Genomic DNA, 88757 nt, shown 5'->3' on the forward strand with positions numbered 1-88757 from the left:
AAAAAATGCTTGGCACTAAAAAAGCAAGCATGACACCGAACGAGTTAATCAAAGCCTCATTAATGATGGAATTTGATTTACTATGGAACGGTGGTATTGGTACTTATATTAAAAACAGCCACGAAACAGACGCTGATGTAGGGGATCGTGCAAACGATGCGCTGCGCATAAACGGTAAAGACCTTGGCGCTAAAATTTTAGGTGAGGGCGGTAACTTAGGTGCAACCCAATTAGGGCGTATCGAGTTTGCAGCCAAAGGCGGGCGTGTAAATACCGACTTTATTGATAACGTAGGCGGTGTTGCGTGTTCAGATAACGAAGTAAATATTAAAATTTTACTTAACGGCTTAGTTTCAGAAGGTGATTTAACACGTAAACAACGTGATGAGTTACTTTACTCTATGACCGACGAAGTGTCTGAGCTTGTACTTAAAGATTGTTACCGTCAAACACATACATTGTCGATTACACAGTCTAAAGGTGCATCAACACTTAAAGAGAAGATCCGCTTTATTCATGCCCTTGAAAAAGAAGGCAAGCTAAACCGTGCAATTGAGTTTTTACCAACGGATGAAGAGTTGGCAGAGCGCGCTGCAGCAGGTAAAGACCTAACACGTCCAGAGCTTTCCGTATTAGTTTCGTACGCTAAAATGGTGCTTAAAGAGTCTTTAGTAACAGATGAAATTACTGAAAACCCTTACTACCGTCAGCTACTAGTTAAGTCTTTCCCGCGTCCACTGCGTGAAAAATTTAACGACGCGATGGATAACCACCCACTGCGCAAAGAAATCATTGCAACAAAACTGGCGAACAATATCGTTAATGACATGGGCTTAAACTTCATGGTACGCATGAACGAAGAGACCGGTGCTAACGAAGCTGAAATCGCAATGTGCTACTCAATTGCGAGTGAGATTTTTGAAATGCGTGAAACCTGGTCATCAATCAGTGCGCTAGATAATAAAATCCCAGCAGCAGTTCAAACCGAAATGCTGTACCAATTACGTCGTACTGTTCGCCGTGCAACACGCTGGTTCTTACGTCATCGTAATAAAGCACAAACAATTGAACAAGCTATCGAGTTCTTTGCGCCAACGTTTAAAGATTTAAGCGAAAACTTAAATACGTACATGCAAGACAAAGAACACGAATGTTTGACTGGCAAAGCAAATGAGCTAGTTGAAAAAGGTGTACCTAAGCAAATTGCTAAGCGTATTATTGACCTTTCTAGCCTGTTCTCTGTAATGGATATTGCTGAAATAGCGCATAATTCAGGCCGCAGTGTGGCGATGGTATCTAATACCTACTTTAAACTTGGCTCGCGTATGGGCTTACACTGGTTCTTAGATCAAATTACTAACCAGCCTGTTTCTAACCATTGGCAAGCACTTGCCCGTGCGTCGTACCGTGAAGAGCTTGATTGGCAACAACGTACGCTTTCTCATGTTGTGCTAAACAGCTTTGAAGGTGACGAAAACGATGTTGATAATCAAATCGATCAGTGGATGGCCAGCCAAGATCTGCTGCTACAGCGTTGGAAGCAAATGTTAGCTGAATTTAAAACCTCGCAAAGTCACGACTTTGCTAAGTTCTCAGTTGCACTGCGCGAATTAATGTTGTTAAGCCATAACTGTGATACATCAGGAAAATAATTTAGCTTTAATTGGTTATTTATTCAGTAAATAATCAGTTAATTGTTAAAATTGTTATACAATACCTCAGCCTAGTCTGAGGTATTTTTTTGTCTGTAATTTAAAGAGGAACAATTCATGTTTTACGATTTAGCCCGCCGTTTTATGTTCACCCGAGATGCTGAATGGGCACATGAGTTTGCGCTTAATAATTTACGCCGTTTTGCACACACCCCTTTAAACGCAGCTTGGTCACAACAACTACAAAACAAACCAGTTAATTTTTTAGGCCTTGAGTTTAAAAACCCTGTGGGTTTGGCTGCAGGTTTAGATAAAAACGCAGAGTGTATTGATGCCTTTAGCCAAATGGGCTTTGGTTTTGTAGAAGTTGGCACAGTTACCCCGCGCCCGCAAGCAGGTAATGATAAGCCGCGCATTTTTAGATTACCGCAGTCAAATGCCATTATTAACCGAATGGGCTTTAATAATAAAGGGGTCGATAATTTAGTTAATAACGTAAAAAATGCCAAGTACACCGGTATTTTAGGTATTAATATTGGTAAAAATAAAGATACCCCAAATGAGCAAGGTAAAGACGACTACATTCATTGTATGCGTAAAGTGTTCGAGCATGCTTCGTATATTACGGTCAATATTTCATCTCCAAATACCCCAGGGCTGCGCGATTTACAATATGGCGCCGCGTTAGATGATTTACTGCAAAGTTTAAAGAATGAACAGCTCGATTTAATTGCCAAGCATAATAAGCAAGTACCTATGCTGGTTAAAATAGCGCCAGATCTTGATCAAATCCAAATTGAGCAGGTTAGCGAGTCACTATTAAATAATCAAATTGATGGCGTAATCGCAACAAATACTACGCTTGAACGTAGTGCAGTAATGGGTCAGCAATACGCCGATGAGGCGGGTGGTTTATCTGGCAGCCCAGTAAGAGAGCGTTCTACACACGTTGTTAGCGAACTTAAACGTTTAACACAAGGTAAATTACCAATTATTGGTGTAGGTGGTATTGATGATGCGCAATCAGCTCAAGAAAAGCTTAATGCAGGCGCAAATTTACTGCAGGTTTATACTGGGTTCATCTACAAAGGGCCACAATTGGTAAAATCGATCGTTGATTCCTTATAAGGATCAGTTATGTAAGCTTTTGATCGTTCAATAAATGTTCTAAACAAATGTTTTAAAAATGGTCAAAAGCCGTTATAATCTAATATTAATGTCTTAATTAAAAATAAATTTTTAAACAAGGAGGAGGCAAATGTTACAAGCAACAAAACAATGGCAGTGGATTGCATGTGCAAATAAAAACCGCTTACTACTTGATTTAAATGACGATATGCAACTATGCACACCGTATAAATTAAGACAACTCACCGACTGTGTATTTGAAAACCCGCGTTTTAGCTTAGAAGATGCTGCTTTTTATGAACAGGTATATAACTACTTAGATGGTTTTGAGCTGTATAAGCCTGCACAAATTTGCCAAATTGCGCTCAATGCCACCGCTGTAAAATTTCATTTAAAACCGGTACTGGCTAAAAGTTGGTTTTTTGAAGAGTACACTGGCACCCAGCCAAGTACAGAAGCCATCGTTAAACTTACCTCAAAAGCGCAAACCGGTGAGTTTTTAATTGTTGAACATTGCCCTGATGCTTCAATTTGCCTAAACCTTAACGAAACATTCAAACTTGATGATAATTTGTCCCTTGAACAGTTTGAAGTTATCCGCGTTTTAAACAATCGTGTTCACCCGCTATTACTTGAGCAATATCACACTAAATCAGCTTAGCAAATTTACAAATCGAGCTGCGTTTATCAAGTGTTTGTCAGCCAACCTATGTTATAATCCTGCGCAATTAGCTATTAAGGGTTATTACTTTGCAATTTATCGCACTTACTTCTATCGGAATCGAAAATTTACTTGTTGATGAACTAACAGAATTAGGCGCCGTCGTGTCTAAACAAACTGTGGGTTCTGTTCGCTTTGAGGCAGATTCAACATTGGCGCAAAAGGTTTGTCTATCAACTCGTTACGCAACACGTGTGCTGATGCTTATTGAAGAAAAAGAAGGCGTGAATGATAAAGATAGCCTGTATAAATTTGCTCGTTTTCAGCCATGGCAAGAATGGTTTGGCCCTACCCAAACATTTGCCGTTGATTTTAATGGTACCAACGACTCTTTAAAAAATACCCAGTTTTCAGGCTTGGTAATTAAAGATGCGATTGTTGACTACTTTAACGATTTATACGAACAGCGCCCAAATGTAGATAAGCAAGATGCCAATGTGCGTGTTGTGGCGCGTTTAAATCGCCATGGTGTGGCTTTGTATATTGATTACTCGGGTCCTCGTTTATCTGAGCGCGGTTATCGCCAAGGCCAAGGTAAAGCGCCTATTAAAGAGCACTTAGCGGCCGCGATTATTAAACGCAGTGGTTGGCTTGAAAATGTAAATCAACCTTTATTTGACCCATGTTGTGGTGCCGGCACTATTTTAATTGAAGCGGCGGGCATGGCGCGTAACGAAGCACCTGGTTTATTTAGAGAAGGGTTTGCTTTTGAGCGTTTACCTAGTTTTAGAGCGGCCAAATTTAAACAACTTCGTGAAGAATTAATTGAGCAAATTACCGATCCTAAATTGTGGTTAATTGGCCACGATTACGATGCGCAAGTTCTTGATAAAGCCATTGCCAATGCCGAGCGAGCAGAGCTGGGTAATGTTATTAAGTTTAAGCAAAGTGATGCAACTAAGCTTACCTCTGTTGCTAAATTACCCGGGGTGGTTATTTCTAACTTACCGTACGGCGAGCGTATTGGCTCTATGGCTGAGCTGGTAAACTTACACCGCAGCATGGGCGTGGGTTTTAAAAAGCACTTTAATCATTGGAAGCTTGCGTTACTAGGCATGGATGAAAGCCTATTTAAGCTGTTAAAACTGGTTAAACAAAAGCGTTATAAATTTAAAAACGGCCCATTAGATGTAGAGCTAAATTTATACCAGTTAGATGATAAACAGGTAAGCCTGACAAGCGATGACAAACCGGCTCTTAATTTTGAAGGCTCAATGTCGTTTGCTAATCGTTTGAAAAAGAACAAACAAGGCCTAAAAAATTGGCTTAAACAAAACGAAGTACAAGCTTATCGCGTATACGATGCTGATATTCCTGAGTACAACGTAGCGGTTGATATTTACGGCGATTCTGCTGTTATTTTTGAATACGCAGCACCTAAAGAAATTGACGAAAAAACATCAGAAAAGCGTCTTCAAGATGTGATTAGCTTAACTGCACAGCAGCTAAACATAGCACCTGAAAACATAGCCGTTAAAGTGCGTAAAAAACAAAAAGGGGAAGAGCAGTACACCCCAATGGCTAAACAAAACCGTACAATGGTGGTGGAAGAATTTGGCGCTAAGTTTAAAGTAAACTTGTTTGATTACCTCGATACTGGGCTGTTTTTAGATCATCGTTTAGCACGTCGTTATATTCAGCAAAATGCAAAAGACAAACGCTTTTTAAACTTATTTGCCTACACCGGTACAGCCTCTGTGCACGCGGCATTAGGTGGTGCAAAAGCAATTACCACCGTTGATTTATCAAAAACCTACCTTAAGTGGGGCCAAGATAACTTTGCGCTAAATGATATTAGCAATACTCGCTACCGTTTTGAGCAAGCTGATTGTTTAAAATGGCTAGAATACGCACAAGGCCAATACGATTTAATCTTTTTAGACCCGCCTACGTTTTCTAATTCTAAACGAATGAAAGACGCGTTTGATGTGCAAACCGATCATATAAAATTACTTACTTGGGTTAAAAAAATCTTGAGTCCGTCGGGTACATTAATTTTTTCTAATAACAAACGTGGTTTTGTAATGGATGAAGTAGGTTTGATGGGTTTAGGGTTAAAAGCTGAAAATATTTCAGAAAAAACGTTATCACCTGATTTCAAACGTAATAAAAAAATACACAACAGTTGGTTAATTACCCATGGCTAATTATGTTTTATACCACACCGATGGCTGTCATTTATGTGAGCAAGCCGAGCAGGTTTTATTATCGGTTTTGGATAAAAATAGTGAGCTTAAATTAATTGATATACTCACTGATGAGCAGCTAATAGCGCGTTTTCAGTTAAGTATTCCCGTATTTGAGAGCAAAAGCGGCCACCATTTGTACTGGCCGCTTGATGCACAAACAGTGCATGAATTTTTAGCGCAAGAATAAAAGAGCAGTATTTATGGATTTAATTAGAATACAAAAAGCGCAGTTAGCTTATGGTACGCACCCATTACTTGATGATGCTGATGCAGTGATAGAAAGCGGTGAGCGCGTCTGTATTGTAGGGCGAAATGGGGCGGGTAAATCTACACTTTTAAAAGTACTAGATGGGCAAGTTATTTTAGATGATGGTGAAATTAACCAGCTTGGCGGGATCAAAATATCTCGCTTAGAGCAAGATCCTCCTAAAGGAGCAAATGGCTCAGTATTCGATTATGTAGCACAGGGTATGCCTGATATTGCTAATTTGCTAATTGATTATCATCATGTAAGCACGCAGTTACAAACCGATTGTACCGACAAACTGCTAAATAAGCTTGAGCGTTTATCTAACGATTTAGAAGCGTGTGACGGTTGGCGTTTTGATTCGCGTATTCAATTAGTACTAACGCGTTTAGAGCTTAGCCCAGATGCTAAATTAGAGTCGCTCTCAGGTGGTTGGTTGCGTAAAGTTGCTTTAGCACGTGCTCTTGTGAGTGAGCCTGACTTATTGTTACTTGATGAGCCAACAAACCATTTAGACGTAGACAGTGTTAAATGGCTAGAGCAGTTTTTAAAAGAATTTAAAGGCGGTATTGTATTTATATCGCATGACCGTGCGTTTATCCGTGCTGTTGCAACGCGTATTTTAGATTTAGACCGCGGTAAACTTATCTCTTACCCTGGTGATTACGCAACCTACCTTGAACAAAAAGCGCATGACTTAAAAGTAGAAGAATCACAAAATGCACTTTTTGATAAGCGTTTAGCAGAGGAAGAAGCCTGGATACGCCAAGGTGTTAAAGCCCGTCGTACCCGCAACGAAGGCCGTGTACGTGAACTTAAACAGCTACGTGTTGAGCGCAAAGCCCGTGTAGAGCAAGTAGGTAAAACCGATTTTAATATTGAAACGGCAGATAGATCAGGCAAGCTAGTGTTTGAGGCAAAACACCTTAGTCATGCATTTAAAGATAAAGTGATTGCTAATGATTTTTCTACCCTTGTTATGCGCGGTGACCGAATTGGCTTAGTAGGCCCAAATGGTATTGGTAAAACTACCTTACTTAAATTGCTGTTTGGTGATTTAGAAGCCGATAGCGGCCATGTTAAACAAGGCGTTAATTTAGAATTTGCTTACTTTGACCAATATAGGCAAAAGCTTGATGAAGAGGCCACTGTTCAAGATAACGTTGCCGAGGGTAAACAAGAGGTAATGATGGGCGGGCGTTCTCGTCATGTACTTGGTTACCTGCAAGACTTTTTGTTTCCACCGGCACGTGCGCGTACACCTGTAAAAGCACTCTCTGGTGGTGAGAAAAACAGGCTTTTACTTGCAAAACTATTTTTGAAACCCTCAAATATTTTAGTACTCGATGAGCCAACCAATGACTTGGATATTGAAACATTAGAGTTACTCGAAGAAATTATTAATCAGTATCAGGGTACTGTGCTTATAGTAAGCCATGACCGTGAATTTATTGATAATACGTGTAGTAGTGTTTGGGCGTTTGAAGGTGATGGCAAAATAACCGATATGGTAGGGGGTTACACCGATTACCAAGCTTATTTAAGCTATTTAGCCGAGCAGGAAAAACAGCAACAAGCACCAAAAAAAGACGTTAAACCTGCGCCTGTAGCCGCGACAAAGCCTGAAAACAAAAGCACTAAGCTTTCTTACAAATTAAAACTTGAATTAGAGCAACTACCCAATAAAATGGAACAACTTGAAGCCGCTGTAGAAGCGCAGCAAGCTGTAGTGAGCGATCCTGACTTTTTCAAACAAGATAGCGACGTAACCACTAATGCATTGAACCATTTAGCAAAACTTGAGTCTGACCTTGAAGCCGCGTTTGAGCGCTGGGAAGAACTTGAAGAATTACAGAATCAGTAGTAAGGATTAAAATGAAATATAAATTACTCGCTGCCAGTATTTTAGCGACATTGAGTACATCTGCATTAAGTGCAACCTATGAATTAACAGAACTAGGTACTCTTGACGGCGCTAAACATTCTTACGTGACTGACGTAAGCGAAAGCGGGCACATTATTGGTACTGCCAACGGATTGTATAATTTACCAATCGATATTAGCTATATCGACTTTACCGAAAGCGTTATTGAAAATGCGTACGATAGTGAAGAGTACAACTTTGAGCTAAGTGATAAAGAAATTACTTTTACACTTGATGATATAGAAAATAACGATGCGGTTTTTAATAACGCCGATGCGCATTCATTTATGGTTAGCTTTTTAGCTGGCAGACCAACGGATTACGAGTACCAAAAGTTAAGCTCGGTAGTTGGTATTAAGTTTGACGATGGCATAGTGACTGAGCAAATACTGTTTGATGAAGAGTCGGTAGATTACGATGGTTTAACGCGATCGGTTAGTAACTTTTATAATGCGGTAAGCGAAGATGGCGTGAGCGTTGGTTGGAGTGCGGCTCCATATGATAAAGTTTTATTTACGCCAGATGATGAAGATGAAGAAGAAACATGGTTTACCCATGACTTTATTGAGCGTGGAATAGTTATTTCTGAAGATGGAACGCAAAAGGTTGAGTTAGTTCCAGACTTTGACGATTACGGCGGTACTAGCCGAGCTAACGATATTGTTAAAACAAATGACGGATACACTGTCGTTGGTTATGTTTCAACAGGTATTCCTGAAGACAGACTTGATAATATTGAAGATAACTGTGATAACGAAGATGAGCCAACCAATACCTGTGTGGAATTATTAAATTCAAGTGTAACCACCGGCGTATTTGATGAGCGCGCGGTAAAATGGGAGCTTGATGAAGCATTTAATATCACTTCTACTGAAATACTAGGCCTTGCCTTAACGCCAGAAGAAGATGATGACTTTGCTTTTACAAGTACCGCTCTTGCACTAAATAATAATGGCACAGTGGTGGGCTCTTCAAATGCTCGTTACTATAAAAATGACGACACTATTTTAACAATGCCTGTTTATTTTAAAAATGGTGACGTGTTTAATTTTATAGACCAAGAAGATGATTGGCTTTCTGGTAAAGCGCTTGCTGTCAATGACAACGATGTAATTGTTGGTTATGCATCAAAGCGTATTGAAACCACGATCCGTGATCAGTTTTTCTATCATGATATAAGTACTGGCAATACCGTTTTCCCTACCGGTTACTTTAATAGCTCAAGCGCTTATGGTAATGATATTAATAACCAAGGTTATGTTGTTGGTGAAGGCGAGGTAGGTACATCTGAAAACAGCCGTCGTAAAGAAGCGTTTATATATAAAATTGGTGACGATAAAATTACCAATTTAAACGATTTACTACCTTGTTATGAAACAGACGGTGAAACAGATTACGCCTACACAATGGCTGAAGCGAAAGTCATTAATGAAGACAATGAGATTTTTGGTGTAGCTACCAAAACCGTTGAAAAGCGCGATACCTTTGGTAATGTAGAAACCGATATTGAAGGTAATATTGAGTACGAAAGTGTTGCTGTTGCAGTAAAGCTAACACCTATTGATGGTGAAGTAGAAGACTGTACACCAATAGAAGAAGAGCTTTATGAAAGAAGCTCAGCAAGCTTCCCTTGGTACACACTGTTATTATTGCCGCTAGTGGGCTTACGCAGAGTATTTAGATTTTAAGCTTAACGCTTTTCATAAAAAAACCAACGTATAAAAGTTGGTTTTTTTTCGTCTATAATAAAGTGCTTGGCGTTAATTAGTTATCTCAATTTGCTTCATTAAGTCATTCTATTTGAGTACTTTAATAGTTGGCTTTATTACGTATTAGTATTTCGCGCTAACCAGGCTTTGCGCACAGAGCGTCGCCAAATAATATCAATACCTAAATAAGCAATAATAGCGGCAACAGAAGCGCACACCAGTGAGCCAATTAAAAATGCAGGACCGATGGTAGAAAGGCTTTCTAAGAACCATGCCCAACTGGCTTCAAATGCAAAATGCTGCTCTGGTTGATTTAAAACAAGCGTACCTACAAGGTATGAGCCGTAAAATATTGGCGGCATAGTCAGTGGGTTGGTAAGCCATACCAATGCAACAGAAATAGGTAAGTTAACTCTAAATACAATAGCTGCCGCAGCGGCTAAAACCATTTGAAAAGGAACAGGGATGAACGCAAAAAATAAACCAACTGCAAATGCGCCCCTTGCAGAGCGCCTGTTTAAATGCCATAGGTTGGCGTCTTGTAATAGGCGGCCGAATATTCTAAGTGTTTTATGATGCCTAATTTTATTAGGATCAGGTAAAAATCGTTGGATCGTTTTCTTAGGCATTTCAAGCAACCATTTACTTCAGTGTGGATTAGTCTTGGATTTGTAATAGGTTGTATTTCAACCGTATTTTATTATCAAACCCATGAATTTACAGTCATCACAATATCTGTCCTTATTGCGAGCGCCTATTTTAAGCCGTTTTTGAATGTTTTGTTAGGGTTTATTTTAGCTATTTGCTGCATTGTTGTGCACTTTTACCTGTTTTATAGCTATACATTGCCAAATGATGAAAATAACTATGCTTACCCTGCCACAATTCTTGTTGATGACGTTATCTCTGCAAAGCAACCACAGTATATAAAAGCAACGTTATTAAAGTTAAATGGGGATGAAATACACAAATTTAAAGCACCTAAAGCCATGTTAAGTGTCGATTCTGCACAGCTTATTAAGCAGGGCGATACTTTTGAGGCAACAATAGCGCTGAAAAAATTCAGAACAATTAAAAATATCGGTGTGTTTGATAATAATGTGCATGCCTTTAAACAACGCATACTATTTAAAGGCAAAGTACTTAATAAGCAATTGCGCATTACTAACGCGGCTTCACCTTCAATAATTTATAAATACAGGTCGTTTTTAAAACACACTTATCAAAAAACAACGCTTAACTGGCTTTATTATGCATTGCTTAGTGGTGATAAATCACTGATGTCGTTTGAAAATAAACAAACAATGCAAAGTTTAGGGCTCAGCCATTTATTAGCCATTTCAGGGTTGCACATAGGGCTTATATTCAGCTGTTTTTATTTACTGAGTAAGTACACAGCATACATTTTGAAAATTAATATATTGCAGTCTATTAATTTAACTATTATTTATTGTTTTATCGGATGGTTAGCGGCATTTATATATGTTTATTTAAGTGAATTTTTACTCTCAGCGACTCGCGCATTTATTATGTTAAGTTGCGTGTTAGGTCTTTACTTTATTGCCAAACAGCCACTGCGCTGGCGAAGCATTCTATATGCTTTAGTCGCTGTATTACTCATCAATCCTTTTAATGTTTTAAACCCAGGTTTATATTTTTCTTTTATTGCGGTTGCAATTATTTTCCTTGTTATAAAGCACCTTCCTAAAACTAAATATAATTGGCTTAGCGTGTTTATAGCGCTGTGTATTATTCAGCTTGCTTTATTTATTGGGCTTTTGCCCATTACCCTTATTTATTTTAATGGGGTAAGTATTGCTGGGTTGGTTATTAATTTATTGGCAATTCCATTATTAAGCGTGGCAATCATGCCACTTTTGCTGCTATTTACGATCATAAGTGCTGTGGTAGATATAACGCCCGTCATTTTATTATTCGATAGTGTACTTATAACATTGTTTAAGTATATGGATGCAATCCCTTGGCATTACAGATGGTTAGATATAGCTAAACCGCGTACATTGTACTTAGTTGCAGCTTATCTATGCATATTAATCGCTTGGTTTAGTCCCTTTAAACGTTTAGCACTCATTCCTCTATGCGTTACATTAATAGATTATCTGTATTTACCAAAACCTCTTTGGCAATTGCATGTGTTTGATGTTGGGCACGGATTAATGACGTTACTCGAAAAAGACAATCAAGCGCTGGTTTACGATTTTGGCCCGAGTTATTTTAACCGTTTTAGCCGTACATACAGTGTGTTAATTCCTTATTTGAAAACACATAACTTAACCGTCAGTGATGCAATAATAAGCCATCAAGACAACGACCATGCAGGGGGCGCAGCACATTTTATTAATGCAGGATTTGGTGAAAGTTTTAAGCGTTTTCACCCACACGGCACAACCACACAGTGTATGTCTTTAGATTATAACTTTAATGGATTGCGCATTAGCAGCTTTGCTGATAGCACATTTAATAACGAAAACGATAATTCGTGTGTGCTTTTAATCAAATCACCCCAACTTACTATGTTATTAACGGGTGATATTTCTAAAGCACGTGAGCTGAGCCTTATTAAAACTCACTCATTACAAGCCGATGTGATTTTAAGCCCTCATCATGGCAGCGATACGTCTTCAAGCACGGAATTTATCAACCATGTAAATCCGCATACGGTTATTCACTCAACAGCTTTTCAAGGCCAATGGCAATTTCCCAGTGAAAAAGTGGTTTCGCGCTACAAAGCTATAAATGCTAAACAATATGTTACGGCACGTGATGGGCAAATTACGGTAAGTATTTATCAAGATAGCTTTAAAGTGACAACGGCGCGCAAACACGAAAGTTATTGGTTTATAGAAGATTGACGTTTAGTTTTAACGGTTTGAAGGATACAATAAGGGCTGTAATTGTATAACGAGAGTAATATGAGTCAAAGTACTACACAAATTTATAAACGGTTGATTTCTTACGTTGGTGATTATAAAAGCGTTGCCTTCGTCGCTATTATTGGAATGATCGGCTATTCGGGTATGGATGCTTTATTTATTCAATTAATGAAACCCTTTATTGATGAAGGTCTAAACCAACGTAATAACGAAGTGCTAGCTTATGCCCCTTTTGTTGTAATTGCGCTGGTAATAGGGCGTGGCCTGTTTAATTTTATGTCTTCGTATTGCCTAAGCTATGTAGGCTCGCAAGTAGTTCGTTCGTTACGCCAGCAGTTATTTGAACACATATTACATTTGCCTGTTTCGTTTCATGATAAAAACTCAACAGGTGATTTAATTTCAAAAATTACTTTTGATACAGAACAAGTTCAGCAAGCAATCACCAAAGCACTGTTAATTGTTGTAAGAGAAGGCGCTTTTGTCGTTTTTCTACTTGCCCTTATGTTTTATACCAGCTGGCAGCTTTCGCTGATTTTTTTAGTGATCATCCCATTAGTGGCAATTATTGTAACGTTTGTGTCTAAACGCTTTCGCCATATTTCAAAAAATATACAGTCTGCAATGGGGCAGGTCACCCGTAGCTCTGAGCAAATGCTAAGTGGACACAAAGTTATTCATGGCTTTGGTGGGCAAAAACAAGAAATCGATCAGTTTTCAAAAATCAATAATCATAATCGCCAGCAACGTATAAAAATGGATGCCACTAAAGCGTTAAGCGTATCGGTAATTCAAGTGCTTGCAGCAAGTGCAATGGCTGTTATTTTGTGGGTTGTATCTATGCCTTCAATGATAGATACGATCAGCTCAGGCGATTTTATGGTACTCATCTCTTCTATGATGATGCTTTTACGCCCGCTTAAACAATTAGCAAACGTGAACAGTGATATGCAGCGCGGTATTTCTGCAGCGCAAAGTATTTTTTTAGTTTTAGATGAAGAAATTGAAAAAGACAAAGGGACTTACAGCGTAGATAAAGTGAAGGGCGAAATTGAGGTTAAAAACGTTACCTTTAAATACCCAACTAAAGATGAAGCTGTTTTAAATAACCTATCAATAAGTATAAAAGCCGGTGAAAGCATCGCGCTTGTAGGGCGTTCAGGCTCTGGTAAATCGACTATTTCTAATTTATTACCGCGTTATTATGATTTAGAAGCACCAAGTGAAATTTTATTAGATGGCGTTGCGCTTGAGAAATATAAACTGGCCGATTTACGCCGCCAGTTTGCCTTAGTATCTCAGCAAGTTGTGTTATTTAACGACACAATTGCTAATAATATTTGTTATGGCATAAGCCGCGAAATAACACCGCAGCAACTAGAAGAGGTGGTTAAACAAGCCCACGTTTGGGAATTTGTCAAAGACCTACCTGAGCAGCTCAATACCATGGTCGGTGAAAACGGGGTGATGCTCTCTGGTGGTCAACGTCAACGTATAGCAATTGCGCGCGCTATATTAAAAGATGCACCTATTTTAATTTTAGATGAAGCAACTTCAGCCTTAGACACAGAGTCTGAAAAACTAATTCAGCAAGCTCTCGATACCCTAATGCAAGACAAAACGTCTATAGTCATTGCCCATCGTCTTTCAACCATTGAGAACAGCGACAAAATATACGTTATTGATGGTGGTCGGGTGATTGAAAGTGGCGATCATCAAAGTTTATTAGCTAAAGATGGTACTTATTCAGCTCTATGTAAAATGCAGTTTGGTGAGCACGGGTGAGTAAAATAGAGCAAAGCTGGTATAAACCATTTAGTTTTATAACGCTACTTTTACTGCCATTAGCTGCGCTTTTTTGGTTAATTTCAAGCATTAGGAAATGGTTTTTTAAGGTTGGCTTTGCCACGCCTTTTAAAACTAAATCTAAAGTGATTGTGGTGGGCAATATAAGTGTAGGTGGGAATGGCAAAACGCCATTTGTGTTATGGCTTTACGAATACTTGTCAGAGCAAGGCCTAAAAGTGGGCATTATCAGCCGAGGTTACGGCGGTAAAGCCAACAGCTACCCGCTGGTGGTAGAGCGCGGCGTAACAAGTGCACAAGCTGGTGATGAGCCAATACTTTTATTTAATCGCTTAAAATGTCCGCTTGTTGTCGGACCCGATAGAAAAGCCAACATTACATTATTAGAGCAGCAATTTTGTGTGGATGTCATAATCTCAGATGATGGTATGCAGCATTATAAAATGGCGCGCGATATAGAGTGCTGCATTGTTGATAGCCAAAGGCGATTTGGTAATGGCTTTGTTATGCCTGCAGGGCCATTACGCGAAACCACAAACAGATTAAATAGCGTTGATTTAGTGATTGAAAACGGGGGAGATGCATCCCTTAGCTACTTTTTGCAAACAGGTGCACTTAAACACGTTGCTAACAATACCCCTGTTAATAAAACCATTGAAAAAGGCCATGCGGTAAGTGCCATTGGTAATCCACAACGTTTTGAAGATTCATTAAAGGGGCAAAATATTCAGCTGCTTTCGACTCATCATTATAGAGATCACTATGCTTATAGCATGGCTGATTTTACTCAATTTAATGATGATAACGTATTAATGACAGAAAAAGATGCAGTAAAATGTAGAGACTTTGCAAAAGATACTTGGTACTACCTACCCGTAAATGCAAAACCTACTGACGCTGTAATACATAAATTAGATTTATTATTAAAACAAAAAGGGATCCTCAATGGCCTTTGATACAAAATTACTTGAAATAATTGCTTGTCCTGTGTGCAAAGGAAAGCTTCGTTTTGATAAAGAAAATGCAGAACTTATTAGTACTGCAGCTAAACTTGCATACCCAGTACGCGATGATATACCGGTACTTTTAGAAAATGAGGCGCGTGAGCTATCTCAAGATGAGGTTGATAAGTGGAATTCGTAGTTGTTATACCTGCACGTTACGCGTCTACCCGTTTGCCTGGCAAACCATTAGCTGACATATGCGGTAAACCTATGATTCAACACGTGTATGAAAAAGCGTGTTTGTCAGGTGCAAGTAAAGTGGTTATTGCAACCGATCATCAAAAAGTTTTTGATGCTGTTAAATTGTTCACAAACGATGTGCTGATGACGCGAGAAGATCATCAATCGGGTACTGAACGTTTAGCAGAGGTTGTTGACCTACTTAAGCTAGACGCAGAAACCCTGGTGGTAAATGTACAAGGCGATGAGCCATTACTTGCCAGCGAAAACGTATCGCAAGTTGCCACTTTACTAAATAATTCAAGCGCGCCAATGGCAACATTAAGTGTAGCCATTCAAGAGCAAGACGAAGTGTTTAATCCTAATGCCGTGAAGGTTGTTAGTGATATTAATAAAAATGCGTTGTATTTTTCACGTGCCAGTATTCCGTTTGACAGAAGCGCAATGTTAAATAACGACAGTGTGTTAGATATAACGCCTTTTCAGCGCCATGTGGGTATATATGCTTATCGTGCGGGCTTCATTAAGCAGTATATTGAGCTAAGTGTATCGCCACTTGAAGTACTTGAGTCGCTAGAGCAACTTAGGGTGCTGTACCATGGTTACGCTATTAAAATTGAGCAGGCCAAAGTAACACCACATGCTGGGGTTGATACGGCCGAGGATTTAGAAAAAGTGATTGCCTACCTAAAAGCTAAGCAAGCCTAATAATGGTTAAAAGTGAATTACCCATAGTGTTTAGTCACGCTGATTTTTATATATTTGAAAAACCAGCGGGGCTTAATTTTCACTCAGAAGGTGAAAAAGGGTTTGTGGTATTAGCTGAGCAGCAAACTGGCGAAAAATTATTTGCTGTTCACCGCCTTGATAAAGTGACATCTGGCCTTATTATTCTTAGTCGCAATAAAGAAGCCGCTGCTAAATTTACGTCTCTTTTTACTGAGCACGCAATAAACAAGTTTTATTTAGCGATAAGCAATGCTAAACCTAAAAAAAAGCAAGGGTGGATAAAAGGTGATATGGCTAAGTCTCGCAGGGGCATGTTTAAGCTTTTACCGACCCTGCAAAACCCGGCTATTACCCGCTTTTATTCTTTTAGTTATAAGCCGGGGTTTAGAGCGTATATTTTAAAGCCGTATTCGGGTAGGACCCACCAACTTAGAGTGGCATTAAAAAGTTTAGGGTCGCCAATTTTAGGCGATACACTTTATAGTGGCACCGCAGCTGAGCGGGCGTATCTTCATGCTTATGCGTTAAGTTTTTTATGGCATGGGGAGCAAATTAATTGCTCTTTGCTACCTACTACGGGTAATGAGTACCAGCAATTAATTAATCATCAAGAATTTCAAGCATGGCAATCGCCATGGCAACTGGATTGGTAATGAGCGAAAAAGTAACAGATATTCGTTTTGGCGGGATCAAACGCCTATACGGTAACCAACAATTTGACTGGCTACAACAAGCCCATTTTTGTGTAGTGGGAATAGGCGGTGTAGGAAGTTGGGCCGCCGAAGCTTTAGCACGTACAGGCGTGGGTAAAATCACTTTAATTGATTTAGATGATATTTGCGCGACGAACGTAAATAGGCAAATTCATGCACTTAGCGGCAGTATTGGCCAAGCCAAAGTAGATGCAATGAAAAGTCGCTGCGAACTGATAAACCCAGAGTGTAAAGTAACTGTGATAGATGACTTTATTACTCTTGAAAATATTCGTGAGCATATTCAAGGTTTTGATTACGTCATTGACTGTATTGATGCAGTTAAAGAAAAAGCAGCGCTTATTGCTCATTGTAAGCGCAATAAAATGCCTATTATTACTACTGGTGGCGCGGGTGGGCAAACTGATCCTAGCCAAATAACATTTGGTGATGTGGCTAAAACCACGCAAGATCCGCTACTTGCTAAAGTGCGTTATATTTTACGCAAACAATATAATTTTAGTAACAACCCTAAACGCAAATTTAATATTGATTGTGTGTACTCAACTGAGCAACTTGTTTACCCAGGCAGTGATGGCAGTGTATGCCATGCTAAACAAAATGCTGATGGTACAATGAATATGGATTGTAATAACGGGTTTGGCTCGGTAACTATGATCACCGGAAGTTTTGGCTTTTTTGTAGCGGCTAAAGCGGTACGTAAATATTTAGATAAAAAACAACGTTTACAACAAGCTCAATAGTTTAATTGAGCTTGTTAGTTGCCATGCTATGAATTGCCTCGACCATGGCTTTTATTCCGTTCCCTCGAGATGCACTAAGGTGTTTAATTAAGCCTAACTTTTCAAATTCGTCATACGCATTAATATTCACGACTTCTTCAGGTGTTAGGCCATTATAAAGCGCTAAAATTATCGCTAATAAGCCTTTTACAATACGGGTGTCTGAGTCGCCAATAACCACTAAACGATTCTCGCTATCGTCAAACTCCATAAACATCCACACTTTGCTCTCACATCCTGGCACCAGTGCGTCATCGGTTTTAAGTACATCGGCTAAAGCGGGGAGTGTTTTGCCTAGAAGCATTATTTCGCGATATTTTTGCTGCCAAGATTGCGCCTGCTGTATAGGTTTTACTACGTTTTTAAACGTATTTGTCATGAGTTATCCTAAATTAGTCTAATAATTCAATCGATTCTTTCAAGGCATTGATGAAATTATCAACATCTTGATGGGTATTATAAAATGCAAAGCTTGCTCGAACAGTGCCTTTTACCCCTAAATGGTGCATTAATGGTTGCGTACAATGCTGTCCACTGCGCACTGCAATACCAAATCCGTCAAGCAAAGTTGCCAAATCGTAGGGGTGTTCACTTTTATAATTAAAACTAAGGGTGCCAATATTATTGTTCAGGTCGCTATAAATAGTAATACCGTCTATTTTACTCAACTGAGTGGCTGCATAATTAAAAATAGCCTGTTCATGGTGCTGTAACTGTTGTATGTTTAGGGCTGATAAATAATCAATTGCTGCACTAAAGCCAATGACGCCGGCTATATTTGGGGTGCCGGTCTCAAATTTAGCAGGAGCGTCTCTGTAGGTGCTTTTTTCAAGCGTTACAGTATCTATCATCTCACCACCCGTTTGATACGGGGTAAGCGCATTAAGTAATTCATAGCGACCATATAAGCCCCCTACACCCGTAGGGCCAAGCATTTTATGCGCTGAGAATACATAAAAATCGCATCCAAGCTGCTTTAAATTAGGGCGTAAATGCATGGCTCCTTGTGCGCCATCAACAACAACTAACGTGCCGACTGCTTTCGCTGCAGCTACTAATGGGGCTAAATTGGTAATATTACCTAATGCGTTAGACGCTTGGCTGATACACAGTACCTTTGCTTTAGTGTGCGTGATCATGTCTATACAGCGCGCTATATTAAACATCGCGTTTTGCTCAAGGGGGAGTGCAGATAACGTAGCCCCGGTATTTTGCGTTAATACCTGCCAAGGTACAATATTAGCGTGGTGCTCAAGGGGTGTAATTAATACCGTATCTTCACCAGTAATTTGCCTTTGTAGGCCATGAGCAAGTAAATTTAGCGCCTCTGTTGCGCCTTTAGTCCAGACGATTTCTTTAGCATTTACGTTAAAGTAATCCGCTGTTTTTAATCTTGCATCTTCATATTGTTCTGTAGCGCGCTCGCTTAAAGTATGGCGGCCTCTGTGAACGTTTGCGTTGCCTAAATTATAAAAACGAGTGGTTGCATCAATAACGCTTTGTGGTTTTTGCGAGGTTGCGCCAGAGTCTAAATAAACTAAAGGGTTGCCATTAAGGGTTTGGTTTAACGTAGGGAAGTCGTTGCGGATTTTTGTTATATCAAACTCTTGAGAAGGCATGGCTATTCAACATCTATAAATTTAGGCAGGAATTGTAATCGGTTTCATAAAATTGACAAGCAAAGCGCACAAAAAAGGCCGCAAAAGCGGCCTTTTTTTAACTAACTAAGCTTAGCGCTTGTCAGTTGATACGAAGTCACGTTGAGTGTAACCAGTATACATTTGACGAGGGCGGCTGATCTTATGACCAGGTTGAGATAGCATCTCATCCCAGTGAGTGATCCAACCAACAGTACGTGCCATTGCAAAAATTACAGTAAACATGCTTGTTGGAATACCAATAGCTTTTAAGATAATACCTGAGTAGAAATCAACGTTAGGGTAAAGTTTCTTCTCTACAAAGTATGGGTCTTCAAGGGCAATTTGTTCAAGCTTCATTGCAATATCAAGAAGCGGATCTTGAATGTTAAGCTCTTCTAATACTTCGTGACACGTTTGACGCATTACTGTAGCGCGTGGGTCGAAGTTTTTGTAAACACGGTGACCAAAGCCCATAAGACGGAACGGATCAGACTTATCTTTTGCTTTTGCTACGTACTCATCAATACGATCAACAGAACCAATCTCTTCTAACATGTTTAAACATGCTTCGTTAGCACCGCCGTGAGCAGGGCCCCAAAGAGATGCGATACCCGCTGCAATACATGCATATGGGTTAGCGCCTGAAGAACCTGCTAAACGTACTGTTGACGTTGAAGCGTTTTGCTCATGATCAGCATGAAGCATGAAGATTTTATCCATTGCTTTAGCTGTCACAGGGTTAACTTTGTATTCTTCAGCCGGTACAGAGAACATCATGTGTAAGAAGTTTTCTGCGTAGCTTAAATCGTTACGTGGGTAAACAAACGGTTGACCAATGTTTGTTTTGTACGCCATAGCTGCAATAGTCGGTAATTTAGCGACAAGTTTAATAGCGCTTGTTTTACGTTGGCTTGCATCAGTAATATCAAGATCTTCGTGGTAAAAAGAAGATAATGCGCCTACTACACCACATAGCATTGCCATTGGGTGAGCATCGAAGCGGAAACCTTGGAAAAAGTTAGCAATTTTCTCATCAAGCATGGTGTTATGCGTGATTTCTTTTGCAAATGCATCGTATTGCTCTTTAGTTGGTAACTCACCGTTTAATAGTAAGTAACAAAGCTCGATGTAGTTAGAGTCTTCAGCTAATTGCTCAATTGGGTAACCACGGTGAAGTAATACACCTTTACCACCATCAATGTAGGTGATTGCAGATTCACAAGAGCCAGTCGACATGAAACCTGGGTCATAAGTAAAGTGGCCGTGTGAACCTAACGTACGTACGTCGATCACATCTTGGCCAGCAGTGCCTTGATAAATTGGAAGTTCGATTGGATCTAGCCCATCAATATGGACTGTGGCTTTTTTATCTGCCATCTATGTATCTCCTATTAAGATATCTATTCTGATTTTTAGATTTTTAAAGTTCTGAAATCTTGTTTTAAGCACATCTTCGCATTTTAACGTGAAAGAGGGGGTTAAAGTCAATTTTTATAAACATTATGCATATATGTATAATAAATATTCGGTATTAATTAAATATTATACTATCGGCTAATTCGCAAACGTCTCTAACTAAACAAGAATTGTAAAACAACCTTTGGGTATATATACTATCGGAGGTTTTAAACCGCTTTGTATTTAGGTAAACATATTTTTACAGCGTAATTTTTGCAGATTTGTGAACTTTTGCTGTATTGACACGTTTACTTTGATAGTTCCACCAGAAATTTTGGTGGGTTTTAGAAAAACAAGTAGATGAGCTCCAATGTGAGCAAGATGGGCAAGTAACTGTGAAAAAGCAAAGACCTGTAAATCTAGATCTAACAACTATATCTATGCCGGCAACGGCTAAAGCATCAATCTTTCACCGCGTCACCGGTGTTGCATTATTTTTTGCTTTAACGTTTGTCATTTGGGCTTGGTCTGAGTCTCTTTCTTCAGCTGAAGGTTTTGAATTCGTCAAGGGTCTGTTTAGCGGATTCATTGCCAAATTCATAGCTTGGGGCACACTTTCTGTATTGGGTTATCACCTTATAGGTGGTATCCGTCACATCATTATGGATATGGGCCACTGGGAAGAACTTGAATCAGGTAACCTTAGCGCTAAAATTGCAATGGCACTTGGCGTTGTATTTGCCGTACTGGCAGGGGTGTGGATATGGTTTTAAATCAAGCAACTCTTAAACGTGATGGTGTACAAGATTTCGTATCTTTACGTACCACGGCACTAGTAATCACCGCATACGCGATTTTTATTATCGGCTATTTTTTAGCAACGCCAGAAGTCACTTTCGAAGCCTGGACAGGCCTATTCTCTAATCTAGCAATGAAGGGTTTTACACTTATTACTCTTGTATGCATGATGGTTCATACCCGCATTGGCCTTTGGCAAGTTTTAACGGATTACGTTAAAAACGCTAAACTACGCGCTGTTTTAGGCTTTGTATTAAACCTGATGGCCGTTGCTTACGTAGCTATTGGTCTAATCGTTTTATGGGGTGTTTAAGTGAAATATTCTGTTCGTGAATTTGACGCCGTAGTAATTGGTGCAGGTGGTGCTGGTATGCGCGCTGCCCTTGCCATTACCGAATCTGGCAAAACGTGTGCATTAATATCTAAAGTATTCCCAACACGCTCACACACTGTATCTGCACAGGGTGGTATTACAGTAGCGCTAGGTAATTCACACGAAGACAACTGGGAATGGCATATGTACGATACCGTTAAAGGTTCCGATTTTATCGGTGACCAAGACGCTATCGAATACATGTGTCAAACAGGCCCAGAAGCTATTACTGAATTAGAAAACATGGGTTTACCATTTTCTCGTTTTGAAAATGGCCGTGTTTACCAACGTCCTTTCGGTGGTCAATCGAAAAACTTTGGTGGTGAACAAGCTGCACGTACTGCAGCAGCAGCTGACCGTACTGGTCACGCTTTATTACACCTTCTATACCAACAAAACGTTAAAAACCAAACTAATGTATTCTCTGAGTGGTATGCACTAGATTTAGTTAAAAACGACAATGGCGATGTAGTAGGCTGTACAGCAATTGAGATTGAAACAGGTGAAATCACTTTCTTCAAATCAAAAGCTGTTGTACTTGCAACCGGCGGTGCTGGTCGTATTTTCGCATCAACAACCAATGCTCACATTAATACGGGTGATGGTGTTGGTATGGCAGCCCGTGCAGGCGTTGCTATGCAAGATATGGAAATGTGGCAATTCCACCCAACCGGTATTGCAGGCGCTGGTACACTTGTAACCGAAGGTTGTCGTGGTGAAGGTGGTTATCTTTTAAATAAAGATGGCGAACGCTTCATGGAACGTTATGCACCAAACGCTAAAGACTTAGCGTCTCGTGACGTTGTAGCACGTTCAATGATGACTGAAATCCGTGAAGGCCGTGGCTGTGATGGTCCTTGGGGTCCACACCTTAAGCTGAAACTTGACCACTTAGGTGAAGAAACGCTTAACTTACGTCTACCAGGCGTATGTGACCTTGCTAAAACTTTCGCACACGTTGACCCTTCTAAAGAGCCAATTCCAGTAATACCAACTTGTCACTACATGATGGGTGGTGTTCCAACTAACGTAAATGGTCAAGCGCTACAAATCGATGCTAACGGCAACGAAAAAGTAGTAGAAGGCTTATTTGCCGTAGGTGAAATTGCCTGTGTATCTGTACATGGTGCAAACCGCCTAGGTGGTAACTCATTACTTGATTTAGTTGTATTTGGCCGTGCTGCGGGTAACTTCCTAGGTAAATACCTAAACGAAGTTGAAATTACTAAAGCACCGACAGCATCTGATATTGACGCGTCTCTTGCACGCTTTAACCGTTGGGAAAATTCAACGGCTGGCCAAGGTGAAGACCCAGTTCAAATCAAAAAAGACCTACAACAATGTATGCAGCTTAACTTCTCGGTATTCCGTGAAGGTGAGTCTATGGCGACAGGTCTTAAAGAGCTTAAAGAAATTCGTGAACGTCTGCAGCATGCACGTCTTGATGATAAATCATCAGACTTCAACACGCAGCGTATCGAATGTCTTGAACTAGACAACTTAATGGAAACAGCTTACTCAACTGCAGTAGCTGCAAACTTCCGCACTGAAAGCCGTGGTGCACACTCTCGCTTTGACTACCCAGATCGTGATGACGAAAACTGGCTATGTCACTCAGTATTCAATCCGGTAACGGATGAAATGAGCAAGCGTGACGTAAACTACGCGCCTAAGACGCGTGAAGCGTTCCCACCTAAAGCACGTACCTACTAGGAGCGAGACGATGGCACAAGTACAATTTTCAGTTTATCGTTACAATCCGGATGTTGATAACGCACCTCGTATGCAAGAATATACTTTGCAAACAGAGGAAGGTCAGGACATGATGGTATTGGATGCACTTTTATTATTAAAAGAGCAAGATCCAACATTATCATTCCGTCGCTCATGTCGTGAAGGCGTGTGTGGCTCTGATGGCGTTAACATGAATGGTAAAAATGGTTTAGCATGTATTACACCATTATCTACGCTGCAAAAAGGCGGCAAAGGTACTATTGTAATTCGTCCTTTACCTGGCTTACCTGTGGTACGTGACCTTGTTATTGACATGAGTCAGTTCTACACTCAGTACGAAAAAGTTAAACCATACCTAATTAACGATCAGCCAGCGGCTGGTGAACGTCTTCAATCTATTGAAGAACGTGATAAATTAGATGGGCTTTACGAGTGTATTTTATGTGCATGTTGTTCTACATCGTGTCCTTCGTTCTGGTGGAATCCAGACAAGTTCATTGGTCCAGCAGGCCTTCTTCATGCTTACCGTTTCTTGGCAGATAGCCGCGATACGGCAACTGAAGAACGTTTAGCAGACTTAGACGATGCGTTCAGTGTGTTCCGTTGCCACAGTATCATGAACTGTGTTAGCGTTTGTCCTAAGGGTCTTAACCCGACCAAAGCAATTGGACAAATTAAATCTATGTTATTAAACCGCGCGGTTTAATCACTTAGTAACGTAAGATGGCTAATATTTTTATTAGCCATCTTGTTATGACAACTATTAATTTCTGCGCTAAAGAAAAGGGCTTATAAATGCACGAAGGTGTGATGAAGGCATGGCTAGAATCTTCACATTTAAACGGCGGCAACGTTGCTTATGTAGAAGAGCTTTATGAAGCGTATTTAGATGATGCGACTTCTGTGCCAGAAGAATGGCGAGAAGTGTTCGAACAATTACCAAAAGTAGATGGTGTGGATGTTGAAGTAAAGCATTCAGAAGTTCGTTCACAGTTTGCGGCGCTTGCTAAAAACAAGCATAGAGAGGTAGTGGTAGCAGAGGGTAGTGGCGGTGACCTTAAACAGGTTAAAGTACTACAACTTATTAATGCTTTCCGCTTTCGAGGACACCAAAATGCTAACCTAGATCCATTAGGCATTTGGCAACGAGAGCGTGTTCGAGATTTAGAGCTAGAATACCACGACTTATCTAAAGCTGATTTTGACCGCGAATTTAACGTAGGATCGTTTGCCGTAGGCCGCGATACTATGCCTTTAGGTGAACTATACCAGGCACTTAAAACCACCTATTGTGGTTCTATTGGTGCTGAGTATATGCACATCACATCAACAGAAGAAAAGCGTTGGTTACAACAGCGTTTAGAATCTGTTCAATCACGACCTACTTTTTCTAAAGAAGAAAAACTGCGTATCCTTAAAGGATTAACCGCAGCAGATGGTCTTGAAAAATATTTAGGTGCAAAGTTCCCTGGTGCTAAGCGTTTCTCACTTGAAGGTGGTGATGCGTTAGTTCCTATGCTTAAAGAACTTATTCACCGTGCCGGCGAAAGCGGGCAAAAAGAAGCCGTAATTGGTATGGCCCACCGTGGTCGCTTAAACGTACTAGTTAATGTGTTAGGTAAAAACCCATCTGAGTTATTCGATGAGTTTGCTGGTAAACACAAAGACACGTTAAGCTCTGGTGACGTTAAATACCATATGGGTTATTCATCTGACTTTGCGACCAAAGGTGGCAATGTTCATATGGCACTTGCGTTTAACCCTTCTCACCTAGAAATTGTTAACCCTGTTGTTATGGGCTCGGTAAGAGCGCGTTTAGACCGTTTAGGTGACAGTTCAGGTAGCAAAGCATTACCTATTACTATCCACGGTGATTCTGCGATTACAGGCCAAGGTGTTGTACAAGAAACATTTAACTTGTCGCAAACAAATGCCTTCTCATGTGGTGGTAGTATCCGTATTGTTGTAAATAACCAAGTTGGTTTTACAACTTCAAAACAAGACGACGTACGTTCTACAGATTACTGTACTGACATTGCTAAAATGGTTCAGTCACCAATCTTCCACGTTAACTCTGATGACCCTGAAGCTGTTGCATTTGTTACACAACTTGCACTTGATTTTAGAAACCAGTTTAAACGTGACGTAGTAATCGATTTAGTATGTTATCGCCGCCATGGTCATAACGAAGCTGATGAGCCTAATGCAACACAGCCTCTTATGTACCAAAAAATTAAAAAGCATGCGGTTCCGCGTTTAATTTACGCTGATCAACTTATGTCTGAAGGCTCATTCACTGAGAGTGAAATTAAAGCATTAGCTGATGAATACCGTAACGGCTTAGATGAAGGTAACTGTGTTGTTGAAGAAATTCAGCCAGAAACTTCGCACTCATCTGATTGGGCAAAATATGTTGGCCATGAGTGGAATGTTGAGTACGACGCAAGCGTACCGGTAGATAAGCTAAAAGCACTTGGCGAACAAGTTGCGCAGTTCCCTGAGCAATATAAAGTACAGTCTCGTGTTAAAAAGATTTACGATGACCGTAAGCTTATGGCAAGTGGCGAAAAACCACTAGATTGGGGTATGGCAGAAACACTTGCTTATGCAACAATTGCCTCTGAAGGCACAGATATACGTTTAACTGGCCAAGACTCAGGGCGTGGTACTTTCTTCCACCGCCATGCTGTAGTACATAGCCAGTCAGATGGTTCAACTTACTTACCTCTTCAAAATTTAAGTGAAGACCAAGGTACTTTTGAAGTATTTGATTCTGTTTTATCAGAAGAAGCGGTACTTGCTTTTGAATATGGTTATGCAACAGCTGAACCTACATCATTAGTCCTTTGGGAAGCCCAGTTTGGTGACTTCGCAAATGGTGCACAAGTCGTATTTGACCAGTTCTTAAGCTCTGGTGAGCAAAAGTGGGGCCGTTTATGTGGCTTAACATGTTTGCTTCCGCATGGTTATGAAGGTCAAGGCCCAGAGCATAGTTCTGCACGTTTAGAGCGTTTTTTACAGCTTTGTGCCGATCACAACATGCAAGTGTGTGTTCCTTCAACACCTGCACAAGTTTACGCTATGCTACGTCGTCAATCAGTTAGACCACTTCGTCGTCCATTGATTGTAATGACACCAAAATCACTACTTCGTCACCCACTTGCGGTATCTTCACTTGAAGAACTTTCACAAGGTGTATTCCATAATATGATCGATGAAATCGATGATATTAACCCTGAGAAAGTAGAACGCGTAGTATTTTGTAGTGGTAAAGTTTACTACGAACTATTACAAGAGCGTCGTAAGCTTGAGCAAGACAATATTGCTATTGTACGTGTGGAGCAGTTATACCCGTTCCCACATGCAGAAATGGACACGATTATGGAACGTTACCAACACGTTACTGATTTTGTTTGGTGTCAAGAAGAGCCACAAAACCAAGGTGCTTGGTACTGTTCGCAACATCACTTTATTGATGCAATCCCACAGGGTGCTAAATTGACTTACGCAGGGCGTAAGGCGTCGGCATCTCCAGCGTGTGGTTACATGTCAGTACATACTAAAGAACAACAAGCGCTCGTTGCAGACGCGCTTACTATACAAAAGAAAGGATAAGCAATGAGCACAGAAATTAAAGTTCCTGTTCTTCCTGAGTCGGTTGCAGATGCTACCGTTGCTACATGGCATGTAAGTGTAGGCGACAAAGTAAGCCGTGACCAAAACTTAGTAGACATTGAAACAGATAAAGTGGTTTTAGAAGTGGTTGCACAAAATGACGGTGTAATTACTGAAATATCACAAGAAGAAGGTGCAACGGTACTTGGCGACCAAGTTATCGGTTTACTTGGTGATGCTGATGCAGCACCAGCAAGTGACAGTGCTCCGGCTAAAGAAGAAGCCGCACCTGAAAAATCAGAAGACGCGCCTGCGGCGCAATCAGCTCCAGCATCAGAAGGTAAAGAAGTGGACATTAAAGTACCTGTACTTCCAGAATCAGTTGCAGACGCAACAATTGCTACATGGCATGTACAACCAGGTGAAGCGGTAACTCGCGACCAAAACTTGGTAGATATTGAAACTGATAAAGTTGTTCTTGAAGTAGTAGCTCAAGAAGACGGTATCATGGGCGAGCAACTAAACGCAGAAGGCGATACTGTACTTGGCGAACAAGTTATTGGTAACGTTAAAGCGGGCGGCGCTCCAGCGGCACCTGCAGCTAAAGCAGAGGAAGCGCCTGCTGCAAGTGAGTCTAACGATAGCTCAGATGTGTTAACGCCGTCTGTACGTCGTTTAATCGCTGAAAAAGGGCTTGATGCGTCTAAAATTAAAGGCACAGGTAAAAACGGCCGTGTAACTAAAGAAGACGTTGATACTTTCCTAAAAGCACCTGCTCCAGCTGCTAAAAAAGAAGCTGCTTCAGCACCTGCTGCACCGATGGGTGACCGTACACAAAAACGTGTACCAATGACGCGCTTACGTAAAACCATTGCTAATCGTTTATTAGAAGCGAAAAACTCAACAGCAATGTTAACTACGTTTAACGAAGTAAACATGAAACCTATCATGGACCTTCGTAAGCAATACCAAGAAGTATTCGAGAAGCGTCACGGTATTCGTTTAGGCTTTATGTCTTTCTACGTGAAAGCAGTAACTGAAGCACTTAAGCGTTTCCCTGACGTAAATGCATCAATTGATGGTGACGACATTGTTTACCACAATTACTTTGATATCAGCATCGCTGTATCTACACCACGTGGTTTAGTTACACCAGTACTTAAAGATTGCGACAAGCTATCTGTTGCTGAAATCGAGAAAGGTATTCGTGAATTAGCCCTTAAAGGCCGTGACGGTAAACTAACACTTGACGATATGACAGGTGGTAACTTTACCATTACTAACGGTGGTGTATTTGGTTCGTTACTTTCTACGCCTATTATTAACTTACCACAGTCATCAATCTTGGGTATGCACAAAATCCAAGAGCGTCCTATGGCTGTAAATGGTAAAGTTGAAATTCTTCCTATGATGTATTTGGCACTATCTTACGATCATCGCCAAATCGATGGTAAAGAATCTGTTGGTTTCTTAGTGACTATTAAAGAGTTACTTGAAGATCCAACTCGCTTATTACTGGATGTTTAATCGAGTAGTATGAAATATAAGCTGTGAATGACAATTCACAGCTTTTTTTTGCGCCTTTGGTGTTACTGGGGTTTTCATGTTAAGCCTTGGGATCTATACTAGGTGCGCAATTTGGGATAGCTGTTTATTTGCATAAATATTCAGCTCTTTTAGTATAAAAAATTGGATAAAGCATCATGAATTTGCATGAGTATCAGGCAAAACAACTTTTTGCCGAATATGGTTTACCAGTTTCTCAAGGTTTCGCTTGCGATACACCTGAAGAAGCTGCAGCAGCTGCCGAAAAAATTGGCGGTGATATGTGGGTTGTTAAAACTCAGGTTCACGCAGGTGGTCGTGGTAAAGCTGGCGGTGTTAAGCTAGTTAAAACAATCGAAGAAGTAAAAGAATTCGCTGCAAACTGGTTAGGTAAAAACTTAGTTACTTACCAAACAGACGAAAATGGTCAGCCTGTTGCTAAAATTTTAGTAGAAAGCTGTACAGATATCGCTAACGAATTGTACTTAGGTGCAGTTGTTGACCGTGCTTCTCGCAAAGTTGTTTTCATGGCGTCTACTGAAGGCGGTGTTGAAATTGAAACTGTTGCTGAAGAAACTCCAGAGCTTATCCACAAAGCAGAGATCGATCCATTAGTGGGTCCTCAAGCTTACCAAGCACGTGAGTTAGGTTTTAAACTGGGTCTTAACCCTACACAAATGAAGCAGTTCGTTAAGATCTTTATGGGTCTTGGCAACATGTTCAACGATTTTGATTTCGCTCTTCTTGAAATCAACCCGTTAGTAATCACAGACGAAGGTAACCTTCACTGTCTTGATGGCAAAATCGGTATCGATGGTAATGCACTTTACCGTCAACCAAAAATCCGTGAAATGCACGATCCATCTCAAGAAGATGCACGTGAAGCTCACGCAGCAAGCTTCGAGCTTAACTACGTAGCACTAGATGGTAACGTAGGTTGTATGGTTAACGGTGCAGGCCTAGCGATGGGTACTATGGACATCGTAAACCTACACGGCGGCAAGCCAGCTAACTTCCTAGATGTTGGTGGCGGCGCGACTAAAGAGCGTGTTTCTGAAGCATTCAAAATCATCCTTTCTGACGATAACGTAAAAGCTGTTTTAGTTAACATCTTTGGTGGTATCGTACGTTGTGACATGATTGCTGAAGGTATCATTGGCGCAGTTAAAGAAGTAGGTGTAAACGTGCCTGTAGTTGTACGTTTAGAAGGTACTAACGCTGAATTAGGTCGTGACGTTCTTAAGAACTCTGGTCTAGATATCATCGCTGCTGAATCACTAACAGACGCTGCTGAGAAAGTTGTAGCTGCTGCGGAGGGCAAATAATGTCTGTATTAATCAATAAAGATACAAAAGTTATCTGTCAAGGTTTCACTGGTGGCCAAGGTACTTTCCACTCTGAGCAAGCTCTTGAGTACGGTACACAAATGGTTGGTGGTGTAAGCCCAGGTAAAGGCGGTCAAACGCACCTTGGTCTTCCAGTATTCAACACAGTACGCGATGCAGTTAAAGAAACAGGCGCAACAGCGTCAGTTATTTACGTACCAGCACCGTTCTGTAAAGATGCAATCTTAGAAGCTATCGATGCGGGCATCGAGCTAATTGTTTGTATCACTGAAGGTATCCCAACACTAGACATGGTTGACGTTAAAGTTAAGCTTGATAACTCTGGTGTTCGTATGATCGGTCCTAACTGTCCAGGTGTTATCACTCCTGGTGAGACTAAGATTGGTATCATGCCTGGTCACATCCACAAGCCTGGTAAAGTAGGTATTGTTTCTCGCTCTGGTACTTTAACGTACGAAGCGGTTAAACAAACTACAGACGCTGGTTTTGGTCAGTCTACGTGTGTTGGTATTGGTGGCGACCCAATCCCAGGTACTAACTTTATCGACGTGCTAGAAATGTTCGAAAAAGATCCACAAACTGAAGCAATCGTAATGATTGGTGAAATTGGCGGTACTGCAGAAGAAGAAGCTGCAGAGTACATTAAAGCTAACGTAACTAAGCCTGTTGTTTCTTACATTGCTGGTGTAACTGCACCAGAAGGTAAGCGTATGGGTCACGCTGGCGCAATCATCGCTGGCGGTAAAGGTACTGCTGATGAGAAATTTGCTGCACTAGAAGCTGCTGGCGTACAAACTGTACGTTCACTTGCTGATATCGGTAAAGCACTTAAAGAGAAAACAGGCTGGTAATCAGTTTGCTTAATCTTTAAAAAGGCTCGCATTTGCGAGCCTTTTTGTTATTGGCTAAAAAATTAGTATGGGTAACTAATGTGTTGAAAAAACCGTACTGATAAATCTTGTCGTTCTTTATTTATTGCCAGCTCTGAGCACATAGCGTGTATTGTTTTTTCTACTTGATTCATAAAGCGGCCGTAGCCCATTTCATGTTTATCTTTATGGGTGGCAACAATCACAAAATGTAGTGACTCAACTAATTTTTCAGCATTGAAAAAAATATGTATTTGCGTGGCTGTGCCATTCACATCAAAACTTATTTTTTGTAATTCTGCATTCCCATCATTTTTATCTATTTGGCTATTGCGCACTATGGGCCTTGCACCATTAGCAACCATAGCGCCGTGAGATAATTCGTATCGCTCGCAGCACCCTTTAAATGATTGGGCGAAGTAGTTATAAAACTCAGTGTAATTATTTTTATTTATTAAGCTTTGAAATTGCGTCTTAATGCCGCGCGAAACCGGTATAGAAAACGTTGCATAGGTCATTTCTGCATGCTCGGCGGGTATTTTACATTGGCGAGCTAAATAACGGGGGTATAGGCTTCTAAGTTTGTAGCCGTAACTTTGGTTACAGCCTTTGCTCTTGGCAAATAAGTCATAGGTTAAATGCTGATGATCGCGAAGCTTAAACTGGGGTTGTTCAATAAATAATTGTGTTTGTAAATTATCCAACACTTTTTGCACCCTGCTGTGAAATTGTGCCGAGCTTGCGCGCAAATCATCACCGGTAGCTAAAAATAACAAGCGAATTTTTTTACTTTTAAAAGTAGGGGTGTAGTGTAGTTTGTGCGCCTCGTGGTAACGCGGGTTGTAAAAAAACAACATTTGCTTTGCTGTTTCTAATTGATACGACTCATCATGAAATCTGACCACAGGTAATTTGTCGTTAGCGAGTAGGTGTACATTATGTAGCTCGTATTCATCACAGCTTGCAAATAGTTGCTTGGCAATGCGGGTATAGCAACTATCGATATCGCTAAAACTAGTGTAAAAGTCATCAGTGGGTGTAATTTCAGCGAGTAAATAGTGATTAGCTCGCGCATTTGTTGGTATATAAACTCTGTGTTGTGTAGAACTGGCCATCTTTGAATCCTTTTAAGGAGCTTAAGTTTAGGTACTATAAATGCCTTTCATGACTCAAATATTGCGCTAAAACAAATTTAAGTAATAAACTAATGCACCATTGCCATAATAACTAGAATAAACCCGCATCTAGTGCTGTATGTTAGTGTTTGTTTTTGTAATAATGCGTTAGTTTTGTTATCACGAATATTCAGAGGATCGCACTCCTATGGCGGAAATTGAGAATCGCCCAAGTAACTTTATAAGAACTCGAATTGATGAAGATTTAGCAAGTGGCAAACATGCAACTACGCATACACGTTTTCCACCTGAACCAAATGGCTTTTTACATATTGGCCATGCAAAATCAATTTGTTTGAATTTTGGCATTGCAAAAGATTACGATGGTTTATGTAACCTACGTTTTGATGATACAAACCCAGAAAAAGAAGATATTAACTACGTTAATTCAATCAAAGAAGACGTGCAGTGGTTAGGCTTCAACTGGAGTGGTGAGATAAAATATTCGTCAAACTATTTTGATACCCTATACGGCTATGCAGTAGAGCTTATTGAAAAAGGCTTAGCGTACGTTTGTTTTTTAACGGCCGATCAAGCACGCGAGTATCGCGGTACGTTAAAAGAGCCGGGTAAAAACAGCCCATACAGAGACACCTCAGTAGAAGAAAACCTCGCATTGTTTGAAAAAATGCGCGCGGGTGAATTCAAAGAAGGTGAGTGTGTTCTACGCGCTAAAATTGATATGGCAAGCTCATTTATGGTGCTTCGCGATCCAATTATTTATCGCGTTCGTTTTGCTCATCACCATCAAACAGGTGACAAGTGGTGCATTTACCCAATGTATGACTTCACACATTGTATTTCTGATGCGCTTGAGGGCATAACCCATTCATTGTGTACACTTGAGTTTCAAGATAACCGCCGTTTATACGACTGGGTGCTTGATAACATCAGCCTTGAATGTCACCCACAGCAAATTGAGTTTTCGCGCTTAAATCTTGAATACACAATTATGTCTAAGCGTAAGCTAAACGACTTAGTTGTAAATAACTATGTAGAAGGGTGGGATGACCCACGTATGCCAACTATTGCTGGTTTACGTCGTCGTGGTTATACACCGGCTTCAATACGTGAGTTCTGTTTACGTATCGGTGTGACTAAGCAAGAAAATATGGTTGAAATGGGCATGCTTGAAGCGTGTATCCGTGAAGACTTAAATGAAAACGCACCACGTGCAATGGCAGTACTCGATCCAGTTAAAGTCGTAATAGAAAACTTTGATGCAGATAAAGTAGAAACATTGTCGGTAGCTAACCACCCTAATAAAGAAGAAATGGGGCGTCGTGAAGTACCGTTTACTCGTGAGCTTTTCATTGAGCGTGAAGACTTCCGCGAAGAAGCGAATAATAAATTTAAACGCTTAGTACTTGATAAAGAAGTACGCTTACGTGGTGCTTATGTAATTAAAGCCCAGCGTGTAGAAAAAGATGAAAATGGTGAAATTACCACTATTTACTGTACTTACGACAACGAAACACTAGGTAAAAACCCAAGTGACGGTCGTAAAGTAAAAGGGGTTATTCATTGGGTTTCTGCGCCTGAGTCGGTTAATGCAGAAGTTAGATTGTATGACCGTTTATTTAATGTACCAAACCCAGGTGCTGCTGAAGAATTCGAATCGACACTTAACCCTGATTCGTTAGTTGTATTAGAAAATGCAAAGCTAGAAGTATCGCTTGCTAAAGCTGAACCGGCACAAGGCTTCCAGTTTGAGCGTACTGGCTATTTCTCACGTGATACAAAGTCAGAAAATTTAGTATTCAACCAAACGGTTGGTCTTAGAGATTCATGGGCTAAAATCGAGAAGCAGTAACGCTTTAAAATACCAATTTGCATAATATATTATTATTGCAAATTGGTATTAAACACAGTTTAAATGCTTAATTTTAAACACAAAAAAACCTGCAAAAGCAGGTTTTTTTATTACTATAGCGCGTTATTAGCTATTTGAATCGCTAAATGCTTTACACGCTGCTTTGTCTTGACACTCACCGTATAGGTATAAAGAGTGATTTGTTAGTGTAATACCGTTTTCTTCGGCTATTTCTAACTGGCGACGTTCAATTAAGTCATCTTCAAATTCAACAACTTTACCACATTTTAAACACACTAGGTGGTCGTGGTGAGTGCTGCCAGAAAGTTCAAACACTGACTTTCCGCCTTCAAAATGGTGACGGCTTACAATACCTGCGTCATCAAATTGGTTTAATACACGGTAAACAGTCGCAAGACCAATTTCTTCACCTAGATCTAAAAGAATTTTGTATACATCTTCAGCGCTGATGTGTTGGTTATCTGGAGATTGTAGAATTTCTAAGATTTTAATACGCGGTAAAGTTACTTTTAAACCGGCTTTTTTAAGTTCCAAGTTATGATCAGTCATTAAATCTGTCTCAAATTTGTTTGGTTATACTAGACATCTCTTACAGATGCACACGACACATTAGCAATAACAAGGATAACGCGCCTAAGCACTGAGTGCAAAGAACAATTGATCAATTTTGCTATTAATTCTAAAGTCGCTAACTGTTTGATAATTATTTAAACAGTTAGCGATAAAAGGGGGGAGGTTAGTCTGCTAATTCGCTTAAGCACATTTCATCATATACTTGTGCGCACCATGCTTTAACACGTTGCTCTGTTAATTCAGGTTGGCGGTCTTCATCAATACCTAAGCCTACAAAGTGCGTGTCATCAGCCATACCTTTAGATGCTTCAAAGTCGTAGCCTTCACTCGACCAATGGCCAACCACAATAGCACCGCGCTCGGTAACGATATCGTTGATCATACCCATAGCGTCTAAAAAGTATTCTGCGTAGTCTTCTTGGTCGCCACAACCAAAAATAGCCACTAGCTTACCTTCAAAGTCTACTTCTTCAAGCTCAGGGAAAAAGTCATCCCAATCACATTGTGCTTCACCGTAGTACCAAGTAGGAATACCGAATAAGATTAAATCGAACTCTGCAATCTCTTGTTTAGAGCTTTTTGCAATGTCGTGTACAGCCACAAGCTTTTTACCCAATTCTTTTTGGATCATTTTTGCTACGTGTTCTGTATTACCTGTGTCACTTCCGAAAAAAATGCCTACACTTGCCATGGACTTCAAACCTTTTATCTATCAATAGCCAATCTTTCTTGTAAAATTGTTTCAATCAGCGCACTACGGCTAATATTTTGTGCATCTGCCATATCACTCAGTGCCTGATATAACTGTGATGAAACTTTAAATTCTACACGCTTTAAACCGCGTGCTTTATCTCGTTTTATTTGATTACGTTTATTAACCTTTAACTGCATATCCCTTGGTAAAGGGTTCGTTTTAGGCCTGCCTGGCCGCTTTTCGTATTCAAATAAATCGGGAGTTGTTCTATCTGTTTCTGACTTCGCCATGCCTAACCTACACCTGCACCTTGCCAAAAAACTTGTATAAGTCCTTTCGCAATAAAGCCAGAACACCCTAAAAAGAGGACGCCCCACACAATGTAGCGACCAAACTTAGGTACGTTACCACTATTAAGTACGTCTTTAATTGCCAGGCCGATGAATACAAAAATACCGGCTAAGCCAAAGTACAACCCTAGGGTATCAAATTCGTTAATAAACTGACTGACCATCAACGTATAACCTTTAAATTAAACGGCGCGTACTATAGCATATAAATATGCATTAATTTAGTACGGATAACCAAAAACACATGATTAAAATTGCATTAAAGCCCTGTTAAAAAGTCATTTATTGCTTTATTAACTGCAGCGGGTTTTTGTGCATGAAGCCAATGTCCTGCACCGTGTATAATTTTTGCTCGTGTATTTTTAAAGCGCTTTGTTATTTCATCGCGGTATTCTGGCAGTATGTAATCAGAATCGTTGCCTTTGATGAACAAAGTATCGCACAAACAAGAATTGTTTTCATTAACATTGGCTGTGATTGTCGAATATTTTTCATCAAGTACATCTAAATTAAATCGCCATTTGTACTGTCCATCGTCGTTTTTAGCTAAGCTTTTTAGTAAAAACTGCCTAACACCTAGCTCATTAATGTACTGGCTCATAATAGCATCGGCTTGTTTTCTATCAGTAACCTGGCTAGTTGCCACTTTTTTTAGTGCATTTATGATTTGTGTGTGGCGGGCAGGGTAGCTCACTGGAGCAATATCAAGTACCACCAGCTTATTTACTTTTTGGCTATGCATTAGCGCCACTTCCATCGCCACTTTACCGCCCATTGAATGGCCAATCAGGTGCGCATTGTTAATATTTAACGCGTTCATTAGCTCAACAATATCTGCGGCCATTGCAGGGTAGTTCATTTCATTACTGTGCGGTGAAGCGCCATGGTTACGCAAATCCACATTAGTTACCCTAAAGTGCTCGCTTAATGGTTTTGCAATAACATTTAGGTTTTCTAAAGAGCCAAATAAACCATGAATGATCACTACATCCGGACCTTCACCGTATTGTTTATAGTTTAATAGCATGAACGCCTCCTAAAATTTTGGCTTAGTTTGCCGAGCATTGCCCTAAAAAGCAAAAGATATAACGGTTAACTGCTCTGCACGCGCCTTTTATGGAGTAACACCGTTTATTTTTACGCTAGTTGTGGGCTATTTGGTGTTACCAGCCTAATGGAGATAAAAATATGGGTAGTATTTTTAAAAGCTGTTAATTACTACATTGGGTTTATAAGCAAATAATCAACACACCTTTATTAGCGTGTTTATAGGTTATGTTTGTGCGAGTGCTTGTTGTAACTCGCATTTATATTTGGTTTGGGTATAATCACGGGGAAAGAAAAAATGTGGCCCGTAATGACAGGAACAACATGAAACAAATCGACATAGACGACGAGTTATATCAGTATATTGCTAGCAATACACAAAGTATTGGCGAAAGCGCATCCACTATTTTACGTCGTTTATTAAATCTAAACGGTGATGACAACACTCCCGTTGCTAAGAACAATCAAAACAATCAAAACAACCAAACAGCTACTCAAGCCCCACTTGACGACACGCCTGCTACTAACGACAGCCAAGAGCAAGAGGTTGTCACACCCGTGAAGCAAACAAACGCTAATGTATTTAATATTCTAAATAAAGAAGAACTAGCAATGCAAAAAGGGGTGGTAGGCAGGTTTTTATTTATTTTAAGTGCTTTTTATAGAACGCATAAAAAAGAGTTTAGTGCTGTGCTTGATATAAAAGGGCGCGACCGCGTTTACTTTGCAACCAGCAAAGAAGACTTAGTTAATAGCGGCAGTAGTATGAACCCTAAAAACATTACCGACAGTGAGTACTGGGTAATGACAAATTCAAACACGACACGTAAAAAAATGATGCTACACGAGGTTGCGCTGTGCTTAGGTTATTCAGCAGAGCAAGCAGAAGAAATTCGCGATTACTTGTAAGGAAATAAACATGGCTATTCATTCAGGTGCTGGGAAAACTGCGCCACATTCAACTTTAGTTAACGTACCAAAACTGGTATCGGCTTATTACTTAAATGAGCCAGACTTAGAGCAAAACCCAGAGCATTGTGTTGCTTTTGGTACGTCGGGTCACCGTGGTTGCTCTTACGATGTTAAGTTTAACGAATCTCATATTTTAGCCATTACACAAGCTATTTGTGACTACAGAAAGCAAAACGACATTTTTGGTCCGCTTTTTTTAGGTAAAGATACGCATGCATTAAGTGAAGCTGCTTTTAACTCTGCCATAGAAGTATTAGTGGCTAATGAGGTGCAAGTAATCACCCAGCAAAATCACGATTACACGCCAACCCCTGTCATTAGCCATGCTATTGTGTGCCATAACAAATTAAATCCTAACGAATTAGCCGATGGTATTGTGGTAACGCCTTCACATAACCCGCCAGAAGACGGTGGCTTTAAATACAATCCACCTAACGGCGGCCCAGCAGATACCGACGTAACTAAATGGATTGAAGACAGAGCAAATCAATTACTATTAGAAGATTTAGTAGAAGTTGAGCTGTTTCCATTTGCTAAAGCATCGCGTTCAGGGTTTATTAAATACGAAGACCTAATGACGCCATACATTAACGACTTAGAAAATATCGTTAATTTAAAAGCCGTTAGCGATGCGGGTATTAAAGTAGGTATTGACCCGCTTGGTGGCTCTGGTATTAACTTCTGGCCATTAATAGCGCAAAAATATAATTTAGATTTGACCGTAGTAAACGACAGTGTTGATCCGCGTTTTGCATTTATGCCACTTGATAAAGATGGCAAAATCCGTATGGATTGTTCATCACCTTACTCAATGGCTAATTTAATTAAATTAAAAGACGACTTTGATATTGCTATTGGCAACGACCCAGATTACGACCGCCACGGTATTGTTACCCCAGATGGGTTAATGAATCCTAATCACTTTTTAGCGGTAGCGATTGATTATTTATTAAAACACCGCGACTGGGACAGCAGTGTAGAAATTGGCAAAACGCTGGTTTCTAGCTCAATGATTGACCGCGTAGTAGCACGTAATGAGCGTAAAGTTAAAGAAGTGCCGGTTGGCTTTAAATGGTTTGTAGATGGCTTAAACAAAGGCAAGCTTGCCTTTGGTGGCGAAGAAAGTGCGGGCGCTGCGTTTTTACGATTTGATGGCAGCGTATGGTGTACCGACAAAGACGGCTTTATTATGGGGTTACTTGCAGCTGAAATACTCGCAGTAACAGGTAAAACACCATCAGCGCTTTATAAAGAGCTAGAGCAAGAATTTGGCTCTCCACTATACAAGCGTTTAGATGCCCCTGCTAGCAGTGCGCAAAAGTCACGTTTAAAAGCACTTAGTGCAAGCGATGTTAAAGCCGATACATTAGCTGGTGAACCTATTTTACAAAAACTGACTCATGCCCCTGGCAATGATGCGGCCATTGGCGGCTTAAAAGTAGTGACTGAAAACGGCTGGTTTGCAGCGCGTCCTTCTGGTACTGAAGATATTTATAAAATTTATCTTGAGTCTTTCAAAGGTGAAGAGCATTTAGCACTACTAGAAAAAGAAGCGAAGCAATTAGTTGATTCTGTGATCAGCTAACACGGCTTACACTATTTAAAAACGGCTGATTTATTCAGCCGTTTTTGTTTGTATCTCTCACACTATAAAAGGGCTTATCATGTTAGCCAAACCAGATTATTTAAATGAACTAATAAATAGCGGCGATTTTTTAACACTCAGTCGCGACAATGAATGGCATTTAGAGGCAAGTGAATTTGCTTTAGAAAATGGCACGCGCGTAACCGTTCACGATACAGGTGTTATTGAATTTCAACCACAGGGCACAACAACAAAAGATGTTGTGCTTTCAAGCGCTGTACACGGTAACGAAACCGCACCTATAGAAATATGTGACGAGCTAATAAAAACCATAATAAAAGGGGAGCTTGCATTAAATCAGCGTGTGCTCTTTATATTTGGTAATCCAAAATCAATAAATATTGGCCTGCGCTTTGTAGAAGAAAACCTAAACCGTTTGTTTAATGGCCACCACACTGTTGAGGGTGTGCCAATGAATGATGAGCGCAAACGCGCAGCAAAACTAGAAGAGTATGTAACTGACTTTTTTGCACGGGGTGATCAAGGCAGTGCACGTTATCATTATGATTTACATACTGCTATACGTGGCTCAAAAAATGAAAAATTCGCTGTGTATCCTTATCTTCATGGTAAACCATGGAAAAAATCGCAGTTACAATTTTTACTTAGCTGCGGTGTAAATACCGTATTGATGATGAAATCACCGGCAACCACATTCAGTTACTATTCTTCGTTTGTTCATGGCGCTGATTCATTTACCGTTGAACTGGGTCAAGTTAAACCGTTTGGTGAAAACGACATGGCTCGCTTTGCAAAAACCAAGCAAACGCTAACTGCATTAATTAGCCAAAAAGAAGTCCAATACCCTCAATTTAATGCAAGTGACTTTGAGCTGTTTGCCGTACATCGCACAATTAATAGAACGCAGCAGGACTTTAGCTTTCCGTTTTCTGATGATGCAGAAAATTTCACAGGGTTTGCTAAAGGTGAGTTGCTAGCAACAGACGGCGATACCCCTTATTATGCCGATGTGGAAGGGGAAGCTATTATTTTTCCAAATGCGCACGTTGGGCTTGGGCAAAGGGCATTGCTTACCGTTATTCCTATGCAAGTAGATAGTAATTTCGTCTAATAAAACTCATCAGACCACTCACCTTAAATATTTAACTGTATGTTTTTATTAGTTTAATAAATGCGTACAGTTAACTTTCCATCTTTTTAATCGTATTTTACTTTTGTTTCGTCTTACACTTGTTGAATAACATCTTACGTTAACGTAAGGTGGTGGCAGCTTTAATTAAATACAGCGCAGATGCTGCAAAGTTTATTCGCAAGCCTCACCCATAATAAAAACTTTAAAAGGGGTGCTGTATCACAGACAACAAGAGAAGGTAGGTTATGAGTAATCCAAATAACGTATCGCTGAATATTAACCACGACCTCGAGTTTATAGACGGTCATGCGCTAACTATTCCAACCCTTAGTATTTTAACTGAGGACGGCGACATTCATCCTAGTGCTACCGCACCGACTATTTCTAAACACACAGCGATTAAACTATACGAAACAATGCGTTTTATTCGCCTACTCGATGAGCGGATGCAAGGCGCGCAGCGCCAAGGCCGTGTAAGCTTTTATATGCAATGTTTAGGTGAAGAAGCCGCTGTTACTGCCTCTGCTGCCGCACTTGATCAAGATGACATGATTATGGCGCAATACCGCGAGCAAGCCGCTTTGCATTACCGCGGATTTACGCTTGATCAATTTATGAATCAAATGTTTTCTAATGAGTTAGATTTAGGAAAAGGGCGCCAAATGCCGATTCATTATGGTTCAAAAGAATTAAATTATATGACCATATCATCGCCCCTCGGTACGCAAATTCCTCAAGCTACAGGGTATGCCTACGGGCAAAAAGTAAAACACATTGACGCAAAAACCGGCGAGCTTGCAAGCACCATAGATAATGTGACGATTTGTTACTTTGGTGAGGGCGCAGCATCTGAAGGTGACTTTCATGCGGGTTTAAATATGGCTGCGGTTCACAAAGCCCCTGTTATATTTTTTGCACGTAATAACGGGTATGCAATATCAACACCTGCAGATGAGCAATTTAAAGGCGATGGTATAGCATCGCGAGGCGTAGGGTATGGCATTAAAACCATACGAGTTGATGGCTCAGATGCATTAGCCGTGTTTGCAGCAACACAAAAGGCCCGCGAAATGGCAGCAACGCAGGGCGAGCCGGTATTAATTGAGTCAATAGCGTACAGATTAGGCGCTCACTCAACCTCAGATGACCCAAGTGGTTACCGCTCAAAAGATGAAGAGGCCACCCATAAAGTTTGCCCAATTGATAAATTTAAAAAATGGTTGATCAAGCAAGAGTGGTTAAACGAAGAGGACGATGCTAAAGCGAAAGACACTATTCGTGAAGATATTTTAGCCGCCCTTAAACGTGCTGAAAAAGTGCAAAAGCCAGCGCTTGAAGAGCTAATATCAGATGTTTACGATACGCCAATTCCCTCACTTGAGCGACAATATAACGATTTAAAAGCACATATAAAGCTGCACCCAGATGCGTACCCAATCACAGCAGGGAGAATTAAGTAATGGCTAAAATGAACATGCTACACGCAATTAATTCTGCGCTCGATATCACCATGAATGAGCACCCTCAGGCGTGTATTTTTGGTGAAGATGTTGGCTATTTTGGTGGTGTTTTTAGAGCGACCTCAGGTTTGCAAGAAAAGTACGGTAAACACCGCGTATTTAACACACCGCTTACAGAGCAAGGTATTTTAGGCTTTGCCAATGGCTTAGCCGCGTTTGGCGCGCCTGCACTTGCTGAAATACAATTTGCTGATTATATTTTTCCGGCATTTGATCAAATAGTTAATGAGTCTGCCAAGTTTAGATACCGCAGTGGTAATGAATTTAACGTGGGCAATTTAACGATACGAACACCGTATGGTGGCGGTATTGCGGGGGGCTTATATCACTCACAATCGCCAGAGGCATACTTTGCCCATACGCCAGGGCTAAAAATAGTGGTGCCGCGTAACCCTTACCAAGCAAAAGGGTTACTAAGAGCAAGTATTAAAGACGATAACCCCGTTATTTTCTTCGAGCCTAAACGTTTATACCGCGCTTCTACCGGCGAAGTACCAGAAGATGATTACAGCATTGAGCTGGGTAAAGCAGAAGTAGTACAAGAAGGTACAGATATCACTGTACTTGCGTGGGGCGCGCAAATGGAAATTGTTGAAAACGCAGCAAAACAAGCCAATGAACAAGGCATTAGTTGTGAGGTGATTGACCTTAGAAGCATATTACCTTGGGATGTTGAGACAATTGCTAAGTCGGTTACTAAAACAGGACGTTTAGTGATAAGCCACGAAGCGCCTATTACCAATGGCTTTGGTGCCGAAATTGCGGCGACTATTCAGCAAGAGTGCTTTTTACACCTTGAGTCACCTATTATGCGAGTATGTGGGTTAGATACACCTTACCCATTAGCACTTGAAAAAGAATATGTGCCTGATGCGCTAAAAGTAATGGCCGCAATTAAACAATCAATGGATTTTTAGGGGATACCATGGCTAAAGATTTTATATTACCCGATATTGGTGAAGGCATTGTTGAGTGCGAAGTGGTTGAATGGCTAATACAAGAGGGTGACACAGTAAAAGAAGATCAACCCATTTGTGACGTGATGACCGATAAAGCCCTAGTGCAAATACCGGCTGTGCACGATGGCGTAATCACTAAATTGTATTATCAAAAAGGGGAGATAGCGCAGGTTCATGCACCCTTGTTTGCTATGAATGTAGCCGATGAGCAAAGCCAAAGCGATGAAACACACACAGAGCAAGTGCAAAATACACAAAGCGACAACGCATCGTCAGAGCATTTAGAAGATTTTATTCTTCCAGATATTGGTGAGGGGATTGTTGAGTGTGAAATAGTTGATTGGCTAGTGGCCGAAGGCGATGAAATACAAGAAGATCAGGCTGTGTGCGATGTAATGACTGACAAAGCACTGGTACAAATTCCGGCTAAATACACAGGTACAGTGCAAAAGCTTTACTATCAAAAAGGTGAAATTGCTCAGGTACATAGCCCGTTATTTCAAATGAGCATAGCCGGCAGTACAGCTAAACCAAATGTAGATGTAAACGAAGCCGTTGTAAAAGCACAAAGTAAAGCGGCAGGTAAATCTGTAGCAACGCAGCAAACAACAGCAAATAAAGTTGTTAATAAAAAAGCGGTTGCCTCACCAGCTGTAAGGCGCAAAGCGCGAGAGCTTGATGTTGATTTAACGTGCGTACCGGGCAGTGGTAAAAATGGCCGTATTTATAAACAAGACATAGAAGAATTTATTAAAGGTGAGGTACCTAATACAATAGATACATCACCACTTAGTAGTGCTACTACTCAAAACAGCGTTGCTCAAAATAAAGAGCCACAATCGCCACAAACACAAAGCGGTGGTATGCGAGCAGAGCCAATTAAAGGCATTAAAGCGGCTATGGCAAAGCAAATGATGGCCTCGGTCTCTACAATCCCTCACTTTACCTTTAGTGACGAGATAGACTTAACGCAATTAATTGCCCTGCGAGCGAGTTTAAAAGAGCAATATAAAGCGCAAGGTGTAAAGCTCACTATGATGCCATTTTTTATCAAAGCGTTATCGCTTGCGATGAAAGAGTACCCAGTGCTTAATTCTAAAGTAAATGATGATTGCACTGAGCTTACCTACTATGACGATCATAATATTGGGGTAGCAGTGGATTCAAAAGTGGGTTTGCTAGTACCTAACATTAAATCGTGCCAATCTAAGAGTATTGTTGAAGTTGCAAACAGTTTAACAAGCTTAACTGATGCAGCACGCGAGGGGCGCGTAGCGCCAGATGACTTAAAAGGGGGCACCATTAGCATTTCAAATATTGGGGCAATTGGCGGCACTATTGCGACCCCGATTATTAATAAGCCAGAAGTTGCTATTGTAGCATTAGGGAAGTTACAACACTTACCGCGCTTTGATGAAAGCGGGCAAGTTGTGAGTAAAGCTATTATGCAAGTGAGTTGGTCTGGCGATCACCGCGTTATTGATGGCGGTACAATTGCTCGCTTTAATAACTTGTGGAAATCGTATTTAGAAAACCCATCGGCAATGATGATGGCAATGAGTTAAAAATTAAACTGACAAAAAACCAGCAATTTGCTGGTTTTTTGTTTTAAAGCGCGGTGTTTTTAATTAAGATACAAATGTTACTAAAAGGTAATAAAACAAACCCGCTAGGGAATATAAAAACTAACACTAAGGAATTGTAATGGAACATTATATGAACGCGCTGCGTAGCTACGCAGATTTTTCAGGACGTAATCGCCGTAAAGCATTTTGGATGTTTTACTTAATAAATTTATTAATCAGCATAGTACTAGGTGTTGTTGATGAGCTAATGGGTGTAGCTGTAATTGGTACTGTCTATAGCTTGGCACTGTTAATTCCTCAATTGAGCGCTGGCGCACGCCGTTTACACGATACTGGCCGTTCTGGCTGGTGGCAGCTACTTTGGTTAGTGCCAATCATTGGCTGGATTGTTATAATTGTATTCCTTGCGCAAGACTCACATGAAGGTGAGAACGATTATGGCCCAAATCCAAAAGAGTTAGCGGCTGAACCTGTTTCTGTATAAATAATACGCTAACATTAAAAAAGCTCAGCAATTGCTGAGCTTTTTTGTACTTATGATTTTTTAAACTGTTAACTTAAAAAGTAAAGCCCGTAACCAACAACTAAAGCAGGTATAGAGGTATACAAGGTAGCAATTACAGCCGCTTTTGGCGCCATTGCAATAGCAGGAAACAACGCATCGCCATCATTTGAAATCGCATTAGCAGCTAATGCACTAAAAGGAATAATGCCCTGTATATAAAGCGTGGTTACAATTATTTGTGGTCCACAGCCAGGTAAAAAACCAATGACGACTGCAATTAACGGTGCTAAATAGGCGTAGTGCATAAACCAGGTTTTTAAATCAAGGCCTACCACACTGACTAATATTTCAAACAGCATGAACGAAGCCACCACCCAAGCAGTTACAAAATGGGTATCTTGTAATACTTTTATAAGCTTTGAAGGCGGATTACATTCATCGTCTTCAGAGGTTACTTCTTTATAGCTTTCGCCTTTAGAAGAGTAGGCCCATATAACAACCGTAAACAGTGCCATTGCTGCACCAAATAAGCTAATACCGGTGCTGGTATATTGACCAAATTGGTTAAAGTCCACATTAAATGCAATTAAAAACGCAATGATTAAACTTGGAATAATGGCAAACATCCACACAGGTTTGCTAATTTTTATTATTTTAGTGGGCAAAACTTTTACTTGGTGTTTTTGCTCTTGTGCGCTGGGACGTAAAAAATCAGGTTTGTGAATTGCATTAACTATTAATCCACACAGCGTGCCTACCACTAAACCTATAGCCATTATTGTTAAGCCTTCAGTAGGGCGCGTAGCAAGCAGTAAAAAAGCAGCATCGCCCATTGTGGCGGTAAGTACAGCAACAATAGCCCCAAAGCTTGCTTGGCCTTTAGTGTATTGAGTAACCACAACAATTGCACCACCACAGCCGGGTAAAGCGCCAAGAACGGATGCAAACAGCACTTCAAGCGACTTAGATTTAGCGCTTAAGTAGCTCATTTCTAATTGAGGGATATGTTCAATTGCGTAGTAGTAAATAAGTAACGTAGCCGCTACAAATACACTAACCTGAAAAAACGCATCACTGAGAGCAGTAATGGTTATTTCGCGAAGACTAGGAACAGCTAAACATACCAATAAAAAAAGTGGTAGGAGTAAGCGTTTATTTTGGCTAACAAACCGTTTGGAAGCTGGCGTAATAAATCCTATTTGAGAGAGTAAAATCATAAGTGTGCCCCAGTTTTATTTTAACTAGGACACACTGTATACATTTTGCAAATGATAATCAATATCATTTGCATCTATTTAAATCGATAGCTCAGTTTGAGTTTTTCGATGGTAAATAACCTACGCTCAGGCTAAATACATTATTTGCGTTGAAACTCTGAGTTTTCGTACCATGCTGGCCATTGTGCTTGCTCAGAAATATCAAAGCCTACTTTATAAAACAATTGTAAGTCTTGCACCGCACCCGATAAATCCCACTCATCGCGGTATCTGTCACAGGGTTGATGGTAGCAACCACGTAGCACTAAGCTCATACGTTTACGATAATTTGCTGTATCCTCATCAGCAGCAACAGTACCGCCGCCTGCATACATAGCCGGAATACCCATGTTTGCAAATGCAAAGTGATCAGAGCGGTAATAACCACCTGAAGATGGTTTAGGGTCGCCTGCTATTGTTCTACCTTGCTCTTTTGCTGCTTTGGCTAGTAGGTCGTCCATTTGCGACTTACCTAAACCTACTACGTTCATGTCTTTTACTTTACCTAATAAGTTTAGGCTATCCATGTTTATATTGGCGACTGTTTTATCGGCAGCAATAACTGGGTTAGCAGCGTAGTATTTAGATCCAAGTAAGCCTTGCTCTTCAGCCGTAACAGCTAAAAATGTCATTGAGCGAGTAGGGTGCTTTGGCAGCTTAGTAAATGCCTCTGCAACCTCAATTAGCCCCGCAGTGCCTGTGGCGTTATCGTGTGCCCCATTATAAATTTGGTCGCCCTTACGGGTTGTATCTGTACCTAGGTGATCCCAATGCGCTGAATAAATAACATGTTCATCCGCTTTTTCGCTACCCGGCAACGTGGCAATAAAGTTATACGACACCGATTTTTTAATTGTATTTTTAACATTAACCGATGCAGTTAAATCGCCCATGTCAACGTTATACGCACCTTTAGCTGCATTGGCTTTTGCAGTCTCAAAATCAAGACCCGCCTTAGCAAATAACTCTTTTGCTACATCAGTGGTTACCCAGCCTTCAACCGCAACGCGGTCCATATTGTTGTTCTCTTTTTGAAAACCAAACTGCTCACCGCTCCACGAGTTTTCAACCACTGACCACGGGTATGATGCAGGGGCGGTTTCGTGAATGATGATAGCACCGGCTGCACCTTGACGACTCGCTTCTTCATATTTATAAGTCCAGCGGCCGTAGTAGGTCATTGCATCGCCGGTAAATAACGTAGGATCTTTTGTAGCAAAACCCGGATCGTTAACAAGCATTACAACAGTTTTGCCTTTTACGTCTAGGCCTTCGTAATCGTTCCAGTTATATTCAGGGGCATTTACACCGTAACCTACGAAGACAAGCTCTGAATTTTCAATCCCTTCTTGTGCGCTAATGCGGCTACTGCCCATAACCATGTCTTTTTTGTATTGATAATCTTTACCACCAATACTTAATACCATATTTGAATCAGCTTCTAATGAAACAAGCGGCACTTCTTGTAAAAAGCTATCACCATTACCAGGTTCAAACCCTAATGCTTTAAATTGTGTAGTTAAGTAATCAAGCGTTAACTTTTCACCTTCAGATGAAGGCGCTCTACCGCCAAATTCATCAGAGGCAAGCACTTTAATGTGCGCTGCAAGTTCATCTGCTTTAATACTGTTGTAACCATTTGTTACATCGGTAGGTGTAATACTTGTTGTTGCACAGCCAGCTAATACAGCGCCAGCAATCAGTGTGAGAGAGAAATATCGTTTCATAGTAGCTCTATTCTTGTTCTAAGATGTGATTAGTATATTAACTTCTATTAATTAGAACCAGTTTTTGCGGTAAACTGCCCGCAAATTAACAGCATAAATTGTTAAAGGTATAAATGAAGCGCTTTACTCCGCCCGAGCAATGGCAAGTTAGTAGTTTGAAAAGCGGTGCGTTTGAGCACTTACGAACACTGTTTAATATTGATAAACAAACTGATTGGCCAACCCCCGATTGGTTCACTGTGTATTTGAATGCCATTAATGCTAATAACCTCCCAATAACGTTTGAAGACGATGCAAACGTTGATTTTGGTGAGCGCTATTACGAGCAAGTCATTTTTGAAACTGGCGTAGTGCCTACACGTAGTAAAAATTGGCACGACTTATTTGGTGGCTTTATTTGGTGTTTGTTTCCAAAAACCAAGGCGCTTATTAATCAGCGTCACGTACAAGAAATAGCGCAACATGGCTTAAAGCAACGTACTAAACATCGTAATGCACTCACATTATTTGACGAGTGCGGCGTGGTGCTTGCCATTAGTGATACTAAGTGGCAAACGCTTTTAACAGAGCACCAATGGAAAACTGCATTTATAACTCACCGTGAAGAGTGGGGCAAAACAATACAACCTTTTATGTTTGGCCACGCTAATTATGAAATGCTTACAAAACCCTATATTGGTTTAACGGGTAAAGCGTTATTTGTAAGTGTACCGGATGAAATATTTTGTAAAGATTTAGTTACTCAATATCAGTACCTAGACCAAGTACTTTATGAGAAGATAAAAATAGAGCATTGCTTAGCCGATAACAAACAGCTTTCTCCATTGCCATTATTAGGTGTACCAGGGTGGCATGACGCAAATGAGAATGAATTGTTCTATGATAATACCGACTACTTTAGAGCTAAACGAAGGATACGAAAATGATAGAAGTCGCAGGGCTTAAAAAAAAGTTTAAGTTAACCAAGGATCATAAAAAAAATAAAGTTGATGATATAGACCCGCGTGAAGATAAAGATTTTTTTCATTCTGTAAGAGATGTCAGCTTTCAATGTGCAAAAGGTGAAGTGTTAGGGTTACTTGGCCCTAATGGCGCGGGTAAAACTACTACATTGCGTATGCTCTCAACTGCACTTAAGCCCGATGAAGGCACAATAACTATTGCCGGCAACGACATAATTAAAAAGCCGTTAGTAGGGCGCAAGTCTATTGGTTTTTTATCCGGTTCAACTGGTTTGTATGGTCGCCTGACCGTTAAAGAAAATATTGAATACTTTGCAAAGCTTCATGGAATGAACAAAGAGCAAATAGCGGCTCGTTGTGAAGAACTTTTTACTTTGCTCGACATGCATAAATTTATTGATAAACGTGCAGAAAACCTATCTACCGGCATGAAGCAAAAAGCCAATATTGCACGCGCTGTGGTACATCACCCAGAAGTGGTGGTACTCGATGAGCCAACCACAGGCCTTGATATCATGACCACACAAACAGTGATCAACTTTATAAAAGGCTTAAAGGCGCAAGGCACGCCTGTTATTTTTTCAACGCACCATTTAGATGAAGTCGCCCTTTTATGTGACCGTGTTGCGGTAATTAATGAAGGCGTAAGCTGCTTTGATGGCACACTTGCTGAATTCAAACAGGCAGGTAATAGTGAAGAGCTAAACCAAGCGTTTATGAATATTTTAACGGAGAAACACGATGTTTGAAGTTTTTAAAAAGGAATTAACAGAACTCTTACGCGATAAAAAAACCTTGTTGTTTGTAGTCGCTCTACCCGTTGCGGTGTTTCCCTTATTATTTGCCGTTATGGCGTTTATTAGCTCTCAAGCGGCACTCGATGCTGAACAAAAGGTACATACCTACGCCATTATTAATGGCGACTACGCGCCAGAGTTTACCGAAAAAGTGTTTTATCATAAAAGCTTTGAACTTTATAAAGGTGCTAAAACCTTTAATAGCATTGAAGAGCTAAAAGAAGGGGTAATCGCAGGTGATATAGACATGGGTATATATTTACCCACTAACGCTAAACAAGCCTTAAATGATGCCCAGCAAAGTAAGTGGGAAGTGGTATTTAATGATGCTAAATCTATCAACTTTTTATTTCAGCGTGTAAAAGAGCTCGCCAAAGAGTATAGCGATGCATTACAAACAGAAAAATTAATCAGTTTTGGTATTGAAAAAGAAGCCCATTTAGCACTTTTAACCCCTATTGAAGTAGTAAAGGTAGATACCGCCGATAAACGTGAAAACTTAGGTGAAAAACTAGGTGGCTTTTTGCCCTACCTACTTATTCCCATAGTTCTTATGGGCGCTACGTACCCAGCAATAGATTTAGGTGCAGGTGAAAAAGAGCGCGGTACATTAGAAACCTTATTGCTTACACCTATTACGCGTACAGAGCTGGTACTAGGCAAATTTATAACCTTACTGACAACCTCAATTGCATCAACAACTATAACTGTACTCAGTATGGGCGGGTGGATAGCTGTAGCCCTTGCATTTGCAGACCTAGAAGTAATTAAAACAGCATTTAGCTCATTAGCGGTAAGCGATTTATTAATGATTTTTGTATTGTTACTACCTATTGCCGCGATATTCTCAGCATTGGCGTTAGCAATATCTATTTATGCTCGTACATTTAAAGAGGCCCAAAACTACATGGCACCATTGAGTATGGGGGTGTTTTTTCCCATCATTGTATCCATTATGCCTAATGTAGAGCTAACAGCTAAAACTGCTTTTATTCCTGTTACTAATGTAGCGCTCGCAATTAAAGAAATTGTTAAAGGCACGGTAGATTACACCCTTGTAGGCTTAATATTTTTAGCAACAGCTATTATAGCCGGCGCGTTACTTGCCTTTTGTGTTAAGTGGTTTAACCGCGAAGACGTATTATTTAGATAGTTTAAGGTTTTATAAACGGGCAGGGTAATGCCTTGCTCGTTTACCTTTACTACCCATTAACTGTTATCGCTTATAATTTTTTTATTTGCCGTCTATATTAATTTGTATGTTTTTTAGAATGGTATTCATCTTAAATTAACACTGCTTTTTAATAGTAATACTAAGTGATTGGTTTAGAGTATTTGTTCAAACTTTAATTACACTTTTTTAAGTAACTAATTATTTTTACTTCTATTTTTTATCAAATAATCCTCTATAATCTAACCTAGAAAATAGTGAGGAGTGAGGGTTCAATGCTAAAAAGGAATGTATTTATAACAGCAGCAAAAGGTAATAAATTATTACTGGTTGCCATTATTGTTTTTTTAGTTATTGCATTGCCTTCGGTGTATGTGTTTGAAAAAAAAGTGCGCGCAGAGATATATAACGATGCTCGTAGTGAACTCAATCGTGAGCTTGAAACAAAAGCCGCGTCTTTAAAAAACCATTTAAACGACAGTATTACCGCTATTCGCTTTTTAAACGCCACTCCACCTATTCAAGGTATATCTAGAGCGACCGATAACCAATTAATCGACCCACTATTACAAACCCCAATTGCTGTATGGCAAGACCGCCTTGCTGATATTTTTAGCGGGTTTATGCAAACCGACGATTCTATTTTGCAAGCACGTTACATTATGCTTGCTGAAAATGGCCAAGAGATAGTACGTGTAGACCGCTTTTTAGGTGACATAATTAGGCTAGAGGGCGCACAACTGCAAAAAAAAGGCGGGCGAGACTACGTACTTAAAGCCAGCATGCTTGATGAAAAAAGCGTGTATATATCGCCTATTAACTACAACCGCGAAAACGGTGAAATACAAAAAACCTTTGTGAGTACCTACCGCGTAGCTAAGCCTGTGTTCGATCATTTAAAGCAAGTGTTTGCAATTTTAGTGACAAATTACTCCGCAGATAAGTTATTTGAAAGTTTAACGTTTGAACTTCCACCTGGGATTAATATTTATTTGCTTAATAATGAAAGCGAATTTTTATACCACCCAAACCCTGATTTACGGTTTGGCTTTGAATTTAACCAAGCCAAAACCTGGAGCGATGAATTTAGCCCCACCCAAAACATGAACTCTCACGAAACCTTGTTAATAGGTGATGCGCCAAAACAGTACTTTTTAAATAAACGGGTAAGTTTTGAAGGCGAAATTGCCATGCTGCCGTTAGAGATGGCCGTTTCTATTGATTCTGAAACCTTGTTGGAACGCGTTGCAAAAAGGCGCGAAAGTTTTATTGCCATCACCGCCACATTTTTTACCATATTTATAATTATTACGCTGTTATATCAGCGTTATATTAATCGCAAGCTGCTTATACACTCTTTAACAGAGCAAAATAATAAAGTGATTGAAAATTCACTCGACGCTATTTTTACCATAGACAGTGATGAAACCATTATTCACTGTAATCAAACGGCTAAAAAAGTTTTTGCAAGTAGGCTAGGTAATGACAACACCCGCTTTAGTAACTTATTTACCCTTGCAGATGAAGATAAAAACTGCATTAGTGAAACCATAGAGCATGGCTCTAAAATGCCATTTGAAGCGGTTTATACTGGTGATGATGGCAATAAAGAATATTATTCAATCACGCTGACCAGCGTATTTGATGTATTTAGCAATCGTTATCAGGTTGCTGCTATTTTGCGTAATATCAGCTCGTTAAAGCAAACTCAATCACAGTTACAGGGTTTAAATAGCACGTTAGAGTTAAAGGTATCTCAGCGTACTGTTGAACTTGAGCGAGCGATTGACCAAGCCCTTGCCGCAAGCCAAGCAAAAAGTGACTTTGTAGCCAATATTTCCCACGAAATACGCACACCCATGAACGGTGTTTTAGGCATGCTTGAAATGCTTAAAGAAGACAGCCTCACTGAGCAACAGCAACACTATTTAAAATTAGCTAATAGCAGTGCGCACTCGTTAATGAATTTAATTAACGATATTTTAGATTTTTCTAAAATTGAAGCGGGTAAACTAGATATTGATAATCACTCGTTTGATGTTATCTCTGTCTGTAGCGATATGATTAATTCGATTGCGCTGCAGGGCCAACGTAAAGGGTTAGAGGTCTTTTTAAATACCCAAAACGTGGTTGATAGAATGGTTATTGGTGATAGCCATCGCCTTAAGCAAATTTTAATTAATCTAATAAATAATGCGTTTAAGTTTACGCATAAAGGCGAAGTAAGTTTAACCTTAAACTCTAAATACATTACCGACAGTAAAATTTTAATGAGCTTTATAATTAAAGACACCGGTATTGGTATTGCCCCTGAAAACATCGATAAACTGTTCGATGTGTTTACCCAAGAAGATTCAAGCACTACGCGCCATTTTGGTGGCACCGGTTTAGGGTTATCTATATGTAAAAAATTGGCGCTATTAATGGGCGGTAATATCACCGTTAGCAGTGAAAAGGGCGTAGGCAGCACCTTTATTGCCACGGTAGAGTTACATGTGGCGCAACAGCAAAAACTTAATACCGGAATTGAGCTTTCAAAAGAAGTCAGTGTGGCGGCGCTTATTGCGCGCGATAACGTATTTAAAAATGTATGCGGATTATTAACTCAAACCTGTAAAATTCAGCCAAGCCATATTACAAGGCTCGACTACTTTAGTGAACACAGCGAATTTGATGCCGATTTACTGATTATTGATGACGAACACCCGCAAGTTAATGCGCTAATAAGCTACTGCGAAAAGGCAGATAAAAAATATGTGCTTATATTGCGAGACATGGTGGTTAATAAGCAATCTAAAAAGGTGTTTCCTGAGCATAGCCACATTTTGCACAAACCACTTACGCAAGATCAATTTACCTATAAGCTAGGCAGTATTTTTGGCGCTAATAATGAGTTTGTTTTAACCGCGCCTAAACAAGCAAACGACATAGAGCCAGAGCCTGAGTTGTCTAAGTATCATGTATTATTGGTAGACGACAACATGATTAACATTGAGGTAGCTAAGGCTATTTTAAAACGCACAGGGATAAAAATTACCTGTGCAAGTGATGGTATAGAAGCACTCTCTGCCCTTAAATTTAATCAAGAGCAACCGTTTGACTTAATTTTAATGGATTGCCAAATGCCTAACCTAGATGGCTACGATACCACCAGCGAAATAAGAAATGCTAAAGCTGGGGTTGAGTATATTAGCATTCCAATTATTGCCATGACCGCAAGTGCAATGGAAGGCGATAGAGAGCGTTGCATTACCGCCGGCATGAATGATTATATTACCAAGCCAATAAAGCCTAAAACACTTAAAAATAGGCTACTAACCTGGTTAAACTAAATGGGCTAAGTCAGCAGTTACGCTGCTGACTTACTTGGTTTGGTATCAGTTTGAATAGGTTTAACTAAGCTGGTTACATCGGCTGTATCAAGTACTTTTTGCGTATCAGACCAATGCAAAAGCTCTATTTTACCATTTGGTTGCTCAACTAATGCGGTACAGCTTTCAATCCAATCACCATCATTACAATACACTATGCCATCTACTACTTTAATTTTAGGGTGATGGATGTGTCCGCAAATAATGCCATCGACCTTTTGTTTTTTTGCCTCATGTATAGCGGCATCTTCAAAAGCCGCTATGGCTTCACGGGCTTTATGTACGCGTGCTTTTATCCATGCAGCAAGCGAATAGTAGTTACCGCCAAACACTTTACGAACTCGGTTAGTCCATCGATTTAAAAACAGCAGTAAGTCGTAACCTGCATCGCCTGCAATACTAATGAGCTTGTTGTAGCGGGTTGCCGAGTCAAAGTCATCACCGTGGAGCAGTAAAAAGCGTTTATTGGCTTTTGTGGTATGAATAAACTGCTGGTGGACTTCTACACCAAATAAAGTTTGATTTATGTAGTGGCGAAAGGTCTCGTCGTGGTTACCAGGTATGTATATTACACGGGTGCCATCAAGGGCTTTTTGTTGAATGCAACTAAGCACTTGGTAATGAGATGGGTGCCAATAAAAACTGCGCTTCATCGACCACAAATCAACAATATCGCCCACTAAATAAAGCGTATCGCATTCAATTGAATTTAAAAAATCTAATAAATAGTCGGCTCTACAGTCTTTATACCCTAAATGTACATCCGATATCCAAACGGCTGGATAATGTTGTTTTTTACGCTGTTGATTGTTTGTCATGCCCGTCATCCATAGTGTAATAATTAAACACTGTAGATAAATCTAATGACACTTATGAGACACTTTAGCGAAGCCTCCATGACAATTTATATCAAACCAGCTAATTAAAGTTTATTGTTATGGAAAGGAGATTAGGTGACTAGCTTTTATATACATTACCATTAAACGCGCATAAAAAGGCCGCATGTTTAAATGCGGCCTTATAAGTTTGTTTTAAGTGTGGGTGTTATTAACCTTTAACAGCCGCTTTTATAGTCTCTATTGCGGTGTCTAAATCAACCATTAACTTTTCACCGGTACGGCGATTTTTAAGCTCAACCTTATTTTCATCAAGATTACGCTCACCAATCACTAAAGTATAAGGTACACCCATTAATTCCATGTCGTTAAACATAACGCCAGGGCGCTCTTTACGGTCATCAAATAAAACATCTAGGCCTGCATCTTTTAAACCTTGGTATAGATTATTAGCAATATCAGGAATACGATGCGACTTATGCATGTTCATTGGCACAATAGCTAAATCAAATGGGGCAATAGATTGTGGCCAAATAATGCCGTAATCATCATTATTTTGCTCAATAGCCGCTGCCACAATGCGCGAAACACCAATACCGTAACAACCCATAGTCATTACTTGGTTTTTACCCGACTCGCTCAGTACGCCTGCTTTCATGGCTTCTGAGTACTTAGTACCAAGTTGGAAAATATGACCAACTTCAATACCGCGTTTAATTTGTAGAGTACCTTGTCCACACGGGCTCGGATCGCCTTCAACAATGTTACGAATATCAGCAACTTGATATTCTTTAACATCGCGATCCCAGTTAATTCCGCTAAAGTGCTCGTCATCTTTATTAGCACCGGCAACAAAATCTGCCATTACATTAGCGGCTCTGTCTACAATAATTGGCATTGATAAACCCACAGGGCCAAGTGAACCTGGCTTTGCACCAATTGCTGCAACAATGTCAGCCTCAGTGGCCATTTCAAGTGGAGAGTCTACAAGTGGGTGCTTTTCAGCCTTTAATTCGTTTAACTCGTGATCGCCACGTAGTACAAGCGCAACTAAACCACGTTGTTCATTTTCATCAGGCGTACCGTACACAATTAATGTTTTAACGCCGCGGTGTGGTTTAACGCCGTAGTGCTTTTTAAGCTCGCTAATTGTTTTAGCATCTGGTGTAGGAAACGCTTTAAGCTCTTTAGATGGCTCAGGACGACTTTGAGTTGGAGCTAACGCTTCTGCTTTTTCGATGTTAGCTGCATAATCGCTTGCATCACTAAAGGCAATTGCGTCTTCACCTGATTCAGCAAGTACATGAAACTCATGTGATAAGCTACCACCAATAGAGCCTGTATCAGCAAGCACAGGGCGGTATTCTAGGTTTAAGCGTTCAAAAATATTACAGTACGCTTTGTGCATTACTTTATATGTGGCATCTAAACACGCTTCACTTAAATGAAATGAATACGCATCTTTCATCGTAAATTCACGTGCACGCATTACACCAAAGCGTGGGCGTCTTTCATCGCGCACTTTAGTTTGTACTTGGTACAAAGTAACAGGCAGTTGTTTATAGCTGCTAACCTCTTTACGAACAAAATCTGTAATTACTTCTTCATGCGTAGGACCTAGCGCAAACTCACGGTTATGGCGGTCATTAAAGCGAACAAGTTCAGGACCAAATTGCTCCCAACGGCCAGACTCTTGCCATAAATCAGCAGGTTGAATAACCGGCATCAACATTTCTATTGCGCCTGCTTTATCCATTTCTTCACGAACAATATTTTCTACTTTACGAAGCACGCGTAAACCAGAGGGTAACCATGTATATAAACCCGAAGCGACGCGACGGATCATACCGGCTCTAAGCATTAATTGATGCGAAACAATTTCAGCATCTGATGGCGTTTCTTTAAGTGTTGCGAGTATATATTGACTGGTACGCATGATTTTTCCGAAATTAAGTAATATGTTCTTTTTAATAGGGCGCTAAGTTTACCAGCGCTTGCTTTTACACTAAAGCGCTAACTGCACTTTTTAGTTATTTTCTATACTTGTTACTAAGTTATGCTCGCCGTTAACCTGCCAGCGTATATTATAATTATACAGAGTCATACCATAACTTTGCTCGCCTTGTTTTTGTTTTTTATAGGCAGGGCGTGGGTCTTGTTTTAATACATTAGTAATAAAATCTTCAAGCTCAGGATAGTGTGTTTGCTTGGCAATAAAATCAATAGCCTCGGGTGAAAACGCGACACTCATTTGTGTTTCTGGTCGGGTATCGGCAAAACCGGCACTGGCGTCATGCATTGCATCTGAATACGGTAAGTAAGGCTTTATATCGACAATAGGCGTGCCATCGAGTAAATCTATACCAGCAAGCAGTAAACTAAGTTGGCCGTTTTTATACTCAACACCTTCAAGTTTTACAGCGCTCATCCCAATGGCATTGGGTCTAAATGTGGCGCGCGTTGCAAAAACGCCTTTGCGCTCATTACCGCCTAAACGTGGTGGGCGCACCATAGCTGAATAGCCTTTATCGGCGGTTTCATGAAACCTAAACAACAGCCAAATATGGCTAAACTCTTCAATACCACGGACAAATTCTTCACGATTAAACTCAGCAGTAAAAATAAGTTTGGCTTTAGCTTGAGGCACTAAACGTGGCTGCCTAGGTATTGCAAACTTTTGTTTATAAGGGGATTGAATGTGGCCAACAGCCGAAATGCTATAATCGCTCATAATGCTCAGTTAACTAAAAAATAGGGCGCTATTCTACCTCTATTTAGTATTTATAGCAGTACAGTTAATGCGTTATATTTTAGACTAGCTGGTTTAATTGGGTATTAGACTAAGCGGTTTAAAATATAGCGATTAGTGTTTATTCCAATTTGCTAAATTAAGTGGAGCTATTTTGAGGCTGGAGCGACACGTTTAGCGCCGCAAAATAATTAACTATTATTGCGGATGGGTATTATGTATAAGCAACAAAAAGGTGAGCACATGGCTCACCCTTAAGTGTTTTAAATGCTAATTAAAACATATATTGTATTGATACTGATGCAACATCCATTTCAGGGTCAATTTCATCATCTAGTTCGTAGCGTTCGTACTCTAAGCGCATTTGAACATTGTTAGAAAATGCGTATTGAATACCTGCGCCGTAAAACACATCGCCGCCGTCTTGTGATGCTGAAATGCTACCAACAGGAAGCTCTTGCTCTACATCTGCATCCCATTCAAACCAACCACCTTTAGCATATACTGAAAAGCTTTCAGAAAGCGGAGCCGCTAAAATAGCTGCTAATGACACACCATCAACTTCTGCTTTGCTGTCGATGTCGCTCACTTCATCAAAGTTTTGATAAGCTAACTCAACGCTAAAGTGCTCGTTAAATTGTGTACCAATGTAACCTTTTAGCATTTGTGCATCGTCATCAAATTCAGTGTCGTTTTCGCTGTCTTCAAATTCAAATGAGTATTGGCCATAACCAACACCTGTATAAATGCGAGGAGAATCAAAATCCGTAATGTCAGCGTGTGCTGCAGAGTTAAAACCCAGTGTTGCTAAAGCAATTGCAGAAAGAGAAAGTGTTTTAATCATTGTATAGCTCCTTTAAAAAAATAATAAATGTTTGATTTAACTTATCAAACGACAATTAGTTATTTGCAGTGAGCATGCCAACAATAGCCTGTGGTTACAAAATAGCCGTAAAAACGACTTATACGGCATTTTTACGGCTATTTTGTATTTTTTATAAGCAGGGCGAACTTTTTTAGTTTTTTGTTTTCTAAGTAAAAATTGTACCTTTTACACGGTCTATGTGAATTTTACATTGTACTTTTATACTTTATGAAGCAAATTTTCTGTCTCAATTGCAATTTGTTTCATTTTAATAGCGTAGTTTTCCAATTTAATATCTTCTTCTGTTTGTGCTTTAAAAGCAGGAACCTCTACCGGGTAACCTGTTTCGTCCATTGCTACAAAGCTAATAACACAGTGGTTTGTTTCTACCATGTTTTGAGTTTTAGGATCGCCACACCGTACCTGAATAAATATCTGCATACTTGTTGACCCTGTATGCGCAATTTTTGCTTCAACTTCGACAATTTGGCCAACCAAAATAGGGCGTCTAAATTTAACCCCAGCAACAGAAACAGTAACACAATAATGGCCGCTCCAACCTGCAGCGCAGGCATAACCCGCTTGGTCAATCCATTTCATGACCACACCACCATGAACCTTCCCACCAAAATTTACATCGGTAGGCTCTGCTAAAAAACGAAATACAACATTTGACGACGGCATATTAAATACTCACTTTATGAAACTTATCTATGAGCATACCGTAAAAAAGGGGCCGAAGCCCCTGCAATTTAGGATAGGTTTATAATTTATATGTAAAAGATAGGTTTTTAATGCACCTTTGTGCATAAAATAGTTACATATTAGGGTAGTTTGGCCCGCCAGCACCTTCGGGTGTTACCCACGTAATGTTTTGGCTTGGGTCTTTTATGTCGCAAGTTTTACAATGCACACAGTTTTGAGCATTAATCACAAACTGATCTTCACCTTCAATTTGTTGCACTTCGTATACCCCTGCAGGGCAATAGCGCTGTGCGGGTTCGTCAAACTTTACTAAATTAACCGCAATAGGAATGGCGGGATCTTTAAGCTTTAAATGGCAAGGCTGCGACTCTTCATGGTTAGTATTAGATAAAAACACGCTAGAGAGTTTATCAAAGCTAAGTAGGCCATCAGGCTTAGGGTAGTCAATGTGAGGGCTGTTAGCTGCATCTTTTAGCGTATCGTAATCGGGCGTGTTGTCTTTAAAGGTAAAAGGCAGTGCACCATTGAAGATGTTTTGATCAAGGGTATTATACGCACCCCCAGCAAACTTACCTAATGCATGCATAGCGGGGCCAAAATTACGCGATTGGTAAAGCTCTTTATAAGCCCAAGAATTTTCAAACGCGTTGTTATAATCAGCTAAATCAGTATTAGCTTGGCCATTTTGAAGCGCTTTAAAAATAACGTCTGCCGCCACCATGCCTGATTTCATTGCGGTATGGTTACCTTTAATTTTGGCAAAATTGAGTGTACCGGCATCGCAACCTATTAATAAGCCACCAGCAAAATGCATTTTAGGCAGTGAGTGAAGGCCGCCTTTTGCAATTGCACGGGCGCCATAGGCAATGCGTTCACCCCCTTCAAGGGTTTGCTTAAAAACAGGGTGGTGTTTCATTCGCTGAAACTCATCAAACGGGCTTAAATGCGGGTTAGAATAATTTAAATCAACAATTAACCCTACAACCACTTGATTGTTATCGCAGTGATACATAAAAGAGCCGCCATTGGTATCGCCATTTAGCGGCCAGCCTGTACCATGCACTACTTTACCTTGCTGGTGTTTACTGGCATCTATTTGCCAAATTTCTTTAAAGCCTAAGCCATAGTGCTGTGGTGACACATCTTTATCAAGCGCAAACTCGTTGATAAGTTGCTTACCTAAATGGCCGCGACACCCCTCAGCAAATACAGTGTATTTAGCGCGAAGTTCCATACCTGGCATATAACCATCTTTTTCATTGCCGTCTTTATCAACGCCCATATCGCCCGTCATAATGCCTTTAACGGTGTCTTGCTCAATAATTAAAGAGTGAGCGCTAAAGCCTGGGAATATTTCAACGCCTAAATTTTCAGCTTGCTCGGCAAGCCATCGGCACACATTGCCCATAGAAACAATGTAATTACCTTCATTATGAAATGTTTTAGGGGTCGCAAAGCGAGGAAGAGTAGTGGCTTTTTCGCTGTTATTAAACCAATAAATTTCATCCTGTGTTACTTGTGTAGTGACGGGAGCGCCTAGCTCTTGCCAGTTAGGCAAAAGCTCATCTAAGGCTTTGGTTTCAAATACCGCACCTGAAAGAATATGCGCGCCTACCTCGGAGCCTTTTTCTACAACACAGATAGTCTGTTCTTGTTGTTTTTCTTGCGCTAGCTGTGCGAGCTTAATTGCACTGGCAAGGCCCGCTGGGCCGGCACCTACAATAACTACATCAAATTCCATGGTTTCACGTTCGACCATAATAACCTCTTAATCAATGACGGGCTTAGCTAAATTAGATAAGCAATGCAGCCTTTTTAATACTTGCACATTAAATGTTACAGGCTGTGAATACTTTAAGGTTATTTTAGGTTGACGTTTACGTCAACAGGAAGTAGTCTGAATTCATAAAATAAATAGGTTAACGTACACATTAGCTTGTAGGTTTAAATATAGATGGAGTTCCTATGAAAGTTCTCGTTCCAATAAAAAGAGTGATCGATTACAACGTTAAAGCACGCGTAAAGGCTGACAACAGCGACGTTGACTTAGCAAATGTAAAAATGGCAATGAACCCATTTTGTGAAATTGCGATAGAAGAAGCCATTCGATTAAAAGAAGCGGGCACAGCAACAGAGGTTATAGCGGTAACAATTGGTGCAAAAGCAGCGCAAGAGCAGCTACGCACCGCTCTTGCATTAGGTGCAGATAAAGCCATTCACATCGAAACCGATGAAAAACTAGAATCGCTGCACATTGCTAAATTATTAGCAAAATTAGTTGAGCAAGAAGCCCCAGAACTGGTTATTTTAGGCAAGCAATCTATTGACTCAGACAACAACCAAACAGGCCAAATGCTGGCGGCTTTAACTAAGCGCGGCCAAGGTACGTTTGCCTCTAAGGTGGATATAAACGCCAACACAGTGAATGTAACCCGTGAGGTAGATGGTGGCTTGCAAACTGTTGCACTTAAACTGCCCGCTATTGTAACTACCGATTTACGCTTAAACGAGCCTCGCTATGCATCGCTGCCAAATATAATGAAAGCAAAGCGTAAACCACTTGATGTAATAGCAGCAGATTCGTTAGGTGTAGATTTAACACACCGCGTACAGTTAATGAAAGTAGAAGAGCCGGCTAAGCGCAGTGGCGGTATTATTGTTGAAGATGTAGCCCAGCTGGTAGAGAAACTTAAAACAGAGGCAAAGGTGATTTAAATGAAAACACTTGTAATTGCAGAGCACGATAACGGTGCACTAAAACCAGAAACCTCAAAAACAATCAATGCGGCAAGTAAATTAGGCTTTGATATAGATGTACTTATTGTGGGCTTAAATATAGGTGCAATGAGCGAACAGGTTGCCAGTATTGAAGGTGTAACAACTGTACTCACGGCCGATAATGCACTTTATCAGCATCAGTTAGCTGAAAATATGGCCGAGCTTGTTTTAGCTATTGCCGATAATTATACGCATATTGTTGCCAGTGCAACCACCACAGGTAAAAACTTTATGCCTCGCGTTGCAGCGCTTTTAGATGTTGCGCAAGTGTCAGAAATAATAGAAGTAATAGATAGCGATACATTTAAACGCCCCATTTACGCCGGTAATGCAATTGCCACGGTTAAATCGCTTGATAGTAAAAAAGTGATCACCGTACGAGCGAGTAGTTTTGACTTACAAAGCCAACAATCACCTGCCAGCATAAATGCATTAGATACACTAAGTGATACTCAATTAAGTGACTTTGTAAGTATTGAACAAACCGAGTCAGAGCGTCCTGAGCTAACTGCAGCAGAGGTGGTTATATCAGGTGGTCGTGGCATGCAAAATGGTGAAAACTTTGCTTTATTAAACGGTATTGCTGACAAGTTAGGCGCTGCGATTGGTGCGTCTCGTGCTGCCGTTGATGCAGGCTTTGTACCTAACGATATGCAAGTAGGGCAAACGGGTAAGATCGTAGCGCCTAATCTGTATATTGCCGTGGGCATAAGTGGTGCTATTCAACATTTAGCAGGTATGAAAGACTCAAAAGTTATTGTAGCGATTAATAAAGACCCAGACGCCCCTATATTTCAGGTGGCAGATTACGGCCTAGTTGCTGATTTATTTGAGGTATTACCGCAGCTTGAAAACGCGCTATAAACATATTCTGGTTGTAAAGCCGCGGTGAACTTAGGTTCCTGCGGCTTTTTTTATTCCACCTCAAGCATAGAATAATGATGCGCTGACAAAGTATCTAAAACACGCTTATCTTTTAATAAATTGAGTAACACCTCTGTTTGCTCTACAGAGCGGCTCGATTGGCTATTTACCAATAAAATTAGGGGGCGAACAAACGTATACTCACCATTTTTAATAGTTTCATCTGAAACGTTAACGCCATTGATACCGAGTAAATTTATTTTATTTATTTTTTTAGAGCCAAGCAGCTGCGAGACTGCACCGTAAGAGTCAAAAGCAATGGCATTTGGCATGCGTTGTACTATGCCAAGGGCTTGGTTAAATTCGTCATACATTTGCACTTCCATTTTAGGAAATAACCCGTGGTTACCTGCCTGCTTTAGTTTAATTGTATTACCATTTGGAACCCGCATAAAAGATAGGTTTAAAAACTCTAATAAAATATCAAAGGTGCCATGGTTATAGGCCTTACTAAACAGGAGAATTTTATTATCTCTTTGTGTCTCTGGTTTATAATTTGGGTTAACTTCTTGCCACGTTTTATATTTGCCCGCATAAATGTCGCTGAGTTGCTCTACGCTTAGCGAATCAATGTTATTTTTTTTGTTAGTAAAAAATACCAGCGCATCTTGCGCAATAACAATTTGACGTACATGAGGGTATTGCTCTTGCTCTTCATTGGTTAAATAGCGCGATGAAGTACTAATATCAATAATGTTTTGTGCTATGGCTTTAATGCCTTTAGTACTGCCCATGGAGCGGACTTGCATGGCCGTATTTGTTTGCTCTTCATAGTTGGGCTTTAATAAAAGCAACAGGTGCGAGACCGAAGAAGAACCGCCAATAAGTAAAGGCTTGTGATCGGGGGCAATATCAGAAACTGATGTTGCAATGTTAGAGGAAGAAAGCAGTACGGTGGCTGCCAAAATAAGGTTTTTTATCATGCTATTAGCCAAATAACGAATACGTTATAAAACTATAGTTCAAAATTTATAAATCTCTAATTTATAAACAGTATTTTACAAAGCCATAATTAAAAACAACAGACATTAAAAAGCCAGCAAAAAAGCTGGCTTTTAAAATCAATTAATTTGATTAGTAGGTTGCACTGCCTTTAGTACGAGGGAAGGCAATCACATCACGTACGTTGCCCATACCTGTAACATAAGCAACTAGGCGTTCAAAACCTAAACCAAAGCCAGAGTGTGGCACGCTACCGTATTTACGCAAATCGCGGTACCAGCTGTAATCTTCTTTGTTTAAGCCCATTTCATCTAAACGCGCATCAAGCACATCAAGGCGCTCTTCACGTTGTGAACCACCAATAATTTCACCAATGCCTGGTGCTACAACGTCCATAGCGGCAACGGTTTTACCGTCTTCGTTTTGGCGCATGTAAAACGCTTTAATATCGCGCGGGTAGTTTTTAATAACAACCGGTGCTTTAAAGTGCTCTTCAGCTAAGTAGCGCTCGTGCTCAGATTGTAAATCTACCCCCCATTCAACGGCGTACTCAAACTTTTTACCACATGATTTAAGTATTTCTACGGCGTCAGTGTAATCAACTTGGGCAAAGTCTTTTTCTACAAACTCTTCTAAACGGCTAATCGCTGTTTTTTCGATACGTTGTGCAAAAAATTCCATATCGTCACGGCGCTCTTCAAGCACCGCTTTAAATACGTACTTAAGCATGTTTTCAGCAAGTTTTGCAATATCTTCTAAATCAGCAAATGCTACTTCAGGTTCAACCATCCAAAACTCAGCTAAGTGACGAGACGTGTTTGAGTTTTCTGCACGGAATGTTGGGCCAAAGGTGTAAATTTTTGACATAGCCGATGCGTATGTTTCACCATTTAGCTGGCCGGATACCGTTAAAAAGGCTTCTTTACCAAAAAAGTCTTCGCTGTAATCAACGTCGCCTTTATCAGTGCGTGGCAAGTTTTGCATATCAAGTGTTGATACGCGGAACATTTCACCTGCGCCTTCACAGTCACTGGCTGTGATGATTGGGGTACTGATCCAGTAAAAGCCTTGCTCGTGGTAAAAACGGTGAATAGCTTGTGCTAAACAGTTACGCACACGTGTTACTGCACCTATCATGTTTGTACGTGGGCGAAGGTGAGCGTGCTCACGTAAATACTCAATGCTGTGGCGCTTAGCGGCCATAGGGTATGAATCTGGGTTTTCTACCCAACCTAAAACTGTTACAGAATTAGCTTGAATTTCAAATGACTGACCTTTACCTGCAGATTGCACTAACACACCAGTAACCGACACAGAACAACCGGCTGTTAAGCTAGTAACTTCATCATAATTATTTAGTGAATTAGGAACTACCGCTTGAATAGGATCAAAACACGAACCGTCATGAACGGCTAAAAATGATATTCCTGCTTTTGAATCGCGGCGTGTACGGATCCAGCCTTTTACTGTTACTTGGCTGTCTACCGCAACATTGCCTTTTAATAGCTCTGAAATCGCTAAATGGCTCATCTTCACTCCAATGATATAAGTTGCCTAACTGTATAATATTAACTACTCAACGCAGCGGTTAAATTTAGTGCGTTGAACTTGAACCGTGTATCTTACCTAGTTAAATAAAATAAAAAAACTATTGTGAGCAACTCTTTAAAAGTTTTTATGCAAGTGGGTTACTTTTAAAGCGTTTTTTGCTTTAAATTACCACTATTGTTATTTGGTGCTCTGAAATTTAGTGATTTTGTGGCATTATTACTGCGTGTTGACTCTACGGATTGAAATTAGCCAACCTTGAGGCTAGTTAGTCACCGAGCAAAATTTGTAAGCTAGTGGGCGCGCTAACTGCTTCAGCGTTATTCTAATGGCTTACAATGATGAAATAATAAGTAACAATTAAGCCGGTTAATCAGCACATCATAATTTTAACTATTTAATATTTACCATTACCCAAAAATGGATGCTATGAAACAAGTTTTTATTTTAAGAGGGCTACCAGGAAGTGGTAAGTCTTACTATGCACAAACCCTAGCCGATGAGCTTGGTGGAGTAGATACAAGCCAGTATTTAATTTGTTCAACCGATGACTACTTTGTCAATGAACAGGGCGAGTATCACTTTGATAAATTTAAACTACCGCAATATCATAATTTAAATTTAGCGCGCTTTATAAATGCTTTAGCGCAAAATATTCCGCTTGTAATTGTTGATAACACCAATATAAAAAAATGGGAGTTTATTGCGTACTCTCAAGCAGCACATGCACTTGGTTATCAAGTTAAAGAAGTTATTGTTGGTGAAGTAAAAGACAAGTCTATGCAGCATTTATACGCTAAGCGCAACACGCATAACGTGCCTTTAAAAACCATTAGTAAAATGGCGTACATGTTTGAGTGGTAGGTGAGTGTTACTTATGGGTTATTTAAGCTTTATTAAAGCGCTTAAATCACATTGAGTAATGGCATCTAGATGAGCAGTGATTTTTTCATTGCTCCAATCCCACCAAGCTATATCTAATAACGTACTTATTGTGTTGCTATCAAACCCGGGCTTAATTACTTTTGCCGGATTACCACCTACCACGCTATAAGGGGCTACATCGCAGGTAACTACCGATTTACTTGCAATGATAGAGCCACTGCCAATATTTACCCCTAGCATTATGGTTGCATTATAACCAATCCATACATCGTGACCGATAACCGTATTGCCTTTAAAGGGTAACTCTCCAGCCTGCGGGGCCGATTTTTCCCAGCCGTTGCCAAATATAAAAAATGGATAGGTAGAAAACCCCGCGGTTTGATGATTAGCGCCGGTCATTATAAATGTCACGTTTTTAGCTATAGCGCAATAGCTAATGAGACGATCACCAATAAAATCGAAATGGTAAAGGACATTTTTTTCGAAGTTTTCAGGGCCGTCAGGATCGTCGTAATAGGTATAATCACCCACAAGTATATTAGGCGAGGTAATAAAGTTTTTTAAAAAGCCAACCTGAGGAAAGCCCTCAACAGGGGCAGGGTTATTTGGATTAGGGCCCTGTTTAGGCATAGCTACCTCATAGTTTAATTATTGTTTTTTATACACAGCCAGCGGGTGAGTAGTAACAATAGATACATGAACGCTGTCACCCGGATTAACCACAACCTCGTGGCTTACACGGCTAGTAACGAGCTTATTACAGCTTAATTTAACCGCACATAAACGGCTGCCACCTTCAAAGCGTACCCAAACAACTTCACCGTTAGGTTGATTTAAGTTTTGAATAAGCTGTACATCGTCAGGGCGAAGCAACACATCTACATCGCCACTGTCGCAGTCTATACCTTGCCCTGGTGCTACGCCAATGCTAGTGGTTGCTTGGCCATTTTCAAACTGCCCAGCAATAAAGCTTGCCTCACCTAAAAAGCGCGCTACAAAGCGGTTGTTTGGCATGCTAAAGCATTGTTCAGGGCTGTCGAGTTGTTGTATTTTACCGTTTTGTAATACACCTACACGGTCACCTACCGAAAGCGCTTCTTCTTGGTCGTGAGTAACCCATACTGCAGGCACTCCCGCTTCTTTTAAGGCGTTTCTTATATCCCAGCGCAGCATATCTTTTAATGCGGCATCAAGGTTAGAAAGGGGTTCATCAAGTAACACAAAATCTGGCTGGTGAGCAAGTGTACGCGCAAGTGCTACACGCTGTTTTTGACCACCAGAGAGGGTGGCTGGCTTTTTTGCTCTAAAATCATTTAGACCAAGCAGTTTAATCCAATGATCGGCAATGGCGGTGTCTTTTAATCTAAAACAAATGTTTTGCTCAACCGTTAAATGAGGAAACAATGCAAAATCTTGAAACACCATACCAACACTGCGTTTTTCAGGGGGCACATTACGTTTTGGTGTTGCGCGCCATTTGCCTACGTTTATTTCACCCTCGCTAATGGGGATAAGCCCTGCAAGTGCTTGCAATATTGTACTTTTACCGCAGCCCGTAGGGCCTACTAGCATGAGAATTTCATTTTCACCTAACGATATATTTAAATCGCTTACTACACGGTTACTGCCGTAATCTATAGACAACTGGCTTACAGATAGCATTTGTTTTTAAATCCTCAATGTTCGAGTTGGTTACGTTTTTCGCCAGACATCATAATAGCTAAGCCACAGGCAGAAATCACCACTAACAATAAACCGGGAATGGCAGCACGGCCAAAATAACCGGCTTCGTACACACGCCATAAATAGGTTGAAAGGGTTTCGAACCCGGTCGGGCCTAGCAATAGCGTTGCTTCAAGCTCGCGCATTGATTCTAAAAATACCAATGCAGCACCGGCAATAATACCACGCATTGTTAGCGGCAGGGTAATGCGAGTAAAGGCTTCACGCGGGCTTGCACCTAATAAGCGCGCCGACTTTATTAAGCTTTGATCTAAATGCTCTGTACTGGTGCGAATAGAGCCAACTGCAAGCGGTAAAAATCGTAGCATGTAAGCAATAATCAGAAGCGCTAATGTTTGATATAAAAACGGGAGTTGCAAGCCGCCATATACCAGCGCGGTGCCCATCACAATGCCAGGAATACCAAAACCAAAATAGGTAACACGCTCCATTATTCTGCCGGCTTTTCCGCTTAATGCGGCATGAGCAACAGGAATAGCCACAATAACCGCCACTATGGCAGCAATGGCTGAGGCATACGCTGAGTTCCACGCTATGCTAAAGTCAAAATTGCTGTAACCATCGCGTGCTAGCCAAACAAAAAATATCGCCAGTGGTAAACCAATAGCTAACAATAAAATAGGGCCAAACGCAGCAATCATTGCGGTTATTTGCCATTTAGTTGGAAATAAAACCAGTGGGCGACCGTGTCGTTCAGAGGCGGTTTTTATTTGTGATTCTATTAAGAGTAAAAAGCCAACAATAACCATTAATTGCAGCGACAACATCGCGGCGCGCCCTAATGCAAACGCATTGTATTCTACATAAATTACCCGGGTAAAGGTATCTAGGCGCATCATTGCGGGTGTACCAAAGTCTGAAAGTGTATACAGCGCCACTAATAATGAGCCCGCTGCAATACCGTTAACTACACGGGGTAAAATTACTTTAAACACACTTTGTGTCATCGACATACCCAAGGTGCGCGCTGCATTTACCATGCTGGCATCTAAACTGAGCAAGGACGAGCGTGTGGTCATCATTACAAAAGGGAAGGTATATAAGGTCATTACAATGGCTGCACCGCTTAACCCGTACATGGGTGGGGTTTCAAAGCCAAGTAGGTTATTTATTTCACCCCCTGGGCCAAACGCAGCGTACAAAGTAAATGCGCCAATATAACTTGGAATAGCTAAGGGCGCGGCAAAAATCACCAGCCATATTTTTTTAAAAGGCAAATGCACATAAGCACTTATAAAAGCCAGTGGTACCCCAATTAGAATTGAGCCTAATACGGTTAAGCCCATTAGCGATAACGTATTGCCCAGTATTTTTAAATTATGACTGTCAAAAAGGGTACTGGAGTCGCTAGCAAGGGTAATTAAAATATAAACAGGGGTAATCGTAATGAGCGCTGCAAGCAGCGCCATTGGGTAAGAAGCAGGTATTCGCATTTATAAAACGCCGTTGTTGCGCATCAAGTTGATGGTGGGGCGTAAATCCGCAAGTTGAGTTAAATCAACCTTTGGTGGAGATATGTCACTCAGCGACGGTAAGCCTGCCGGTTGAGTAATGCCATTAACAAGCGGTATTTCATACGCTTCTCGGGCTAAATAACCTTGTACTTCTTCGCTTAATAAGTAACGCATAAAATTAGTAGCAAGCGGGTCATCGTTTAGCGTTAAAATACCCGAGGCATTGACTAAACAGCCTGCATCTTGCTCGGTAAAGGCTAAGTCTAATTTAGCATCTGGTTTACCCGATTTAAGACGCAGCGTGTAGTAGTGATTAGCAAAACCAATATCTACTTCACCACGTTCTACCGCCATTACAACACCGAGTTCACCGGCGTATGTTTTAGCGCGCTTTTTAACTTTTTTAAGCCATTTAGCGGTTTTGTCATCGCCTTCTAAAATACGCATAGCGGTAACAAACGATTGAAACGACGCATAAGCAGGCGCCCAACCAATTGATAAATCGCTATCTGCAATCTCCATTATGCTTGTTGGAATTTGGTCTTTAGTTAAACGCGATGTGTTATACGGCAAGGTTCTGATCCGACCGGTAACCGGCGCCCATTGATCGTATCTAAATTGCGGTTGTAACTGTGCAGATAAATCACTCGGTAGGGGCTTTGCAAGGCCTGCATCGGTAACTAGGCCAATAGCGCCTGAGTCAACCGCCCAAAATAAATCGGCACGGCGTACACCTGCCTTTGCCTCTGCCACAATAGTATTGGCAAGTGCAGCAGTCGGGCCGCGGCGAATAGCTAAGTTAAAGTCAGGATTTTTTTTCTGAATCGCTTGTAATACATTTTCATACAAACCACCTTCACCACGGCCTAGGTATAAGGTTAAATCACCTTTAAGCTTTGGTAAATTATCAACAGAAACTGGGTTTGCTATATCGGCAGCTAGTGCGCGAGAAAGGGGCAGTGGCAAAGCGCCAACAACCCCTAACGCAGCTAGGCCTTGTATAAAGGTCCTACGCTTCACTTAAAAAACATCCTTACGCGACTTCTCCGCTTTTTCTATTAGCGTTTTAGCGCGGTCTAATTTAGTGTGCATATCACTTACCACGTCACGTACTTCATCAACGCTTTTAGCGCTTTTAATTGTTTGCGGTAGTGTTACGTTAAAATCTTTTTCCAGCACTTCTACTAGTTTTGCATCTTGTTCGATAAGCGTACCTTCTACGCCTTCAAAAAGGTGTAAATACGTATCGTGAACAATTTCAGTGGCTTCTTCGTTTAAGCGCTCTGCAAATTTAGCAACAACACGGTCAAGCTTGTGCTTGATTTCGTCAATGGTGGCACTTTGGGTCATGCCTTCTGTAGCAGTGGCTTTAACTGTATCAAGTAAGCCTTTTTGCTGGAATTTTGCCGCAAGCTTAACAGCACCAAGACCTTGCCACAAGGCTATGTTCATGGCTTTTTGCTGATTGCGCACTTCTTGGGCAGGCTTGTTGTTATCAATGGCCATTTTTACACCATAAATACCTTGCCAAATTGAGGCATATACAGGCACAAAGTTAGTTTCAATGGCGCTGTGAAACTTAACCGACTCCCAATATTCAATTAAATCGTCGCTGTTTACAGCCTTAGCACCGCTTTTGCTGTAGTCAGTTACCATGGTGTCTACTTTACCAACCATCCATTCAACTTCTTCTGAATAGTCTTTAATGTTTTCTTGTAAATGGTTTACGTGCTCACCAATTGGGCCGTTAGCTAGCGCCGGTTGCGTTACAAAAGCAGAAGCTAACAATAAGCTTGCACCTAATGTTTTTACAGATTTAGAAAGGTGTTTCATAGTAAAGAGTCCGAAAAGGTAATTGTAAATGATAGACATTATCATATCCGTAATATTTACTAAAATCAATATAACAAATACGTCAATGCAAAGCTCAAAACCTGAGCAAAATTAATACCTAACAGGCAAATAATGACTATGCCTCTTAGGTATAATTTAACGCTTAGCAGTAATGCTTACCTGCAATTGCAGTGTAAATGGCATCACATAAGGTGTTTATACTGGCTGAGTCACTTATATACGGGGGCATTAGGTAAATAAGTTTACCAAAGGGTCTAATCCATACGCCTTGTTCTACAAAAAAGGCTTGAATTTTAGCAACATTTACATTGCCAGCAGCATCAGTTAGCTCTACAACACCTATTGCGCCTAAGGTACGCACATTGGCAACAGCATCTAATTCATTGCACTTTTTAAGCTGTTGTAGTTGAGTGTTTATATCGCTAATGCGTTGTTGCCAATCCTGCGCTAAAAGTAAATCTATACTGGCGCACGCAACCGCACAGGCAAGCGGGTTGCCCATAAATGTAGGTCCGTGCATCAAAACGCCGGCTTCGCCTTCACTAATGCCTATGGCTATTTTATCACTGGTTAATGTAGCCGAAAGCGTCATTGAGCCACCGGTAAGGGCTTTGCCAATACATAAAATATCAGGCTCTATATTAGCGTGCTCTACAGCAAATAATTTACCTGTGCGGCCAAACCCTGTGGCTATTTCATCACAAATCAGTAATACATTATATTGTGTGCATAATTTACGAACGCAGGCTAAATACGCGGGGTGATAAAAGTTCATGCCGCCGGCGTTTTGTACTATGGGCTCAATAATAAAGGCGGCTACCTCGTGGTGGTGCGTTTTAAAGTATTGTTCAAGCGTTTGGGCTTCTGCTTGGTTAAACTCGCCATCAAATTTACTCACAGGAGCGGGTACAAACACATGCTCTGGTAAAAAACCTTTATATAAACTGTGCATAGAATTAACCGGATCGCACACGCTCATAGCGGCAAATGTATCACCATGATAACCCTTATACGGTGTCATTAATTTTTGCTTGTGTGTAAACCCTTGGCTTAACCAATATTGCAGCGCCATTTTAATCGCTACTTCTACACTTACCGATCCGCTATCGGCTAAAAACACCTTAGTTAAACTTTTTGGGGTAATTGTAATAAGCCTTTTACACAGCTCTACCGCGCTGTTATGGGTAATGCCGCCAAACATTATATGGCTCATACTATTAATTTGTTCAACCATGGCGTTATTTAATACCGGATGATTATAGCCATGAATTGCGCTCCACCATGAGGCCATGCCATCAATGAGTTGCTCGCCGGTTTCTAGGTAAATTAAATTATGATTTGCATGAGTAACAGGGTAAACCGGAATAGGCTGTGTCATTGATGTGTAAGGGTGCCAAATATGGTCACGATCAAAATCAAGGTCAATCGTTTGTTTTTTATTCATATGTAAACTTTAACGTGGTGGGTTTCGTTGACAATGGTACTTCAAGACGTAGACTAATCCAACATCACCACTGAGAAAAATAAGAGACTACTATGGAACTTGCACCTGTTCGCCACGATTGGACCCACGCCCAAGTAAAGGCATTATTTGAAATGCCATTTAACGATTTATTATTTAAGGCGGCATCGGTTCATCGCGCTAACTTTAATCCTAACGAAGTACAAATATCTACTTTATTATCTATTAAAACAGGGGCTTGCCCAGAGGATTGTAAATACTGTCCGCAATCAGGGCATTATAAAACCGATTTAGAGCGCGAGCGCCTACTAGAAGTAGTAAAAGTGGTAGAGCAAGCACGCCTAGCTAAACAAAAAGGCGCAACCCGTTTTTGTATGGGCGCAGCATGGTCAGATCCAAAAGACAGAGACATGCCGTATATTTCTAAAATGGTAAAAGAAGTAAAAGAACTTGGCCTAGAAACCTGTATGACACTTGGTAAACTTACCAACGAAAAAGCACATGAGCTAAGTAGCGCAGGGCTTGATTACTACAATCATAACCTCGACACTTCGCCTGAATATTACGAGCAAATTATATCAACGCGTACCTTTGAAGACAGATTAAATACCATAGATCACGTACGCGATGCCGGCATGAAAGTATGCTCAGGCGGTATTGTCGGTATGGGCGAGCAAGCAAGCGACCGTTACGGTTTATTAATGCAGCTGGCTAATTTACCACAACAACCAGAAAGCGTACCTATTAATATGCTGGTAAAAGTAAAAGGCACACCGCTTGAAAACGTAGACGATTTAGATCATTTTGAATTTATACGTACCATAGCTACCGCCCGTATTATGATGCCACACAGCTATGTGCGTTTATCGGCAGGTCGCAGCGCCATGAACGAGCAAATGCAATCAATGTGCTTTTTTGCAGGCGCTAACTCAATATTTTATGGTGATAAGCTACTCACAACCGAAAACCCAGAGGCTGATGCCGACATGAAGCTAATTAAAAAATTAGGCATGAACCCAGAAAAACACCAAGACTACTCAGACGAAGCCGTTGCCGCATCGCTTTCATCGCAAGTGGCCGATAAAGCAACGTCAGCCTTATTTTACGAAGCCTAAGCTTACCCTTTATGCCATTTGAATTTTTAAATACGCATTTGCAGCAACAACAGCAACATGCGTTATTGCGTAAACGCCATGTGGTGCAGCGCGCCACAGCACGTACCATTACGGTAAATAACGCAACGTACCTTAATTTTGCCAGTAATGATTACCTAGGCTTTGGTGATTACAGTATTAACTTTGAGCAAAACAACGTACTCGGTAGCCACAGCTCACCCTTAGTTACTGGGTATCAGGCGCAGCAACAACAGCTTGAGCAATATTTATGTAGCGCGCTTGGCTACGAAGCTGGCATGTTGTTTAACTCGGGGTTTAGTGCAAATAGCAGTGTAATTAAAGCGCTGTTTAACGATAAAAGCACTGCGCAAAACAGTGCTATTTTTCAAGATAAGCTAAACCACGCTAGCTTGATTGACGGCGCAATGCACTCAAATGCCGCATTGATCCGCTTTAACCATAACGATTTAAAGCATTTACGTTCGCGGCTCGAAAAATCAAAAGCACACAATAAGCTAATTATTAGTGAAGGGGTGTTTTCGATGGATGGCGACACCGCCCCCATAAAAGAGCTGCTTGCTTTAGCTAAAGAGCACAATGCTTGGCTTATGATTGACGATGCACATGGTTTTGGCGCCCTAGGTAAAACCGGTTTAGGTAGCTGTGAGGCATTATTAGATGAAGGCTTAGAACTTCCCGATATACTGGTTATTACTTTTGGAAAAGCAGTAGCAAGTAGCGGGGCCTGTGTATTAGCAAATAACCAATTTATTAATTACATGCTGCAGTTTAACCGCGACTACACATATTCAACCGCTATGTCGCCGCTTATGGCAGCGCTTACGCTTACGCGCTTGCAAGCCATTAAACGTGCAGATGTTAAACGCCAGCAGCTTAGTAGTAACATTGCTTTTTTTAAGCAGCTTTGTAAACAACACGCCATTGCGGTAATGGAGTCAAAAACTGCTATTCAGCCCATTGTACTTGGCTGCGCCGAGCAAACGTTACACGCAGCACAAAGGCTCAAACAGCAGGGTATTTGGCTAACCGCTATTCGCCCACCTACGGTTGCGCATAATACCGCGCGGTTACGTGTAACCCTAACAGCGGCGCATACCCATACAGATATAACAGCCCTTGTTGAGCAATTAAAAGGCGCCATAGCATGATTGCGCAGGCTTTAGCTCATACCCACAGCAAGCAAGCTTTAAATAAAAAGCCCGCGCTTTTACCTATAAATGGGGCTCCACAAAAGCGTGCGCTTATACAAAGTGCTGAGCAAGTACGCCCTCATACAGCGCTTAAAAAGGGGGCGAGTGATAAGTTTTCTAAAGCAGCTGAGCAATACAACAGCCATGCCAATGTACAAAAACAGGCAGCAAGTGATTTATTTAAATTAATAAGCTCCCAGTCATGCAACCAAAATAAGCGCTGTGTAGATTTAGGAGCTGGCCCACTGGTTAATACCTCACAGCTAAGCAAACAATACGGCCAAGTTATCGCGATAGATTTAAGCTTAAACATGCTTAAAAGCGCTGCATTAACTAACCCAAAAGTTTGCGCCGATATGGATAACCTGCCGCTACAAGCCAACAGTATTGACGCCATATTTAGTAATTTTGCAGTGCAGTGGTCGGCTAATTTTGAAAAATTAATGCGTACGCTTTATAAAAGCTTAAAGCCTGGCGGGCAGGCGTATATAAGTACCGTAGTGGCGGGCTCGCTTAACGAAATTAAAACAGCGTTTGCAGCGCTTGATAACCGTAGCCATATAAATACATTTAATACACACGCTTATATAAACCAGTCGGTCCAAAAGGCAGGGTTTAGTATTAATAGTTCGCAAAAAGTAATTTATACCGATTGTTATTCAAGCCCGTTAAAAGCCATTAAATCTATTAAAGCCATTGGTGCTACAACGCAAAATCATGCTAATTCACGGCAAGGGCTATTAACTAAGTCGGCGCTACAACGGGTATGCAATGCGTATCCGCTTTTAAACAATCAAGCGTGTGTATCTTACCATGTGGTATTGTTATCATTACAAAAAAGCCATGAGTAGCTAATATTAAAATTAATCAAGGCAGTAAAATGAAAGAATTTTTTATTACCGGTACCGACACCGACGCCGGAAAAACCCACGTGACTAGTTTGCTATTAAAGCTACTTGCCCAACATAAAAAAAACGCAATTGGCTTTAAGCCACTTGCCGCAGGCTGCGAAATGGCGTTTGATCAGCTAGTTAATGCTGATGCACTAATGCTAATGGAAAGCGCCACGGTAAGTGCCAAATACGATGTAATAAACCCCTTTGCCTTTGCGCCGCCCATTGCGCCGCACATAGCCGCAGAACAAGTAGGGGTTAATATTACGCTCGATAAACTAAGCGCAGCGTACTCAACACTAAAACAACAAGGTGCCGATTACCACCTAACCGAAGGCGCTGGTGGCTGGGCACTACCAATTAATAACACCGATTATTTATATGATTGGGTTAAGGCCGAGCAACTACCCGTAATTTTAGTAGTAGGCATGAAACTAGGCTGTTTAAACCATGCTTTACTTACCGCTGCCCATATGCAAAGTTTAGGCATTAATTGTGTAGGCTGGATTGCCAACCAAGTTGACCCAAATATGGACGAATACCAAGCTAACCTTGATTCGTTAAAAGCACGCTTGCCATTTCCTATTTTGGCTATAAGCCCATACAGCGAGCAAACCCCTAAACTGCAAATATACAAAACCTTACTTAATACCCTCAATATACAGAGCTAATTGTGGCTGCTTTGCGTTTTTAAATGCAAAGCAGTTTTTATATTAAATTCATGAGCTTATTAATTGTATTTACGCCTTGAAATTACCCACTTTAGTACACATATTACAAGTTAAAGCTATTGTTACTAAGGAAATAAACCGCTACATGACGCACCCATACATTAAACGCTTCGCTCAAAACACACAGGTAACGGGGGAACCCGAGGTAAAGCCAACTGCTCAGCCTAAAACCCGTGTGGGCATTTTAGGTGGCGGCACAGCAGGGGCAACAATAGCTATTCGATTAGCAGCGCTAGGGATTCATACCACTATTTTTGAGAAAAAAAAGTCACTTATAGATGGCCCACCTATGTGCCATTTACACGCTGGTGGTAATTTATACCGTGAAATACCAGACGAAGACTGCATAGATTTACTCAAACAATGTATCGATATTTTACGCTTATACCCCTACACCATAGACGTACGCCCAACCGTGTTTGCAGTGCCAACGCGTGATGACGACTCACCCGATGATTTACTACCACGATTAAATAAAATCACCAACGCGTATAAAGAGTTAGTTGAGCAAGACCCTAACAACAAAGTACTTGGTGAGCCCGACAATTACTACCAGCTGTATAGCCATGAACAAATGATAGCGCTGAGTAAAGAAGAGCAGGCTAGTGAGCCTAGAACGCTAGATGAGTGGATGATCCCCGTTGCTAAGCACCTAAACTTAAACAAAGTAAAATACCCGCTAATTGTTGCTCAAGAATACGGATGGAATATATTTAGGTTATCGGCCAGCGCCCAACTTGCGCTTGCCCAGTACGAACACGCTAATGTACTTACCAGCACAGAAGTAAAGCAAGTTAGCCAAGTTGAGCAAACCAGCGCCAATAACCAATCGCCAACTTGGAAAATTGAATACCAAAATAACCAAAGCGATACTACGCAAACAGTAGAGGTAGACTACCTTATTAATGCCTGTGGCTTTCAAACCGGTATTGTAGATGACATGGTAGGCGTAGAGGCCAAACGTATGGTCGAATTTAAAGCCTCTTACATTACGCATTGGCAAGGTGCTGGCGGGCAAATTCCAGAAATTATTATTTATGGTAACCGTGGCACGCCAGAGGGCATGGCACAACTAACGCCTTATCCTAATGGCTATTATCAAATTCATGGTATGACCAACTCAATTACCTTGTTTAACGATGGTCTAGCCGATACCAACGAGCAAAGTGCACAGCCGCAATTGCCAGCTAAATACTTAAATTACATAAACAATGGGTGGGATCAGCAAGTACTAAAAGCACGTAGCCAAAAAGCGATTGATTATGTAGCCGAGTTTGTTCCGGCATTTAAAAACGCTAACCCGCAAAACAATGCCTTGTTTGGTGGCCAGCAAATCCCAGGAGAAGACGATACCTTGCGCGTCGCAGATGTTAGCTTATATTCGCATATGAGCTACGCACGTGCCGAAAACGTAAAAGCGTCATCTACCTTAATCGCTGCCGATGAAATAGTGGCTGAATTTACTAAACTTGGCTTAATAAGCGACGATGCGCACATAAATGAGCATCGTACACATCACCAGTGGACGTATCTTCAACAACACAACCATGCAGATATAACCAAGGTGGCACAATTACTCGCAAAAGAGCGCGGCTTTCCTACAGATATAGCAACAATTAATAATTGCATTACAACTAGCGGCATAACCAGCAACTAATTGTTTTTATAGGCGTAATGAGGTTCTATAACTGCGTTACGCCACTCTTTACTCCCTTTTTAAACTCCCCCAAAAATTTATTAATAAACCTGCAAATAACCCTTGCGTTATGACATAGTTTGTCACAGAATAGCCTCAACGCTATGACATAGTGTGTCATGACGTAATGATTGCTTTAACCTAATTTAATTTTATGTTCGGTGATCAAACCTATTTTTGTGAGGACAATATGAAACGTATATTTTTGTTTTTATTAACTAACCTAGCGGTTATGTTGGTATTAGGTGTAGTGCTTTCAATAATAATGAGCGCGCTGGGTTTAAGCCATCGTAGCCTTGGCGGAATATTACTTATAGCCTCTGTATTTGGCTTTGGTGGCTCGTTTATTTCGTTATTTATGTCTAAGTGGATTGCTAAAAAATCAACGGGCGCACAGGTAATTACTCAACCGCGCAACGAAACCGAGCACTGGCTTGTACAAACGGTATCAGCACAAGCTCAAAAAGCAGGTATAAAAATGCCTGAAGTAGCAATTTACGACAGCCCAGAAATGAACGCCTTTGCAACCGGCCCAAGTAAAAACAACTCGCTGGTGGCGGTAAGCACAGGTTTATTACATAACATGAATCAAGACCAAGCCGAAGCCGTACTTGCCCACGAAGTATCGCACGTTGCTAATGGCGACATGGTAACGCTTACGCTAATACAAGGCGTGGTAAATACCTTTGTAATATTTGCCGCAAAAGTACTGGCAGGCATAGTTGATAACTTTTTAAATGGCGATGAAGAAGAGGGCGGTAGTAGCTGGTCTTACTTTTTATTCGATATGTTATTCCAAGTTGTATTTGGTGTGCTTGCAAGCATAGTGGTAGCAAGTTACAGCCGTAAGCGTGAATTTGCAGCAGACAGCGGCGCAGCTAAATTAGTAGGTGCAGACAAAATGCGTTCAGCTCTTGAGCGATTAAAGCAAAACCACCCGTCGCAATTACAAGGCTCAATGATGGCCTTTGGTATAGCAAGTGGTAAAGGGATGGCTGAACTGTTTTCATCTCACCCACCGCTAGATGCGCGTATAGACGCCCTGCGTAAATAAGCTAACCCTTATTTAAAAACAGAAAAAGCCAGCTAATTAGCTGGCTTTTTAGTATGTGGTAACCGGTTTATCAAACGTTAAAGTTATTTACCAAAAATAATATCAGTAATTCCCTCCGGTGAGAGTATTTCTATCCAGTAGCCGTCAGGGTCTTTTATAAATGCTAAGCCCTTCATTGAACCATCATCTGGCTTTTTAACAAATTCTACATCGTACTTTGCAAAGCGCTCACTGGCAGCGTATACATCTGGTACGCTAATACCAATATGGCCAAAGCCTTTAGGCTCTTGGTTACCGCTGTGGTAGCCCTCAAAACTATCGTCGTCTTCTGTCCCCCAGTTATGGGTTAGCTCAATTAGCGCAGGGCGTCCAAATACCCATTTAGCTTTGGTTTTATCATCACCTTGCGGCTGCTCTGGCTCGTAGCCTAAAAAGTACAGCGTAAACTTCATTTCAGGAAAGTCATACTTACCTAACAGCTTCATACCTAATACATTTTGATAAAATTCGAGCGACGGTTTGGGATCCTTAATACGCAACATAGTTTGCTGCATCACATAGCCTTTAGTGGCCTGTTCAATTTGCTCTGGCGATTCGTTATAGCTAGACATGGTAATCCTTTGTATAAATTAAGAAGCGAAAACATAGATATAATGCTTAAGTTATCATAATCAACCATCGTCTAAATTTAAACTGCTTTAAATTACTATTGCCTATCTTATTCATACAGTTTTAATTTGTAAGCATGTACGGTTTAACTAAAGGCTATACGTAATTTTAACTACAGGGAGTAACTATGTTTTTTGATGATATGCAGGGCTTAATACGCGTACTTATTATTGGCGTACTTGGTTATATAGCGCTGGTATTTTGGCTGCGTATATCGGGTAAGCGTACGCTTTCTAAATGGAACGTGTTTGATTTTATTGTCACTATTGCGCTGGGATCTATTTTAGCCTCGGTGATCATTACAAAAAGCGTTGCGCTGGTAGAGGGCATGCTCGCGTTTGTTGTACTAATAGGGCTGCAATACTTTATTACGTGGCTAAGTGTGCGCTCATCTAAATTTGCTTCGCTTATAAAAGCAGAGCCCACGCTATTGCTGAGTAATGGAGAATATTGCACGGCGGCACTTAAATCGCAGCGGGTAACAAAATCAGAAATTCGCGCTGCCATTCGTGGTGCGGGTATATTAGCCATAGAAGATGTAGCCGCTGTAGTGCTAGAAACCGACGGCAGTTTTAGCGTACTAAAGCAAAATAACAGTGGGTTAAAAACGGCGCTGAGTGATGTAAGCGAGCAATAAAGTAAGGCGCTAGTACTTATACTTATACTTATATTAATTAAGGCAGGTTTAATACCTACCTTATCTTTTATTAAAGCCTAATTTATTTAGCGTGCTGCTCTAACAAACTAAAGGTAGGTAAACGCCACTTAAAGCGAATTGATGCCATACGTATTAAGTAGCCTGCAACAAGGCTTACAATAATGCTGATGTTGTCATCAATATTGTAATGGTGCAGTGCTAGGAATAAGCAGGCAACCAGTAACGATACACTCGCGTATAGCTCGTTATGTAGTACTAAAGGTGCTTGGCGACATATTAAATCGCGCAGCAACCCACCAAATACACCGGTTACAACTGCAGCCACAACACAAATACCATAGTGCAGGCCCATATTTAGCCCCACTTGGCAGCCAATAATGCTAAACGCCGCAAGCCCTAGCGCATCTAAGCGCATAAAAATGCCTTTAAATTTAACCACCCACTTAGCAAGCCACGTAGTCACAATGCCCGCTATACAAGTAATTAAAAGGTATTCAGGGTGCTGAACCCAGGTAAGTGGGTAATTGCCAAGTAAAATATCTCGCACACTGCCACCACCAATTGCTGTTGCACTGGCAACCAGTACAACGCCAAACCAATCCATTTTCATTCGCCCAGCGCTAAGTGCGCCGGTCATGGCTTCTGCAGTAATACCAATAATATAAACAACGGTTAATAGCATGAGATAATCACTTGAAAATTGCACGTAAAAATAAGGTGTGGATTGTATAGATAAATTAAGTAAATAACGAATGAAAAATCACACTAAAAACGCTTAATTCAGATAGAAATAACTAATAACAAAACCAGTGTAAACAGTCTGTTAAGCTAATCGGTTGGCTAAAGTTTGCAGTAATAGAATAAAGGACAAATGGCCGTAATTTATAAAATAAAACAGGCTATTTTTTGCTGATTTTAAAAGCTCATAGCTCGGTATTTTCCCTATATGGTTAAGTGTTTTGCCAACTAATTGGCGTGTTTAAATTAACCTAATATGAATATTTGGTTGCCTGGTAGCAATTTAGGAACGTATACTAACAACTCTTAACTTAAATGGAATTTGCGTAATCGCAGCTTAATCAGCACAGGTAAATACATGAACAAAGGATTGTTAAAAGCGTGGAATGACGAAAAGGGCTTTGGTTTTATTAAATCAGACACCTTAGCGCACGACACCTTTATACACATTTCAGCGCTCAAACATATGAGCCGCAAGCCTAAAGTGGGCGACACCCTTTATTTTGAAGTCGCTACACAGCCCGATGGTAAAACCAAAGCCATAAATTGCCGGATAGAAGGCGTAGCTGCAATTAAAGTCACGCCTAAAAAATCAAACCATCATCGTGTTGCTAAATCTAATTTTACTGATAGTTTTTTAGGCAAAGTCGCCTCAATTAGCATTATCGCCGTACTTGGTTTTGTCGCAGTAAATAAATACACCCATTATAAAAGTAACGAGCAGTTTAATAACCACACTCCCGTTATTACCAACGCCGATTTAGCCACCTTTGATGAGCAATACCCAAAAAGCGTTATTCCAAAAAGCACGCAAAATTTTACCTGTGACGGCAGGCAGCACTGTAGTCAAATGACTTCACGTGCAGAGACGGTATTTTTTATTAATAACTGCCCCAATACAAAAATGGATGGTGACGGTGATGGTGACCCATGTGAGAGGGATACAAGGTTCCAAGATGAGTTGTAATTTTAGAAATCGATTAGCTAAAAGTTAAATTTAAGATGGTTTTTACCGTGTGCTGTATAAAAATACAGTGGTAGGCAATTCGTTATTAAAAGGCATTATGGGGTTAAATTACAAAGGCTACTGAGTAGCAATTGTTATTGTCTGATTATAAAGGGGTTGTTTGGTGTAATTACCGAACAACGTAATCTACGCCGATTTGGGGTGTTATAATTCCTCAAAGTGAGGTTCAATAAGCAGTTATGTTTAACCGAGCTCCAATGGATTTTTCTAATAAAAAAGAACGCACGTTGGCTGATATAGAAGATACGTTTTATAAAGCTATGAGCGAGAACACCGTATTTTTATCTGTTAAAAAATCTGCATCTGCTTTAGAAAAACTTATTAAAACTGCTGAAGACTTAGCTGAAGAAATGGGTAACTTAAGAGAGGCATTTGAAGAGTCATCAAATTCATCTAGTAAAGTGGCTGGTGCTTTAAATTGGCTAACAGGCGTGCTTGTTTTAGTTGGCGTTGCTCAAGTAGTCGTCGCATTTATTAAATAAACATAACAAGGTGTTTTAAACGCAACTAAAACAGTTGGTTAGGTTTCGCTCCGCTACAAATTATAAACCACTGCTTTAGTCCGCTTAATGCGGCGTTGACGCTATAGAATTACTCTTTTTAAATAAAAACAGCCTGTTTTATGAGTCCTGCATTACCTAATGCTTTAAAAACGCTTAGAGTTAATCACAGAAGCTCGTTTTTTAATTGAATTTGGCTGTTGGAGTTATTCTACAGTCTTGTTATGTGTGCATGTGGTGTTCATTACTGAATTGGTTTCTAAAACGTATAAAATTAAAATTCATAAAGCTTGAGGAAATAAAATGAAAGAAAGTAATATTTTTAAGGATATGGAAAATGATATTAATTCATCTAATTTAGATGAAACCGCAAAAAAAAAGTTTTATGAAAATATATTAAATTTAAAAAATAAACAAACAAACTTGATGATAACTGGCGCAACAGGTTGTGGTAAAAGCTCTACAATAAATGCGATGTTCAATATGGATGTTGCTAAAGTTGGTATAGGTGTTGACCCCGAGACAATGGAAATAACAAAATATGAATTAGATAATCTAATTTTATGGGATAGTCCTGGATTGGGGGATGGAAAAGAGAAAGATATAAAACATTCAAAAGCGATCATTTCAAAGCTTAATGAATTGGATTCAGATAACAAGCCACTAATTGATTTAGTTTTAGTTATTTTAGATGGTGGAAGTCGGGATCTAGGTACATCTTATGAATTAATAAATTCGGTAATTATTCCTAATATTGGTGAAAATGCAAAAGATAGAGTTTTAATTGCTATCAATCAGGCCGATGTAGCAATGAAAGGCAGATATTGGAATTTTGTAAGTAATAAGCCTGAACCTAAGCTCGTCGATTTTTTAAATGATAAAGTTAAATCTGTGAAAAATAGGGTTAAAGAAGCAACAGGAATAAATATCGAGCCTATTTATTATTCAGCAGGTTTTAAAGATAGTGATGAAGAACAAAAACCTTACAATTTATCTAAGCTACTTTATTTTATTGTTAAAAATACACCTATAGATAAACGATTGGCTTATGTGAATGCTACTTCGGATGAGAAAGAAATGTGGCAAGATAGCGATGAAATCAAGGATTATACGGCTGAACTTCATAAGTCATTTGTAGAAACTATTGTAGAAACATCTAAGGCAGGCGGAGAAATAGGTAAAGAGCTTGGTAATATACTGGGTATGGGAAAAACGGGTGAAGCTATTGGTAAAGTTGCTGGAGCCGCGGTTGGAGCTGTAAAATCTTTAGTCAGCAGTGTTGGCTCTATTTTCGAAGGTCTATGGTAATTGAATGTATAAAAATTATAGAGAAACAGATTTCATTACAGGCTTAAATATTATTGGGATCAACCCATTAGATATTATGGTTACAGGAGTTACAGGAGCTGGAAAATCTACAACATTAAACAGTATATTTCAAAAGGATATTGCTAAGGTTGGAAAAGGTGTAGATCCTGAAACAATGACTTTAACGAGTTATATGCTCAATGATTATTTCCGACTGTGGGATACTCCTGGTTTGGGGGATGGAATCGAAAAGGATCGTGAACATTCTAAAAAAATAGTTGAGTTGCTCTACAAAGATTATTCTATGAGCGATAACAAGCATGGCTTTATAGATATGGTTCTAGTGATCATAGAAGGCTCAAATAGAGATATGGGAACAAACTATAAACTATTAAATGAAATAATTGTCCCAAATTTCCAAAAAGAAAGAATTGTTGTAGCTGTAAATCAGGCTGATATGGCAATGAAAGGTAGATACTGGGATTATACCAATAATGAGCCAATGGAGAAACTAAAGGATTTCTTAGAGTCTCAGACTATTTCTATTCAAAATCGAGTAAAGGAAGCTACTGGAGTTAGTATCATTAAGCCTATCTATTACTCAGCAGAATATGGGTATAATATTGATGTCCTCCTAGATTTACTTGTTGATAATATGCCAAACCAAAAAAGAAATTTAGTTTTAAAGTAAAAGCATACATGCAAGTCGTTTAATAGGTATAACTTTTTAGTTTGTGTATCGGTAAGTTTAGACTTATTAGTAAAAAAGCTAAAACTGTATACTTGTACTTTATCATCGGAGTTGTTTGATGAGTACGGTATTATCGTTAAGGATAGTTCCTAGTTTCACTTAGCTTTGTGCGGATGAAATTTTAATAAATTATGGAGTAAATATTAAGGTGGAAAGTAACTTAGTAAAAATATGCTATGAAGGAGAAACTGGATCATCTGATATCAGGACATGCCAGTACGAAGATATTCTTCACGTGCCACTTAAAGATGTATTAATTACTCTTAACAAAGAAAATAGAGAGCTAGATGAAAAGCATATATCTAAATCAATGGCAGGAATAATAAAAAATCAACTTAGTTCATTAGATACTGATGAATATATTATGATTCCAGCCATAAATCCCACTTTCACAGAAGAAAAAGAAATTTTTGTAACTCAACCCGGATTATTTCGTGTTCTATCAAGTGACAAAAGCAAAGCAGGTAAAAGATTTCAAAAATGGCTATATCATGAAGTAATACCTTCTTTAACTAAACATGGTTGTTATCCACGCCATTAATTCCTAAAGGTTCAGCTTTATCGCAAATGGCCGAAATATTGGCCCAAAATTCAAGGGCTCTAGCTAATGCGATTGTTCGTCAAGACAAATTGGAAACCGAAGTTGAAGATGTAAAATCTAAACTTGGAAGTATAGACGATCGCCTTGCATCAATTGAAGTTGGTGATAAAGATTTAAAACATATTATTACTGTGAAAGAAAGGCTTGAATTTTTAAATATTACAGTATCAAAGAGTAAAGAGTTTGAGATTGTTGTTTGGTGCGAAAATATAAACTTTAAATATTCAGAACCAAGAATTGCATGTCCTTCAGGTGAAAGAACTAGAGCACGTTACTCGGTTAATATAATTGATGAAGCTATCGAGTTAGTTATTCAAGCTGGGAATTGAATCTTATGAATAGTGAGCAGAGACATCAAAACATATATTGGCTAAAAGCTTTTAATAATGATAGGCGGGGTCAAATCTTGACTTCACACATCAAAATACGAATTGGTAAAAAGGTTTTTGATATTAGCTATTTTTCCTCTAAAAGCGAAGCGACTCATAACCTCTTTGTGAGTTAGTATTTAGATTACTAAGAGGGAGCAAAATTGGAATGCGCAAAGAGTATACTTCAAACATAAAACATCGGCGGATTAGGTTCTCTAATACACGCCGATGTTTTTAACTTATTTAAGTAACTACCTTATTTATAAGGTATTAAACCTTAATCTGCTTTACGGTTAAGGCTAAATAAACAGATTGCTAAAAGTAATGTTGCAATCATACCTGATGCACCAGCAACACCTGATGGTAAGAATCCATCACGGCCAGCAATAATTAATATAGCATTGGCAAGCATTGCAACTGCGCCTGCTAGGGCTGTAAGGCCGCCAATGGCTTTGCCACCTTTAGCAATAAAAGACAGGCCAAACACAAGGGCTGCTAAGCCTAGTAGTAATTTAGCTGCGTAGTAAATCATGAATGATAAAGACACCACGCCGCCAATTAAAGGTTGTGCGCCTTCTACTGCGCCCGCTACTTTGCCAAATGTTGAAAACAACGTTAGGCCAATGCTTACCTGTACTATGTTTAATATTGCGCTAAATGTGATAGCCGACCAACCTAGTTGAGCATTTTTAGCTTGCACCATAGTGCTACTTGCAAAGGCCACAAGCACAGTAAACAGCACGGCTTCTAGTCCCCATGCATACTGTCTTGAAAAGCTAATTTCAGCACTGTAAAGGGCAGTAAAAATAGCCTGGGTTATCGCCAACGCCAACAATAACGATGCTGTAATTAGGGTGGTGCGCTTATGTGTAAATTCCATTATGTACCTCTTATAATTTTATATTTGACGCTTTAAAAGTTGTAGTCGCTTTGCATACATCAAACAGATGAAAGTATTGCTGCTATAAGACAGGTAAAGCGGAGTAATTATTTCACTAAAACCAATAAAAATAATAATTAATATCAAATAGACTAAAACTTGCGCTTTTAATGAAACTTAAATTGGCAAAGCCGCATTGAGTTAAGCTATTAAGCCTTTAAAAATTCAGCGCATCTTATCCTCTTTGTGAATCAACTTTTAAATTAAATGTTGGAGTTACTTCGACTAACTAAAGCGGCTGTTTATTCGAAAGGTGATTAAAACAATCGCTTAATAAAGCATATATACCCACAAACAATGTTTATGGGTATTTTTATAAATGTTATTTATTAAGATAAAAGCCTAAAGTGAGACCAATCACTTAATGCGGTAATAGTTTGCTCTGTAGGCGGGGCTACATAGATTAAACCTGCAATGGCAATTATTGATGCCAAGGTAATTAATTTATTGTCGAAGTCGGCTATTTTTAACGCGGTGCCAAAGGAGCGTTTAATGGTGACATTGCTTAAATCTACACTGTAAATTTCATCGAGTAATAAATGAATTAACCCGCCGATTAAAATAAACCCACCTGTTAACCAGGCAAAGGTGGCTGCTTGTGTGGTTGTTTGCTCGTTTAGTTGCCACGTTACTTGCGTTGTTAAGAGCGCGCATAACAGTAAAAATAATAACGAGTGGCAACTGCCTCTGTGCACGGTGATCCATTCAAAAATAGGCCTAATAATGTATTTCATAAACCCGTACACCAATAACGGCACTACGATTAGCTCTATAAAACTAATTTCGATTATTAGCTCGGTGGTTATGTAATGCAGCACCAGTAATACAGCGCTCAGTGCGAATAAGTTAAAAATAGTATTGAGCGAGGTTGAGTTATCTGAGTCTATGTCGGGTAATAAGCCGCCAATTGAGCCTAAAAACCATAACCAAAGTGCGCCGTTTAAATCAATATGGTGTCCCGTCCTGAAATAGGTTGACGGTTTTAATGAAAGACTTGGTGCGAAAGCGCCAGGTCTTTTTTATGCACTTGATTTGGTGTTTTCATATCCAAACTTAAGTGCGGTCGCATTTCATTGTATATAAATATCGATTCTTCAACGAGCTGTTTTAACTCTGTCATATTGCGACATTTATACAGTAAAAACTCTTGCTTTAATATCCCGTTAATACGCTCTGCTAATGCGTTTTGATAACAGTCATACCCATCGGTCATCGATGGTCTAATGCCCTCTTTTAATAGCGCATTTTGATATACTTCAGAGCAATATTGTAAACCTCTATCTGAATGATGAATGGCATCACGTTTATATACGCGTTGCTTAATTGTCATTTCTAATGCTCTGACTACATCGGTTGCTTTCATTTCATCACTCAGCTCATAACCCATTATTTTTCGACTGTAAGCATCAGTGACTAACGATAGGTAATGCACGCCTTGCGCTGACTTTACGTATGTAATGTCACTAACGAAGACTTCCTCGGCCGCAGTAGGCATGTATTCCTTTAGTAAATTGGG

The 88757-nt window shown here is 40.2% G+C and carries 80 protein-coding genes and 1 pseudogene (1 of these 81 only partly in view); 50 read left to right on the forward strand and 31 right to left on the reverse strand.

Annotation, left to right across the window (positions count from 1 at the left end; all coding sequences use genetic code 11):
- The 7 genes from PSI06_RS01550 to PSI06_RS01580 form a co-directional block, all read left to right on the forward strand.
- A protein-coding gene (locus PSI06_RS01550) for an NAD-glutamate dehydrogenase (protein ID WP_273602632.1) crosses the window boundary here: on the forward strand, positions 1-1652 show its 3' end. Its footprint begins 3190 nt before the window's first position; the window shows 1652 of its 4842 coding nt (coding positions 3191-4842); its start codon lies off the left edge, out of view; the stop codon is at positions 1650-1652.
- A 117-nt stretch (positions 1653-1769) separates the two neighbouring features.
- Positions 1770-2780 carry a quinone-dependent dihydroorotate dehydrogenase gene (pyrD, locus tag PSI06_RS01555; RefSeq protein ID WP_273602631.1) on the forward strand — a complete coding sequence of 337 codons (1011 nt, stop codon included), beginning with the start codon at positions 1770-1772 and terminating at the stop codon, positions 2778-2780.
- A 130-nt stretch (positions 2781-2910) separates the two neighbouring features.
- Positions 2911-3441 (forward strand): cell division protein ZapC, encoded by a 531-nt coding sequence (locus tag PSI06_RS01560; RefSeq protein ID WP_024033533.1) that lies wholly within the window; start codon positions 2911-2913, stop codon positions 3439-3441.
- An 89-nt stretch (positions 3442-3530) separates the two neighbouring features.
- Complete coding sequence (gene rlmKL, locus PSI06_RS01565; RefSeq protein ID WP_054982571.1) at positions 3531-5648, forward strand: bifunctional 23S rRNA (guanine(2069)-N(7))-methyltransferase RlmK/23S rRNA (guanine(2445)-N(2))-methyltransferase RlmL; 2118 nt, start codon at positions 3531-3533, stop codon at positions 5646-5648.
- Positions 5641-5877 (forward strand): glutaredoxin family protein, encoded by a 237-nt coding sequence (locus PSI06_RS01570; RefSeq protein WP_273604970.1) that lies wholly within the window; start codon positions 5641-5643, stop codon positions 5875-5877. Before rlmKL ends, PSI06_RS01570 begins: the two co-directional genes overlap by 8 nt.
- Positions 5878-5890: 13 nt before the next feature.
- Positions 5891-7801: an ATP-binding cassette ATPase Uup gene (gene uup, locus PSI06_RS01575; protein ID WP_029772627.1), complete on the forward strand. Its 1911-nt coding sequence runs from the start codon at positions 5891-5893 to the stop codon at positions 7799-7801.
- An 11-nt stretch (positions 7802-7812) separates the two neighbouring features.
- Positions 7813-9549, forward strand: coding sequence for a DUF3466 family protein (locus tag PSI06_RS01580; RefSeq protein WP_004586697.1), 1737 nt, complete (start codon positions 7813-7815; stop codon positions 9547-9549).
- 137 nt (positions 9550-9686) lie between these two features.
- Here the strand turns inward: PSI06_RS01580 and PSI06_RS01585 are convergent, their stop codons facing one another.
- A complete protein-coding gene (locus tag PSI06_RS01585; protein WP_024033538.1) occupies positions 9687-10199 on the reverse strand; it encodes a DUF2062 domain-containing protein in 513 nt (170 codons plus the stop codon).
- On the opposite strand from PSI06_RS01585, the gene PSI06_RS01590 reads away from it, so the two are divergent.
- The 7 genes from PSI06_RS01590 to tcdA are packed head-to-tail and all read left to right on the forward strand — an operon-like array spanning position 10179 to position 17639.
- Entirely contained in the window at positions 10179-12443 is a 2265-nt protein-coding gene (locus tag PSI06_RS01590; protein ID WP_273602630.1) for a DNA internalization-related competence protein ComEC/Rec2, read from the forward strand. The two genes, PSI06_RS01585 and PSI06_RS01590, sit on opposite strands and share 21 nt — an antisense overlap.
- A 60-nt stretch (positions 12444-12503) precedes the next feature.
- Positions 12504-14249 carry a lipid A export permease/ATP-binding protein MsbA gene (gene msbA, locus PSI06_RS01595; protein WP_064387341.1) on the forward strand — a complete coding sequence of 582 codons (1746 nt, stop codon included), beginning with the start codon at positions 12504-12506 and terminating at the stop codon, positions 14247-14249.
- On the forward strand, positions 14246-15226 hold the full coding sequence (lpxK, locus tag PSI06_RS01600) for a tetraacyldisaccharide 4'-kinase (RefSeq protein ID WP_273602629.1): 981 nt from the start codon (positions 14246-14248) through the stop codon (positions 15224-15226). The genes msbA and lpxK overlap by 4 nt, the downstream gene beginning before the upstream one ends.
- On the forward strand, positions 15216-15413 hold the full coding sequence (locus tag PSI06_RS01605; protein ID WP_004586692.1) for a Trm112 family protein: 198 nt from the start codon (positions 15216-15218) through the stop codon (positions 15411-15413). The genes lpxK and PSI06_RS01605 overlap by 11 nt, the downstream gene beginning before the upstream one ends.
- Positions 15401-16162 carry a 3-deoxy-manno-octulosonate cytidylyltransferase gene (gene kdsB / locus PSI06_RS01610; protein WP_273602628.1) on the forward strand — a complete coding sequence of 254 codons (762 nt, stop codon included), beginning with the start codon at positions 15401-15403 and terminating at the stop codon, positions 16160-16162. The genes PSI06_RS01605 and kdsB overlap by 13 nt, the downstream gene beginning before the upstream one ends.
- Before the next feature lie 2 nt (positions 16163-16164).
- The gene (locus tag PSI06_RS01615; RefSeq protein WP_273602627.1) at positions 16165-16836 is read left to right on the forward strand and encodes a TIGR01621 family pseudouridine synthase; all 672 of its coding nucleotides are present in this window, start codon (positions 16165-16167) and stop codon (positions 16834-16836) included.
- Positions 16836-17639 carry a tRNA cyclic N6-threonylcarbamoyladenosine(37) synthase TcdA gene (gene tcdA, locus PSI06_RS01620; RefSeq protein ID WP_004586689.1) on the forward strand — a complete coding sequence of 268 codons (804 nt, stop codon included), beginning with the start codon at positions 16836-16838 and terminating at the stop codon, positions 17637-17639. The genes PSI06_RS01615 and tcdA overlap by 1 nt, the downstream gene beginning before the upstream one ends.
- Before the next feature lies 1 nt (position 17640).
- Here the strand turns inward: tcdA and PSI06_RS01625 are convergent, their stop codons facing one another.
- The 3 genes from PSI06_RS01625 to PSI06_RS01635 all read right to left on the reverse strand — a co-directional run bounded on the left by PSI06_RS01625 (position 17641) and on the right by PSI06_RS01635 (position 20695).
- On the reverse strand, positions 17641-18057 hold the full coding sequence (locus tag PSI06_RS01625) for a SufE family protein (RefSeq protein WP_096739576.1): 417 nt from the start codon (positions 18055-18057) through the stop codon (positions 17641-17643).
- 13 nt (positions 18058-18070) lie between these two features.
- Positions 18071-19297: an aminotransferase class V-fold PLP-dependent enzyme gene (locus tag PSI06_RS01630; RefSeq protein ID WP_273602626.1), complete on the reverse strand. Its 1227-nt coding sequence runs from the start codon at positions 19295-19297 to the stop codon at positions 18071-18073.
- Between the two features lie 111 nt (positions 19298-19408).
- Positions 19409-20695: a citrate synthase gene (locus PSI06_RS01635; RefSeq protein ID WP_004586686.1), complete on the reverse strand. Its 1287-nt coding sequence runs from the start codon at positions 20693-20695 to the stop codon at positions 19409-19411.
- 416 nt (positions 20696-21111) lie between these two features.
- Between PSI06_RS01635 and sdhC the strand changes: the two genes are divergently transcribed.
- From sdhC to sucD, 8 genes are all read left to right on the forward strand, one after another.
- Entirely contained in the window at positions 21112-21489 is a 378-nt protein-coding gene (gene sdhC, locus PSI06_RS01640) for a succinate dehydrogenase, cytochrome b556 subunit (RefSeq protein ID WP_273602625.1), read from the forward strand.
- Entirely contained in the window at positions 21480-21827 is a 348-nt protein-coding gene (gene sdhD / locus PSI06_RS01645) for a succinate dehydrogenase, hydrophobic membrane anchor protein (RefSeq protein ID WP_004586684.1), read from the forward strand. Before sdhC ends, sdhD begins: the two co-directional genes overlap by 10 nt.
- A complete protein-coding gene (gene sdhA, locus PSI06_RS01650) occupies positions 21828-23600 on the forward strand; it encodes a succinate dehydrogenase flavoprotein subunit (RefSeq protein ID WP_273602624.1) in 1773 nt (590 codons plus the stop codon).
- 10 nt (positions 23601-23610) lie between these two features.
- Positions 23611-24327 (forward strand): succinate dehydrogenase iron-sulfur subunit, encoded by a 717-nt coding sequence (locus PSI06_RS01655; RefSeq protein ID WP_004586682.1) that lies wholly within the window; start codon positions 23611-23613, stop codon positions 24325-24327.
- Positions 24328-24416: 89 nt separating this feature from the next.
- On the forward strand, positions 24417-27236 hold the full coding sequence (locus tag PSI06_RS01660; RefSeq protein ID WP_273602623.1) for a 2-oxoglutarate dehydrogenase E1 component: 2820 nt from the start codon (positions 24417-24419) through the stop codon (positions 27234-27236).
- Between the two features lie 3 nt (positions 27237-27239).
- On the forward strand, positions 27240-28763 hold the full coding sequence (gene odhB, locus PSI06_RS01665) for a 2-oxoglutarate dehydrogenase complex dihydrolipoyllysine-residue succinyltransferase (protein ID WP_024033546.1): 1524 nt from the start codon (positions 27240-27242) through the stop codon (positions 28761-28763).
- 176 nt (positions 28764-28939) lie between these two features.
- Positions 28940-30106: an ADP-forming succinate--CoA ligase subunit beta gene (gene sucC / locus PSI06_RS01670; RefSeq protein ID WP_004586679.1), complete on the forward strand. Its 1167-nt coding sequence runs from the start codon at positions 28940-28942 to the stop codon at positions 30104-30106.
- The gene (sucD, locus tag PSI06_RS01675) at positions 30106-30978 is read left to right on the forward strand and encodes a succinate--CoA ligase subunit alpha (RefSeq protein ID WP_004586678.1); all 873 of its coding nucleotides are present in this window, start codon (positions 30106-30108) and stop codon (positions 30976-30978) included. Before sucC ends, sucD begins: the two co-directional genes overlap by 1 nt.
- 62 nt (positions 30979-31040) lie before the next feature.
- Here sucD and PSI06_RS01680 read toward each other — a convergent pair whose 3' ends face one another.
- Positions 31041-32111, reverse strand: a complete 1071-nt coding sequence (locus PSI06_RS01680) for a DUF3083 family protein (RefSeq protein ID WP_096041661.1) — start codon at positions 32109-32111, stop codon at positions 31041-31043.
- Positions 32112-32319: 208 nt separating this feature from the next.
- Here PSI06_RS01680 and glnS point away from each other — a divergent pair, with 208 nt between their 5' ends.
- Complete coding sequence (gene glnS / locus PSI06_RS01685) at positions 32320-33984, forward strand: glutamine--tRNA ligase (RefSeq protein ID WP_273602622.1); 1665 nt, start codon at positions 32320-32322, stop codon at positions 33982-33984.
- A 126-nt stretch (positions 33985-34110) separates the two neighbouring features.
- Here the strand turns inward: glnS and fur are convergent, their stop codons facing one another.
- From fur to PSI06_RS01710, 5 genes are all read right to left on the reverse strand, one after another.
- On the reverse strand, positions 34111-34554 hold the full coding sequence (gene fur / locus PSI06_RS01690) for a ferric iron uptake transcriptional regulator (RefSeq protein ID WP_004586675.1): 444 nt from the start codon (positions 34552-34554) through the stop codon (positions 34111-34113).
- A gap of 187 nt (positions 34555-34741) precedes the next feature.
- Positions 34742-35269, reverse strand: coding sequence for a flavodoxin FldA (fldA, locus tag PSI06_RS01695; protein WP_273602621.1), 528 nt, complete (start codon positions 35267-35269; stop codon positions 34742-34744).
- 14 nt (positions 35270-35283) lie between these two features.
- Positions 35284-35562, reverse strand: a complete 279-nt coding sequence (ybfE, locus tag PSI06_RS01700; protein ID WP_004586673.1) for a LexA regulated protein — start codon at positions 35560-35562, stop codon at positions 35284-35286.
- 2 nt (positions 35563-35564) lie between these two features.
- A complete protein-coding gene (locus PSI06_RS01705; protein ID WP_004586672.1) occupies positions 35565-35786 on the reverse strand; it encodes a DUF2788 domain-containing protein in 222 nt (73 codons plus the stop codon).
- Between the two features lie 95 nt (positions 35787-35881).
- Complete coding sequence (locus tag PSI06_RS01710; protein ID WP_024033549.1) at positions 35882-36649, reverse strand: alpha/beta fold hydrolase; 768 nt, start codon at positions 36647-36649, stop codon at positions 35882-35884.
- Between the two features lie 344 nt (positions 36650-36993).
- On the opposite strand from PSI06_RS01710, the gene seqA reads away from it, so the two are divergent.
- The 7 genes from seqA (at position 36994) to PSI06_RS01745 (ending at position 44928) form a co-directional block, all read left to right on the forward strand.
- Entirely contained in the window at positions 36994-37578 is a 585-nt protein-coding gene (gene seqA / locus PSI06_RS01715; RefSeq protein ID WP_273602620.1) for a replication initiation negative regulator SeqA, read from the forward strand.
- Between the two features lie 10 nt (positions 37579-37588).
- Positions 37589-39226: a phosphoglucomutase (alpha-D-glucose-1,6-bisphosphate-dependent) gene (gene pgm, locus PSI06_RS01720; protein ID WP_004586669.1), complete on the forward strand. Its 1638-nt coding sequence runs from the start codon at positions 37589-37591 to the stop codon at positions 39224-39226.
- Positions 39227-39305: 79 nt separating this feature from the next.
- Entirely contained in the window at positions 39306-40358 is a 1053-nt protein-coding gene (astE, locus tag PSI06_RS01725) for a succinylglutamate desuccinylase (protein ID WP_273602619.1), read from the forward strand.
- Between the two features lie 266 nt (positions 40359-40624).
- Entirely contained in the window at positions 40625-41839 is a 1215-nt protein-coding gene (locus PSI06_RS01730; protein ID WP_273602618.1) for a thiamine pyrophosphate-dependent dehydrogenase E1 component subunit alpha, read from the forward strand.
- A complete protein-coding gene (locus PSI06_RS01735; RefSeq protein ID WP_024033553.1) occupies positions 41839-42816 on the forward strand; it encodes an alpha-ketoacid dehydrogenase subunit beta in 978 nt (325 codons plus the stop codon). The genes PSI06_RS01730 and PSI06_RS01735 overlap by 1 nt, the downstream gene beginning before the upstream one ends.
- An 8-nt stretch (positions 42817-42824) precedes the next feature.
- A complete protein-coding gene (locus PSI06_RS01740) occupies positions 42825-44423 on the forward strand; it encodes a dihydrolipoyllysine-residue acetyltransferase (protein WP_273602617.1) in 1599 nt (532 codons plus the stop codon).
- Between the two features lie 139 nt (positions 44424-44562).
- Positions 44563-44928 (forward strand): DUF805 domain-containing protein, encoded by a 366-nt coding sequence (locus PSI06_RS01745; protein ID WP_273602616.1) that lies wholly within the window; start codon positions 44563-44565, stop codon positions 44926-44928.
- Between the two features lie 68 nt (positions 44929-44996).
- Here PSI06_RS01745 and PSI06_RS01750 read toward each other — a convergent pair whose 3' ends face one another.
- Positions 44997-46166 (reverse strand): putative manganese transporter, encoded by a 1170-nt coding sequence (locus PSI06_RS01750; protein WP_273602615.1) that lies wholly within the window; start codon positions 46164-46166, stop codon positions 44997-44999.
- 140 nt (positions 46167-46306) lie between these two features.
- Positions 46307-47932 (reverse strand): M28 family metallopeptidase, encoded by a 1626-nt coding sequence (locus PSI06_RS01755; protein WP_273602614.1) that lies wholly within the window; start codon positions 47930-47932, stop codon positions 46307-46309.
- Between the two features lie 113 nt (positions 47933-48045).
- On the opposite strand from PSI06_RS01755, the gene PSI06_RS01760 reads away from it, so the two are divergent.
- From PSI06_RS01760 to PSI06_RS01775, 4 genes are all read left to right on the forward strand, one after another.
- On the forward strand, positions 48046-48858 hold the full coding sequence (locus PSI06_RS01760; RefSeq protein ID WP_273602613.1) for a DUF3025 domain-containing protein: 813 nt from the start codon (positions 48046-48048) through the stop codon (positions 48856-48858).
- A complete protein-coding gene (locus PSI06_RS01765) occupies positions 48855-49643 on the forward strand; it encodes an ABC transporter ATP-binding protein (protein ID WP_024033559.1) in 789 nt (262 codons plus the stop codon). Before PSI06_RS01760 ends, PSI06_RS01765 begins: the two co-directional genes overlap by 4 nt.
- A complete protein-coding gene (locus PSI06_RS01770) occupies positions 49636-50844 on the forward strand; it encodes an ABC transporter permease (RefSeq protein ID WP_024033560.1) in 1209 nt (402 codons plus the stop codon). The genes PSI06_RS01765 and PSI06_RS01770 overlap by 8 nt, the downstream gene beginning before the upstream one ends.
- 293 nt (positions 50845-51137) lie before the next feature.
- The gene (locus PSI06_RS01775; RefSeq protein WP_273602612.1) at positions 51138-54194 is read left to right on the forward strand and encodes an ATP-binding protein; all 3057 of its coding nucleotides are present in this window, start codon (positions 51138-51140) and stop codon (positions 54192-54194) included.
- 17 nt (positions 54195-54211) lie between these two features.
- On the opposite strand, the gene PSI06_RS01780 is transcribed toward PSI06_RS01775, so the two are convergent.
- The 6 genes from PSI06_RS01780 to PSI06_RS01805 all read right to left on the reverse strand — a co-directional run bounded on the left by PSI06_RS01780 (position 54212) and on the right by PSI06_RS01805 (position 61147).
- Positions 54212-55051, reverse strand: coding sequence for a UDP-2,3-diacylglucosamine diphosphatase (locus tag PSI06_RS01780; protein ID WP_024033562.1), 840 nt, complete (start codon positions 55049-55051; stop codon positions 54212-54214).
- A gap of 229 nt (positions 55052-55280) precedes the next feature.
- Entirely contained in the window at positions 55281-57005 is a 1725-nt protein-coding gene (locus tag PSI06_RS01785; RefSeq protein ID WP_273604971.1) for a proline--tRNA ligase, read from the reverse strand.
- A 90-nt stretch (positions 57006-57095) separates the two neighbouring features.
- Positions 57096-57800, reverse strand: coding sequence for a tRNA (N6-threonylcarbamoyladenosine(37)-N6)-methyltransferase TrmO (tsaA, locus tag PSI06_RS01790; protein WP_004586655.1), 705 nt, complete (start codon positions 57798-57800; stop codon positions 57096-57098).
- Positions 57801-58092: 292 nt separating this feature from the next.
- The gene (locus PSI06_RS01795; RefSeq protein ID WP_004586654.1) at positions 58093-58662 is read right to left on the reverse strand and encodes an outer membrane beta-barrel protein; all 570 of its coding nucleotides are present in this window, start codon (positions 58660-58662) and stop codon (positions 58093-58095) included.
- A 240-nt stretch (positions 58663-58902) separates the two neighbouring features.
- On the reverse strand, positions 58903-59367 hold the full coding sequence (locus tag PSI06_RS01800) for an acyl-CoA thioesterase (RefSeq protein ID WP_004586653.1): 465 nt from the start codon (positions 59365-59367) through the stop codon (positions 58903-58905).
- A 133-nt stretch (positions 59368-59500) separates the two neighbouring features.
- A complete protein-coding gene (locus PSI06_RS01805; RefSeq protein ID WP_273602610.1) occupies positions 59501-61147 on the reverse strand; it encodes an electron transfer flavoprotein-ubiquinone oxidoreductase in 1647 nt (548 codons plus the stop codon).
- A gap of 206 nt (positions 61148-61353) precedes the next feature.
- Here PSI06_RS01805 and PSI06_RS01810 point away from each other — a divergent pair, with 206 nt between their 5' ends.
- Complete coding sequence (locus PSI06_RS01810) at positions 61354-62103, forward strand: electron transfer flavoprotein subunit beta/FixA family protein (protein WP_273602609.1); 750 nt, start codon at positions 61354-61356, stop codon at positions 62101-62103.
- Complete coding sequence (locus tag PSI06_RS01815) at positions 62104-63030, forward strand: electron transfer flavoprotein subunit alpha/FixB family protein (RefSeq protein WP_273602608.1); 927 nt, start codon at positions 62104-62106, stop codon at positions 63028-63030.
- Between the two features lie 50 nt (positions 63031-63080).
- Here the strand turns inward: PSI06_RS01815 and PSI06_RS01820 are convergent, their stop codons facing one another.
- Together PSI06_RS01820 and asnS are read right to left on the reverse strand one after the other, a co-directional pair.
- A complete protein-coding gene (locus PSI06_RS01820) occupies positions 63081-64013 on the reverse strand; it encodes a PstS family phosphate ABC transporter substrate-binding protein (protein ID WP_273602607.1) in 933 nt (310 codons plus the stop codon).
- 151 nt (positions 64014-64164) lie between these two features.
- Entirely contained in the window at positions 64165-65562 is a 1398-nt protein-coding gene (gene asnS / locus PSI06_RS01825) for an asparagine--tRNA ligase (protein WP_024033570.1), read from the reverse strand.
- Positions 65563-66009: 447 nt separating this feature from the next.
- On the opposite strand from asnS, the gene PSI06_RS01830 reads away from it, so the two are divergent.
- On the forward strand, positions 66010-66444 hold the full coding sequence (locus PSI06_RS01830; RefSeq protein WP_004586647.1) for an ATP-binding protein: 435 nt from the start codon (positions 66010-66012) through the stop codon (positions 66442-66444).
- Between the two features lie 18 nt (positions 66445-66462).
- On the opposite strand, the gene PSI06_RS01835 is transcribed toward PSI06_RS01830, so the two are convergent.
- From PSI06_RS01835 to bioA, 6 genes are all read right to left on the reverse strand, one after another.
- Positions 66463-67095: a CatB-related O-acetyltransferase gene (locus PSI06_RS01835; RefSeq protein WP_273602606.1), complete on the reverse strand. Its 633-nt coding sequence runs from the start codon at positions 67093-67095 to the stop codon at positions 66463-66465.
- A gap of 18 nt (positions 67096-67113) precedes the next feature.
- Positions 67114-68127, reverse strand: a complete 1014-nt coding sequence (locus PSI06_RS01840; RefSeq protein WP_273602605.1) for an ABC transporter ATP-binding protein — start codon at positions 68125-68127, stop codon at positions 67114-67116.
- Between the two features lie 14 nt (positions 68128-68141).
- Positions 68142-69641: an ABC transporter permease gene (locus PSI06_RS01845; protein ID WP_273602604.1), complete on the reverse strand. Its 1500-nt coding sequence runs from the start codon at positions 69639-69641 to the stop codon at positions 68142-68144.
- On the reverse strand, positions 69642-70682 hold the full coding sequence (locus tag PSI06_RS01850; protein WP_248450965.1) for an extracellular solute-binding protein: 1041 nt from the start codon (positions 70680-70682) through the stop codon (positions 69642-69644).
- Positions 70683-71495 carry a hypothetical protein gene (locus PSI06_RS01855; protein ID WP_004586641.1) on the reverse strand — a complete coding sequence of 271 codons (813 nt, stop codon included), beginning with the start codon at positions 71493-71495 and terminating at the stop codon, positions 70683-70685. It abuts the gene before it with no gap.
- 163 nt (positions 71496-71658) lie between these two features.
- Positions 71659-72960, reverse strand: coding sequence for an adenosylmethionine--8-amino-7-oxononanoate transaminase (bioA, locus tag PSI06_RS01860; RefSeq protein WP_273602603.1), 1302 nt, complete (start codon positions 72958-72960; stop codon positions 71659-71661).
- 92 nt (positions 72961-73052) lie between these two features.
- Between bioA and bioB the strand changes: the two genes are divergently transcribed.
- The 6 genes from bioB (at position 73053) to htpX (ending at position 79678) form a co-directional block, all read left to right on the forward strand.
- Positions 73053-74093 carry a biotin synthase BioB gene (bioB, locus tag PSI06_RS01865; protein ID WP_273602602.1) on the forward strand — a complete coding sequence of 347 codons (1041 nt, stop codon included), beginning with the start codon at positions 73053-73055 and terminating at the stop codon, positions 74091-74093.
- An 11-nt stretch (positions 74094-74104) separates the two neighbouring features.
- The gene (locus PSI06_RS01870; protein WP_273602601.1) at positions 74105-75262 is read left to right on the forward strand and encodes an aminotransferase class I/II-fold pyridoxal phosphate-dependent enzyme; all 1158 of its coding nucleotides are present in this window, start codon (positions 74105-74107) and stop codon (positions 75260-75262) included.
- Positions 75259-76155, forward strand: a complete 897-nt coding sequence (locus PSI06_RS01875) for a methyltransferase domain-containing protein (RefSeq protein WP_273602600.1) — start codon at positions 75259-75261, stop codon at positions 76153-76155. The genes PSI06_RS01870 and PSI06_RS01875 overlap by 4 nt, the downstream gene beginning before the upstream one ends.
- 29 nt (positions 76156-76184) lie before the next feature.
- Positions 76185-76868 (forward strand): dethiobiotin synthase, encoded by a 684-nt coding sequence (bioD, locus tag PSI06_RS01880; protein ID WP_248450969.1) that lies wholly within the window; start codon positions 76185-76187, stop codon positions 76866-76868.
- A 145-nt stretch (positions 76869-77013) separates the two neighbouring features.
- Positions 77014-78585 (forward strand): FAD-dependent oxidoreductase, encoded by a 1572-nt coding sequence (locus PSI06_RS01885; RefSeq protein ID WP_273602599.1) that lies wholly within the window; start codon positions 77014-77016, stop codon positions 78583-78585.
- 229 nt (positions 78586-78814) lie between these two features.
- Positions 78815-79678: a protease HtpX gene (htpX, locus tag PSI06_RS01890; protein WP_024033579.1), complete on the forward strand. Its 864-nt coding sequence runs from the start codon at positions 78815-78817 to the stop codon at positions 79676-79678.
- An 83-nt stretch (positions 79679-79761) separates the two neighbouring features.
- Here the strand turns inward: htpX and gloA are convergent, their stop codons facing one another.
- Positions 79762-80289: a lactoylglutathione lyase gene (gene gloA / locus PSI06_RS01895; protein ID WP_024033580.1), complete on the reverse strand. Its 528-nt coding sequence runs from the start codon at positions 80287-80289 to the stop codon at positions 79762-79764.
- Positions 80290-80474: 185 nt separating this feature from the next.
- Between gloA and PSI06_RS01900 the strand changes: the two genes are divergently transcribed.
- A complete protein-coding gene (locus PSI06_RS01900) occupies positions 80475-80984 on the forward strand; it encodes a DUF421 domain-containing protein (RefSeq protein ID WP_273602598.1) in 510 nt (169 codons plus the stop codon).
- An 82-nt stretch (positions 80985-81066) separates the two neighbouring features.
- Here the strand turns inward: PSI06_RS01900 and PSI06_RS01905 are convergent, their stop codons facing one another.
- Positions 81067-81687, reverse strand: a complete 621-nt coding sequence (locus PSI06_RS01905; protein WP_058550084.1) for a trimeric intracellular cation channel family protein — start codon at positions 81685-81687, stop codon at positions 81067-81069.
- A 414-nt stretch (positions 81688-82101) separates the two neighbouring features.
- Between PSI06_RS01905 and PSI06_RS01910 the strand changes: the two genes are divergently transcribed.
- The 6 genes from PSI06_RS01910 to PSI06_RS01935 all read left to right on the forward strand — a co-directional run bounded on the left by PSI06_RS01910 (position 82102) and on the right by PSI06_RS01935 (position 86259).
- A complete protein-coding gene (locus PSI06_RS01910; protein ID WP_273602597.1) occupies positions 82102-82710 on the forward strand; it encodes a cold shock domain-containing protein in 609 nt (202 codons plus the stop codon).
- A 239-nt stretch (positions 82711-82949) separates the two neighbouring features.
- Positions 82950-83252 carry a hypothetical protein gene (locus PSI06_RS01915; RefSeq protein WP_273604972.1) on the forward strand — a complete coding sequence of 101 codons (303 nt, stop codon included), beginning with the start codon at positions 82950-82952 and terminating at the stop codon, positions 83250-83252.
- A 321-nt stretch (positions 83253-83573) separates the two neighbouring features.
- Positions 83574-84578: a GTPase family protein gene (locus PSI06_RS01920; RefSeq protein WP_273602595.1), complete on the forward strand. Its 1005-nt coding sequence runs from the start codon at positions 83574-83576 to the stop codon at positions 84576-84578.
- 4 nt (positions 84579-84582) lie between these two features.
- Positions 84583-85269: a GTPase family protein gene (locus tag PSI06_RS01925; protein WP_055253631.1), complete on the forward strand. Its 687-nt coding sequence runs from the start codon at positions 84583-84585 to the stop codon at positions 85267-85269.
- Between the two features lie 208 nt (positions 85270-85477).
- A complete protein-coding gene (locus PSI06_RS01930) occupies positions 85478-85870 on the forward strand; it encodes a BRO family protein (RefSeq protein WP_273602594.1) in 393 nt (130 codons plus the stop codon).
- 26 nt (positions 85871-85896) lie between these two features.
- The gene (locus tag PSI06_RS01935) at positions 85897-86259 is read left to right on the forward strand and encodes a hypothetical protein (protein ID WP_273602593.1); all 363 of its coding nucleotides are present in this window, start codon (positions 85897-85899) and stop codon (positions 86257-86259) included.
- Between the two features lie 319 nt (positions 86260-86578).
- Here the strand turns inward: PSI06_RS01935 and PSI06_RS01940 are convergent, their stop codons facing one another.
- From PSI06_RS01940 to PSI06_RS01950, 3 genes and pseudogenes are all read right to left on the reverse strand, one after another.
- The gene (locus PSI06_RS01940; RefSeq protein ID WP_273602592.1) at positions 86579-87181 is read right to left on the reverse strand and encodes a thiamine biosynthesis protein ThiC; all 603 of its coding nucleotides are present in this window, start codon (positions 87179-87181) and stop codon (positions 86579-86581) included.
- A 389-nt stretch (positions 87182-87570) separates the two neighbouring features.
- Positions 87571-88194 (reverse strand): annotated as a pseudogene (locus tag PSI06_RS01945) (metal-dependent hydrolase); the annotation flags it as partial.
- 29 nt (positions 88195-88223) lie between these two features.
- Positions 88224-88757 (reverse strand): IS3 family transposase (locus tag PSI06_RS01950; protein WP_273604973.1); only part of this gene is annotated, 534 nt, incomplete at its 5' end.

Source organism: Pseudoalteromonas sp. GABNS16E (assembly GCF_028598715.1).
Lineage (GTDB): Bacteria > Pseudomonadota > Gammaproteobacteria > Enterobacterales > Alteromonadaceae > Pseudoalteromonas > Pseudoalteromonas atlantica.

Coding starts and splice junctions, on each gene's coding strand:
- PSI06_RS01705 (WP_004586672.1), bottom strand. CDS start 35,786: ATGGTCAGTCAGTTTATTAACGAATTTGATACCCTAGGGTTGTACTTT.
- fur (WP_004586675.1), bottom strand. CDS start 34,554: ATGACTGATCATAACTTGGAACTTAAAAAAGCCGGTTTAAAAGTAACT.
- PSI06_RS01615 (WP_273602627.1), top strand. CDS start 16,165: ATGGTTAAAAGTGAATTACCCATAGTGTTTAGTCACGCTGATTTTTAT.
- tcdA (WP_004586689.1), top strand. CDS start 16,836: ATGAGCGAAAAAGTAACAGATATTCGTTTTGGCGGGATCAAACGCCTA.
- odhB (WP_024033546.1), top strand. CDS start 27,240: ATGAGCACAGAAATTAAAGTTCCTGTTCTTCCTGAGTCGGTTGCAGAT.
- PSI06_RS01795 (WP_004586654.1), bottom strand. CDS start 58,662: ATGATTAAAACACTTTCTCTTTCTGCAATTGCTTTAGCAACACTGGGT.
- PSI06_RS01630 (WP_273602626.1), bottom strand. CDS start 19,297: ATGCCTTCTCAAGAGTTTGATATAACAAAAATCCGCAACGACTTCCCT.
- gloA (WP_024033580.1), bottom strand. CDS start 80,289: ATGTCTAGCTATAACGAATCGCCAGAGCAAATTGAACAGGCCACTAAA.
- glnS (WP_273602622.1), top strand. CDS start 32,320: ATGGCGGAAATTGAGAATCGCCCAAGTAACTTTATAAGAACTCGAATT.
- bioD (WP_248450969.1), top strand. CDS start 76,185: ATGAAAGAATTTTTTATTACCGGTACCGACACCGACGCCGGAAAAACC.
- bioB (WP_273602602.1), top strand. CDS start 73,053: ATGGAACTTGCACCTGTTCGCCACGATTGGACCCACGCCCAAGTAAAG.
- PSI06_RS01755 (WP_273602614.1), bottom strand. CDS start 47,932: ATGAAACGATATTTCTCTCTCACACTGATTGCTGGCGCTGTATTAGCT.
- PSI06_RS01845 (WP_273602604.1), bottom strand. CDS start 69,641: ATGCGAATACCTGCTTCTTACCCAATGGCGCTGCTTGCAGCGCTCATT.
- PSI06_RS01585 (WP_024033538.1), bottom strand. CDS start 10,199: ATGCCTAAGAAAACGATCCAACGATTTTTACCTGATCCTAATAAAATT.
- PSI06_RS01625 (WP_096739576.1), bottom strand. CDS start 18,057: ATGACAAATACGTTTAAAAACGTAGTAAAACCTATACAGCAGGCGCAA.
- PSI06_RS01655 (WP_004586682.1), top strand. CDS start 23,611: ATGGCACAAGTACAATTTTCAGTTTATCGTTACAATCCGGATGTTGAT.
- PSI06_RS01855 (WP_004586641.1), bottom strand. CDS start 71,495: ATGAAACACCTTTCTAAATCTGTAAAAACATTAGGTGCAAGCTTATTG.
- PSI06_RS01770 (WP_024033560.1), top strand. CDS start 49,636: ATGTTTGAAGTTTTTAAAAAGGAATTAACAGAACTCTTACGCGATAAA.
- PSI06_RS01925 (WP_055253631.1), top strand. CDS start 84,583: ATGTATAAAAATTATAGAGAAACAGATTTCATTACAGGCTTAAATATT.
- ybfE (WP_004586673.1), bottom strand. CDS start 35,562: ATGGCGAAGTCAGAAACAGATAGAACAACTCCCGATTTATTTGAATAC.
- PSI06_RS01820 (WP_273602607.1), bottom strand. CDS start 64,013: ATGATAAAAAACCTTATTTTGGCAGCCACCGTACTGCTTTCTTCCTCT.
- PSI06_RS01885 (WP_273602599.1), top strand. CDS start 77,014: ATGACGCACCCATACATTAAACGCTTCGCTCAAAACACACAGGTAACG.
- PSI06_RS01875 (WP_273602600.1), top strand. CDS start 75,259: ATGATTGCGCAGGCTTTAGCTCATACCCACAGCAAGCAAGCTTTAAAT.
- PSI06_RS01740 (WP_273602617.1), top strand. CDS start 42,825: ATGGCTAAAGATTTTATATTACCCGATATTGGTGAAGGCATTGTTGAG.
- PSI06_RS01735 (WP_024033553.1), top strand. CDS start 41,839: ATGGCTAAAATGAACATGCTACACGCAATTAATTCTGCGCTCGATATC.
- PSI06_RS01840 (WP_273602605.1), bottom strand. CDS start 68,127: ATGCTATCTGTAAGCCAGTTGTCTATAGATTACGGCAGTAACCGTGTA.
- astE (WP_273602619.1), top strand. CDS start 39,306: ATGTTAGCCAAACCAGATTATTTAAATGAACTAATAAATAGCGGCGAT.
- PSI06_RS01920 (WP_273602595.1), top strand. CDS start 83,574: ATGAAAGAAAGTAATATTTTTAAGGATATGGAAAATGATATTAATTCA.
- PSI06_RS01775 (WP_273602612.1), top strand. CDS start 51,138: ATGCTAAAAAGGAATGTATTTATAACAGCAGCAAAAGGTAATAAATTA.
- PSI06_RS01915 (WP_273604972.1), top strand. CDS start 82,950: ATGTTTAACCGAGCTCCAATGGATTTTTCTAATAAAAAAGAACGCACG.
- PSI06_RS01605 (WP_004586692.1), top strand. CDS start 15,216: ATGGCCTTTGATACAAAATTACTTGAAATAATTGCTTGTCCTGTGTGC.
- fldA (WP_273602621.1), bottom strand. CDS start 35,269: ATGGCAAGTGTAGGCATTTTTTTCGGAAGTGACACAGGTAATACAGAA.
- PSI06_RS01800 (WP_004586653.1), bottom strand. CDS start 59,367: ATGCCGTCGTCAAATGTTGTATTTCGTTTTTTAGCAGAGCCTACCGAT.
- sdhD (WP_004586684.1), top strand. CDS start 21,480: ATGGTTTTAAATCAAGCAACTCTTAAACGTGATGGTGTACAAGATTTC.
- PSI06_RS01830 (WP_004586647.1), top strand. CDS start 66,010: ATGAAACAAGTTTTTATTTTAAGAGGGCTACCAGGAAGTGGTAAGTCT.
- PSI06_RS01940 (WP_273602592.1), bottom strand. CDS start 87,181: ATGGAATTTACACATAAGCGCACCACCCTAATTACAGCATCGTTATTG.
- pyrD (WP_273602631.1), top strand. CDS start 1,770: ATGTTTTACGATTTAGCCCGCCGTTTTATGTTCACCCGAGATGCTGAA.
- msbA (WP_064387341.1), top strand. CDS start 12,504: ATGAGTCAAAGTACTACACAAATTTATAAACGGTTGATTTCTTACGTT.
- PSI06_RS01745 (WP_273602616.1), top strand. CDS start 44,563: ATGGAACATTATATGAACGCGCTGCGTAGCTACGCAGATTTTTCAGGA.
- PSI06_RS01935 (WP_273602593.1), top strand. CDS start 85,897: ATGGCCGAAATATTGGCCCAAAATTCAAGGGCTCTAGCTAATGCGATT.
- htpX (WP_024033579.1), top strand. CDS start 78,815: ATGAAACGTATATTTTTGTTTTTATTAACTAACCTAGCGGTTATGTTG.
- PSI06_RS01680 (WP_096041661.1), bottom strand. CDS start 32,111: ATGGCCAGTTCTACACAACACAGAGTTTATATACCAACAAATGCGCGA.
- PSI06_RS01765 (WP_024033559.1), top strand. CDS start 48,855: ATGATAGAAGTCGCAGGGCTTAAAAAAAAGTTTAAGTTAACCAAGGAT.
- sucC (WP_004586679.1), top strand. CDS start 28,940: ATGAATTTGCATGAGTATCAGGCAAAACAACTTTTTGCCGAATATGGT.
- PSI06_RS01710 (WP_024033549.1), bottom strand. CDS start 36,649: ATGCTATTAAACTATAAACAATACGGTGAAGGTCCGGATGTAGTGATC.
- bioA (WP_273602603.1), bottom strand. CDS start 72,960: ATGAATAAAAAACAAACGATTGACCTTGATTTTGATCGTGACCATATT.
- uup (WP_029772627.1), top strand. CDS start 5,891: ATGGATTTAATTAGAATACAAAAAGCGCAGTTAGCTTATGGTACGCAC.
- PSI06_RS01635 (WP_004586686.1), bottom strand. CDS start 20,695: ATGGCAGATAAAAAAGCCACAGTCCATATTGATGGGCTAGATCCAATC.
- asnS (WP_024033570.1), bottom strand. CDS start 65,562: ATGAGCCATTTAGCGATTTCAGAGCTATTAAAAGGCAATGTTGCGGTA.
- PSI06_RS01760 (WP_273602613.1), top strand. CDS start 48,046: ATGAAGCGCTTTACTCCGCCCGAGCAATGGCAAGTTAGTAGTTTGAAA.
- PSI06_RS01835 (WP_273602606.1), bottom strand. CDS start 67,095: ATGCCTAAACAGGGCCCTAATCCAAATAACCCTGCCCCTGTTGAGGGC.
- PSI06_RS01580 (WP_004586697.1), top strand. CDS start 7,813: ATGAAATATAAATTACTCGCTGCCAGTATTTTAGCGACATTGAGTACA.
- pgm (WP_004586669.1), top strand. CDS start 37,589: ATGGCTATTCATTCAGGTGCTGGGAAAACTGCGCCACATTCAACTTTA.
- PSI06_RS01805 (WP_273602610.1), bottom strand. CDS start 61,147: ATGGTCGAACGTGAAACCATGGAATTTGATGTAGTTATTGTAGGTGCC.
- PSI06_RS01810 (WP_273602609.1), top strand. CDS start 61,354: ATGAAAGTTCTCGTTCCAATAAAAAGAGTGATCGATTACAACGTTAAA.
- PSI06_RS01750 (WP_273602615.1), bottom strand. CDS start 46,166: ATGATTTTACTCTCTCAAATAGGATTTATTACGCCAGCTTCCAAACGG.
- PSI06_RS01660 (WP_273602623.1), top strand. CDS start 24,417: ATGCACGAAGGTGTGATGAAGGCATGGCTAGAATCTTCACATTTAAAC.
- PSI06_RS01780 (WP_024033562.1), bottom strand. CDS start 55,051: ATGACAAACAATCAACAGCGTAAAAAACAACATTATCCAGCCGTTTGG.
- seqA (WP_273602620.1), top strand. CDS start 36,994: ATGAAACAAATCGACATAGACGACGAGTTATATCAGTATATTGCTAGC.
- PSI06_RS01870 (WP_273602601.1), top strand. CDS start 74,105: ATGCCATTTGAATTTTTAAATACGCATTTGCAGCAACAACAGCAACAT.
- PSI06_RS01815 (WP_273602608.1), top strand. CDS start 62,104: ATGAAAACACTTGTAATTGCAGAGCACGATAACGGTGCACTAAAACCA.
- PSI06_RS01905 (WP_058550084.1), bottom strand. CDS start 81,687: ATGCTATTAACCGTTGTTTATATTATTGGTATTACTGCAGAAGCCATG.
- PSI06_RS01560 (WP_024033533.1), top strand. CDS start 2,911: ATGTTACAAGCAACAAAACAATGGCAGTGGATTGCATGTGCAAATAAA.
- PSI06_RS01785 (WP_273604971.1), bottom strand. CDS start 57,005: ATGCGTACCAGTCAATATATACTCGCAACACTTAAAGAAACGCCATCA.
- tsaA (WP_004586655.1), bottom strand. CDS start 57,800: ATGAGCGATTATAGCATTTCGGCTGTTGGCCACATTCAATCCCCTTAT.
- PSI06_RS01910 (WP_273602597.1), top strand. CDS start 82,102: ATGAACAAAGGATTGTTAAAAGCGTGGAATGACGAAAAGGGCTTTGGT.
- PSI06_RS01900 (WP_273602598.1), top strand. CDS start 80,475: ATGTTTTTTGATGATATGCAGGGCTTAATACGCGTACTTATTATTGGC.
- PSI06_RS01730 (WP_273602618.1), top strand. CDS start 40,625: ATGAGTAATCCAAATAACGTATCGCTGAATATTAACCACGACCTCGAG.
- sucD (WP_004586678.1), top strand. CDS start 30,106: ATGTCTGTATTAATCAATAAAGATACAAAAGTTATCTGTCAAGGTTTC.
- PSI06_RS01570 (WP_273604970.1), top strand. CDS start 5,641: ATGGCTAATTATGTTTTATACCACACCGATGGCTGTCATTTATGTGAG.